This window comes from Chitinophaga sp. S165 (assembly GCF_003182155.1).
In the GTDB taxonomy this organism is placed as follows: Bacteria; Bacteroidota; Bacteroidia; order Chitinophagales; family Chitinophagaceae; genus Chitinophaga.
This window is the reverse complement of record NZ_QGTG01000008.1, coordinates 288,357-403,699: the sequence shown is the minus strand read 5'-3', so window position 1 is coordinate 403,699 and position 115,343 is coordinate 288,357. Positions and strand designations below refer to the sequence as shown.

79 protein-coding genes and 3 tRNA genes (2 of these 82 cut by a window edge) are annotated in these 115,343 nt (G+C 44.2%); 29 read left to right on the top strand and 53 right to left on the bottom strand.

The annotated features are described in order from the left end of the window. The 3 genes from C7475_RS26535 to C7475_RS26525 all read right to left on the bottom strand — a co-directional run. On the bottom strand, window positions 1-1,476 hold the 5' portion of the coding sequence (locus C7475_RS26535) for a DUF4157 domain-containing protein (RefSeq protein WP_233259972.1). 1,008 nt of this gene lie to the left of the window's left edge; the window shows 1,476 of its 2,484 coding nt (coding positions 1-1,476); the start codon lies at window positions 1,474-1,476; its stop codon lies off the left edge, out of view. 173 nt (window positions 1,477-1,649) lie between these two features. Continuing rightward, window positions 1,650-2,225: a DUF4256 domain-containing protein gene (locus C7475_RS26530; protein WP_110056430.1), complete on the bottom strand. Its 576-nt coding sequence runs from the start codon at window positions 2,223-2,225 to the stop codon at window positions 1,650-1,652. 70 nt (window positions 2,226-2,295) lie between these two features. Then, window positions 2,296-3,165 (bottom strand): hypothetical protein, encoded by an 870-nt coding sequence (locus C7475_RS26525; protein WP_146217655.1) that lies wholly within the window; start codon window positions 3,163-3,165, stop codon window positions 2,296-2,298. Window positions 3,166-3,277: 112 nt separating this feature from the next. Here C7475_RS26525 and C7475_RS26520 point away from each other — a divergent pair, with 112 nt between their 5' ends. Next, entirely contained in the window at window positions 3,278-4,330 is a 1,053-nt protein-coding gene (locus C7475_RS26520; protein WP_110056428.1) for a hypothetical protein, read from the top strand. 114 nt (window positions 4,331-4,444) lie between these two features. Further along, window positions 4,445-5,203 carry a hypothetical protein gene (locus tag C7475_RS26515; protein WP_110056427.1) on the top strand — a complete coding sequence of 253 codons (759 nt, stop codon included), beginning with the start codon at window positions 4,445-4,447 and terminating at the stop codon, window positions 5,201-5,203. A gap of 28 nt (window positions 5,204-5,231) precedes the next feature. Here the strand turns inward: C7475_RS26515 and C7475_RS26510 are convergent, their stop codons facing one another. From C7475_RS26510 to C7475_RS26485, 6 genes are all read right to left on the bottom strand, one after another. After that, window positions 5,232-5,801, bottom strand: a complete 570-nt coding sequence (locus tag C7475_RS26510) for a TIGR00730 family Rossman fold protein (protein ID WP_110056426.1) — start codon at window positions 5,799-5,801, stop codon at window positions 5,232-5,234. Between the two features lie 51 nt (window positions 5,802-5,852). Then, window positions 5,853-7,703, bottom strand: coding sequence for a PQQ-binding-like beta-propeller repeat protein (locus tag C7475_RS26505; RefSeq protein ID WP_110056425.1), 1,851 nt, complete (start codon window positions 7,701-7,703; stop codon window positions 5,853-5,855). 11 nt (window positions 7,704-7,714) lie between these two features. Further along, the gene (locus tag C7475_RS26500; protein ID WP_110056462.1) at window positions 7,715-9,451 is read right to left on the bottom strand and encodes a RagB/SusD family nutrient uptake outer membrane protein; all 1,737 of its coding nucleotides are present in this window, start codon (window positions 9,449-9,451) and stop codon (window positions 7,715-7,717) included. Between the two features lie 32 nt (window positions 9,452-9,483). Further along, window positions 9,484-12,711: a TonB-dependent receptor gene (locus tag C7475_RS26495; protein ID WP_110056424.1), complete on the bottom strand. Its 3,228-nt coding sequence runs from the start codon at window positions 12,709-12,711 to the stop codon at window positions 9,484-9,486. A 74-nt stretch (window positions 12,712-12,785) separates the two neighbouring features. Beyond that, window positions 12,786-13,835 carry a FecR family protein gene (locus tag C7475_RS26490; RefSeq protein ID WP_110056423.1) on the bottom strand — a complete coding sequence of 350 codons (1,050 nt, stop codon included), beginning with the start codon at window positions 13,833-13,835 and terminating at the stop codon, window positions 12,786-12,788. A gap of 63 nt (window positions 13,836-13,898) precedes the next feature. Further along, a complete protein-coding gene (locus tag C7475_RS26485) occupies window positions 13,899-14,426 on the bottom strand; it encodes an RNA polymerase sigma factor (protein WP_158286625.1) in 528 nt (175 codons plus the stop codon). Between the two features lie 173 nt (window positions 14,427-14,599). On the opposite strand from C7475_RS26485, the gene C7475_RS26480 reads away from it, so the two are divergent. Then, a tRNA-Asp gene (locus tag C7475_RS26480) sits at window positions 14,600-14,673 on the top strand. Between the two features lie 138 nt (window positions 14,674-14,811). Further along, window positions 14,812-14,896 (top strand) — tRNA-Ser (locus C7475_RS26475). A gap of 657 nt (window positions 14,897-15,553) precedes the next feature. Here the strand turns inward: C7475_RS26475 and C7475_RS26470 are convergent. The 3 genes from C7475_RS26470 to C7475_RS26460 all read right to left on the bottom strand — a co-directional run bounded on the left by C7475_RS26470 (window position 15,554) and on the right by C7475_RS26460 (window position 18,905). Further along, window positions 15,554-15,862: an RNA-binding protein gene (locus tag C7475_RS26470; protein WP_110056421.1), complete on the bottom strand. Its 309-nt coding sequence runs from the start codon at window positions 15,860-15,862 to the stop codon at window positions 15,554-15,556. 235 nt (window positions 15,863-16,097) lie between these two features. Continuing rightward, window positions 16,098-16,682 carry a hypothetical protein gene (locus C7475_RS26465; protein WP_110056420.1) on the bottom strand — a complete coding sequence of 195 codons (585 nt, stop codon included), beginning with the start codon at window positions 16,680-16,682 and terminating at the stop codon, window positions 16,098-16,100. A 243-nt stretch (window positions 16,683-16,925) separates the two neighbouring features. Continuing rightward, window positions 16,926-18,905 carry a beta-N-acetylglucosaminidase domain-containing protein gene (locus tag C7475_RS26460; protein ID WP_110056419.1) on the bottom strand — a complete coding sequence of 660 codons (1,980 nt, stop codon included), beginning with the start codon at window positions 18,903-18,905 and terminating at the stop codon, window positions 16,926-16,928. Window positions 18,906-19,157: 252 nt separating this feature from the next. Here C7475_RS26460 and C7475_RS26455 point away from each other — a divergent pair, with 252 nt between their 5' ends. Continuing rightward, window positions 19,158-20,447 (top strand): epoxide hydrolase family protein, encoded by a 1,290-nt coding sequence (locus C7475_RS26455; protein WP_110056418.1) that lies wholly within the window; start codon window positions 19,158-19,160, stop codon window positions 20,445-20,447. Between the two features lie 97 nt (window positions 20,448-20,544). Here C7475_RS26455 and C7475_RS26450 read toward each other — a convergent pair whose 3' ends face one another. Together C7475_RS26450 and C7475_RS26445 are read right to left on the bottom strand one after the other, a co-directional pair. Continuing rightward, window positions 20,545-21,657, bottom strand: coding sequence for an acyltransferase (locus tag C7475_RS26450; RefSeq protein WP_110056417.1), 1,113 nt, complete (start codon window positions 21,655-21,657; stop codon window positions 20,545-20,547). Between the two features lie 81 nt (window positions 21,658-21,738). Beyond that, on the bottom strand, window positions 21,739-24,204 hold the full coding sequence (locus tag C7475_RS26445) for a glutaminase domain-containing protein (RefSeq protein WP_110056416.1): 2,466 nt from the start codon (window positions 24,202-24,204) through the stop codon (window positions 21,739-21,741). 390 nt (window positions 24,205-24,594) lie between these two features. On the opposite strand from C7475_RS26445, the gene C7475_RS26440 reads away from it, so the two are divergent. Both C7475_RS26440 and C7475_RS26435 read left to right on the top strand, forming a co-directional pair. Then, on the top strand, window positions 24,595-25,740 hold the full coding sequence (locus tag C7475_RS26440) for a hypothetical protein (RefSeq protein WP_110056415.1): 1,146 nt from the start codon (window positions 24,595-24,597) through the stop codon (window positions 25,738-25,740). A gap of 492 nt (window positions 25,741-26,232) precedes the next feature. Then, complete coding sequence (locus C7475_RS26435) at window positions 26,233-29,145, top strand: DNA/RNA non-specific endonuclease (protein WP_158286624.1); 2,913 nt, start codon at window positions 26,233-26,235, stop codon at window positions 29,143-29,145. Window positions 29,146-29,161: 16 nt separating this feature from the next. On the opposite strand, the gene C7475_RS26430 is transcribed toward C7475_RS26435, so the two are convergent. The 5 genes from C7475_RS26430 to C7475_RS26410 form a co-directional block, all read right to left on the bottom strand. After that, window positions 29,162-29,917: a PoNe immunity protein domain-containing protein gene (locus tag C7475_RS26430; protein WP_110056413.1), complete on the bottom strand. Its 756-nt coding sequence runs from the start codon at window positions 29,915-29,917 to the stop codon at window positions 29,162-29,164. A gap of 25 nt (window positions 29,918-29,942) precedes the next feature. Beyond that, entirely contained in the window at window positions 29,943-31,322 is a 1,380-nt protein-coding gene (locus C7475_RS26425; RefSeq protein ID WP_110056412.1) for a PAAR-like protein, read from the bottom strand. A 26-nt stretch (window positions 31,323-31,348) separates the two neighbouring features. Beyond that, on the bottom strand, window positions 31,349-32,242 hold the full coding sequence (locus tag C7475_RS26420; RefSeq protein ID WP_110056411.1) for a hypothetical protein: 894 nt from the start codon (window positions 32,240-32,242) through the stop codon (window positions 31,349-31,351). After that, on the bottom strand, window positions 32,242-34,125 hold the full coding sequence (locus tag C7475_RS26415) for a type VI secretion system Vgr family protein (RefSeq protein WP_110056410.1): 1,884 nt from the start codon (window positions 34,123-34,125) through the stop codon (window positions 32,242-32,244). Before C7475_RS26415 ends, C7475_RS26420 begins: the two co-directional genes overlap by 1 nt. Window positions 34,126-34,252: 127 nt before the next feature. Further along, the gene (locus C7475_RS26410; protein WP_110056409.1) at window positions 34,253-35,260 is read right to left on the bottom strand and encodes an alpha/beta fold hydrolase; all 1,008 of its coding nucleotides are present in this window, start codon (window positions 35,258-35,260) and stop codon (window positions 34,253-34,255) included. A gap of 568 nt (window positions 35,261-35,828) precedes the next feature. Between C7475_RS26410 and C7475_RS26405 the strand changes: the two genes are divergently transcribed. The 3 genes from C7475_RS26405 to C7475_RS26395 all read left to right on the top strand — a co-directional run bounded on the left by C7475_RS26405 (window position 35,829) and on the right by C7475_RS26395 (window position 37,897). After that, entirely contained in the window at window positions 35,829-36,500 is a 672-nt protein-coding gene (locus C7475_RS26405) for a LytTR family DNA-binding domain-containing protein (RefSeq protein WP_158286622.1), read from the top strand. Between the two features lie 90 nt (window positions 36,501-36,590). Next, window positions 36,591-37,073, top strand: a complete 483-nt coding sequence (locus C7475_RS26400; RefSeq protein ID WP_146217654.1) for a hypothetical protein — start codon at window positions 36,591-36,593, stop codon at window positions 37,071-37,073. A gap of 317 nt (window positions 37,074-37,390) precedes the next feature. Then, the gene (locus C7475_RS26395; RefSeq protein WP_110056406.1) at window positions 37,391-37,897 is read left to right on the top strand and encodes a GNAT family N-acetyltransferase; all 507 of its coding nucleotides are present in this window, start codon (window positions 37,391-37,393) and stop codon (window positions 37,895-37,897) included. A gap of 71 nt (window positions 37,898-37,968) precedes the next feature. Here the strand turns inward: C7475_RS26395 and C7475_RS26390 are convergent, their stop codons facing one another. Both C7475_RS26390 and C7475_RS26385 read right to left on the bottom strand, forming a co-directional pair. Continuing rightward, window positions 37,969-38,964 (bottom strand): AraC family transcriptional regulator, encoded by a 996-nt coding sequence (locus tag C7475_RS26390; protein ID WP_233259971.1) that lies wholly within the window; start codon window positions 38,962-38,964, stop codon window positions 37,969-37,971. Beyond that, entirely contained in the window at window positions 38,948-39,712 is a 765-nt protein-coding gene (locus C7475_RS26385; RefSeq protein ID WP_110056405.1) for an SDR family NAD(P)-dependent oxidoreductase, read from the bottom strand. The genes C7475_RS26390 and C7475_RS26385 overlap by 17 nt, the downstream gene beginning before the upstream one ends. Window positions 39,713-39,982: 270 nt before the next feature. Here C7475_RS26385 and C7475_RS26380 point away from each other — a divergent pair, with 270 nt between their 5' ends. The 5 genes from C7475_RS26380 to C7475_RS26360 all read left to right on the top strand — a co-directional run bounded on the left by C7475_RS26380 (window position 39,983) and on the right by C7475_RS26360 (window position 49,078). After that, complete coding sequence (locus C7475_RS26380) at window positions 39,983-42,409, top strand: TonB-dependent receptor (RefSeq protein WP_110056404.1); 2,427 nt, start codon at window positions 39,983-39,985, stop codon at window positions 42,407-42,409. Window positions 42,410-42,688: 279 nt separating this feature from the next. Continuing rightward, window positions 42,689-45,694, top strand: coding sequence for a TonB-dependent receptor (locus tag C7475_RS26375; RefSeq protein WP_110056403.1), 3,006 nt, complete (start codon window positions 42,689-42,691; stop codon window positions 45,692-45,694). Window positions 45,695-45,742: 48 nt separating this feature from the next. After that, window positions 45,743-47,341, top strand: coding sequence for a RagB/SusD family nutrient uptake outer membrane protein (locus C7475_RS26370; protein ID WP_110056402.1), 1,599 nt, complete (start codon window positions 45,743-45,745; stop codon window positions 47,339-47,341). Window positions 47,342-47,457: 116 nt separating this feature from the next. Next, window positions 47,458-48,540, top strand: a complete 1,083-nt coding sequence (locus tag C7475_RS26365; protein ID WP_110056401.1) for a phosphatidylinositol-specific phospholipase C1-like protein — start codon at window positions 47,458-47,460, stop codon at window positions 48,538-48,540. Between the two features lie 115 nt (window positions 48,541-48,655). Continuing rightward, window positions 48,656-49,078, top strand: coding sequence for an SRPBCC family protein (locus tag C7475_RS26360; protein WP_110056400.1), 423 nt, complete (start codon window positions 48,656-48,658; stop codon window positions 49,076-49,078). 104 nt (window positions 49,079-49,182) lie between these two features. On the opposite strand, the gene C7475_RS26355 is transcribed toward C7475_RS26360, so the two are convergent. From C7475_RS26355 to C7475_RS26315, 9 genes are all read right to left on the bottom strand, one after another. Then, window positions 49,183-49,959 (bottom strand): hypothetical protein, encoded by a 777-nt coding sequence (locus C7475_RS26355; protein WP_110056399.1) that lies wholly within the window; start codon window positions 49,957-49,959, stop codon window positions 49,183-49,185. 162 nt (window positions 49,960-50,121) lie between these two features. Further along, window positions 50,122-50,703, bottom strand: a complete 582-nt coding sequence (locus C7475_RS26350) for an HPP family protein (RefSeq protein ID WP_233259970.1) — start codon at window positions 50,701-50,703, stop codon at window positions 50,122-50,124. A gap of 505 nt (window positions 50,704-51,208) precedes the next feature. Then, window positions 51,209-51,766: a nuclear transport factor 2 family protein gene (locus tag C7475_RS26345; protein WP_146217653.1), complete on the bottom strand. Its 558-nt coding sequence runs from the start codon at window positions 51,764-51,766 to the stop codon at window positions 51,209-51,211. A gap of 267 nt (window positions 51,767-52,033) precedes the next feature. Further along, a complete protein-coding gene (nudK, locus tag C7475_RS26340) occupies window positions 52,034-52,612 on the bottom strand; it encodes a GDP-mannose pyrophosphatase NudK (protein ID WP_110056397.1) in 579 nt (192 codons plus the stop codon). 46 nt (window positions 52,613-52,658) lie between these two features. Next, complete coding sequence (locus C7475_RS26335; RefSeq protein ID WP_110056396.1) at window positions 52,659-53,990, bottom strand: vanadium-dependent haloperoxidase; 1,332 nt, start codon at window positions 53,988-53,990, stop codon at window positions 52,659-52,661. Window positions 53,991-53,993: 3 nt separating this feature from the next. After that, the gene (locus C7475_RS26330) at window positions 53,994-57,281 is read right to left on the bottom strand and encodes a VCBS repeat-containing protein (protein WP_233259969.1); all 3,288 of its coding nucleotides are present in this window, start codon (window positions 57,279-57,281) and stop codon (window positions 53,994-53,996) included. Window positions 57,282-57,366: 85 nt separating this feature from the next. Further along, window positions 57,367-58,956: a SusD/RagB family nutrient-binding outer membrane lipoprotein gene (locus tag C7475_RS26325; protein ID WP_199236292.1), complete on the bottom strand. Its 1,590-nt coding sequence runs from the start codon at window positions 58,954-58,956 to the stop codon at window positions 57,367-57,369. 5 nt (window positions 58,957-58,961) lie between these two features. Further along, window positions 58,962-62,081 (bottom strand): SusC/RagA family TonB-linked outer membrane protein, encoded by a 3,120-nt coding sequence (locus tag C7475_RS26320; protein ID WP_110056393.1) that lies wholly within the window; start codon window positions 62,079-62,081, stop codon window positions 58,962-58,964. Between the two features lie 907 nt (window positions 62,082-62,988). After that, window positions 62,989-63,960, bottom strand: a complete 972-nt coding sequence (locus tag C7475_RS26315) for a glycoside hydrolase family 43 protein (RefSeq protein ID WP_110056392.1) — start codon at window positions 63,958-63,960, stop codon at window positions 62,989-62,991. Between the two features lie 116 nt (window positions 63,961-64,076). Here C7475_RS26315 and C7475_RS26310 point away from each other — a divergent pair, with 116 nt between their 5' ends. The 4 genes from C7475_RS26310 to C7475_RS26295 all read left to right on the top strand — a co-directional run bounded on the left by C7475_RS26310 (window position 64,077) and on the right by C7475_RS26295 (window position 71,138). Beyond that, window positions 64,077-64,634 carry an RNA polymerase sigma factor gene (locus tag C7475_RS26310; protein ID WP_158286621.1) on the top strand — a complete coding sequence of 186 codons (558 nt, stop codon included), beginning with the start codon at window positions 64,077-64,079 and terminating at the stop codon, window positions 64,632-64,634. Between the two features lie 114 nt (window positions 64,635-64,748). Further along, a complete protein-coding gene (locus C7475_RS26305) occupies window positions 64,749-65,930 on the top strand; it encodes a FecR family protein (protein WP_110056390.1) in 1,182 nt (393 codons plus the stop codon). Between the two features lie 257 nt (window positions 65,931-66,187). Beyond that, entirely contained in the window at window positions 66,188-69,478 is a 3,291-nt protein-coding gene (locus C7475_RS26300; protein WP_110056389.1) for a SusC/RagA family TonB-linked outer membrane protein, read from the top strand. A 28-nt stretch (window positions 69,479-69,506) separates the two neighbouring features. Next, window positions 69,507-71,138, top strand: a complete 1,632-nt coding sequence (locus tag C7475_RS26295) for a RagB/SusD family nutrient uptake outer membrane protein (protein WP_110056388.1) — start codon at window positions 69,507-69,509, stop codon at window positions 71,136-71,138. 178 nt (window positions 71,139-71,316) lie between these two features. Here the strand turns inward: C7475_RS26295 and C7475_RS26290 are convergent, their stop codons facing one another. The 8 genes from C7475_RS26290 to C7475_RS26255 all read right to left on the bottom strand — a co-directional run bounded on the left by C7475_RS26290 (window position 71,317) and on the right by C7475_RS26255 (window position 83,192). Then, window positions 71,317-72,774, bottom strand: coding sequence for a glycoside hydrolase family 30 beta sandwich domain-containing protein (locus C7475_RS26290; protein WP_110056387.1), 1,458 nt, complete (start codon window positions 72,772-72,774; stop codon window positions 71,317-71,319). Between the two features lie 21 nt (window positions 72,775-72,795). Then, window positions 72,796-74,253, bottom strand: a complete 1,458-nt coding sequence (locus C7475_RS26285) for a glycoside hydrolase family 30 beta sandwich domain-containing protein (RefSeq protein WP_199236291.1) — start codon at window positions 74,251-74,253, stop codon at window positions 72,796-72,798. Then, window positions 74,250-75,107 carry a family 16 glycosylhydrolase gene (locus C7475_RS26280; RefSeq protein ID WP_110056385.1) on the bottom strand — a complete coding sequence of 286 codons (858 nt, stop codon included), beginning with the start codon at window positions 75,105-75,107 and terminating at the stop codon, window positions 74,250-74,252. Before C7475_RS26280 ends, C7475_RS26285 begins: the two co-directional genes overlap by 4 nt. A 100-nt stretch (window positions 75,108-75,207) precedes the next feature. After that, window positions 75,208-76,071, bottom strand: coding sequence for a hypothetical protein (locus C7475_RS26275; protein ID WP_110056384.1), 864 nt, complete (start codon window positions 76,069-76,071; stop codon window positions 75,208-75,210). Between the two features lie 38 nt (window positions 76,072-76,109). Beyond that, window positions 76,110-77,648, bottom strand: coding sequence for a RagB/SusD family nutrient uptake outer membrane protein (locus C7475_RS26270; RefSeq protein WP_110056383.1), 1,539 nt, complete (start codon window positions 77,646-77,648; stop codon window positions 76,110-76,112). Between the two features lie 21 nt (window positions 77,649-77,669). Further along, entirely contained in the window at window positions 77,670-81,041 is a 3,372-nt protein-coding gene (locus C7475_RS26265) for a TonB-dependent receptor (RefSeq protein WP_110056382.1), read from the bottom strand. Between the two features lie 296 nt (window positions 81,042-81,337). Continuing rightward, window positions 81,338-82,522 carry a FecR domain-containing protein gene (locus C7475_RS26260; protein ID WP_110056381.1) on the bottom strand — a complete coding sequence of 395 codons (1,185 nt, stop codon included), beginning with the start codon at window positions 82,520-82,522 and terminating at the stop codon, window positions 81,338-81,340. 79 nt (window positions 82,523-82,601) lie between these two features. Beyond that, the gene (locus C7475_RS26255; RefSeq protein ID WP_110056380.1) at window positions 82,602-83,192 is read right to left on the bottom strand and encodes an RNA polymerase sigma factor; all 591 of its coding nucleotides are present in this window, start codon (window positions 83,190-83,192) and stop codon (window positions 82,602-82,604) included. A gap of 203 nt (window positions 83,193-83,395) precedes the next feature. Here C7475_RS26255 and C7475_RS26250 point away from each other — a divergent pair. Beyond that, window positions 83,396-83,469, top strand: a tRNA-Asp gene (locus C7475_RS26250). Between the two features lie 138 nt (window positions 83,470-83,607). On the opposite strand, the gene C7475_RS26245 is transcribed toward C7475_RS26250, so the two are convergent. Then, window positions 83,608-85,041, bottom strand: a complete 1,434-nt coding sequence (locus C7475_RS26245; protein WP_110056379.1) for an ATP-binding protein — start codon at window positions 85,039-85,041, stop codon at window positions 83,608-83,610. Between the two features lie 836 nt (window positions 85,042-85,877). Here C7475_RS26245 and C7475_RS26235 point away from each other — a divergent pair. Further along, window positions 85,878-86,531, top strand: a complete 654-nt coding sequence (locus C7475_RS26235; RefSeq protein WP_110056377.1) for a zeta toxin family protein — start codon at window positions 85,878-85,880, stop codon at window positions 86,529-86,531. Between the two features lie 17 nt (window positions 86,532-86,548). Here the strand turns inward: C7475_RS26235 and C7475_RS26230 are convergent, their stop codons facing one another. Next, on the bottom strand, window positions 86,549-86,839 hold the full coding sequence (locus tag C7475_RS26230; protein WP_110056376.1) for a Fic/DOC family N-terminal domain-containing protein: 291 nt from the start codon (window positions 86,837-86,839) through the stop codon (window positions 86,549-86,551). A gap of 555 nt (window positions 86,840-87,394) precedes the next feature. Between C7475_RS26230 and C7475_RS26225 the strand changes: the two genes are divergently transcribed. From C7475_RS26225 to C7475_RS26200, 6 genes are all read left to right on the top strand, one after another. Continuing rightward, on the top strand, window positions 87,395-87,934 hold the full coding sequence (locus tag C7475_RS26225) for a hypothetical protein (RefSeq protein ID WP_110056375.1): 540 nt from the start codon (window positions 87,395-87,397) through the stop codon (window positions 87,932-87,934). Window positions 87,935-88,327: 393 nt separating this feature from the next. Next, window positions 88,328-89,239: an archaemetzincin gene (locus tag C7475_RS26220; RefSeq protein WP_110056374.1), complete on the top strand. Its 912-nt coding sequence runs from the start codon at window positions 88,328-88,330 to the stop codon at window positions 89,237-89,239. A 111-nt stretch (window positions 89,240-89,350) separates the two neighbouring features. After that, window positions 89,351-89,869, top strand: coding sequence for a peptide-methionine (R)-S-oxide reductase MsrB (gene msrB, locus C7475_RS26215; protein ID WP_110056373.1), 519 nt, complete (start codon window positions 89,351-89,353; stop codon window positions 89,867-89,869). Between the two features lie 104 nt (window positions 89,870-89,973). Further along, window positions 89,974-90,570: a DUF308 domain-containing protein gene (locus C7475_RS26210; RefSeq protein WP_110056372.1), complete on the top strand. Its 597-nt coding sequence runs from the start codon at window positions 89,974-89,976 to the stop codon at window positions 90,568-90,570. 43 nt (window positions 90,571-90,613) lie between these two features. Then, window positions 90,614-91,612 (top strand): hypothetical protein, encoded by a 999-nt coding sequence (locus C7475_RS26205; protein ID WP_110056371.1) that lies wholly within the window; start codon window positions 90,614-90,616, stop codon window positions 91,610-91,612. A 195-nt stretch (window positions 91,613-91,807) separates the two neighbouring features. Continuing rightward, on the top strand, window positions 91,808-92,407 hold the full coding sequence (locus C7475_RS26200; protein WP_110056459.1) for a Crp/Fnr family transcriptional regulator: 600 nt from the start codon (window positions 91,808-91,810) through the stop codon (window positions 92,405-92,407). A gap of 115 nt (window positions 92,408-92,522) precedes the next feature. Here the strand turns inward: C7475_RS26200 and C7475_RS26195 are convergent, their stop codons facing one another. The 10 genes from C7475_RS26195 to C7475_RS26150 form a co-directional block, all read right to left on the bottom strand. Next, window positions 92,523-93,809, bottom strand: coding sequence for a DUF5018 domain-containing protein (locus tag C7475_RS26195; protein ID WP_110056370.1), 1,287 nt, complete (start codon window positions 93,807-93,809; stop codon window positions 92,523-92,525). Window positions 93,810-93,974: 165 nt separating this feature from the next. Further along, window positions 93,975-96,245 carry a glycoside hydrolase family 3 N-terminal domain-containing protein gene (locus C7475_RS26190; protein ID WP_110056369.1) on the bottom strand — a complete coding sequence of 757 codons (2,271 nt, stop codon included), beginning with the start codon at window positions 96,243-96,245 and terminating at the stop codon, window positions 93,975-93,977. Next, entirely contained in the window at window positions 96,245-99,190 is a 2,946-nt protein-coding gene (locus C7475_RS26185) for a discoidin domain-containing protein (RefSeq protein WP_233259968.1), read from the bottom strand. The genes C7475_RS26190 and C7475_RS26185 overlap by 1 nt, the downstream gene beginning before the upstream one ends. 115 nt (window positions 99,191-99,305) lie before the next feature. Then, entirely contained in the window at window positions 99,306-100,532 is a 1,227-nt protein-coding gene (locus C7475_RS26180; protein ID WP_110056367.1) for a DUF4998 domain-containing protein, read from the bottom strand. 20 nt (window positions 100,533-100,552) lie between these two features. Continuing rightward, on the bottom strand, window positions 100,553-101,788 hold the full coding sequence (locus C7475_RS26175; protein ID WP_110056366.1) for a DUF4959 domain-containing protein: 1,236 nt from the start codon (window positions 101,786-101,788) through the stop codon (window positions 100,553-100,555). Between the two features lie 33 nt (window positions 101,789-101,821). Beyond that, on the bottom strand, window positions 101,822-103,732 hold the full coding sequence (locus tag C7475_RS26170) for a RagB/SusD family nutrient uptake outer membrane protein (protein ID WP_233259967.1): 1,911 nt from the start codon (window positions 103,730-103,732) through the stop codon (window positions 101,822-101,824). A gap of 16 nt (window positions 103,733-103,748) precedes the next feature. Further along, the gene (locus C7475_RS26165) at window positions 103,749-107,195 is read right to left on the bottom strand and encodes a TonB-dependent receptor (protein ID WP_110056364.1); all 3,447 of its coding nucleotides are present in this window, start codon (window positions 107,193-107,195) and stop codon (window positions 103,749-103,751) included. A gap of 197 nt (window positions 107,196-107,392) precedes the next feature. Beyond that, complete coding sequence (locus C7475_RS26160) at window positions 107,393-108,526, bottom strand: FecR family protein (protein ID WP_110056363.1); 1,134 nt, start codon at window positions 108,524-108,526, stop codon at window positions 107,393-107,395. A gap of 152 nt (window positions 108,527-108,678) precedes the next feature. Beyond that, window positions 108,679-109,263, bottom strand: coding sequence for an RNA polymerase sigma factor (locus C7475_RS26155; RefSeq protein ID WP_110056362.1), 585 nt, complete (start codon window positions 109,261-109,263; stop codon window positions 108,679-108,681). A 251-nt stretch (window positions 109,264-109,514) separates the two neighbouring features. Beyond that, window positions 109,515-111,845, bottom strand: coding sequence for an FdhF/YdeP family oxidoreductase (locus C7475_RS26150; RefSeq protein WP_110056361.1), 2,331 nt, complete (start codon window positions 111,843-111,845; stop codon window positions 109,515-109,517). Window positions 111,846-111,998: 153 nt separating this feature from the next. On the opposite strand from C7475_RS26150, the gene C7475_RS26145 reads away from it, so the two are divergent. Then, entirely contained in the window at window positions 111,999-112,376 is a 378-nt protein-coding gene (locus C7475_RS26145) for a hypothetical protein (protein WP_110056360.1), read from the top strand. A 31-nt stretch (window positions 112,377-112,407) separates the two neighbouring features. Next, on the top strand, window positions 112,408-113,412 hold the full coding sequence (locus tag C7475_RS26140) for a choline kinase family protein (protein WP_110056359.1): 1,005 nt from the start codon (window positions 112,408-112,410) through the stop codon (window positions 113,410-113,412). A 57-nt stretch (window positions 113,413-113,469) separates the two neighbouring features. On the opposite strand, the gene C7475_RS26135 is transcribed toward C7475_RS26140, so the two are convergent. The 3 genes from C7475_RS26135 to C7475_RS26125 form a co-directional block, all read right to left on the bottom strand. Next, window positions 113,470-114,177: a hypothetical protein gene (locus tag C7475_RS26135; RefSeq protein WP_110056358.1), complete on the bottom strand. Its 708-nt coding sequence runs from the start codon at window positions 114,175-114,177 to the stop codon at window positions 113,470-113,472. A 12-nt stretch (window positions 114,178-114,189) separates the two neighbouring features. Further along, on the bottom strand, window positions 114,190-114,972 hold the full coding sequence (locus C7475_RS26130; RefSeq protein WP_110056357.1) for a hypothetical protein: 783 nt from the start codon (window positions 114,970-114,972) through the stop codon (window positions 114,190-114,192). A gap of 237 nt (window positions 114,973-115,209) precedes the next feature. After that, window positions 115,210-115,343, bottom strand: the end of a protein-coding gene (locus C7475_RS26125; protein WP_110056356.1) for an isocitrate lyase/phosphoenolpyruvate mutase family protein. Its footprint extends 640 nt past the window's final position; the window shows 134 of its 774 coding nt (coding positions 641-774); its start codon lies beyond the right edge, outside the window — the gene reads right to left on this strand; it ends in the stop codon at window positions 115,210-115,212.

The following is a 115,343-nucleotide window of genomic DNA, read 5'->3' as shown; positions in this document are numbered from 1 at the left end:
GGACAAATAAGCATTGAACCTGAACTTTGAGGTTGCACCTTTATTACGGGCCAGATCAGATGTATTGTCGTATATCCTCTCCTGCTCGTTCTTTACATGTTCTATCGCCGGAACGGCAAACTGTCCGCTCAAGGTACGTGCAAGCTGGTTGATGAAGATAGTACGACCTGGTGTTTCTGCAATACCGGTTTGCGCGATAGCCACTTTAATACCCTTCTCAAGCGTGGCAAGTATTGCTTTCGGATTAAATCCGGGCTTTCTGCCTCTGGTAATATCCAGCGCATCTTCTTTATTGATATTCTGCAGATCGTCAAATGTCTGTGCTGTGGTAGCGAAATTCACCTGACTGGTGATGCCTCCACCTTTTTCAGTAGGCTTGATCTTTATCTTTTTTAACTCCTTAAACTCCAGGTCCGGAGCACTCGCATAATCTTTTACACCGCTCTTATGAGATACGTTCTTCTGCTCTATCTTAAGGTTTTCAGCTGCGGAAAAATCAAGCCCTGCTGTCTTGAATCCTTTAAGCATGCCATCAATGGTTCCCTTCGTGGACAATTCCAACAGCTTCACCCGTATCAGGCTGTCCACTTTTTCTATATCCGCAGGATCAGGGATCATTGTATTTGTAAGTGTTTTGATCAGGAAAGGAGGGCTTACCAGTTCCAGCGCATTGGCGGCATCAGTTTCAAGTATGAACGGCAATTTGGTAAAAGCCAGTGGACGTGCTTTGGCAAGCTCCAGATGTGATATACCCGCCAATGAGTTTCCTTCTCCTTCCGTTTGGGTGAACTCATGCTCGAAACCAACTGTGGTAAATGATTCTCTATGCGCTCCTATCTCTTTCTGCTTTGTTTCCTGTTCAGCAATGTAGTCCGTAAAGCTAGCAGCAGCTATGTCGAGGAAAGCACCCTGCAATACGGTATTATTTATATGCTGATGTTTCAAGGGTGCAGGACCTGCTGTGGCGAATTGCAACGCCTTCTCTCCCATGACGTCGGCCTCTTGTTCCAGTGCGGCATCATCATTCACAGGAATATCGCTTTTTAGCTGAAATGTTGGCGATACTCTTCCCTGCTTCTGTTGCACCACATGCCATGCTTCATGCGCCAGGTGCTTTTCCTGTCCCGGAGCTACATGAATATCTGTACCTTGCGCATAAGCATGCGCCTGCAATTGTGCCGGCCTGGCAGAGTTGTAATTTACTCTGACATCATCCATGGAGTACCCGCTCAAATTTTCGATGCCGGATTTCAAATTATCCGGGAGCCCCGTGTTGTTTGCTCTTAATTGAAATGGTTTCCTGTCCACCGTTCCAGCCTGACCATTGTTATCTCCGGCAGGAGCAGTAAATGGCATGTCTGCAACCTTTTGAAGCGGTTGAACAGCAGGTTTTGAGATCCCGGAAGCGAGTTGGTTATCTGCTACAGAACGGGTAGCTGTTTGAATAGCCTGAGTGGTATTATGTTCATGAGACATAGATGCATAGGAATATGCCATTAAATTAGACAATAATTTGAGAATACTTATTGAAATTTAATTTAATAGTATCTATCGGTATAGGGCATCGTCCATAAAAATCCGGCTGACTAGTGCTCAGTAGCAAAAGCTGCATTAAATAGAACCAGAGCGGCATTTGCCCCAAGTTAAGCTTACACCTTTAGCGAACCACGGAATCCCCGGGCTGCATAATATGAAGATGCGCCATTGTGATACGTGAATACATGATCATAGCGACGATCGCAGAAGAGCGCCCCGTCCAGCTTCCTGATAGCAGCTGGTGTCAATATCCAGCTCGAGGTCTTCAGATCAAAATTCCCCAGTTGCTGCAGCTCCCGGTATTGTTCCTCTGTTAACAGTTCAATACCCATGTTTGCTGCCATTTCTATGGCACTATCTTCCGGTTTATGCTCTTTCCTTGACTCGAGTGCTTCATGGTCATAACAAACGCTTCTACGGCCTTTGGGACTTTCTGCTGAACAATCATAAAAAATGTATTCGTCCGTCTTCTTATCATAACCAACTACATCAGGTTCTCCTCCGGTTTCCTCCATCTTATCAAGCGACCACAGTTTCCCGGGATCAGCTTCCAGCTTCGCCTGTACATTAGCCCATTCAAGGCCTTTATGGCGATTCTTGTTCTTCTCAAAGCGGTTTTTTAATATACTGAGAAGTTCCTGCTGCGCCTCTGGCGATAACTTCTTTTTAGTATCGTTAGTCTTTTTCATACGTGGTTAGGTTTAAAACGCAATTAAAGCGTTTAGAATGACTTATGCTATCAAAAGTGTAGAAAAAAAACTATCTGGAAAATTGTTTTTTTAAAGCCTCTACCATCCGCCTGATATATACTTTATCTGAACCGCTCGTAAATTTATTGCTGTCTTTATCATACTCGTCTGCAATTTTGAGAAACTCTTCTCCCCCAAGACCAGCGGCTGACAATACATATACACCACAATATTCACAAGTTGAATGCATTGAACCATCATTATATTCAAAATCCTCCGCTTCTTCACTTAACGTCCATTCCAGGAACTGACATACATATTTTACTACCCTGTCATTATAACTGCTGTCCAGCAACCATACGACATCCCATGTGTAAAAATTGGGCCAGCGATAGGTTAAAAATGCCTTATAAAGCCTTTCACTTTCCTGCGGGGTCAGGATATTAAAAGATGAGGACTTCCTTCTTTTTTTTAAAGCTTTATAGTCACCGATGATTTGATTGTCCTCCCATTCATAAAATCCATACCAACGAAGAAATGGAACGTCCATTAAGGAAAAGATCCACTCTTTACAAGCATTGATTTTTTTTTTAGAATTGCGCATCTTATCTATATCTCTGATACGTGACGAAAGCCGCGCTACTATCTCATCGTTTTCCTTGCTGTAAGGATAGCTTCTGACTACATATGTGTTCGCTTCATTTTCTGCCACCAGGTAACTGTCTCCAGCAGGATCATCGTGACCCTTTCTGCTAACAATAAACTCTTTGCCTGAGTGCCTGTCGGCAAGCACCAGACTGTCTCTTTCTGTTCGCAGATAACGGCAGATATAATAAGCTTTGCACTCAGTCAGCATTTTACTAAAGGGGAAATACGAGATGCTTGTCGCAGATACGCTGTTAGCTAAGAATAGCAGCAATAGAAGAAGATAACGTTTCATAGGATCGGTTTATTCATGCAAGATACGAAACATCGATCACTACTGGTGACATAATCAATTCTGTTTCTTTCGTAATTTTGCATGGTTTAGCCGTCAATATAAAGTACAAATCATGGAGCAGGAGCCGCATAAACGATCAAAAGAACTGATCATTGGTAAGTCTGACAAAGCTGGTCTTAGCAAAGAGCAGCAAACATTCAATAAACTGACGCAGCAGATAGCTCAACTGCGGGAAGAGCTCAAAGAAACAACCGTGCTGCTCGACAAGCAAGTACAGTATTACATAAAACACATGTACCCGCTTATGCAGCAGGTTACCGGTTTGAGAGCAAAAGTGGCGGTGCTTATGAACGGATTCATGACTATCTCAAAAGGGCTTTCTGATCATGAAAAAGAGGCGTTAAGGTTGCTGATTATCCATCAGTTACATGATATATTCCGGTATCAGCAGGAAGATCCTGAAGGAGAACTATTGGAGATATTCAACGCATTATCAGAGATCACCTACCAGGAGCTGACGGAACAATATCTTTCCAAACTAAGAAAGGCAGCCGCCGTGCACAATGAAGAAGATGATCCGGAATCGTCACTTCCGATGAAAAGAACAGAACTCGAAAGTACGGCTACCAATCAACGAAAGACGAAAAAACAATTGCAGAAAGAAGAAAGGGAACGTTTGCTGGAAGAGGTTCGTAAAAAGAATGTGCATCACCTTTACAGACAGCTGGCAAAGGTCTTCCATCCCGATCTTGAACAAGATCCGGAACGTATCCGGCAGAAAGAAGAACTGATGAAACAACTGACCATTGCAAGGGAACAAGGCGACCTGCTGACCATGCTCCAACTGGAAATAACCTGGATACAGGAGGAAGACCGGCATCCCGATCAGCTTACCAATGCGAAACTTGATCTATATAATATTACATTGAAAGAACAGGTAAAAGATCTTAAGGAGCAGATCAAGGCACTGTACCATCACCCACGCTATGAGTTCCTGCTGGGATTCGCCAAAAGTGCGCAAGGCGTGCGGTTTATTGACTGGAAGAGTGAAAAGAATAACCTGGAGAATCTGCAACACGGATTGCAGGAGATCATTGCCGGACTATCTCAGGATACTAAAAAGGCATTGAAGGTGCTGAAGAATGTGTTGAAATGGAATACTTGATGTAAGCAGTTAATAAAATAATCTTAAAAAAGCTTTCTCCAATCTGAAGGCGTCAGCGTTTTGTATATTTGCCGGCGAACGGTTACATGTTTAATTAGAACCAATGTAAGATTTATGAAGAAACCATTCATTGCCATACTGCTGTTAATACTACCTTTCCTTTCTGCTTTCAGCCAGGTACAAAACCCGGAGTATCAGAAAGTCATTGCTGATTTTATTACCATTATCAGGCAGCAAAATAAAGCTGAACTATCCGGCAAGATCACTTATCCTTTCAAAAGGGCTTATCCCATTCCTCCAATAAGAAACAAGCAGGAGTTTATAAACAGGTACGATGAAATATTCGACGACTCGCTGGTCAATATTATCGTAACATCCAAACCTGACAAAGACTGGACAAAAATGGGATGGCGTGGGCTGATGCTACGCAATGGCGTACTCTGGCTGGATGAGAATGGTAAGTTAATAGCGGTTAACTACCAGTCAGCCGCCGAAAGCAAAAAGAGAGTAGCACGGATAGATAAACAAAAGAACTACATTCATCCATCTCTTCAGGGATTTGAGCGGCCAGTCTGTTTCATGAAAACGAAAAAGTTCAAGATCAGAATAGACGATATGGGTAATGGCAATTATCGTTATGCTTCCTGGCCTCTACAAAGTAAACAGAGCGACAAACCTGACCTCGTCATAGAAAATGGAACATTCATACATGAAGGCACAGGAGGTAACCACAGGTATGAATTTAAAAATGATGGTTATGTTTATAGTTGTGATGTCAATATGCTCAGACAAAAGAATCATCCACCGGCAACACTAACAATTTATAAGGGTGAGAAAACTGTCTTATCTCAACCCGCTACAATAGCAGAGTAAAAAGAAGGAGGCTGAACGCCTCCTTCTTTTATTTCACCCATTTAGGCTGATAAACGATCTTTTGTTCCATTAAGGTATTCAGCAACCGCTCCGGATCATTATCGAAAATAAGGGACTTCATATGGTATTCTGATAAAAATCCAGCCTGGCACATCGTCATCAGGAGTTCCTGTAACTTATCATAATAGCCATTTACATTGAGGATGCCGCAGGGCTTACTATGGAATCCCAGTTGGGCCCATGTGAACACTTCAATAATCTCTTCTAAAGTACCTATACCGCCGGGTATTGCTATGAAACAATCCGCAAGATTGGCCATCATTGCTTTCCGCTCATGCATGGTGGATACCACATGCAGTTCAGTCAGACCTTTGTGTGCAATTTCAGTCCCGGAGATCTTTTCCGGCAATACTCCGATCACCTCGCCTCCCTGCGCCAGTACCTGATCGGCCACCACGCCCATCAGTCCAACGGCAGCACCGCCATAGATCAATCTCAACCTGTTCTTCGCGATAGCATTGGCCAATTCTTTGGTCAGGCTGGTATAAATGGGATCATTCCCAAAATTAGATCCGCAAAAAATAGCTATACTTTTCATAGACGTGAAGATCGTCAAAAATAACGGAGCAGGCGGGACAAATGTCCCATCTTAATAACCAAGACAAGCCAGTTTACCGTCAGCGGAGCATGTAAGCACCGTATGGTTATCTACCGGCTTTATATTGACCAGCAAACAATTGGATATCTTATGCCTCCACAAAATAGCGCCGTCTTTGGCTGCCAGGGCAGATATTACGCCAGATTGCGAAGGAATGAATACGATATTGTTATATTCATTGATCGCTACAGGACAGATCTCATAACCCATTTCCAGCGGCGATCTCCAGATCACTTCCTGATCGGAAGCATGGGTATTCAACCCCAGAATATGCCCCTGCATTGTTTTTACGTAAACAAGGTTACTATCTGCTGAAAGTCCCATTGATTCACGCACCCATTCCTGTTTATCATGTTTGCGCCATAACTGTTTCCCGGTATTTGCATCCAGTGCGGTGAGGTACTGGTCAGGAGCGGCGATGTATATGCGGTCGGCAGTAGCCACAGGCCAGCAGGCAGCTGCAGAGAACATCCTGTTGGTAGCACCGCTGTTCCATGTCCATACGCGTTTGCCGGTAGCTGCGTCCAGTGCATAAAAATCATTCCCCCATGAACCGAAGTATACTTTGTCCTTGTAGATCAGCGGGCGTGTCTGTACAAAGTTGCGTACACTATCAAAGTCCCATTGCAGTTTTCCATCTGCAATATTGTAGGCCCTGCAATGACCGTCAGACGCTGCTACAATGGCCATGTCTTTGTATAAAGCCGCCGAAGCTACACTGGCTTTATTAAGCGGCTGCTGCCACTGTAATTTACCGGTATTAAGATCCAGACAATATACCTGTGCGTCTGTGCATGGAACGATCACTTTATTACCATGTACCAGTGGCGTAGAATAGATCTTTCCCTTTGCACTGAAATGCCAGAGTGCTTTACCGTTACTAAGGTTCACAGCCTTGATCTCTCCCATTGTGTTTGTATACACTACTTTGCCTGCAGCAACGGCTACACCCCCACCTATATCACCTGGCTCCTGTATGCTCCACTTCTCTTTTACCTGTGTATACTGGCGGTTCACATCGTACGATGGTCTGTGTGGATTAGCATCCCATTGCGGAACACCCTTTACGGGAATCGCTACGGCATGCCAGGAAGGTAATGTCTCAACACCTGGTCTGCGTTCGTTGAAGACAAGGGAATCATTTACCAGGGAGACAATGTTATAGCCTCCTATCTGCTCTTTTGCACGCAGGTTAGAACGGCACATAATACCGGGAATTCCTTCGAAATTGAGCTTTCTGTTAGAATGACCATGACCTACAATGATCGCTTTCAGGTTCCGGCCTTTCAGTAATCCCAGTTGCTCATACCAGTTGTTCTGGGCAGAATCCTGCGGGTAGTGGTTTACAAAGATAACGGGGACGTTTTTGTCCTTCTCCTTATCCAGTTGTTGTTTCAGCCAGGTAAGGTCTTCGCGGGGAACCTGTCCTGGCCCCATACGCATGTTAGGTCCACAGCTGGTTCCCATAAACCAGTATCCTTTATGCCGGAAACTGAACGTTTCTCCGCCAAATACATTCAGGAATGTATTGCAGCCACTCTCAGACCAGTTGGAGTCGTGATTGCCGGGTACGATATACCAGGGCTTGTTCAGTTTACTGATAATCTTTTTAGCCAGCCGGATCTCTTCATCAGAACCAAATTCAGTGATATCTCCGGAGAACATCACAAAGGCGATATCCGGATTACTGTTGATATCGTTTACTGTACGCTCCAGGTCTTCTTCCCCACTCTTGTTACCAATATGTGTATCAGACACCATCGCGAAGCGGAATAAAGTATCCTGCGCTGCCACATGTAGTGTGAACAGTAAACCTGTAAGTACATAGATCAATCTTCTCATGTCAGTTTATTTTATTGTTCCCAGCCTGGATTCTGCGCCAGGTTAGTATTCAGTAAAAGTTCAGTCAGCGGTAACGGGAACAGGTAATGTTTCGGATCAATGAAAGTTTTAGGCGTTTTGGCTAAAGGATGAATGATCAGGTTACCCTTATCACCCTCACTCAAAGCTCTGTCAGGATTTAGTACAAAGTACTGCAAGGTCTTATCCGGTGTAGCTGGCTTGGTATCCACAATAGCCAGATCATTCTTGCCATCACCATTCAGGTCGTATGTACCGATCCCCGGGAAATAAGCCCCTTTAAATTCCGCTGCCAGCAATGGCCCTCTCTTCCAACGCATCAGGTCCTGGTAACGGAAACCTTCTATCGCCAGCTCTACCCTTCTCTCTCTGCGCACTTCCAGGATAATGGGATCTGTAATATTATACTCAGCCTGCAACAGCGGATCAACGGTCAGGGTCGCCACCTGCATATCCGGCATACCTGCACGTCGGCGGATCAGGTTAACAGATGCATCAGCATCCGCCTGGGAGAACTGATGTAATTCCGCTTTTGCTTCAGCATAATTTAGTAATACTTCTGCAAATCTGAAAATAGGCAGGTCGTTCGTGTTAGTGTTATTACCATCCTGATCAGTGCCTGTTACAAACTTGATGCACTGGTACCCGGTCATCGCATTGGCATAATCAGGCACTAAAGATGCAGTGGTGCCAATACGTTTATAACCAGGAGTACGGATGGTCTGTGATAAACGGGGATCACGGTTCTTCACTTCTTCCCAATATGGCATAGTGGCATAATTGGTTTGTGAGGAGAATGGCGTACCATCGATCATCAGATAACTATTGATCAACGTTTTGGTAAGTCCCGGAGCCGACAAGGTAGAAGTGAGGAACTGTCCGTTAGCCTGATGTGTTTTAGATAATGTACGATCAAATATCCTGGCAAGGATATATTCGTCTGCATTAGCAACATCGGCTGAGAACAGATTGACATAGTCTACCGTAGGATTATTCGTAGAGTATAATTTATACAGACCGCTTTCCATTACCTGTTTTGCAGCATCTATACTCTTTTGTAATAACTGTTCGCCACCGCCTGCATTTATTTCGGGATGATAGATGCGGTAAGTGCCTTCGAACAAACATACTCTCGCTTTCATTGCCAACGCTGCCCATTTCGTTATACGGGATGTGTTCTTTGCCGTTTTTATATTCGCTGCAGCATAGTCAAGATCGGCTATGATGCTATCTACTACAAGTGTACGGGGATCACGTCCGTCAAACAGTTCAGGGCTGTTTGCTTCCAGGGGCTGACTGTACCAGGGCACATCACCGAAGCGCTGTACTTTTGTAAAATAAAAGAACGCTCTGAAAAAACGGGCGATACCAGCATAGTGTGCCTTGATAGAATCACTTACTGCCGCCCTGCCATAGTTTGCGAGGAAGTAGTTTATATTACGCAGATCAGACCACGTCCATTGGGCAGATGCTGCATCTGTCTGTACAACGGTACGACCGGCAACAACATCGCCAATTACAGCAGGTTCCACATTGTCACTGCTGAGATCATTGGAATAAATTTCATTCGCCGGTAACATGGCGTAGAAACTGGTAGTGTAAAGCGTAAGGTCTTTTTCATTGTTGAAAAAAGAACCGGGATCGATATCACTGAGCGGCTGCCTGTCGAGGAAGTCCTTCTTACATGCGGCCAGCGCGAGTACTGATAAAACAATTAATATCCTTTTCATGTAAATGTTTTTAAACGATTCGTTAGCTGTCATTAAAAATTCACTTCCAGTCCAAATGTATAAGTACGCTGTACAGGATACAGAAATCCATTACCGTTACTTGTGTTAGTGTCCACTTTATCACCGATCGCTTCAGGATCAAAAGCTTTGGAAAGGTGTGTAAACTCAAACAGGTTCTGTCCGGAGAAGAAGATCTTTGAACTGCTGATACCTGCTTTTCTCATCCAGCGTGCGGGCAGCATATAACCCAGTGTTACATTCTTCAATCTTAAATAAGCTGCATTCTGCAGATAACGGGTTTGTGCCACACCCAGCTGTCTTGTGTTGTTTAATGCATCATAAGCCCTCAGGCGAGGGAAGTAAGCATCTCTGTTCTCCGGCGTCCAATAGTCGTTCACGATGTGATCGTATACAGGCTGGTTCCAGCGGTTATAGAAACCCCAGAAGTTACCTGATTCAACACCCGGCCAGAAATCCATTTTACCAATACCCTGCACGAATACATCCAACGAAATACCATTCCAGCTTGCACCTGCACCAAATCCATAAGCAAAGCGCGGCTGGCTGTTACCGATCTTAGACATATCTCCCGGATTATCCGCAGTATTCTGACCATTACTGATGATCGTATCGTTATTCAGATTAGCAAACCTCAGATCACCAGCCATCGGGTGACCGTTCAGGCTGTAGGAAGTACTCTGTACACGCTGTTGGTTCACACCATAATTCTTGTACTCATCATCCGTCTGGAAGAAGCCGAGGGTCTGATATCCCCAGATCTCTCCTATTTCCTGTCCTACATAGTAATCAGTCAGTGATTTATTGGGGTTGTCAAATTTGGTAATGAAAGACCGGCTATCTGACAATACAAAAGAGAAATTATAAGAGAATGGTTTGTTGCCTAATTTAAAGTCGTCATGCCATTTTAAGGATAACTCCCAACCTTTGGTAGACAGGTCTGCAGCATTTTGTTTCGGAGCGGAAGCGCCTAGTACAGCCGGCAATGTTTTTCCCTTCGTCAACATCTTTGTCGTCTTACGGTTATACCAATCGAACCCTACATCCATCCGGTTATTCAGTGTTGTGAAGTCAATACCAAAGTCCAGTGTTGTAGCAGTTTCCCAGGTAAAATTCAGCGGCAGCAATCCGGGAGCATTGATCGCCAGTGGTTGTGCACCATCCAGGATATCAGATACTTTATATACGCCCATCGGGTTAGTAAAAGCATAAGCGCCTACCTGCTGGTTACCCAAAGAACCGTAAGAAGCACGCAGTTTCAGGTTGTTGATCGCTTTCTGTGCTGATTGGAAGAAAGGCTCGCGGGATACTAACCAACCAGCAGATACTGAAGGAAAGAATCCGTAACGGCTGCTGTCAGGAAAACGGGAAGATCCGTCGTAACGTCCGTTAAACTCCAGCAGGTAACGATCTTTAAAGTCATAGTTCAAACGATAGAACACACCACGGATAGCCCATTCCTCTTTGGAATCACCTACAGATGCTACACCACTGGTAAGGTTCAGCGCACCTTTGTCGGGTGTGATGTTGGCATCACGTCTTGCGTTGAAATAATCATAGGTATTCATCTCCTGGTTAAAACCCACCAATCCCCTCAGATGATGTTGTCCCAGGTTCCGCTCATATTCCGCATACAGGTTCACTACCTGATCAAAATTCTCACTATAAGAAGACGAGTAATAGTCTGTAGCTACAAACGGAGCCAGGTTACCGGGCTTAGTTTCATAATACACGCTATTGGTCTGTATGTTACCACGCGACTGTGTAGCCAGCACTGTATAATCACCATTGATACGGAGTGTACTGTCGAGGAAATTCGTACCGAAACCAATTGTATTCTTTAACTGCCGGTCTTTCGCTAAAGTACGTCCACCTTTTTCCAGCTGACCGAAAGTCACTGCACCCGCCTGAGTATAATTACCATTGGGTGTTTTAATTGCTTCATAAGGATTAGCGAAGAGAGAGAGGTAACGGTAAATATTATAACCGCCTGATACGAATTTGTTAGGCGCATCATATGTACCCTGGGCCATTTCTACGTTATCGTAGATCTTCAGCCATTTTGCCACCTGGTTATCCACTTTCAGTCGCAGGTTATAACGTTTATAATCATCTGTCGCTACCTTGAAAGCACCTGTCTGTTTCAGATAACCTGCGGAGAGGTAATAGTTGGTATTACCCTTACCACCGGCGAGGCTCAGAAAGTGTTTCGAAAAAGCCTGTTGCTTGTTATAGAATAAACCATACCAGTCTGTGTTAGCACCGCGGATCCAGTTACCGGTAGCATCCACACCTAATTCAGGCAGAGAAGGATCTGCCTTTCTTTTTTGCAGATACTCGATCACTGCCAGCATGCCGGGAGCATCAGATCCTGCATAACCTCTATAGGCATCGTTCTGGATAGTAGCAGCTTCAAGCGGGTCTTTGATCACCTGTGGCAAACGGGTAGGTTGTCCCCAACCGAAGTTACCGGAATAACGCACCTGCAGTTGACCGCTTTTTGCTTTGCGGGTAGTAACGAGTATCACACCATATGCAGCCCTTGCACCATAGATGGCTGCAGAAGCAGCGTCTTTCAGTACAGTTACACTGGCTACATCTTCAGGGTTCACCAGGTTGATATCGCCGGGTGTACCATCAATGAGGATCAGCGGGCTACCGGTATTAATTGATGTGAAACCACGTACGTTAAAGGTGGCGCTTCTACCTGGCTGACCATCACCGAAAGTGATATTCAGGTTAGGGATAGCACCCTGCAATGCCTGTCCGATACTGGTAACAGGTCTGTTCTCAAACACTTCAGGTCCAACCTGTGCGATAGCGCCAGTTACCTGCGATTTCTTCTGTGTACCATATCCAACTACCACTACCTGTGCAAGCGAATCGTCTTTCATTCTCATACGAACGATCAGGTTGATGGTTTCACCTTTTTTGATGGTATATCCATCCAGTTGCTGGGGTTTATAACCAATGGATGTAAATGTGAAATTATATCGCTCACCGGCTCCAAGATTATCAAAATGGAACCAGCCCTTTTCATCAGTCATCTGGAATACCGGCTTTCCACCGCTGGCCTGCATGGCCTTAACGGTTACACCGGGAATCTTCTCTCCCTGCGGATCAAGCACAATACCTGTCACATCCGGCTTGACCTGCGCGTACAATACCGCAGGCGCCAGGAATGGCAACAGCCATACCAGCAGGCGTAAAAATGAAACACGTTGGTAAAAACTTCTTATCATAAAGGTCAGTTTTAAGACAAAGTAATCCCTGGCCGCTAACGCAGCCCTTTTTGAGTGGTGTTAAAAAATGATTTTTATTTCTTCAAGAGGAATCCTCCTTCAGTCGTACGTTCCAAAGTCAGACCATTCAGTAATGCTATATTTTCCAGGATATCTGCCGGCGTATCCGATGTTGTAAATTCTGCTGTGACCTTTATGTTGCGCAGGCTATGCGCGTCATAAGCGATCATAATATTAAAATGCTTTTCCAGTTGCTGCAGTACCTGTGGCAATGGTTGCTGGTGATATACCAGGCTATTGGATGCGACTTCCTGTCCGGAAGGCAACTGCCTGTTAGTTTCAGCGGGCTTGTTCACTAATGGCTGTCCTTTTGTTTTACTATCATATACCAGCGACTCTCCCGGATACAGGTATATTTCTTTAAACGTTACTTTTCCCTTCTGCGGATGCACTACTACTTTACCACTGTACAAACGCACCGTTACCTTGTTGTTATGTGCATTGACGCCGAACACCGTTCCTAATGCCGTTACAGCAGTATTACCTGCATATACAGTGAACGGGCGTTTACCATCTTTCGCTACATCAAATCTTGCCTTCCCTTTCAGCCATAACTCACGTCTGTTATTTTCGAATCCTGTTATATGCCGTAAAGAACTTCCCGCCCCTAGCTGCACATGGGAACTATCTTCCAATACTAACTGTATAATGTCCTTTCCATCGTTATTATATTCCTTCCACGCGCCTGCCTCATTCGATGTATTTGTGGCTACCTGTGCGGGAGCCTTCGTGATATCCTTTCTTATCAACAATACTCCGCTTAATACGATCACACCCGTTACGATCGCTGCTACTGCTACACGTTTCCATATGGATATGCGATGCTGACGTTTTTCAATATCACCCTGGATATTTGTAAATACCTTCTGTAGTACAGCGGGATGCAATTTTCCTTCGGGACGGAAAGTTTCCCAATCGCCTTCTTCAAGATATGTCGCCATCTCATCCGGGTGCTCATGGAAATATTGTAAGACGATCAATTCCTCTTCTTCCGTACATTCTCCCTTAATAAATCTTGCATATAATTCCCGTGGTAGCGCCATAGCAGCCGTATATTTATACATACTACGTTTGAAAGGAAAACATCCCTTACTGGTAACAATTTGTTCACATTGACCCGGTAAGGGCTACATAAGTGTAAAGAGAAATAGAGCTCTGCGCAGTTGTTTGAGCGCCTTTGAGATGTGGACTTCTACTGTCTTAGGAGAAATAGAGAGCATGCTGGAGATCTCTTTATGTGAGAGTCCATCTATCCTGCTTAACATGAATACCTTCTTCCTTACGGGTGGTAACTTGTCCATTTCCTGGTGCAGATGATAGACCGCATCTTTATTAGCAGGGGCTGTATGCTGGTCGTGGTTTAACAGATCTGAAGTATAAGACTGGAGAAATTCGCGGTGTTGCCTTTGCTGCCTCATAAGATCAATGAGGGCTGTTTTAGCGATACGGAAGATCTGTGCGGAAAGAGGATGTTCAGCAGATAGCCCTCCCCTGTAACGCCAAAGCTTTACAAAGGTGGTCTGCAGTAACTCTTCGGACCACAGTTGAGACCTGGTATGTTTCAGGAAGTAGAAGTACAATTTTTCATTGTAGGCATTATATACCTGTTCAAAAATTAGTGTATCCCCTTCCTTTAATGCACGTATATCTTCCACGAACTGGCATTTTCGGCAAGTGCAAAGTTTGCAAATTCCTTCAAAAGTGCTTATTAATAAATGATTAAGGATTGGTGAGGGCTAATTTTTTATCATACAAAGGAGTGGTTGTAAACAATTTATTTGTCGGTTTCGAATATTTATCCAATATTTGCACCCCGGCGAACAAAAAAGGATCAGTAGTTCAGTTGGTTAGAATGCCGCCCTGTCACGGCGGAGGTCGCGGGTTCGAGTCCCGTCTGGTCCGCAAGCTTTAAGCCTTCAAGTCGAAAGATTTGGAGGCTTTTTTGTTGTTGTTTATACCTGGGAAAGCAGACAATAAAAAGATTTACACATTTAGAAAAAATATTTGACGATTCGGGTTCACTTCTATTATTTTGCACCCGGAGAAATGGCAGAGCGGTCGATTGCGGCAGTCTTGAAAACTGTTGACTGTAACAGGTCCGGGGGTTCGAATCCCTCTTTCTCCGCACCAAAATTACCTTTATGGAGATAAAAATTTTGAAGCCTTCAGAACATATCTGGAGGTTTTTTGCTTTGTGCGGCAGTCTCTGATTAAATGATTTTGACTGTAACAGGTCCGGGGGGGCGAATCCCTCTTTCTCCGCACCAAAATTACCTTTACGGAGATAAAAATTTTGAAGCCTTCAGAACATATCTGGAGGTTTTTTGCTTTGTGCGGCAGTCTCTGATTAAATGATTTTGACTGTAAAAGGTCCGGGGGTTCGAATCCCTCTTTCTCCGCACCAAAATTACCTTTACGGGAGACAAAAAAAATGAAGCCTTCAGAACATATCTGGAGGTTTTTTGCTTTGTGCGGCAGTCTCTGATTAAATGATTTCGACTGTAAAAGGTCCGGGGGTTCGAATCCCTCTTTCTCCGCACCAAAATTACCTTTACGGAGATAAAGCCGAACGTAGTCGCTGACAGTTTTTGTTACTATATCCCATCCTGGATGTTTATTGAGGGTATAATTAGAAAATTAAGTGAGAAGTTCAGCTTGGGGTGCTACTATTTGGTACATAGAAAAGTAAAAGCAAAGCCCAAACTACTTAACGTATTCTGCGGCTTTGCTCTTCTGCTCTCTTAACAGATAAAAGTAATCGACGTTTTAAAACATCCAACTATTAGTATCTGGGTCTAAATCCAGGTCTTGGGCCGGATCTGGAGAAACGATTATTTTCTGGTCTTTCAGGTTTTGGACGAGCCTCATACACTACTATTGTCTGGCCAGCAACTACTGAATTATTCAATTCCTTAATTGCCTGTACTGCATTGGAATCGTCTGGCATTTCAACGAATGCAAAGCCTTTAGAACGGCCACTGTACTTATCATAAGCCACATTAATACTATATACAACTCCATATGGGTCAAATAAAGACCATATTTCATCTTCAGTTGTTCTGTCACTTATATTACCTACAAAAATATTCACAATTATAATTTTAATTAAATACAGATACTGCTAAAAAACAGCAACTTAGGAAGAAAAAGAAACCCAAAATAAATCAGAAGGGGCCTAATGCAACCTTGCTAAAGTTAGAGCAATAAATTGGGTAATATAGAACTAATTTATAGGGATATTATATTATTATTTAAATTCTCTAATAAGGATTGCTGCATTAGTACTAACAGATCAGATCTACTGAATGCACTGTGACATAGATAGACTAGATAATATCCGGCTGATTGATTGATTGTTTTGCTGCATAAAGCCGATTCAATACCCAAACGGCCCAGCCCATATAGAGCAACAGTATTGCCAGCTCTGCGATCAATAATGGTAGCGAAGGTTTGGATGGCTGTGCAAAATCATCCATTAAAGCCAATATACCTCCTTCCTTGTTTACTGGACGTATATAATTCTTATATTCTTTCACAGCCTGCTGATAATGAGTTATTCTTGAGGGGATTGAGACGATGATGGATACCAACAGGATACAACAGGCGACCTGAAGCGGCAATCTTTTTTGCTTATCGCGGTATTGTACAAAAGCAATAAATAGAAAAACTGCAAACAAAATTGAAAAAAGCGGTATCGCGGAAAGACGATAACTCCCTGTCCAACTGGCCAGCGGGTATTTTATTGTGTCAAAAACTTCATGTGGAAAACACAGGAACAATGTTATACGTGCTGCGTAGGGTAGATGAATAGACAATAGATCTAACCCCATGGATAAGAACCATCTTACAAGGATGATCAATGCTATTACTATGGCGGATATTACAACCTGTTTTCGCTGGTTGGTCTTCATAGGTACATTTTAAGACGAAAATAAAAAATAGCCTCGTAGGAAGCAATACGCCGGAATTACCTGCTTGATAAACTATTCTATGACGTCTTTTGAATACGGCCTTATGTCTACTATTAAATCTCAATATTATTAATGTCCGACATAACCGGTTCGAAAGTTGTAACCTACAGCTCGCAAAAAAAATGGTATAACTGATTAAAAAACAACCAGTCATACCACTCCATCTTTTTTAAAAAAATAAGCCTACTTCTCTGAAGTAATAGTGACACTTTCTATCAAGTCAACCGCGATCAGCTTCGGTGCGTCGGCCACAAATACATCCAGCACACCGTCAGCCATCTTGATAGGCCCTCCAATACGTGTAGCGCCGGGAATAGTCTTCATAGCCGTCGCTTCAGCAGCGAGCCGTTTAGCCCTCGCAAAATATCGGCCAGCGGCAGCATTTCCATTATCAGCCGCGTTAAGGCCCGCGGCCGTTAACTGTAGCGCTCTTCCCCATAACTGCATAGCATCAAGCCACGGACGTGCATCCAGTGCAAAAGAAGTATCAACGATCCCTGCCCGGATAATATCAGGTGCATTTGTAAACGCAGACGCATATTGACTCAGGCCTGCAATCGCCTCATGACGGATAGTAGCGTCGCCATTTGCAATCGCATCTCGCACGCCATCCAACATTGCTTTCATTTTGGGCGCCTGTACCTGCCATGGCTGGCTACCAAAAGTCGGAGCCATATGCTGTGTGTCGAAGAAAGTCAATAAAGCAGCAGTAGCCTGCTCATCACCACCCGCCAGCTCACGCGCGGCAGCCAACCAGGTACGCTCAGCATCATACCCCTTGTCGTTCCACGCAAAGGCAACTACCCCTGTTACCGCAACACGGCTTGGTACCTCCTGATTCATTGGATTAGACAGAATACCCGCCAGCTCACCCGATAAACCAGCTTCACGCTTCATATAAGGAGCAAGCAATAACCGCCCGGCAGATTGCCCATAATCGTTAACAGGATAGTTATCCCACAATAATGTCTTACGTCCGAAAGCCTTTGTTGCTGCGCGTGCATCCGGAACAGAAATTGCAGGAGGCACAACATCTGTACCCGTCCACTGTACCACAATTTGCGAATCCAGATTTTTCCTTAACGCCGCTTTGTAAGGTGTTTCTTTTGCATCATAATACTCGGTCGGCACAATAATAAGCGGCGGGGCGGTAGGATCATTTTTCTTAAGATTTGCCTGCAGAGCATTTAGCAGCCTTGCCTGTGCAATGCCTGCGGCCTCGGCACCAGAGGGACCAAAGGTTGTCTTATCAAGATCACAATTCCATTTTGTATATTCAATATCATCAAGTGCTACATAAAAGCTGTGGACGCCGATGGAACGAAGAGCAGCGAACTTGCGCTCCAGATGATGAAGATCGCTCGAATCAGAGAAACAAACTGTTGGTCCGGGAGAAATGGCATACACAAAATTCACATGGTTTCTCTTTGCCACTGCCACTAATTTACCCAGCTCTGCTAAAGTCGTAGCAGGATAAGCCTCACGCCAGCGGTCACGGGCATAAGGATCATCTTTAGGGCTATAGATATAAGTATTCGCCTTGACAGTAGCGAGAAAGCCCAAATGCTTCTCCCGATCTGTCATTGACCATGGCTTACCATAAAACCCTTCAATAGTACCACGGATCGGCATAAGAGGATGGTCTTTGATTAAAAGCGCCGGAATAACCTTCCGTTGTGCCAGCTGTCTGAATGTCTGTGCCGCGTGAAATAAACCGTCTGCATCGTGACCCGCCAATGTAATAAGAGCACCATTACCCGTTACAATACCAGCAATCGTGTAGCCCTCAGTACTGCTGTCCAGTGCAGCGCCACTCTTTGTCAGTGCAGTGCGGACGATCGCCGCTTCTCCGGTTCCCATAATAATATGAGGTACATCCGGATGCTGTGGCAACTGTTTCGCTACCGTTATACTTTCAACTCCTGCTAATGTTAGTGCGTTACGGACAAGTTCTACAGTCTCCGTCCCCGTTTCCGGGGACGCAATTAAAACAACCGACCTTCCCAATACTATCGAACCCTTTCCCAGCTCTATAGATACGGGTGCAGGGAAAATTGCAGGCAGTGTAGCGGGGCGGTTCTGCGTTAAGTGCTGGATTGTTTGAGCACTGGTGCTGCTATAACCTAACATGACTACGGCTAAGCAAGTAAATAACATTCTCATTCCTCTTTCAAATTTATAAACCTGTAATAATGGCAAGGTAGTAACTATAGCACAGAGAATATATAAAAACACGATGTTATTTTTTGCAGGGGATAATAACCCAATTGGGGTTTCTTGTTCACGACCTGTATTATCCGCCTCGAGAATAAATATGTCCACTTGGACAGATTACTTATTTACCCGGCGCTTCCCTACGTATAATTTTGCTGCAACATCAGATACCAAATCTTAAAATCTAAATTAAAAAAAGCAATGAGAACAAAAATCTCCACCATACTGCTAGCAGCAACCTTCTCATTAAGTATTCCTGCAATTACTAATGCACAGACGACCGGAACAAAAACGGTAATATCGGAATCCGATATAAGTATCAGGCCTTTCAAGATCAACATTCCCCAGGCAAAACTTGATGAACTTAAAAGACGCATCGCTGAAACCCGTTTTCCGGATAAGGAAACTGTAAAAGATGAATCTCAGGGTATCCAACTGGCGCAATTAAAAGAACTAATAAACTATTGGGGAAATGATTATGACTGGAGAAAACTGGAAAACAAGTTAAATGCCCTTCCTCAGTTTGTGACAAAAATTGATGGTTTAAATATCCAGTTCATCCATGTACGTTCAAAAGAACCCAATGCACTGCCTGTAGTCCTCACCCACGGCTGGCCAGGTTCTCCCCTGGAGTTCATTGATGCTATAGGGCCGTTAACCGATCCGGTTAAATATGGCGGTAAAGCAGAAGATGCTTTTGATGTAATAATACCTGCTATCCCGGGATATGGTTTTTCAGAAATACCAAAAGAAGTGGGCTGGAATCCTGACCGCGTTGCTAAAGCATGGGACGTTCTGGTGAAACGTCTTGGTTATAAAAAATATGTCTCCGAAGGTGGCGACCATGGTTCAGTGATCTCCGACGCTTTAGCAAGACAAGCACCATCAGGTCTTTTAGGTATACACCTTACTATGCCTGCAACAATTCCTGCTGAACTTGTAAAACCAATTAATGCAGGAGATCCTGCACCATCAGGACTTTCTGCATCCGAAACTAAGGCATATAATTCTTTAAGTACCTTCTTTGGAAGAAATGCGGCTTACGGAGGAATGATGGTGACCCGTCCACAGACTACCGGCTATTTACTTTCTGATTCTCCAAGTGCATTAGCAGCATTCTTGTATGAAAAAATTGCAGAATGGACGGATAGTGACTTAAAACCCGAAAAAGTAATCAGCAGGGACGCTATCCTTGATGATATTACGCTCTATTGGTTGACCAATACAGGAGCATCCTCTTCCCGGTTCTATTGGGAAAACAATAACAATAATTTCAGCTCCGAACATCAGAAAACAAAGGATATAAAAGTTCCTGTAGCCATTTCTGTTTTTCCACATGAAATTTACGAGGCTCCTGAAAGCTGGTCAAAAAAAGCATACCCTTCATTGTATTACTATCATAAAGCACCTAAAGGCGGGCACTTTGCGGCGTGGGAGCAGCCACAGATCTTTACTGAAGAACTCAGGGCGGCCTTCAGATCTCTACGATAAGAGACTGAGCTTCATCTCCTACAGCCCAATAAAAAGGGACTGATCATCTTTTCGATAATCAGTCCCTTTTTATGGATACCAGCATTAACCCTTCTACTTATTTTAACGTCTTACGAAGCCAGGCTCGTACCGGTTCATCAAATAGTTTTAAGCTTGCATATGCCACTACAATAGCACCTAAAAAGGTACTTAATGCATATGGCCAGGATTGCGAAAGAGTTATTCCCTTGTGATCGCTAACCCACCCCACATAGAAATAAACAAGCGTATAATGGGTGATGTATAGCGGATACGATATGTCACCAAGTAATTTACAAATCTTAAACCCGCTGTTACTGTTCATTGTTGCACCAGCTCCAATCAGCACTATCAGCGGGAATACAAGAATGATACATATCGCCTCATACAGACCATTCATCCACAGATGATCAGCTCCGCCAATACGTGGCATAAACAATACTGCAGCCAGCAATAATGAACTCCACAGAAAAGCGTTTTTTATATGTATCTTTTTCCCAAGTCTCGATAATAATAGTCCGGCAAAAAACGGATACATCATTCGCGTCATCCCGACCTGAACCTGTTCCACTGTTAATGTCCAGCCACCGGTTACATCGCCATTTGAATTAGTTGCAGCGAAATATACCAGTGCAGCCGCCGCTAAACCGACCAAAACAGCCAGCGCCTTATTTGATAATCTTCTGATACCTATTGCGTATAATATATTGGCTATGTATTCAAAAAATAAAGACCAGGCCACGCTATTTAGTGGATGCATCTCCTGCCAGCCACGTATATCCATAGACAATGGAACAGGCAATATTGTATAACCAATAAGCATAACGAGCAACATTTTCCATACAGGTACTGTATGAATAAGCGGCCATATTGCAGATTCAGTATAATAGAAACCCAGAGCACCCAATGTCATACCCAGAATAACAAGTGGCTGCAGCCGTTCAAAACGACGTCTTAAAAAGGAACCGACTGTAAGTTTATTCCATCTGTCATCGTATGCGTAACCTATTACAAAGCCAGAGAGAAGAAAGAAAAAATCTACCGCAAGATAGCCGTGATTGATCAGTTGATCAAGGTGACTGGTGGCATGTGGTTCACAGAGATGGAACCATACTACTATTATCGCAGCCACACCACGTAACCCATCTAATATCTGATAGTGAGTTTTTGTAGGAAGAGCGTTATTATTCATCAAATTCGCGTGTGGAATGAAATACAGCAACTATCTATTTTGTAATTGATAGTTGCTGTATAGGCTTAAAATTTTATATCATTAGTTAGTATGCAATTTGTCAGCTAAGACTTTCATATAAAAACCGCCAACAACACTTCTTGCTTTAAAGTTTTCACGGATACCGGTTTTTGAATCGTAAAAATCGTTGAGCGGAACACGGGATGGTGTCTCTAATGCATGTATGTAAAGAGGTCTGATCAATGCATCAAACTGCTCCTTTTCCGGAGCGAAGCTTGCCGTCCACACGATCCAGTCATTTTTAGTATAGGATTTACGACTGTCCAGTGGTATACCAAATTTATTTCCTCTAGTGAGGTAATATTTTGTCTCAGTGTCATAAACCTTTTGTGGGAATAGATTCAGGTCTAATACCTTGTCCCATATCAAATTATATTTCTGGCTCCAGGTGTTTTTATTATCAAATGTAAGCGCATAGTGATCCCCTGCGTCTGCCATTTCAATCCATTTTGGAACCATGTTTTCAGCAATGGCGCGATATTTTTTGGCTGTTTCATGTTCACCTAACTGTTCTGCCATTTGCGCATAACATCCAATTGCAACAATTGCTTTAACAGATAAATTGGCGTTACGCGCCAGGTGGCCGGCAAAATCATCAGTACACAACTGTGTCTTAGGATCAAGTCCTTCTTGGGTAAGATAGTCCACCCAGGTCGTCAGCGTTTGCCAGTGCTTTTTAGCATAGTCAGTATTCCCCTGCACTTTGGTAATAGCAGCACATAAAATGATCATATTACCAGACTCCTCTACAGGCATAGGTTCTCCGTAGGTTTGACCATTTGCTTTCGGATACGTTCCCAGGTCATGTGCAGCCCAGGGATGAGGATATTTCCCGGTCTCACTGAAAGTAAATATACCAGTTAACATTCCCTGCATCAACTCCGGATTATAAATAAGATATAGCGGTGCAGAAGGATATGTTACATCAACCGTGTTAATAAAACCGCCGCTATTATTTTCCTTTGACAGCCACAATGTCTCGCCCTCCGGGCTTTTAACCAACGTATGTGCGGCAATGCTCTGCCGGTAAGCTAATACACAAATATGTGCATACTCTGCACCACCTGATTTCAATGCTGTAGCATATACTTCTTTATCAAATTCACTACACCTTTGCATGATACTGTTATATTCATTGTCTGCACTGATCAGCTGCCCTTCTATTGTCTCATTACCGGTAGCATTCCACCAGGGCCTTAAATTATTGTTGAAATACTGAACAGCATAAATTTCATCATACGCCAGCTCAACAAAGCGTTCTACCTTGTTACTGCCAACGGAACCGAAAGGAATTACCGTATTCAGAGATAATGATCTTCCTTCTGAAGCAGATGATTTAGTTACTCCTTTTTTAAATGCTTCCACGGCATCAGCTCCTTTTGTAATGTATTGGATAGCGCCGGCATTCTTTTCTGCAGCTACGTAAAAATAGCCCCAGTCTATACGCATATCATCAGCACCTTTTTGCAGCACAGGTTGATCTACGGTACCCACCTTTAAAACGGACAAGTTACCCGTATCATAACGTTTAGCAGCAACAAGCTGAGATGGTTGGTAAACCGCAATGTCAGATGATGCACCTAAAAAGACTTTAACAGCATGTTTCTTCCCATCGTTTGCTTTTACAGCATACGTAATATAAGATACTGGCCGGGCAACTAATTTAAGATCATTTAGCAAAAGCGGTGAGGTGAATTTAAGTTGCAGATCAATATTGCCAGCAGTAAACTCATAGGTCGTCTGCGTTGCGGTAATGTCTACTTTTGTTTGTTTCGCAACCAGGTTTTCACCGGTAGCATCCTTTTGTTTATCTACTAAACCAAAGTCCAGATACCTGCCTCCGGCAGTATTAGCAAGATGAATGGCAATTGTATTTTCACCAGTTTTCAGCAGGCTTTTATTAACCGGCAGGTATTTGAAACTGCCCGTCCATCCGGTTGTCTCATAGATCTTATTACCATTTAGATATACCTCAACATTGTCATCATGATTAAGCTTTAGTAACAGCTCATTGATGCTGGCGGTGTTCTTAACTGTAAAATTTCTCCTGATCCATATATTGTCGGACTTCCATAAGGTTTTTACATTTTTATCATCATCACCAAATGGTGCCTGGCCAGATTTCCAGTTAGTTGTTTTGTAATCTTTCGAAGTCCAGCTAGCATCGGGCTGGGTTTCTGTATAACTTACATCATAAGGTATCTCATCAGCCGCAGCCAATATCGTTTTATAATTCGTTTGCTCTTTGCCTAAAAAACGATACACCTTTCCATCTACGTTAATCATTCCCAAAAGTGAATGATCAGCTCCTGTCCAATGTGTCGTTGTTGAATTGTTCAACTCATCAGTATTAGACCAAATGCTAAAGTTGGTATTATGAGTAATGAGCGGATATGCAGGCGCTATTCTATTCTGCGCCTGAATTTGGCAAGTGCAAAAAAAACATGCTAGTACGCTGAGACCTTTTAATCTGTTGAACTTAATCATCTTAGATTTTATAAATTTTCGTTTGGAATTTTAGCGGGTTAAATTAGATAACCGGAATTTACGTTTATGATTTCCGTCCCAAGATTAAAATAATTCAGGGCAATTTTGAATGTTTTTGGAATTTTTACAATGATGAGCTTCTTAATGATTTTATTTTAGTGCTGTTAAGGCAGCATGAGTATCAATTTGTTTTGATAGTATCATTTCGAGAGAACTTATATGTGGCAATGGGAAGCAGCCATTTGTCTTGATCGATGTGAGCATAACCTTGTTCAAGATAAAGATCGGTTGTGTAAGGCTTTTTATATTTGATTTATAACTATACATTTGTATTATCATTTGTTATTAGCAATCTGAAATAATTCAGCATTTTCTAAGCCCCTTTTAACCATGGAACAGGAATTCCCTATTGCCACCTATATTGCCTTACAGCAAGAGCTTAATACAGAACGAGCGCAGCTTGAAAAGGAAAAAGCAACCTGGAAAGCTATCAGGGCAACTGCTAGTGAAACTGACATTAACCAGCTGGACGAACAGTTCAGCACACACTTTGAATATCTGTTTGACGTTGTACATAATTCATCCGGTACATCCCTGCGGGAATACCGGGACTTACTCAATGCACTTCTGCAAAAAGGAGCTTCTGCCAGCTTATTGAGCAATTATGAACTGGAAGGCTATAATCTGGCGATGTTCATCAAGGACATATACCTGATCAACGGTAGTGATAACCTGGACCTAGCGGCAGATATCGTCAGAACAACCATTATTGCCGGCGCAGATCTCAATCGTCAAAAAGCATATGTAGGTAACGGTGGGATCAACTCACTTGAACAGGTATGCGCATATCTCGCCCTGGGTATCAAATATGGCTATTCCAAGCTCACTGTTGAACAATACTCCTTCTGCTACCGGATCTTTCCGTGGATAGCCCACAAACAGCTACCAGGAGATGTTGCAAATGGGCACTTCGAAGAGCCATATCATCTGTTCAGGCGTATGCTCTATGCTTCTCCCGATGTGGAAGATATGCAGGAGAAAACATTACTACGAATAATGACTCTTGGATGGAGCCCATTTTCCATTGCTGATGAATTGCTAAGTCCCCGCGCCTTTGCAAGAATAGCCGTCATTAACCCGCGATGGCTGACCATGCTGATACCTCACGAGCAGCAAGAACTAAAGCCATATCTGGACATTGTTCGCGAAAGAATAAATCCTGCCATTATCAAATACCTGCTGAATGCTTTCACCAGTGATAAGAAAATCAGAAAACATCTGAGAACATTCTTCTCCCGCCGGCCTCACTGGCTATTGAAAAAGATAATCACAGAGACACCGGAAACAATATTTGACCTGGTTAGAAGAAATGAGCAGGATCTGCTAATACCTTTTCTGAAACATTATAAGCGAGGCCTTATGGCATTGCGGAGTAAAGACAATCAAACCTTGTTGCAATTTGCCATGAAGTGCAGGAGTACAGTAGAAAATACGATAGAGTTGTTGCGTCAGGCAGGGGTTTCCACCGCGTCATAAATAAAAGTGCTTCCTGGGAAGCCTACTGAATTGAGGCTTGAGCGATTGTATGCAAAAGGGTCCCTTTTGTTTTTTGAGTATTGCGGATTTTACGCCATACTAACTTTCTGATTTACTGTACTGCCCCTATCAGCAGAATAACCGATCCATTTTGTAAATACGACAAATCCTTCTGAAGCAGAAAAGAATGATGACCTTAACACATGATTGTCTTCATCTGTGTCGAGATACATTTGCCGCATTTGCTCATTTGACGAAAGGGTTAAGCAGGTAAGGGAAACAAATAGCATGGCCATAAGCCATTTTGAAAATGACAGCATAGATATAGGGAATTTACTGCAGCAAAGATATATTAAAAGAATATAGATATCATGTACCGGATTGGCTGTTTGACACGTTGGCTGGTCCCATCGAACCCATATTATCAGAAGTCGGCCCGGCCACTTTTTATTATCTGCTTAAATGAATTATCTTGGCCCAAACCTCCGTGCTATGAATCCCTCATTTGAAAGAACAACTGCCAGCTCTTTACATCGTTCAGCGGCAGATAATTCATCGCAAGACGGCATTGCAGTACCGGCAGTGCTCTCCCGGCAGGTTATTCCGGAAAACGCAAATGCAGACATAGAAGAACCTCTCCCAACGGTTACGGATAGAGGAATAACAGCGGACATAAAGGAACCGCTCTCAACGGATCAGGAGAACCAAACAACTGCGGACATAGAGGAACCGCTCTTGCTGGATATGGATGAGGATGGGGTAGATGAACAACATACTTTATTGCTGGAAGGCGACATACTATATCTTCATTCAGATAAGCAGACGTTGAGCGATTTTATTGCCCGCAAGAGGGGTAGGACCGGAAAAAAGATGTTAACGAAGCAGGAATTGCTACTGCTTGTTGAGATTGAAAAGCTTTCAATAACTGTGCATACCGGCAGGTATGGAACCAAAGCTCAAAGCGGCAAAAAGCGTAAAGCACCACTCCAACAAGAGAGGTTAGACGGGATAAAAGCACTTAAAAAGATTGCGCTGTTATTGGCACAGTTCAATCAGATCAGCAAGGGGCCAAACATGGCGATGAAAAAGATGCGGCCTCCCTCCCATCAGAGCCTGTTAGTGACTAAAACAATCCAGGGAGATACCTTTTGTAGTAAGGTGGTGATGGAACCGTTGAGCATTGTACCCAGAGATGATGGTCTACACGGTTCTATCCCTGAAGAAGAGACTAAGTTATGGAGAAGGCTGAGAAATCTGGCCGACTATAAACGCGGCCATATGTTAAATGAACAGGTACACGGTCCCGGTATCAATACTAACCTGGTGCCAGTATCCACTAAGCTTAACAATAAAATGAGAGAATCAGTGGAAAAAGTGACTAAGGAAGCCGTAAACGCCAACAACAAAGTAGTACGTTTTGAAGCAGAGTCTCTTAACTGGGGGAACTTTAAGGGCGCCTTCGGCGCGCCGGATGAACGATTATTACCATCACATTTTCGTTTCAGGGTGACCCAAATGACTTTGATACCCAACCAGGGATATGACGGTAGTGATATCAGTCATTGGGAGGAAAATACATCTAAAAAGGTAATCTTTGAGGACACCCTGAAGCATGATATTCCGACCGATGTGGTACCAGGCAACATAGCATTTACCACAAAGACTTTTGCGCCAGGATTTTACTTTCATCCCGGAGGAAAGATAGAACCAACGTCGTCTCCTAATGAATATCTCCTGAGAGGATACTTTAGCATAAATAACAAGTCAGCACTGTTCCCTGCATTGGCAATGGATGACAGAAATAACTTGTCCTACGATATTATCAACGAAAAGGTAACAACAAAATATAAAGTGCCACCAGGCTATCATATTGTATTGCCTTTTGGGCCTGAAGAACTGGAATACATTTTATATACCGATGAGATAAAAAAAACATCATCAGACACCCCTGCCTTTCTTATTGTAAATAGTAACCGGCATGTCAATCTGAAAAAAGATTTTGATGAAGAAAAAAGGCTCGCAAGAGAACGGGTGAAAGCAAGAAATCAAGTTGTTCTGGACCAGCAAGCTATGGAAGAGCAGAAAAGAAAACAACTTGAAGCACAACGCAAGTTGGAAAAGGAAGAAACCGAACATAGACTAAAGGAACAAAAGAAGAGCGATGGCTTCCGACGTCTACTGTATAGCGCTTTCCGCGAGGAATCCTACAAATACGAAGCGGAATTCAATGATGTATATCTGGAAAAATTTGAATCCAATCGCGAGAAGATACTGTACTGGGCAGGCGAAGAATGGAAAAAGGATAACCAGCTTTACACAAAGGATAAGGATGGCCTTCTTGTTCCGTTGGTGCAAGAGTTGATAAAAATTAAAGACAGACTACTGGAAAAACAGATCGTCTATGAAGAAAAGGAAGAACTAAAAAGAAAAGAGGAGGAAAAATTGAGATTGGAGGAGGAAAAAATACTATTTGAGGAAGAAAAAGAAAGAGCTGCCGTTATTGAATACTTTGTGCAGCAAATAGATGAAAAAGCAACAAATGACCACCTTCCTAAATTAAGATCCGAAGCCGGACAGTCATATTATATCCGTAAGAAAAAAGAACTTCTGACTACCTACACCAATTTCTGGAGAAATGACATCGATGTACTGAAGAAAGACACTGACAAATTGCTATCCTCCGCCCTGAATAAATTAGAGCAGATTTATGAACAGGCATTAAAGGTCCCGGATGCGCCTGTGAAGAAACCATCTGTCCCACTTAAACGCAAGCTGGAAATCAGTAAGGAAGATAAGAAAAAGGAGGATGAAGATAGATCAAAGAAGCGGATACCTCAAGATCGTTTCCAATCTCCAATACCACAATCTAATACAACAACATTCCATAATCCAACACCATTTGATCCCTTTAAATACAACCTCGGGTTCAGTAATAACAACCAAGATAGAATGGAAGAGGAGGAAAAAGAACCGCGGGATCGTTTTACACTTCCACCAACGCAGTCTAATACGACATTCCATATCCCCACACCTCCTACACCTTTTAAATACAATCAGGAGTTCAGGAATGACCGAAACCGGATAGAGGAAGACAGACCATTCAATTTCAATCCCAGGACGCAGCAGCAACATCACCATCAACCTCCTCAGAGAGGCGATTTATATAGAGACACGGCACGACAAATAGACGGGGCTGCATTAACAGCGTATAACTACTATCGGAATAATTATCTGAAGGAGCAGCTTTACAGACTGAAGCAGCCATTGGAATTATTTATACAGCAACCTACTATTGATGGCTGGATCCAGATCAACAAGATACTTTGGGAAATGCTTGATATAAATGCACTAAAATGGTTTGCCGATAAGTGGCTACCAATGTGGGATAATATAAAGCCGTCATAGCGTGTATAGAGCGCTGTTAATCTCTCCAATGCACTATATCATACGGATAGTATGGATTGTCTTTGAAGCTGCTGTCATCCAGTCCCATGACTTTTACTACAGCGGCAACATCCCATGCCCAGTAACCGCTATATCCCTTATCGCGGGCGTGTGTATTGAACCAGGGAGAGCCTTTCCGTAACTCATACCATTTCCCTAGATATTCTCTCACAGCATTTTCAGCATCGGCTTTTGGTAGCTGTGTAATGTCAAAAAGCGGCTGGTATATTGCGGGAAACAGCGTCGCACCAATATCTGAAGGGGCATTATTCAATCTGCGTCTTACCAGGTACCAGAGCAATGCATCCGGCTTCCAATTCTCAGGACCTTCACTATCTGCCCGTTCTATATATTGTTCCAGTCTACGGAAATCAGACGCAGGAATATCCAGTAAGATGCCCCATGAAACCATATTAAGCAGGTCTTCATAAGTAGGATCGTTTTTATCCCAGCCTTTCACGTAATTATCCAGGGACCTTTTATAGATATCTACCAGGCCATCCACCTGCTTGCCCGCAGAATATTCGAGTTCCAGTATTTTATTCAACTTACCAGCGAAAGACCAGTAATAAAACGGGTCGGGCTGTTGCGGAGGTTTCTTCTCCATCTCTTCCGCTATCTGCTCAAAGCGCGTTACTTCCTTCTGGAAATAAGCCCCATCCTTAAACTGAGCCCTTACCTTTGTAGTTTGCTGTCCTCCACCGCTTCCAAAAATTTTGCTGAATATTCCCATAACTTATTGATTGAAGCTAAAATAACTAAAATAACCAATCCACCAACTTAGCACCTGCACCACTGCCGACTATTCCGCCGATAACACCACCGACGATACCTCCTACCACCGTACCTACTCCCGGACATATAGCAGTACCTATAACCGCGCCAATTTCTGCGCCTGCCCAGGCTCCGGCTGCCCCTCCGATAGCAGATCCCGTAGCCTGTTGGGTCTTATCTCCAAACTCGCCCTCCTCATTGTAAGCAGAAGCGATACTGAAGGCATCAATGGCAATCCCGACAACAATAAATCCCCTGCCTACCACCTTTCCGGTTGTTTTAAGTGCAGGCGTGGATTCCATAAACTGGGCGCCCTTCCACAAGGCATTATTTGCTTTGGTAGCGGCCGCACTTTCCCGTATACCTTTTGACATATTAGAATTAGCCAAAGCCTGTACAGGCGACGAATTCCGCAAAGATGAACGGGCGGCGTCTATCATCTGCCCGGCACGGGTACGTGGTTTTATTTCCAGCTCCTCAAACTGGCCTCTCGTCGTCTTCTTTCCATCAGTGTTATGGGTTTCAGAAGATAACCCTTCTCTGATATTTCCCTTTTCATTTTTATCCGTGTATATCACTTCCCTTTCCAGGGTACCGTTCTGATTTGCGGCGCGCATCGCAGCTTCATCGCTGCTGCTGGCTATCGCTCCGTTATCCAGATGATTTTCTACCCACCTCCGGCTAAGTTCACGTCCGTTCTGCGTATCAGCGATCCTGGCCGTTCCATACTTTCCATCTGTCACCCGTGTAGTTCCATTCTTCTCGTAGGCGCCATCAATGCCACTGGCCGTTGGTTTATCGATGTTTACAACAGGATGTTCTGATCTTACATCTCTCCAGTTCTGTTCCCTATGATAAACATTATCGTTCATCTCACCGTAATTCCCCTTTCTAGCCTGGTTACCGGTCGGTGTTGTCAACTCTACTTTGCCATTTTCCACATCATAAATAACACCTCTTTGAACATAATCAATAGCACCTTTATAATTTAGCCATTGTGCAGCTATACCAAAGCCTGTAAATCCAAAATCAAAAAAGCTGCCGTTGGGTATTGAGAAATCGACTTTGACCTTTCCCCCCTGTTTGCAAAGTAAGTTTGCATCTTCGAATACCAGTTTGTAACCGTTTACCTTGACGCCCTGATTACACTTATCCCAGTATACGGGATCTAATTTGCAAGGGCCGCCGGTAACAGAACATCTTCCAAAGGGCTTTACATTTTCTCCGGGGATCATATCCGCCTCACTTACCATTTTCTCACCGTATATCTTCGAATTATTATCGTGGGTAACAGCTATCTGTGTGGGCGATTGTCCTTTATCGCACGTGAGCCAGGACTTGTCCGGGATGTATTTCTTACTCATATTATCCGGTTTATAAAGAATGGTTTTTAAAAAGGTACTGCCGATTCCCTTTTAAGGTTTTCAAATATGGAGCGCTGTTCATGGAATGACTGCTCTGAAAGCTTTTTGATCTGATGAGCGGAGGTTACACTATACCAGTCGGCTACTGCTGTTTCCAGGAACAGTTCTGCATTTGTCAGACTTCCTTCTTCCGAAAAATCATATTGCTCTTCCAGTGTTACATTCAGCGTTGCATCGATGTTATATATGTGGGTGAGGTCTTTCAACATCCTGGAAAATGCATTACGGTCAAACAACGTTTTGTTCAGAGACGCCGTCACTGTCATCTCAGACAATCTGCTTTTATCCCGTACAGAAGGAGTAACGGTACGTTGCAGGTCCAGCGGGAGATCTATATTGCCGAAATATTTCTTCAGGGTAAGCAGCTCTTCTTCTTTTTTTTCAAAGGAACGGAACCATTGCTGAAAAAAGAAACGCCAGCTACTGTAGCCATCAAAAGAAGCGAGCAAACGCGGCTTGTCAGTGAGCAGCTTAGATGTTTCTTCCAGTAAAGGAATAACAAACTCTTTAGGGTACTTTTTTTTGATGTTACGCTCAAACCCTGTCTCCAGCTTCAGCTTTAACGTGTTAAACCGGAGGAGGTCTTTTAACCGGCCTGCTGCATCTGTTTTGAATAACAGGTCCGACTGCAGTTCATCCATGTCGCCGCTATAATAGTGGATCAGAGAACTGCCCTTCATCACCTGGTCATAGAGCTTGTATTCGAAAACAAGGTGGTCAGGCTGCTGGTCCACTACTGTGAAACTGATCAGCTTATCCTGCACGAATTCGAGTTTTTTGTTTCCTATGGTGGTTTTATTGGCGCTGGTTACCAGGAAATATTCTTTTACCCGGTTTGCCGGTATTATTCTTTTCATCATCAAGCCTGATTGATTTCCACAGAATCGGACCCATACACAAAAGTGGATGTACCTCCACCTAAATTGGTTTTGATACTACCTTTAAATTTAGCTTCGCCGGTTTCACTCTCAACACTTACATCACCTGTTTTAGCAATCGTGTGTATCTTACCGTCGTTCGCAGTTGTAAAGATCCCTTCCTTTGTGATTTCGATACTATTACCGCCAACCTGGATGATGATCTTTGTCTTACCATCCAGCACAATGTTACCGCCTGCATCCATGGATAGGATGCTTTGCGGTGGTGCATCTTTGGTACCACCTACATTGATGACGTTCGTGCTGCCTGCGTTAATGAGGTTACTGGCGCCTGCATTCAGGGTATTATTATTGTTGGTATTTGTTACTGCATTACCGGCTCCATCAAACTTCATATCTGCCCCACCTTTATCGGTCAGATGAACACTTCCCTCCTTGTCGTTCAGTATGAGTTTATTGCCACTACGGCTTTGCAGGGCTTTAACATCATTGCCGGCGTTACTGAAGGTATTACCAGCTGCTCTGTGATAAACGGAGCCGATCACAAAGGGCTTCGTGGCTACATCTCCTTCAAAGCCGATAATAACCTCCTCCCCTGTTTCAGGAATAAAGAACTGTCCTTTTCCGCCACCGGCGTGTGGTGTGGTTACCCGTATCCACGGGCTCTTCTCCGTGTCGTTCATCCAATGGAACTTCACACGGATGCGGCCCAGTCCGAGCGGATCATGATTATCCTTCACGATGGCGCTTTGCGTTTCGCAAAGTGGCTCTGCCGGTATTGCTACCGGAGGTAACTTGACCGTTGCCGGTATTGCCGTAAAGTCGTTTTCGTAATTGCCTTTTGCGTTCACCCGATGGTTGATACTGGTTACACGATATTGCCCGTATCCTTCAGTCTCACCACCCCCAAAGAGGTTGCTGCCGCTGATATCTATCGTGTCTCCCAACGTTAACTGTGGCGTACCGCAATGACCGGTAGCGTGCACTGTCCGGCTGCTTTCTACGGCGCTTCTCAATGTGGCCAGTTCATCCTGCTGTTTCTTGTTATTGGCGTAGCGATAGTTCCACTGTTTAGGCTGTGTATCATACAGCTTGCGGCTTGACTCATAAACAGTCTTACCTAAACCGTTCAGGCCGGCCCGCTGTTCAACACCTTCCGGCGAGCTGACGTATACCTGGCTGCTCTGATAGTCCCAAGTCACATATCTCTGCTGGGCAGGTATCGCCTTTAGCCCAACGGCAAAGCGGCTAAGATTACTGCCATATACAAGTGATGTTTTTCTTTTGTCTTTCGGAGGACCAAATACCAGGTTGCTGCCGTTCCAGAACAACCATTCCCCGTAATTAGCGGCCATACGTTGCAGGAATTCCCATGCTGTTTCTCTATACTGTACCGTATAACCTAACATCTCAGTATATACGGGAGATACATCCGGCGACAAAAGATCTGCCGGGAAAACGGCCAGAACATCGCTAATAATATTCTTAAGGGCTTGTTTCTTCCAGCTTTTACAATGTGGCCCGCTGTCAAGTATGATAGTAGGACTGTAACCGGTAAGTATCACTTCTTCACGCTTTCCGGTGTGACGAATACTTTCCACATCTGTTATTACGCCACGGAACAGCAAAGGGACAACCGCACTTCCTCCAATGCTTAAATTGATAGCGCTGATATGGGCGTCAAAGGTAGCGCCGATCAGATCTTTTGATCTCGTCAGCAATCCCGCATGGCCGTCAATCGCTTCAGCCGGGCATGCCAGTGTAAAACGGTGATGTGAAAAAAGGTCCTGATTTAATGTAAAAGAATTAAAAATTGTAAGCGGTTGTTCATCAATATGGAATATGGTTTCGGTTAACTGCGACATATAACAATTTTTGGGTTTGGGTTATTCTAATATAGGCAAATTTCAGAAATCGGGAATACTAAATTGCGTACAATTCAATTAATTATCTTTTATATAACGCTTAGAAGGGGTTACAAATTATTATTAACTATTTTCCATTACCAGTTATCCGTTTCAGAAAATTCTGCATTAAACCCAGGATGACAGGTTCCGCTTCATCCAGGGCAAAATGGCCGCCTTCAACAATATGCACTTCTGCATCCGGCACATCATCTTTATACTTCCAGGCCCCCGCTACAGTAAAAGACGGATCAAATTTTCCCCATATGACCTGCATTTTCGGCTGATGTTTTTTCAGCCATTCCTGCCATTTAGGATATGATTTGACGTTATTCTGATAATCGTAGAACAGGTCAAGCTGAATGTCTGCCATTCCTGGCTTATTCAGGAAAAGATATTCATCGGTATAGCTGTCGGGATCAATCTTTTCAGGTGTAGGCGTTGTTCCGATGTGTCTTTGTTTTGTGGCTTCGAAGCTGATGAAGTTCTTTTTTACAGCCTCATTATATTTCTCCCTGTCAGCCCAGAAAGCCTTTCTGGCGTCCCATAAAGGTGAAAGTCCTTCATTATGGCTAACCGCATTCTGAACAATGATGGCCTGTATCTTTTCAGGATTTCTTTCCGCTATCCGCATACCAATTGGCCCGCCATAATCCTGTTGTACAAGTATAAACTTCGTCAGTTTCAACTCAGCAATAAATTTTTCTACGTAATCTGTCAGATTATCGAAGGTATACTTAAAACTATCAGCCGAAGGCTGACTGCTGTGTCCAAACCCTATATAGTCAGGAGCGATCACGTGATAGTTCGCCGACAGTTCTTCCAACAGTGGCTGCCACATACGGGACGAAGAAGGAAAGCCATGCAGGAAAAGAATAACCGGCCTATTACTACTGCCTCCCTCTCTGTAAAAGATATCGTACTTGCCGATAGTAACAGTTTTGTATAAGATCGTGTTGGTTATATTGCCGGAAGACTTACTGCGTGTTGGCTTTTGCTGCTCCATTGTATGACTTTTATCCTGGGAAAAAAGAAAGGCGTTTGCTGACAGCAGGAACAATAACGTGATGAAGATATTCTTCAGTGACAATCTCATATAATTTAGTCTTTTTTAAGATTAATAGTTGAGCCGGGTAGTAATCGGCCCAAAGAACCATCACCCTGAACCAACACGCCACCTGGCAAAGCTACCAATACATTTTCAATAGCTGAACAGTTGAACAAACCGGAAGTTATCTAGTCCCTCCATCTACAGGTTTTTTTTACGGTTAACATTGTCTTCTTTATAGCTGTCAATTGGATTATTATTTTTTCAGAATAAATTTATGCTGTGCTTACAGAAAAACCATCCGGATGATGGTTATATTGAATAAACCTAATAGTAAAGTAAATTGAACCTAATAGCAAAAGAGGACATATACCATGCTTCTACAGCAATAACAATGAAACGCATAATTCGTATTCGAAACGCCAACCTCTGTCAGTCAAAATAAAACCAGGAGCATAATTATGGCTGTTCATTCTGATTGAATACCGGTTCTATAAACCGTAAAACAGCGCTATGCCAATAGGTTCAGGATGTACATTGACAATCACCATCTTTGGATACATCATCGTTTAGGACGAATCGCAATTAGTTAAATCACCAGAAAAATGTAATGTTCATGAAGCTCAAGCCAAATGTAATCGACCAGTACCCCAATATGGAAAATTTAAAAGTATTCGCAGATGACCTTTCAGGACTCGCTATTATGAACAATCAGCTTACTGATGTTCGTATTATGGAAAGCCTGAAAATTGCTGGTGTGACCTCTCTCTTAACTGGTACTTCATATACTGACTACCCGTTTGAAGAATACCGTCGTAAAAGATCAAACAGTATGCTGCATTTCTATGATCATATAAGAGAAGCCATAAAAAAGATCGAGGCCTTAGAAGCGCTTATTCAGGAAAAAGTGTCGCCCGATGCCTACGGACAATGCCCCAGGCAAGGCCCCAAGACAAGTTATATGGTTTTCAGGAATCAGAAATATACTACGATCAAAACTGAAAATATCGCGTTCTTCTATATTAAAAACAATTATACCTTCCTCACATGTTTTGATAAGCAGGAATATATGTTAAATCAATCTCTTGATCAGATAGCATGCACCGCCTCTCCCAGTGACTTCTTCCGCATTAACCGGCAATACCTGGTCAATTTCAGTGCTATTAAAGAAGTAGAACATTACATGGCAAGGAAGTTACATGTTAAGTTGGTGGTTGATGCTCCTGACAAGTTGCTTATCAACAAGGAAAAAACACACAGCTTCCTCGAGTGGATGGACGCCCGTTAAGGCATGTTCCGTTTTGTACAATTTTGAAGTTTGAGCGCATGTTACTTTTACAACATGAAAAACAAAATTATCCACATCAAACTACAAACTATGAAACGGAACCTGTTCAGTTATTTAGCTGCCATTCCTACCATCTTCAATATGAAAAGGACTGTTCTGGCAGTTGCAACAGTCTTATACTCTCTATCTGCCATTGCTACGCCCGGCGATGCATTACTCCGGCAATTCAATCTTGCATTTCCTGATGCACAGTATATCAGATGGACAGCATCTGAAGCTTATCATATTGTATCTTTTATCCGGAACAATACACAGTGCAGGATATGGTATGACCAGAAAGGCACGCTTGTTTATTCATTAAGATACTGCCAGGAAGATGAATTACCCCTGCCTGTGTTAGCGGCGGTGAAGAAAAGGTATCATGATAAGCATATTGAGGGAGTTACGGAAGTTACTAACCAGCAAGGCACAACTTATGAGCTTGCGCTGAGTGATGCAAAGAAGTGGTATGTGATCAGCGTTACTGACCGAGGAAATATATCGCCTAAAAATGCTTTCCGGAAACAGGAATAACCAGTAGTACCAACTGGTTTTCCCTATTCCTGTTGTAGTGAAATGCAATTTCTGCTGTCTGTAAGAAAATTTATAGCTATCTTCGCGCTTTATGCAACAAATATCTCTTACTTCTTCTTCATCTGTCACCACAATGATTGTGGCGTAATGCAGCATGTATAGCCTTCCTGGCTAATGGTGACTGCATCACTTTCCCGATTTTATTATTCATCTTAACCCTGGCAGTTTGCGCGGAATAAAAGTTCTGTGATCAGACCATTACATCACTTTATTATAGTCGATGGCATTGGCCTATTGCCAGATCTATACACAATCATATGTTACAGACAGCAAGACTCATTATACAACCACTTACTTACGATCAACTGGTAAAATACATTCGTGCGGACCATTCTCTTGAAGCGGAACTCCAGCTGAAGCCGGTATCTATGACCATTTCAGAGGACCTTAAAGATGCTTTGGAACAGGCAATTCTGCCCAATGTAGCCGACAGCCAGCGGAATTATCTTTATTATACACTCTGGACTATCATTTCCAGGGATGAAAACAACATGGTCGGCGACATCTGCTTTGTCGGTGAGCCAAATGAAGCCGGAGAAGTGGAGATCGGTTACGGGACTTATGAACATCAACGTGGGAAAGGCTACATGACGGAAGCCGTAAAAGCGATGATAGAATGGACGGCACAACAGCCTGGCATTAAGGGCATCATAGCTTCTACCCTGAAAGACAATACCCCCTCCTATGCTGTGTTGCAGAAGAACGGGTTTATGAAAACAGGTGAATCGGCCGATTTGTTTCATTGGAGGCATAATATCCGTTAGATTATCATACAACCAAAAAGCCCTTTTAAGATTGTCTTAAAAGGGCTTTTGTTATGATGTTATATCCTTGTTCAGGACCTGAATGCTACCGGCGAAAAAGAAGCCTGTTTCTTGAAGAAGTTCGAAAAGTGAGCCGGATCGTCAAAACCCAACGTGTAAGCAATCTCCGACACACTCCAATCCGTTTGTTTCAACAGGATCTTTGCTTCCTGTACGATCCGTTTACTGATAATATCGGTAGTTGTTTGCCCTGTCACTTCTTTCAGCACCTTATTCAGATGATTGACATGCACCGCCAGCCTGTCTGCATAATCCTTAGCCGCACGAAGCATCAGGCGCTGCTGTGAAGACTCTATTGGGAACTGGCGCTCCAGCAATTCCGCAAATAAAGAAGATATCCGCTCAGAGGCACTATGGACAGGGTCCAGCACGGACATAGGCTGCAACTTCTGTCCGAAGTGAATCACCTCCAGGATGAGGTTACGCAACAGGTCGAATTTGTAGATATAATCAGAAGCCAGCTCTTTTTGCATTTTCCTGAATATATACTCCAGTTCCGTCCGTTCCTCCTGTGATAATTCGAATATGGGAAGCGCTCCCGGTTTGAATATCGGCAGATCATCCAGTACAACCCCTACTTTATTCCTCGATAAAAACTCTTCTGTGAAAATGAAGAACATCCCTGTCTGGTTATCATCCTCCGGGACCCAGTGATAAGGGATCTTAGGTGTGGCGAAGATCAAACCTCCTTCCTGAATATCAACCACCTTATCTGCGTATTCCGCCCTGCTCTTTCCCTTGAGCAGACTAACCTTGTAGTAAGATCTTCTGCTGTAAGGCATGATGCGGGAACCTGTTTTCTTATCGAACAGCGTCTCTATTTCGAATATATTGAAATGTCCCACTTCCTTCTCGATACCGGCCGGATATTCGGCCTGTGATTTCTGATAAAAGTCCTCTATAGATGATTTAGAGATCATATCCAGTGCCACATTTACCTTAAAGTTAGCACTTTTATCAGATCTCTGGTCGACTCCTGCCAGCAGCAGGTCAGAGGCGCATTCCACCGGATACTTCTATGCGTTGAGCAGTCATCCACCTGGCGTCATCCGTACATAAGAAAGCTACAACACCGCCAATGTCTTCAGGCAATCCGGCGCGACCAAGTGCCGTCATATCCTTTACCATTTTGTTCACTTCCGGGTTATCCCTTACAACACCTCCTGAGAAGTCGGTCGCTATGGCCCCTGGTGCTATCACATTTGATCTGATGCCCCGGGGGCCCAGCTCTACCGCCAGATAGCGGGTAAATGCCTCTATTGCTGCCTTCATTGATCCATATGCTGAATACCGGGCTAATGTCATGCGGGTATGGCCTGAGGAGATGTTAATGATACCGCCGCCGTCATTTATTAAATTTAAAGCCCCTTGTGTCAGGAAATACACGCCCTTAAAGTGGACATTCAACAGTTCATCGAACATCTGCTCAGACACCTCGCCAAGCGGTGCGTTACGGCCGATCCCTGCATTGTTGACCAGAAAGTCAAACCTGTCGGTGTTGAAAGTATCCTTTAATACGGCCTTCAACTGCGTGAAAAAAACATCAAAGCTATTTACGTCACCTGCATTCAGTTGCAGTGCTGCGGCCTTGCGACCTTTCTCCTGCACCAGTTTTACCACGTTACGGGCGTCTTCCTCCCGGCTAATGTAGGTGATGATCACATCAATACCCTTTTCCGCGATCCTGATCGCCATGTCTCTTCCCAAACCACGGCTACCGCCGGTTATCAAAGCTATTTTGCTCTTGTTTTCCATCTTTATATTTTTTTTATCTTGATGGAACAAAGTTCGGACAGGATGCAGGATCCATCCTTGAGGATATCAATCCATTACTTGCAAATTTCAAATAACCCTTATCAGTGGCTGATCCTACAGCGTCAAAGCCACATTAAAAACTTTAACATATCATTTCATTTTTTCCGCATTGCGCAAACCATTTTCCCAATTTGATAAACCATCTCCTGTGCCGCCCCTTAATTTTGCGGCGCGTTTACAATATTTCTATTCATCGCCTAATCAGCTCATATGCGTACTAAATTTAACCAACTGACAGGATTGTTGTGTCTATTATGTTTTATGTTCATCGCCAAACCGGCTTTCTCTATCGATGATCCTCTTTCTGCTATTAAAGGAACTGTTGTAACCGGAGATGGCACCCCTGCCGCCTACGTAGCAGTACAGATCAAAGAAAAGAACAGAGGTACTGTGACCAATGAAAAAGGAGAATTTTTATTTAAGAGAATGCATCCCGGTCATTACACGCTGCAGGTAATGCTGATCGGTTATAAAGTTGTTACAAAAGAAGTAGACGTTGTGCAGGATGAGATCGTAAATGTTACTGTACAGCTGGAAGCTACCAACCAGCAGCTACAGGAAGTGATCATCAACAGCGCCAGAAATAAATATAAAACGGAAGCTGTATCAGGATCTCTTCGTCTGAAAACACCCATACTGGAAATACCACAGAATATCCAGGTGATCTCCGCCAGCCTGTTGGCCGATCAGCAGACATTCGACATCGTGGATGGTATTACCCGTAACGTAAGTGGCGCCACCCGTGTCGGTCACTGGGATAACCAATACGCACAGATCCGCATGAGAGGTTCCAAGATCCCTGCTTTCCGTAACGGGATGAATATTGAAGCAAGCTGGGGCCCTACAGCTGAAGATGCAGCAATGATCGAGCGTATTGAGTTCGTGAAAGGCCCTGCAGGTTTTATGCTGGCTGCAGGCGAACCTGGTGGCTTCTATAATGTGGTTACCAAAAAACCTACCGGCGCCACTAAAGGCTCTGCCAACATCAGCATGGGTAGCTTCAGCACTTATCGTGCAGCTCTCGACTTTGACGGTAAACTGAGCAAAGATGGTAAACTGTTGTACAGACTGAACGTTGCCGGCCAGCAGAAAGATTTCTATACCAAATACAATTATAGCAACCGTTACCTGTTTGCTCCGGTATTAAAATACCTGGTAGATGATAAAACTTCCATCACCGTAGAATATACCTTCCAGGGTTCTAAATATCTCGGCAATGGTAACTACCAGTTCTCCAAGAATAAATTACTTGATGAAGGTATCAGCAATGACTTCTTCTATGGCGATCCATCACTGGAGCCAGGAAAACTCAGAGACCATAGCGCCTATGTTTATTTAGACCATCAACTGAGTGAAAATTGGCAGGCGCATGCCCAGGTCGCCTATTTCAACTTTAGCATGGTTGCCAACAGCGTGTGGGCAAACAGCGTGAAAGAGAACGGCGACATGGACCGTTATTTCAGCATCGGTGATGAAGCAGGTGAAAACAGGTTCGCACAGATGTCTCTTTCGGGAGAAGAATATACCGGCGGTGTTCGTCACAGAATTCTGGCAGGTATTGATATGGGTAACAAAAAGTTCTGGGGCGACTTCCGTACACTGGAACCTAACCTGAGACTGAAAGATTCTATCTTCAATGTGTACCACCCTGTTTATGGTATTCCATTCGATTCTATTCCTGTAATAGACCGTTCACAAAGTGTAAGAACAAGAGCGGGGGCCAGCAACTACATTTCATCTGTGAACTATACATCTGTATATGCACAGGATGAACTTGGGTTCTTCGATAACAAACTGCGCTTATCACTAGGACTGCGTTTCACTTATGCTGAAACAGTTGGTAAATTCAAAGCTGCAGAAATACAAGACAAGGTATTCTCTCCACGTGTAGGTCTTAGCTACTCTATTGATAAAACAACTTCTGTATACGCCTTGTATGATCAGTCATTCGTACCACAGTCAGGTCTGGATTCTAACCTGCAGGCATTCCAGGCTATCAGAGGTAATGATATAGAAGCTGGTATTAAGAAAGAATTCTTCAATGGCCGTTGGGTAGCATCATTGACCGGTTACCGCATCGCGCGTCAGAATGCTAAAGTGGGTCTTGGTATCAATGATAGCCGCGGCGCTCCGGTATCTGTTGCACTGGGTGAAACAGTAACGAAGGGTATTGAAGCCGATATCAACGGTGAAATTGTACCAGGTTTGAATGTTAATATTAATTACGCATATACTGATTCTAAAATAACAAAAGATGCTCCTGGTAAACCGGAAGCAACAACAACAGTAGGTAATATTACACCGAATACTGCTGCACATGTTACCAACGGTTGGTTGTCTTACCGTATCGGTCATGGCGCACTGACAGGTTTCGGAGCTTCTGCAGGTATCCAATGGCAGGCAGAACGTGCTGTAGGAACAAACACAAAGGAATCTAACATTCCTAACTACTTCCGTACAGATGCTGGTCTGAACTACGCCAGAGGAAAATATACCATCGGTGTGCTCGTGAACAATGTACTGGATGACCGTAAACTGCTGACTGCAGCATCTCTGCCAGCAAATGCATCCGGCTACTATTCCTACATTGTGGAGCCTCGCCGTAACTTCCGTATGACGATCGGTTACAGATTCTAAAACCTACATCTCCCTTATACAAAACGCGATTGTTGCACATGCAACAATCGCGTTTTACTTTATACACATACTAGTTTCAGTAACCCACCCGTCTATTCCATATAACATATAGACCACTCATCCCAGCTTTTCATGTCTCATTTAAAGGAATTGTTATGCTATTGTAAAGTGCTTTGATCCATGCATTGCTTGTAGATACTTTTGCATCTCAGATCATAGCTATGGTTCTTTGAAAACATCACAATCTCTCCCTCCAGCAATCCTTAACAATTAAATTACATGAAGAGAATGTATTTTTTAAAATTAAGGTCATTCTGCAACATGGCGGGTAAGGCGCTCCCTGCTTTACTTTTCGCAATGTTCCTGAGTTTTACAACTTTCGCTCAGACGAATGGCACTATTAAAGGTATAGTAACAGACGAGAACAATGCACCTCTTCCCGGGGTGACCGTTTCCATCAAAGGAACAAGTAACGGGACAATTACAAATGCAAACGGAGCCTACACAATTGTCGCTAAAGGACAGGAAGATGTGATCCTCTTTACTTTAATGGGATCGCTTCCAAAAGAAATTATTGTCGGAGACAAAAAAGTGATCAATGTAACACTCGTTACTGATACAAAACAATTGAAAGATGTAGTGGTGATCGGTTATGGCACCGCCAGTAAAAAAGATGTCACAGGTTCAATCACTACTATCAAATCAGAAGAATTTAATCAGGGCGTACTCACTACTCCAGCCGAATTATTACAAGGTAAAGTAGCTGGTCTGAACGTGACCAAGAGCGGCGACCCTAACGCGGCTCCTTCTGTGGTACTCAGAGGACCTTCCACTATCCGTACTACCGGTGGTGCAATGGAACCCTTCTATGTAATAGACGGCGTACCTGGCGCCTCCATCGATCTGCTGGCCCCTGCCGATATTGAAAGCATCGATGTATTAAAAGATGCTGCCGCTACCGCTATCTATGGTGCGCGTGCTGCTAATGGCGTGATCATCGTTACGACCAAGAAAGCAAAAACAGGCCAGACAAGACTTTCCTACAATGCTTATGTAGCTATGGAAGAAGTATCTAAACAACTGGACATGCTGACTGGTGATGAACTGCGTGACTATCTTAAAAAGAACGGCCAGACCTTAATTCCTGTATTGAATGATGACGGTTCCAACACGAACTGGCAGAAACTCGTGGAAAGAAAAGGCTATTCTACCAATCATAACGTTTCTTTCGGTGGTTCCAATGCCAACACTGAATATGGCGGTAGTTTCAACTATCTGAAAAACGACGGCATCCTTAAGAACACATCCCTGGAACGTACTACTGTAAGGGGTTACGTTAACCAGCGTTTCTTTGATAACCGTTTCCGTTTAGGATTGACGGTTACCAACAGCCACACTAAAAGTAATGACATTGTACAATCACAGGTATTGTCTAACATGTTATTCTACCTACCAACTGTAAGCCCTTTCAATCCGGATGGCACTTACAAAGAATACTATGCAAGGACCGGTAGCGGTACGCTGAATCCATTATCACTGATCGATAACAACTTCATCAAAACTGATGATAACAAAACATTGATCACTGGTCTGGCACAGGTTGATATCATCAAAGGTCTGAAATATACTTTATCTCTCTCCAGCCAGAGGAACCAGAACAACTACAACAGTTATTTCAACCATGCTTCAGGCCTGGCTGTTAACCTGAATGGTCTGGCAACAAGGAAATCTTACCTGAATACGAGCACAGTAGTGGAATCTTATTTCAACTACGACAAGACCTTCGGCGCAAACAGCCTGAAATTGCTGGCTGGTTATACTTATCAGCAGGACCGTACCAATGACGGTTTCGGTATCAGCACGCAGAATTTCTCCAATGACAATCTGACTTATAACAACTTATTCCTCTCCAATCCGGCAAATACATCACAAATAGCGTTCGATAATAATCCGATCTCTACACTCAGGCTGATCTCTTATTATGGTCGCGTACAATATTCATATGCTGACAAATATCTCTTCATGGCCTCATTGAGGAATGACGGATCATCTGCATTTGGTATCAATAACCGTTGGGGATACTTTCCTGCAGTATCTGCAGGATGGAACATCAGCAGTGAGAATTTCATGAAGAACATTCCGGCAATCACGGTACTGAAGCTGAGAGCAGGTTATGGTGTATCCGGTAACAGCGCCGGTTTCAACGCATTTTCCTCCTTGCTGATATATGGTACGCCTGCAGGTAACTCCAAGTTCCTGTACAATGGCAACGTCACAAACGCTATCGGTCCTGTACGTAACGATAACCCTGACCTGAAATGGGAAGCTACTGCTACTACCAATATCGGTCTGGACTTCGGTATCCTGAAAGACAGGATCAGCGGTTCGGTTGATTATTATATCAAGAAGACTTCCGACCTGATCTATGATCAGTATCCTGTATCTACTACACAGTATTTCGTGCCTACCTATACTGCTAACGTAGGTAGTATCAAGAACAGTGGTATTGAGCTCGCATTGAGCGCTACAGTGGTGAAATCACACGGGTTTACATGGAGAACGAACATCAACCTGGCACACAACAAGAACGAGATCACTAACCTGTCTAACGAGAAGTTTGCTATTAACTACATTCAAACTGCGCAGCTGGGAGGTAAAGGACAATCGGGTAACTACAGTCAGATCATCCAGCCTGGTTATGCATTGGGTACGTTCAACCTGTGGCATTACCTGGGTAAAAACAGTGATGGCGTAAGTACTTATCAGAAAGCTGATGGTTCTGTTACTGCTACGCAGCCGCTGACCACAGATGCAAGGTTTGCAGGTAATGCACAGCCTAAACTGATGTATGGATGGAGCAACAATTTCTACTATAAGAGCTTCGATCTGAATTTTCTGGTGCGTGGTGTAACAGGCAACAAGATCCTGAATGCAACCCTGGCAGGACTGAACAACCCTGTTGATTCCAAGCTGCAGAACATTCCCCGCTTTACTACAAATGAATCATACAAAGATATCAACGCATACCTGATCTCTGACCGTTTCTTAGAAAGCGGCTCCTATCTGCGTATGGATAACCTGACACTGGGTTATACTTTCAAACCGCACACACAGGCAGTAAAGAGCATCCGTTTCTATGCCAGCGGCAATAACCTTTTTGTGATCACAAAGTATCGTGGTATAGATCCTGAGATCAACATCGGTGGTGTTACACCTGGTATTGACAACAATAACTTCTATCCTAAAACACGTACTTATATCCTGGGCCTGAGTGCTTCATTTTAATTAAGGAAATGTATGTTCCGAAAGGAGCAACAACTAAAATATTAACAGATGAAAAAGAGAAATATATTCATCGCAGCGCTTGCAGCACTGGTTACGGTTAGTGCCTGCAGAGATTTAGATGTGCCTGTTGAGTCACAATATGTAAACGGTAACTTCCCTGCTACCTCTCAGGACTATGCTGCCTTGCTCGGTACCATGTATACAAACCTGGCTTCCAACTATGCCATTGCCTACTGGCGTATGCAGGAGCTGTCGACAGATGAAGCTATCATTCCTGCAAGGGATGGTAACTTCGATGACGGTGGTCAGTACAGACAGTTGCACTATCATACCTGGACATTCGATCATCCCAATGTAACCGGTATCTGGCAGTGGGGTTTCGGTGGTATTAACAACTGTAACCGTCTGATCAATCTAACTGTAGCTTCCAACGTCGATACTACCACTAAAGCAGCTAACATTGCAGAGGTAAGAGCAGTACGTGCGTTGTACTATTTCTTCATGATGGACACTTATGGTAACGTGCCACTGATCACTGACTTCCCGGTAGCTACGTTACCGGCTACACAGCCAAGAGCAAAGATCTTCGAATTCATCGAGTCTGAGTTGAAAGCTATTGCACAACAGTTGCCGTCTAAATCAGGCAATGCCGCTACCAATGTATTGCAGTATGGCCGTCCTACAAAAGCAATGGCTTTTGCATTGCTGGCGAAGATGTACCTGAACTCAACTGTTTATACCGGTATTGAACGTAACCAGGATGTTGTTGCAATGTGCGACAGCGTTCAGACCAACACTAACTACTTCCTGGATGCCAGGTTCCGTGACATCTTCTTACCGAATAACGGTCCGCAGATCAACGAGACTATCTTCGCTATTCCTTACGACCAACAGATACCCGGTAACCAGTTCACCCGTTTCGGTTTCTATTATTACCTGGCACAGGCTTATGGCTTTAACGTAGGTCTGAGTATTGCGATGAGCACTACTCCTGAATTCTACGATCGTTTTAACCTTACTAACGATGCAAGGAACAGGACCTGGCTGCTGGGCCCTCAGTTCTATCCTGATGGCAATGGCGGTTTCACCAATCAGCCGGTATATTATCCAAACAGTACTGACCAGGTAGTGATCACGAAAGACCTGGTACTGGTACCACCAAAACCAATGGACGTTGGTAATACCATTGCCAGCCAGGCTTCAGGTGTACGTTCTATCAAGTACTACCCTGACCCTACCATTATCCAGGCCAGCCGTCTGAATGGAAATGACGTGCCGGTGTTCCGTCTGGCAGACATTTACCTGATGAAGGCAGAAGCTATCCTTCGCGGCGCAACACCAACTACCGCTAACGGCGCCTTGCAAACTCCTGACTATTTAGTTAACTTGCTGCGTACCAGGGCCGGTGCTCCGACAGCGGCAGGTATCACATTACCTCAACTGCTGGACGAACGTGCACGCGAACTGTCATGGGAAGGATGGCGCCGTAATGACCTGATCCGCTTTGGCCTGTTTGAAAAAGAATACGTTCTGCCAAATGATAACCTGAGCATGAATAAGGATGAGAGAAGAAGACTTTATCCTATCCCTATTACGGAGATCAGGCTGAATGGTAACCTGAGACAGAACCCAGGCTACGAGCAATAAACGAAATAACAGACAGTTACCTGGAACATTGCAGGTGCTGGATAATAAACGATAGATCATCAGAAACCCACAGCCGGCACTTTAAAAGGCCGGCTGTTTTAAAAAAACATATTATCATGAAGGCACTTTCAGGATTGGCATTGGTAGCAGTAATGAGCCTGCTACACAACGATGTACCGGACAGCATGAAGATGAACAGGATCCAGGTCATTGGTTCACACAATAGTTATAAGAAAGCCATTGATCCGGCATTGTTCAAAATGTTCCAACACAAGGATTCTGTATCTGCCAGCAAGATTGATTATGAACATATTCCCCTGGCTGAACAACTTGACATGGGTTTACGTAACCTGGAGATCGATGTTTATGGAGATGAGAAGGGGGGCAAATATGCACATCCTAAGGGCCTGGAATGGGCAAAAGGACAGGCGCCTTATGATGAGAAGGGTGTTATGCTCCAACCTGGATTTAAAGTATTACACGTTCAGGACCTGGACTTCCGCAATGATTATCTGACGCTGAAAGCTTGCCTCGCTGAATTGAAGGCATGGTCTGAAAAACATCCGGACCACTATCCTGTCTTCATTACGCTGGAACCAAAAGACGGAGCAGGCAAAAGCACAGAACTTACTGTACCTGAACCTTTCACCAGCGAGCTTTATGATAAACTGGACAAAGCATTGGTAGAAGGACTGGGCAAAGAACATATCATCACTCCCGATATGATCAGGGGGCAATATAATACGCTGGAAGAAGCAGTACTGCATGACAACTGGCCTGCTTTAAAAGCAGTGGAAGGCAAGTTCGCTTTCATTCTTGATGCTAAAGAGGCGAAAAGGGACCAGTATATTGCCGGTCATCCTTCTCTGAAAGGACGCATTATGTTCTCCAATTCAGAACCAGGCAATCCGGAGGCGGCTATGATGATCATCAACAACTCCAGAGATCCGAGGATCAAGGATCTGGTAACGAAAGGATACATCATCCGTACCAGGGCAGATTCGGATACTAAAGAGGCACGTGAGAATGATAAATCAAGCTTTATTGCGGCTTGTAATTCCGGTGCGCAGATCATTACTACTGATTATTATAAGAAGAGCACACATTTCAAGTCTGATTATGAGATCAGTTTTGATGGCAAGAAATATTGCAGGGTAAATCCTGTGTTTAATAATGCAGTATCAGTGAACAACAAATAGTTGGTCGTAAAACGCCTCCTCTTTGTCTTTTTCACCCCTCCTGTCTGTTGGTTTACCGCCGTAAGTTTGTATCGTTAACAACAACGACAACTAATCAAACTAAAAACTCTCTGATATGACAACGACAAAAACTGCAATTACCGTAGAAAGTACAATTGAGGCGCCAGTAGCAAAAGTATGGGAATACTGGAATGAGCCGGAGCATATTAAGAAATGGGCATTTGCTTCAGAAGACTGGCATGCACCTAAGGCAGAAAACGATCTGCGTACAGGCGGAACATTTAGCACAACGATGGCGGCAAAGGATGGCAGTTTCAGCTTTGATTTTGGTGGCGTGTATACACAGGTGAAAGAGCATAAGCTGATAGAATACACCCTGGGCGATGAGAGAAAGGTGAGCATCCTTTTCAGTAGCATCGGGGATGCTACTAAGGTGGTGGAGACATTTGAAGCGGAGGACACACACCCTGTTGAAATGCAACAGAGTGGCTGGCAGGCGATACTGGATAACTTTAAAAAGTATACAGAAGCTAACTAATTGCCGGTTGAAGTAATACAGATATTGTATTTCTTATAAATGGGGAGTTGTCTCAAAATTAATTGAGACAACTCCTTTTCTTTACTATTCGAATTGACTGACCACTAATTCTGGAAAAAGCCTGCTGCTGTGGTTGTACTTTCTACCCAGCATCCTGAACTTGCTTTCAGCACGTATTCACTCAGACCTACCCTGTTTGCTCCCGGCGCCCAATCGTAGGTGTAGCCGAGCCTTGTCCACGGGTAGTAATAATCTGTAGGGGAATTCAGGGGGCGATAGTAGGAATAAATAATATTATTGTTGAACCATGCCCTGTACTCCGGAGGGACGGTATTCACCAGTGTAGCCCCGGTGGTTGTAGTTGTGATGGCAGTATCGCCTGCAGGACGGAAGAGGCGCTCTGCATGGACCCATACCTGGGCGATGTGTGTATTACTCTGACTGTTTTTAGGCGGAAGTCCCAGCAACTGACTGATACGCTGAATGGTATCGGAGGTAGCAGTAAAAACCGGGCCTAGTTTGCGTTGCATCTGTGAAGGGATGAAGAACCAGGAGTCCCCCCAGGTAGTGGTAATGGAATCTCCGGCGGGAAAGCTTCCCGGGTACTTCATAAAGGTAGCCATCAGCACATAAGTTTGTCCGTTGATGGTTTTCCATTGCACATTGGGATTGCTGGGAGCAACAGGCCAGAGCGTGTCTATCGATTCTGAGCTGTTATCTACCATGGCATCCCTTATAGAGAGTTCATACAGTTCATTCAGATCAGGGTCGGGAGTCGGGGTATCATCGTCGTCCTTTGAGCAACTGGTGATGCCCAGGGCAAACAGAACAATAACACATGCGAATAAATAGTTGTGGAAATGAGGGTAGATGTTTTTCATTGGTTTTCTGGAATGGTCGTTGAGTAATGGTGCTAAAATTAGTATTATTTCCATTCAATCATTGGTCATTCCCAGGCCATTATTACAGGCCTTGTTCATTTTGTTCATTTTCTAATTCATATGAATTACGTAGTCTCAATGGACTGATCCTTAAAAAAATGCCTAATGGGCACGCCTTCTCCGGGTAGTATGCCAGATGCGGTGATGAGGATATTTTCTGTGGGAAGTGACGTTGTTGAAGATAAGGGCCACCAATAACAGGATCAATACGCCCGACAGGACAGGGCTCAACACATAGAGATATCCCATTGCCTTGATCTTCTCCGACCCTATATTGGCTATGAGTGCTGTCGCACCGCCCGGAGGGTGAAGTGTTTTGGTGATCTGCATCATTACAATGCACAGGGCTACGGAAAGTGCTGCGGACAGCCATAATTCGCCCGGGATCAGTTTATGCACAGTAACCCCTACCAGGGCACAGATCACATGTCCGCCCACCAGGTTCCGTGGCTGGGCCAGCGGACTGTTTATAATACCATAAATGAGTACGGAAGACGCCCCGAAGGAGCCAATGAGAAAGAGGTTATCTGAAGGGGACAAAAACTTACTTTGCAGGAAGCCGATCAATCCAATTCCGGTAAATGCGCCAAGAAAAGTCCAGATATGTTCTCTGAAGTCAAGCAATGTCTCTTTATACAGCACATACCTTACCCTGCGCATGTGCCGCTTCACTTTTTTTCTCATTATTTCCCTGTATTCCCGTTAAGGGCGCAAAATTAAGACAAAATCATCCTTTACCAATAGAAATCTCTGTTTAAACCCAAAGTTGATATGATGTTATTTTAACATTGAGATGTAAACAAGGGTCTCATTAGGCAAAAACCAATGATAAACAAGAAGTAAGCATGCTGCATACATGGAGTTAAGGTGGACATGAGCTGGACTTGATGCCAACATTATAAGGATAAGATAGTATAAGAAACGGGGAGATCAGTTAACAGATACCTGGCATCGTCGCAGTTTACTGTTTCTATGATCTCAGTCTTCGAAAAGCCTCTGGATTAGATGCGATCAGGATTAAACCATAGAAATGGAACCGGGATCAACCGGAATCAAAGGCCGGCCACGGCCAGGCCAAAAAAACAGGAAACCTGCAAATAATTCCATTGAAAAGGTCCTGGCCCATGCATCAACATGGGCCAGGACTTTAAAATCAAGAGAAATGCAGCTTTTACAAATACAACGGGTTTCAGATCATGCCATTGCCGTGAGGCAGCACCTTCGGGATGACCTGTATGATCCTGATCTGCTCTTGTACCACACTCCCATCCGATCTGAAAATGTCGTAACAGACATGAGGGCTATTGTGTGCAGTACCCTCTGATTGCAATAGGGTCCAGCTATCTTCCTTCAGTATCCGGCGCACTTTCAGACCGGAGACGTCTGTTGAGGCGGTTACAAGGTCTTTCTCCCGCATCGCATCCCAATGCTCAACGATCAGCCCCTGTTCCAGGCGGAAAAGATCAATAACCAGTATTGCCTTTTCCATCAACGTTATGTTCAGTAGCAGGGCCACAAAATCGCCTTCAGCGATGGCACAAACCACAGGAGCAACCTGTCCTTCGGAAGGTGGCAACTGCTTTAACTGTTCCAGCGCTTCCTGTAATCCCGCCTTACCATCCCGTAGCATGGCACTATGCTGGATATACCGGTCGCTGATATAAGTATCGATCAGAGACAGGTCCCGGCCACCGATCATACGGCGGTATATTTCGAGTACAATCTCCTTGTTGGATCGTATTGACATAACTTTTGATTTTTTGATAGAAATACATGCTGCCAAGCGTAAAGGGTTGTCAGACATTGGTTAGCAACTGTAATAAAATAAAGAATCAGGGACATGACATTCCCCAGCCAGTAATGGCTAATGTATAGTAACACTCCTGCAAACAAAAGGCAGGCTGAATAGCTGTGTTACTATCCGGCAACAGGGATTTTGGCAATCCCATTCAGATATGTGAAAGTAATTACGATGCTGTAAATATAATGATTTACGCTAAAGGGTAGGACTACCTCAAAGTATCCCTTTCAGCCGGAGGTGCTGCAATAGCATGATTGTCTTGGCATCCCTGATCCCGCCGTCATCTATCAAAGACAAGGCCTTTTCAAAGGGAAGTTCGAGTACTTCTATCTCCTCCTGTTCATGTTCGACACCTCCACCTTCATGCACTTTCATGCTGGGTGCATACTCCGCGATGAAAAAATAGAGGATCTCAGTAACTGAACCGGGCGACATATAAGCCTCGAAGATCTTGCGGACATGAGATACCTTATAACCTGTTTCTTCTTCCACTTCCCGGCGGATGCAGTCCTCGGGACTATCCTTATCCAGCAGTCCGGCGCAGGCCTCGATCAGCATGCCGGTGGGATTACCATTGACAAAGGAAGGCAGACGGAACTGACGTGTGAGAATAACAGATCTCTGTTCCGCATTGTACAGCAGGACCACAGCGCCGTTCCCACGGTCATAGGCTTCGCGGGACTGGGTTTGCCAGTTGCCGTTCTTTAGTTTGAAATCGTAGGTAAACTTGCGAAGTATATACCAGTTATCTGACAGGATCTCTTCCTTCTGAATTTTTATTTCGGGTAACATAAATGTGCTTTAATAAAGGTAAGTCCCAAATATACCTCAAAAGACCTTACATGCCGTTGCCATATACCGGTTTAATACCAGCAGTTTTAATCTTTTCAAGCACCTTCTCTCCTACTGCACGCCCTTGCGCTACACCGTTATCGATCGCATCCCGGTAATGGATACCGCCGTATAAACGGGAAATGGCCGCTTCCTGTGACGCTGCCAGGAAAGAAGTGAATTTACGGGTAGGGATCTCAAACATTTCTTCTGAATTATCATCATAAGAAAAATTATCACCCAGCATATAAGTCAATACAACAGCTGCTGCTGTAGATACCACACTATGCCCGCTTGTATATTCAGGGAACGGAGGCGTTTGTAACAATGGCTTCCACTTCACATCCATATAACGATTGATATACGTTTCAGGGCGAATACGGTTGCTAAGATACTTTGCATCCCAGCAACTGATAAATGCATCCATCATGACAACTGCTGTCACTGAGTGCAGCATAACAGTCTTATCGAAATCCAGCTGTGCTTTGCGGGCGGCAATGCCGGCAATATTCATCCAGTGGCCACCTGGAGTGATCTTCTTAAAACCAATGGCCATATGCCCGTAAGTGCTCACCGCAAAAGGATTACAGTCCCAGAAAGATGCGATGACACGTTGTTCCATATCAAGATTTACACCGGCATCGTACACTTCTTTGTTCAGTGTATAAAAGGCACTGGTTGAATCTTTGCTAAATGGTACAGGCGGCAATGGTACAAACTGGTTACAGGAATCGATCACCATCGGCCGGATCGTTTTCCAATGTGGTTCTACTGCTTCAATGTAAGCAGGCGGCGTAGGATACCAGTAACTTTCTCCTTTTACCGGTGTATAACGCACCAGCGTACTGAGTTTCCCGTAGCCGTCCGGACGTGACCATTGCACTATCTGTTTGGCGACATCTACCGCAACAGCAACTGAATTGCGGATAATACTATCCGGCACTTTATCTTTTTTAAATAACAACAATAACTTCTCTTCGTCCTTCTCCAGCATAAACCCTGACGGTAACATCTGTTTACCTGTTTCGAGGATGCTATATGCAGCGGCTACACGATAGTCATACATGTGACCATTATCGTGTACAGTAATCTCCGGAAATGACTTAATAAATGTTGCAGCGGCGGGAATATTTTTGTTATGCGCAGCTACAATACTATAAGCCGACATTGTTGCATAGCTGTAAAATCTACAGGCGGCAGGCGGGTTCACCACATCATGCATCATGACCATAGAAAGTGAAAACACCGCGGGTTGTATATAATCTGTAAAATTTGTTTTATGTTGTTGTGTATATCCAAGCTGACATACAAAAAGCAAGATGATCGTCATTCGTTTCATAAGTTAGTTTACTTTAAACAGGGTGATCCCTTTGTTATTTACACCTATCATTACATAAGGCTTCTCACCGATATTCATGATCGCTGCCGATTTCACATCTCCTTTTACACAAATGCCCGATGCGGGTTGAGACACATAGGTGAAGTTCCCTTTGCCGTCCCCTTTTAGCAGAATGCCATACCCGGCGTCAAAACTGCCCAGCTTAAGACGGTTATCGCACTGATTGCCTAATAGCAGGAGGTCCATCTTTCCATCCTTATCATAATCTGCCGGAAGGATCTTTGATACTACCGAGAACTGCGCCTCTATGGGTAATTCTGCCGGCACGAACTTTCCATTGCGGTATAACAGGCAACGCGTTCTTGTTTCTGTTGCTGTTAATTTTCCCGCACGGCTCAATTCCTCGGGAGAAAAAATGTCCTTCATCGTTGCATTGGAATAATTACGGTAGGAAGAGAATTTGCGGCGCATCGGATAGATCTGCTCATTCAGTTCATCGCGGCTTACGAAGGGATAACTTACGCCTTCGATATAAAAGTTCAGAAACGGGTCTATGGAACCATTTTTATCAAAATCCGAGAAGTATAGCTCCGCGGGTTGTTTTACAGAAGTATGTATCTGGGTATTCTGTCCGAGGTTTCCTGCGATAATATCTTCATGACCGTCACCATCTACATCTGCCATGGCCATTCCGAACCAAAATCCTGTTTCCGGCTGATCAAAATATTTCTCAGTTACCTCTTCAAACTTTTGCTGCTTATTGGCGAAGATCATGATAGGCATAAACTCACCACAAAGCACCAGGTCTTTCCTGCCATCTTTGTCGATGTCTGTCCACCGGGCATCCGTTATCATGCCTGCTTCAGTAAAGGGAGCGTCTGCCATTTTAAACTGACCTTTGCCATCGTTCACCAACAAATAGGAAGTTGGAGGCATAGGATATTTACCGGGTATGACACGGCCTCCTACAAACAGATCAATATCTCCATCGTTATCAAAATCGCATGGCCGTACGCAGGATTTACTACTGGCACTTACATCGGGCAAAGCACCCTTTAAAAGCGTGAAACGCCCCTTTCCGTCATTCAGGTACAGTTCATCCTGTAAAGCGGCTGTATTGGGCTCAAAAAGGCCATATCCGCCCTTCGCGACGTAGAGGTCAGGATCACCATCGCCATCAGCGTCAAAAAAGGCGGCAGCGGCAACCTGTGAAGGCATGTCACTACCCGGGACCACTTTTGTACCCATTTCAAAGCCACCACCTCGTTTCTGAAAGTAGATCCTTCCCGGTTGTTCATTATCACCGCCCATATAGAGGTCGTCCAGGCCGTCCTTATTCACATCAGCTTTTTCAAACACAGGACCAGTCCTGGAATACATGAACATCATCAGTAACTGCCGTTTAAAATCATTGCCTGAGGCATCGGTGTGCTTATAGGCAAAGAGGCTATCCACATTAGTGAAATATTTCGCTGTGGATGGCATTGTGGCGGCTACAGGAGTTTCATCGGGAGCATAAGAGATTGTCAGTAATTGATTGGCAGCAACGTCCCTGAGATGTTGTGCTTTATTGTCAGGCCAGATGATACAAACGGAGTCTGCCCGCGTATCATCACCCAGGCCGAATAACAACTGGGTGGATACGGCGGACAGATATCCCCTGTTTGGATTGACCTCCTGATATTGTTGCATGCCTTTGCTGTAGACATATACTTTCGCACCTACAGCGGCCGTATTTTTATCCTTTCCTTTTAATTTAACAGCCAGGTATGGTTTCTTGTTGTATTCACGGCTCATATTCTGGTACACAGCTGCTGCGTCATTGATCTTACTTATTACCAGATCGAGGTCGCCGTCATTATCGAGGTCAGCGTAGACTGCACCACTTGAAATGCCGCCGGCGTCCAGTCCCCATTCGCTCCGCATATTGGAGAATGTAAGGTCTTTATTATTTCTGAAGATGTAATTCTGTAATGATGTAGAAGGCATAGCAGAAACCAGGTCCATCAGCAGAACAGGTTCCCTGTCAATTGCTTTTTTTACTTTATAGTCGCCCCAATAACGGAGGAAGTCTTTATTAGTGTAATCACGCAGGTAACCATTGGTAACAAAAATATCTTTATAACCGTCGTTATCCAGATCGGCGATGAGCGGGCACCAGCTCCAGTCTGTATTGGAAACACCGGCCAGTTGTCCGATCTCACTGAAGGTACCATCGCCATTATTCAGCTGCAGCATGTTACGCATGTATTGCTTATAGAGGTCTTGTGAGATGATCAGTTCAAAGTTCTCATAGTTCTCCTGCAGCTGTAACAGCTTCTGTCGCTGATTATCTTCCGGCAGCATATCGAGGGTCATTACATCGGGCAGGGCGTCGTTATTAAAGTCGGCGATATCAACTCCCATAGAGAACTGGGACAGATGTCCGAAGCAATTGGTAGCGTCTTCTGCGAAAGTGCCGTCATGTTTGTTGATGTATAGATAATCGCGTTCGTTGTAATCGTTGGTAACATACAGGTCCTGCCAGCCATCTTTGTTGATATCGGCTACTGCCACACCCAATCCGAAGGTGAGCGGGCTATGGAAAATTCCCGCCTGTTTTGTTATTTCCGTGAAATGATTTCCGTCGTTCCTGAACAACTTATTGCCGGCATAGGGATCTGTTTCATTGCGGAAGCGCATAAACTCCATGTTATCGATCTTAATAACATTGTGATTCAGGAGGAACATATCAAGGTCTCCATCATTATCAAAATCAAAGAAAACGGCTGCTGTGCTGTATCCGGGATCATCAAGTCCGTACTCTTTTGCTTTCTCTTCAAACTTCAAATTACCCTGATTGATGAATAACTGGTTGCGGCGGAGATCTTCAGCTTTTTTACCAGAGTAGCAAACATAGATATCAAGCAGGCCGTCACCATTCACGTCTGCCATTGTCACGCCTGTTTTCCAGCCGTCCTTCTTTCCTTCCAGTACAATGCCGGCATCTCTTGTAATATCGGCAAACCGCATATTGCCTTTGTTGAGATAGAGTTTATTAGGAGTCATGTTTGCGGTAAAGAACAGATCCTGCAGGCCGTCGTTGTCAATATCGCCCACGGCTACACCGCCACCATTGTAAAAATATTCATAGGCAAGTACGTTCAGTTTTTCAGTTTCATTCAATGAATTAATGAACTTAATGCCGGTCGCTTTAGGCGCTAACAGTTGAAATAAGGTCTGCTGGGCAACTACATGTGAAGTTGCAAAAGTTAACAACAGAAAAAAAGCAGGGATACTAAATCTTTTCATAAGGCAATAATTCATTGGAGCCCCTCTTAGAATAAAAGCTAATGCGACCACTGAGGGCCGCATTAGCATGACTTAAACAACTATGTTATTGTGCGTCCCACCATACCCTTCCGGTATAGTTATCATTTCCTCCCAGGCGGCCGACCGCATCCTGATAGTTAACAGGATTGGTAGATCCTTCTGTTGAGTGGTAGGCAATTCTCCGTGGTATTGTACCTCCGGTGAAATTACCCTGATAAACAACCGGTGTCAGCACAGGATAACCTGATCTTCTCCAGTTCACCCAGGCTTCAATGAAGTTGAACTGTAAGCCATTGGTAGCCCAGTACTGTTCATTGATCTGCTTCAGGGAAGCAGCCTGAGAACTTTCATTGAGCGGGTGTGAGGCAGCATATGCATCCGCAACACCTGCACTGATGGCAGCGGAAGCGCTGAAAGCAGACAGTGCCTGCAATGCTCCGGAAACTGCGTTTCTATAGTGAGCCGCAGCAGTACCTGGTATAGTCCAGCCACGTGCTGATGCTTCTGCAAGCAACAGTTCTGTTTCACCGTAGGTCAATACGAAATGTGGCGCACTACGGCCGAGGTAAACGGCGGTAGTAGGACGGGAATATCTTCCTAAAAGATAGACGTCGCCAGCTGCACCTGTACTACCGGGGTAGTCCGGTCTTTTGGTTATATCAGTAGCACCACCTGCCAGATCGTAACCATTAGGCATACCGACCTGCACGTTAGGGTCCCTGTTTCCAGCCAGCGAGCTATTGGTACCTGCTGTAAGACCGGCAGGAGGTACTTCGGCAGCAACACCGAGACGGGGGTCATTATTAGCTTTCAGATAATCTATCAGTGGTTTTGACCATTTTACTTCCCTGTAGTCTTCTGTCACCAACAATGCACCGCTGGTACCGTTACCATTACCTGTGGAGTTGTCGGTAATACAGATCGCATTATCTGCATTCCCCTGGAAGGTACCACCGGCTGCTGCCTTTTCAGCATATTCACGCGCCATAGTTGGATTAGCTTTTACGATGCGCATGGCAGAGCGCAGCATAAGTGAGTTGCCGAACCTCTTCCATTTATCGATATTCCCACCGTAGAAAAGATCTGCAGTAGGCTTATCTCCAGCAGCATCCAAAGCATTGACGGCCGCTTCCAGTTCCTGCAGCATGGAAGTATAAATTTCCTCCTGTGTGTCATACTTCGGTGTGAAATTGCCCTGTTTACCTGACAATGCTTCTGAATATGGCACATCGCCGTAAGCATCTGTTACGTGCTGCATGGCCAGTATTTTCATTATCACGCCGATATTGGCCAGATTAGTCAACTGTTTCTCATTAGCCAGGGTTGTCATTTCTGCTGCAAGGCTGGCTGCCCTGTAGTCATCAATCCATAGCTGGTTCTGATAACCGATGATACCGGAAGATGCGACATACTTGTCACCATTACTGTAGTAGTTGTACGTGGAGGCCAGCAGCTGTGACCACATACTTTCGAACAACAATTGTGCATAACCGGTATTAGCGTATTGGAACTGCGATTTAGAAAGCAGCAGATTAGCATTGTATCTCGCAGCATCCACGGAAATAGGGTCAGTATCAACTGCATCAAAATCATGCGTACAACTTGATGAGAACAGTGTAAGCCCCAGCGTTATATATAGCAAACCTTTTTTCATGTTCATTATTTTTTAAATTTGACATTCACGTTAACGCCGTAGGTACGGGCACTTGGTAAGCTTGTACCTTCAATACCTGCATAGTTAATGAGCGAAGAAAATCCGGCTTCAGGATCTACGTTATCAGAATTCCGCATGAGGGTAAGCAGGTTACGAGCTACGAGGGAAATACCGATAGACTCGAAAGGAAGTCTGCTGCCGAGTATCCTGCTGGTCAGCGTATAACCGAATGTCACCTGGCGCAGTTTAATAAAATCAGCATCCAGAATACTATTCTTTGAGATCTTATTCGCGTATGCCTGATAATAGGACTGTGCGTCTACATTGATGGTATTTTTCAATCCAGTGCTTTCAATAATACCATCTACAACTATACCGCCTTCCCTGCCTTCCAGCGTTGATTTATCAAGGCCGCGGAATACTGCATAGTCTTTCGTTGCAGACAGGAGTTTGGCGCCGAACTTACCGTCAATCAGGAAGGACAGGTTGAAGCCTGCGAAAGAGAAGTCGTTGTTAAGACCGCCGAAGAACTTAGGCAATACCTGACCCATTGGCCTGAGCACGCCATCATTAATTGGCAGGCCGGAGTTGTCCAGCAGGACCTCACCTTTATCATTACGTTTGAAGTCGTACGCCAGAATCTGCGGACCAGCCATTCCTTTCACCAGGGCGGTGTTTGCATTCAATGGACGGTAGGTACCCAGGGTCAGCACGGTGCTGGAACTTTTATCTCCATAAATATCGAGGATCTTATTCTTGATCCAGGTACCGTTCACTGAGGCGTTCCAGGTAAATTTGGAACTGGAAACGATCGTACCGTTTATCTGAGCTTCAACGCCTGTATTCTGAGTGGAACCGGTTCCGAAATAGGCCCTTTCATAACCGGTGGCCGGAGAGATGGTACCCTGAATGATCTCATTCTTTGTTTTACGGTGGAAATAAGCCAGGTCAACACCTAACCTGTTATTGAAGAATTTCAGTTCCAGGCCGGCTTCCACTTCTTTCAGTGTGAATGGTTTCAGGAACAGATTAGGCAATAAGGTTGGAAATTCTCCCGTGCTGATACCGCCAATTGTACTACCTACACTATAGTACTGTCTGGTAGCATATGCTTCAGTAGGCTCACCGCTCGCCTTTGCAAAGGATGCGCGTACCTTACCATAGTTCATTTTATTGATGTGCACCAGATCAGTGAATATAAAGCTACCGGATACTGATGGTACGAAGATACCCCTGTTGCCATCAGGCAGTGTGGAGTAAACGTCATAACGGCCGGTGGTTGACAAGTTCAGGTAGCCTTTGTAAGATAAGTCCACGTTGTAGTAGGCAGACTGTGATTCTCTCATTTCGTAGTCATAGTTCCTGCTAAAGTTGGTTACGTTGTTGAAGGCATATACGTAAGGCAACACAAACTGGTTACCGGCTACGCCTACCATTTCCCAGCTCCTTTTACGCAGGTTACCACCAACAGCCATATCCAGGGAGAGGTCCTGCACTATGTTCTTTTTGAAGCCGATCAAACCATCCACGTTCAGTTCAGAGGTCTGTTCGTTACGCAGATCGATATCACCACTCACTAAAGTACCATTAGGCAAGGTACTGGTGGAATAAGAAGTACCCCATGGGGTTACTTTGAATTTCCGGTCATTGATGTTATCGTAACCGAGACGTACCTGTCCGTATAAGAAGTCAAACAGATCATAACGTGCGGTCAGTGCAGATATCCAGCGTCTCCTGTCGATATTATTGACGAACTGGTTTACAGCAAACCAGGGGTTGGTTACGAAGTTATCGTCTGTCCAAACTATTTCACGGCCGTTGTTGTCAGGGTTGTAACCTGGTTTCAGGATATCTTCATCGATATTTGTAGCCAGGAAGATACCGTTGTTCGCATTCAGCGGACCATCACTCAGGAAAGGGCGGTTTTTAGACTTGTCATCAATATAGTTTACGACTGCGCTTACTTTCAGCTTGCTGGTTATATTCTGGTCAACATTCACGTTGAAAGTCTTACGGTTCAAACCACTGTTCCTTAAAATGGACTTGTTATCCAAAGTGGAGGCGGATACACGGAAAGACCCTTTTTCACCACCGCTGGATATAGCCACTGTATTAGTAAAGCTTGGTCCGGTCCTGTAGAAACGGCTAAGATTATCTTCTACCGGAGAATATGCATATGAGTTACCATCAAACTGAGGGGTCATTGAACCATCCAGTCTGGCGCCCCAGCTCAAACGGGTGCTGGCTAATGCATCGGTAGCATTGACAGGTTTTGCACCATGTTGTCCCTGACCATATTCGTACTGGAATTCTGTAAAGTCAATTGCTTTATCCAGTGAGTAGTTCATGTTATATTCCACCTGCATGGTCCCTTTCTTACCACTTTTGGTAGTAATGAGGATCACACCATTGGTGGCACGGGTACCGTACAACGCAGAAGCAGAAGCCCCTTTCAGTACTGTCATGCTTTCAATATCGTCGGGGTTGATATTGGCGATACCATCACCATTATCGGCACCGCCCCATTCATTGGCAGCACCTCTTTGTGAGTTATCCATCGGCACACCGTTGATCACATACAGCGGGCTGCTGGCGCCAAAGCTGGCCATACCTCTTAAGAGTACACGTGCAGAAGAACCAGGGCCACCGTTAGTACCACTTACGCTCAAACCAGCCACACGGCCGCCTAGAGAATATGCTACGTTGGTTTCACGCGCCTGTGTCAATGCACCTCCGTCAACTTTAGTAACTGAATACCCCAGCTTTTTGGATTCTTTTGATATACCCAATGCTGTTACCGTTACCTCACCTAACTGGGAAGAAGATTCTTCCATGATGATATCAACGGATGACTGACCAGCTGCGACTTTCACGCCTTGTGATGTATAGCCTATCAGTGAAGTTTCCAGTGTAATTTCTCCCTGTGGTGCATTTTTCAGGGTAAACGCACCATCAGCACCAGTAATTGCAAAGATGTTCTTCCCCTGCACTTTGATGCTTACGGAACCCAGAGGGCCTCCGCTTTTTGAATCTTTGACAGTTCCCTGTACCTGCCTTGTTTGAGCAAATGCCACTGTTGGGAGTAGCATCGCAACAACCAGCAAACGTAGTAGATGATGTCTCATTATCGATTTAGTTTTTGGTTAGAGAATAGACAAGTGCCTGACACTTGTGGACATAGTGGGTCTGGTCGCCATGCGACAGTGTTTCCTTTCATTGTTCGTTCCTGTTATATTTGGTTGTTGTTAGAAAATACTTTCCCCTTTATGCTATGTTCATAGCATTGTTAAGCTTCTAGCAATTAGCGATTTGATTACAGTTGATGTTTTCCCCCTTTAAGCTATTCACCGTGCAGTAACAGGAACTTGCTTCCCGTTACATGCACGCATACGAATTACGATCAGTAAATAGCTGATTGAGATTCAAAGTGATTTGAGGTGAATAATAATTGTTCATTGTTCTACTTTCCACTTTAGCAATCTTGATTGACTCTAGTAGTAGTTATATAAATTCTGGCTTGAAAGAAAATTTGATCAATAGCAGCTGTTCAATAGTCTATCTCCCAAAAGTTGTCTTCCTCATACGAGTAATACAATTCACTGTTACTGTTTGTTCCGAAATTTCTACAAATGACAAGTTTCTCTACATGGATGGCGGCATTTCCGCCAGCTTTTTCATAACTGTTGTTGGCTGACTCTCTCGTTAGTCCTCGCTCTCTTGTTTATTCTTTCTTGACTCTTTTTCTTGTTTATTCTTTCTTCGTTACACTGAATGTACTCAATTTTAACATTTTGTACAATAGTAATTACGTTGTACATAATTATGACCAAATACCGGCTAAAACAAATACTATTTTAGCAACTACTGATCGTTTGTAAACCGTTTTAGCATAATTATAACACTGTATTTCGCCAATATGTTCACCTGATAGTATTTTATCTTTCCCCATAATGTGATTTTGCCTGTGACTAACTACCAATAAAAAAGTGACTGCCATATGGCAGTCACTTTCAATATACGTTTACGTATAATCTACTTCAGCTTATCTTTTTTCACTCCTTCTTTGGTGATCTTCACAGGAACGATCAAGCCATTTTCGTCGAAGTGCATTTCATCAATACATACGACCCTGTTATTGGCTGCTTTTTCAGTAAGCGGGCGTCTGTGATAAACAATATACCACCGGTCAGTACCTGGTACATTGATCACGGAGTGGTGCCCTGCGCTGGTGGCTACGGCAGTATCCTGCTGCAGGATCTTGCCTATACGCTTGAAGGGGCCTACCGGGGAGTCGGCAATGGCATAGGCTACGGAATATTCCGGACCGCCCCATCCTCCTTCTGACCACATAAAGTAATATTTACCATTATGGATGAACATAAATGGTCCTTCTACATAACCGGCTGGCGTAATTTCCTTGAATGTATTGCCGTCCTCAAATGGGGTAAACCCTTTGAAATCGGCGGTCAGCTTTGCGATATTACAATGGCGCCATCCACCATATATTATATAGTACTGCCCATCTTTGTCATGAAAAACGAACTGGTCTATAGGCTGTGCTTTATTATGGAATTTATCGATCAGTGGTTTTCCCAGATAATCTTTATAGGGGCCTCCCGGTTTGTCAGCCACGGCAACACCTATACCTCCCTCTTCCTTATCACTCTGAATATCATTAGCTGCGAAGAAAAAGTAATATTTGCCATCTTTCTGAACGACAGCGGGCGCCCACATTGCCTTTTTGGCCCATTTTACTGCGGCCGTATCTAAGATATGGGGATGTTTGGACCATTTTACCAGGTCGCGTGAGGAGATGGCATCAAAAAATACCTGTTTCTCATATTTATCAGAATAAGTAGGGTACACCCAATATTCTTTTCCCCAAATAACAGCTTCAGGATCGGCATACCACCCCTGCATAATAGGATTACCAGATCTTTTCTGCGCCATTGCGGGCAGGGTCAGCGCTGTTCCCAGTAGTAAAAATGTCAAGACCTTTCTCATAATTGAATTTCCAGTTTAGGGCACAATATAATAATTGAGTAGTAGAGATCTATGAGGAGCTGGCCCGATTTCATTTTTTGTTCCTACTTTTACGGCAGCATTCAAACGATAGGAAATTGTCAAATTCATCCTTACCAGAGGAGCGGGAATTATTACGGCAGATAGCCAGGGGTGACGAGTCTGCATACACACTTGTATTTAACCATTACAGCAAACAGGTGTTCAATGTGGCCATGCTTTATCTGAAAGACACAATACCAGCACGGGAAGTCGTGCAGGAAGTCTTTCTGAAAATCTGGCTAAAGAGGGAAGTTATGCCCGGAGTGGAAGATCTGAGGGGCTATCTTTTCATCCTGACCCGTAATCATATATATGACAGCTTTAAAAAACAGGCAAACCAGGTAAAGGCCCTGGATCATTTCTTCCTCCAGCAGCCAGACGCCGTTAACGACACCGACCACCGTCTCCAGAACCACCAATATGACCACCTGCTGGATAAAGTGGTATCCAGCCTTCCCCCAGAACGTAAAAAGGTCTATATAGCCCGGAAAGAGGGCATGAGCAATGAAGAGATCTCCGTTCGCATGAACATCTCCATTCATACTGTCAAGAAACAAATGCAACTGGCCATGCAAACGGTCAGAAGTTTTGTGAAACAGCAACTGCATATCTAAAATACTCCCCTAACTCACTGATTACCACCTCGAAAAAAAATTTCATTCCCCATTACTCCTTTCCTTTTCCCCGGTCGTCTTTATATCTATCAACCAGTGCCAAACTATTCGTCTATGACAATACCTGAAATTAAGCGATTACTTGATAAGTATAAGCGGAACGAGATCAGTGATGAGGAATATCTCCAACTGATGCAGGAAGTCGCCGACGACGCCCATACATCTGCTATCAAAGCCCATATAATGGAAACATTATATGGCAAAGTACCTGATATGGGACTTTCAACCGATGAAGCAGCTGCTATGCTGTCCGGTATTTTTCAGGCAGGTACTGCAGACGCCCGTCGTTTAAGGGTAGCAAGACGCAGAAGGTTGGTATATAGTTCTTTGGCAGCTGCGGTAATCGGAGGAATGATCGTTACCGGCGTGTATGTATCTCAACCAGGCAAAAAAGCAGCCCCGGTAGCGGCAATACACGCAAAAGCGTTGTTGCCCGGGTCCGACAAGGCGATGCTTACCCTGGCGGATGGAACGGTCATACCACTGGACAGCGCCAATAACGGGGCGCTGGCAAAGCAGGGCAATACGCAGATCACGAACAGGAATGGGGCGCTTAGCTATAATTCAGGAGGGCAGAGCAGTGAGGTAATGTATAATACGGTAGCTACACCTCATGGTGGTCAATATCAACTGACCCTGGCAGATGGCAGCCGCGTATGGCTGAATGCCGCCAGCAGTATCCGGTTTCCCACAGCCTTTACCGGCAGGGGGCGGGAAGTAGAGATCACCGGGGAGGCCTACTTCGAGGTTGCGCAGCAGGCTGATATGCCTTTCCGGGTGAAAGTGCATAACGTAGAGGTGAATGTTCTGGGAACCAGTTTTAATATCATGGCCTACCAGGACGAACAGTTCATCAAGACCACCCTGGTGGATGGCGCAGTGCAGTTGAAACATGGCAACAATGCCAGTGTATTAAAACCAGGGCTACAGGCCAGCCTTTCTGCCAAAGACAATCACTTTGAGATCGGCCAGGCAGACATGGAACAGACACTGGCCTGGAAAGAAGGCAAGTTTAGATTCAGGAATACGAATATCCGGACCATTATGCGACAGCTGTCGCGCTGGTATGACATCGAAGTGAGCTACCAGGGAGATATGTCCGATATAGACCTGACGGGTGTAATATCCCGGAGAGAAGAAGCCGGTAAATTATTAAAAGCACTGGAAGCTACTCAAAGGGTACAATTTGCGGTGAACGGGAACAATGTGACCGTAAAGCCCTGGGAACAACAGTAAGGCCCAATCAACAGCGGGGACTACATTATGTAAAAACTAAATTTTTTCCAGTTATGACCACGTAGAAAATAACGTATCGTCAACTTTAGGTAGAAAACCGGATTCCGACTGCCATCGGAACCCGGCATAGATGGCTACCAATTTCCTTAACGTTTGAAAATCGATTATTAAGCCAAGAACACAAAAGTATGGAACTACGCGAGACATGCAAGGCCTATCCGAGGGATGGCTTCTTGCACAGTAAATTATTGTTAGTTATGAAATTAACTGCCATTTTAACACTGGTGTTCTCTCTGAATCTGAGCGCCAGGTCTTATTCCCAAACAGTCACGATCACAGGTAAGCACCTGGCCCTTTATGACATCTTCAACAGCATCAGCAAGCAAACCGGTTATGAGTTTGTATACGATGAGAAGCTGCTTCAGGGTACAGGCGCCATAGATATCAATCTGAAATCAGCCAGTTTGTCTGATGTACTGGACAAATGCCTCAAAGACAAACCACTCTCCTACTCTATCATGGACAAAATCATCGTGATCCGTCCCAGGGCAGTGAAAAAAGAGACCGCCGCCGCAATACAACCTGCGGCTGCCGTTGAAGGTACTGTGGTTGATGGTACGGGCCAGCCCCTGGCTAACGTGGCCGTTCAGGTAAAAGGTACCACCCGTGGGGCTTTGACCGATGACAAGGGACACTTCTCCCTTCAGGCTGAAAGCACCGATGTACTGGTATTCAACTACGTTGGTTTCGAGAAAAAAGAAATCCCCGTAGGCAGCCAGACCAACATCCAGGTTGTACTCGTAGAATCTAACAAACAACTGAACACCGTTGTTGTAACGGCCCTGGGTATTAAGAGATCCGAAAAATCCATCACCTATGCTACCCAGCAGGTGAGTGGCGTGGAGCTCACCAAAGCTAAAGATCCGAACCTGATCAATACCCTGAACGGTAAAGTGGCCGGTCTGAACATCTCTCCCAGTTCTTCCGGTGTGGGTGGATCTGCGAAAGTAGTACTGCGTGGTAACAAATCCGGTCTGGGAAGCAACCAGGCGCTGTATGTAATAGATGGTGTGCCCATGAACAACTCACTGACCAATCAGCCGAACAGCTCATTTGGCGGTAGTGCAGCTTACGACGGTGGCGACCCTATTTCTAACCTGAACCCGGACGATATTGAAAGCATTTCCGTATTGAAAGGTGCTTCTGCTGCTGCCCTTTATGGTAGCCAGGGTGCTAACGGTGTGATCCTGATCACCACCAAGAGTGGTAAAGCGGGCCGCACAGTGATCAACTTCTCCTCTGGTCTGACCCTCAGTAACGTGGCTTACAAACCAGAGTTCCAGAATAATTACGGCCAGACAAATGCTACCAATACACAAAGCTGGGGTAGCAAGATATCCGGTGCGCAGGACAACCTGTCCTCTTTCTTCCAGACAGGTCAGAACCTGACCAACTCTATCAGCCTGGCAGGTGGGTCTGATAAGATGCAGACATATTTCTCTTATGCCAATACTGCTGCAAAAGGTATCGAGCCTAAGAACAAACTGTCACGTAATAACATCACCTTTAAGGAAACCGGACATTTCCTGAACGATAAACTGACTGCTGAAGCTGATGTTAACTACATCAATCAGACTATCGACAATACACCTTTAAGCGGTTTCTATTTCAATCCACTGACAGGTCTGTACCTTTTCCCACGCGGAAAAGATCTGCAACAGTATAAGAACAACTTTGAAGTATTTGACCCTACCAGGCGCCTGATGACACAGAACTGGCCTTTCAATGAGGACGTACAGCAGAATCCATGGTGGATCATCAACCGTGATCAGAACTCCCTGGAGCGTAACCGTTTACTGATGAACGCCAGTCTGAAATACGAAGTGAACAAATGGCTGAACATCACTGCACGCGGAAGCATGGACAGGATCAATGATGTGTATGAGCAGAAAATACATGCAGGTACCGTATCTGTTCTCTCTCCTGCCAACGGTGTGTACGTTTATAGCAATACCACTACCAATCAACAATATGGCGACCTGTTAGCCAACTTCAATATACCTGTAAGCGATAAGATCCGCATCACCGGTGTATTGGGTGGAAGTATCAGGGATGTTGTGACCAAAGGTGAGAAATTCAATTCCGGACAGGACGGTCTGAACATTCCGAACGTATTCGTGATCCAGAACTTCAAGACCCTTAATCCTATCAACAGTGGTACCCTGCAGGAAAACCACAGCCAGGTACAATCTGTTTTCGGTAGCGCCAACATCTCCTACAAGGACTGGGCATTCCTGGACCTGACCGCACGTAACGACTGGGCATCTAATCTTGCGTTTACGCCATCCGGTTCTTATTTCTATCCTTCCGTAGGTTTGAACGTGATACTGAGCCAGGTAGCGAAACTGCCTGATTTCATCAGCTTCGCTAAAGTACGCGGGTCCTTTGCACAGGTGGGTAATTCTCCGCTGGCTTACCAGTCAAATCCGGCTGTATATACTTTCAGTGCAGGCGGTGGCTTTAGCCCGAATACGACTGCTCCTTTCACTGATCTGAAACCGGAAAAGACCAACTCAATTGAGTTTGGTACAGAGTGGCATTTCTTTGACAACAGGCTGAGTGCAGATATCACTTATTACAAGACGAACACAAAGAATCAGACTTTACAGATCAGGGCTCCGCAGGGATCTTTCTATGACAACTTCTTCATCAATGCAGGTAACATACAGAACCAGGGTGTTGAAGCAGTTGTACGCTATGATGTGCTGCGCGATGAAAGCAAACTGAAATGGAACACAGGTCTGAACTTCTCTACCAACAAGAATAAGATCATCGAATTATCTCCAAATGCTCCCGAGTTCACACTGAGCGGTGCTTCCGGCTCCAACTACGTGTCTAAGTTCCAGGTAGGCGGTTCCTTCGGAGACATTTATGGTATTGAGCTGAAACGCGATGCACAGGGCCGTATCATGATCGATGATAACGGTAATCCTATCAAGAGCTCTGACTTCACCTTCTTAGGCAATTCCAATACAAGATGGCAGTTAGGCTGGAACAACAATCTGCAGTACAAAGATTTCAACCTGTCTTTCCTGATCGATGGCAAATTTGGTGGTAAAGTAATGTCTGTTACACAGGCGATGCTGGACCAATATGGCGTATCGAAAGTAAGCGGCGATGCACGTGATGCAGGTGGAGTACAGGTAAACGGTGTTAACCCTGAGGGTAATGCTGTTTCCACTGTAGATGCACAGAAATGGTATTCTTCCATCGGCGGTCGTGAAGCAGCTTCCGGAGAATACATGTACAGCGCAACTACTGTACGTTTACGTGAGGTGGCACTGGGATATACCATTCCTGTAAAAGGAACCAGCTTTTTCAGAGCGCTGAAATTATCGCTGACAGGACGTAACCTGGTGTATTTCTCCAAGAAAGCGCCATTCGATCCTGAGTTGACCTTGTCGACCGCTAACGGCCTGTCAGGTGTGGATATTTTCATGCCACCTGCTACCCGTAGCTATGGTTTATCATTAAATGCTACTTTCTAATCATTGTTGCCATTAAACTGAAGAAAAAATGAAACGATACAATATAAAAGGCATGTTGGCGATTGCGGCAGCAATGTTGCTGGGAGCTAGTGCCTGTACAAAGAATTTTGACGCGTATAACGACGATAATACTGGTATCAAACCAGGTGAACTACAGGGAGATTTTAACGACATCGGTGCTTTCCTTACAAGAGCACAACGTTCTATTATCAACTTCGCGGATGGTGGAGATCCAAACTCTTACCAGTTACAACAAAATCTGAATGCTGATTGCTACTCAGGTTATTTTATGTCTCCGAATCCATTCAATGGCGGACAGAATAACCTTTCCTACTCGCTGGTAACCGGCTGGAATGGCGAGCCTTTCAAAGTTGGATATCTGAATATCATGGCTTCAATAAACAGGCTGCGTGCAAGCGGTGTGGATACAGCTTACCCTTCAGTATGGGCAGTAGCCCAGGTGCTGCAGGTAGCAGGCATGAGCCGTGTTACAGATATCTATGGACCTATTCCTTACAGCAAGGTAGGTACAAGTAAAAGTGCTATTCCGTACGATAGCCAGGAAGATGTTTACAAACGTTTCTTCCTTGAACTGGACAGTGCTTCTACTAATCTGCGTGCATGGGTTGGCGGTACTGCCAAAAAACTGCCTTTCGCCTTTAACAGGTTTGACCTGGTATATGACGGAGACTCCTCTAAATGGCTCCAATTTGCTAATAGCCTCCGCTTACGCCTGGCTATGCATATTGTGAAGGTAGCACCGGAACTGGCGCAGCAACAGGCTGAAAAAGCCCTTGCTCCTGCAAATGGCGGTGTGATCACCAACAATGCGGGTAACATGAACGTAAAGATCCTGGGTGCAGGTTTCAGCAACCCACTGGTATTTATCGCACAGAACTGGGGAGATATCCGTATTGGCGCATCTATCCAGTCTTATATGAGCGGTTATAACGATCCGCGCATTAGTAAGTATTTCGACAAATCATCCGACACTACATTCCCTTCCCAATACAAAGGGATCCGTATCGGCTCTGTTGGTGGTAATGTTTCAAAGGGAGATTATATCGGATATTCTAATCTGAATTTAAGCGGCCCTTCACCATCTTTCTCTGTTACTACTCCGGTACAGGTAATGACTGCTGCGGAGGTATACTTCCTGAGAGCAGAAGCAGCACTACGTAACTGGGCAAATGCAGGTGGCGATGCACACACGTTATATGAACAGGGTATCACTACATCTATGGCGCAATGGGGTGTAGCTCCAGGCGCTTATGTTACTGATAACACCCTTACACCTGCTGGCTATACAGATCCAAAGAACAGTGCAAATAATGCAGCTGCTCCATCTGGCATCACCATCAAATGGGATGATGCGGCAACTACCGACGTAAAAATGGAACGTCTCATTACGCAGAAATGGATCGCTATGTTCCCTGAAGGACAGGAAGCATGGACAGAGTTCCGTCGTACCGGTTATCCTAAACTGTTCCCTGTAGTGAACAATTTCAGCGGTGGTATCATCAACACAGCTACACAGATCCGTCGTTTACCGTTCCCGATAAACGAGTATAACACCAACAGCGGAGAAGTGGCGAAGGCTATCACCTTACTGAACGGTCCCGATAATGGTGCTACGAGATTATGGTGGGATGTGCAATAGTAATTTGTGAATGTTGAATTATATAAACGGGAACCAACAGTTGTGGATTAAGAATAACTGAATGGACTAAAGAGTGAAGAATAGAAGCCGTCTTGATTAATTTCAAGGCGGTTTCTTTTTTAGGGATATATGAAAAATGCCTCCCGGGGGAGGCATTTCCATTTCTAAAACCTAGTTCTTATTCTACGATTAATGTAGCAATAGAGTGCGGCAAACTAACTGCGGGAGCAGCTTCACCTTTGATCCACAATTTGTAAGGGATCTCTTTTGACGACATATTCAGTACCACAACTGCCAGCTTACCATCTTTGTTGACGAAAGCTGTAGTTTGCAGATCTGTTCTGTTAGAAGATGCGATCACACGTTTTGCTCCCGGACGGATGAATTTAGAAAAATGTCCGAGATAATAATAAGCATTCGTGTAGATCAATTCGCCTGTCTTTGTATCTGCATGAACAGGTGCAAAGCAGAAGTTGCCTACGTGATTGGGACCGCCATTTTCATCCAACAGGATGTTCCAGTCCGTCCAGGCTACGGTACCGCTATTGAAATCGTTCACCATAGAGTGACCATAACGTTCGCCGAGGAACCATTCATCGATACGTTCACGTTTGAAAGACTCAACACATCCTTCAGTAAAGATCAGGTTCTTATCAGGGAAAGTCTCTGCAACACGGCGTACGTTATCAAACATCATTGTGCTGCCTGTCCAGGTTTCATACCAGTGAAAACCGATACCCCATACATATTTTGCAGCGGCAGGATCTTCCAGGATGGTACTTGCGCGCTGATATACCTGGTCACGATTGTGATCCCATGCGATCAGCTTTTTAGACGCCATCCCCTGTTTCTGTAAGGTTGGTCCCAGGTAACGTTTGATGAAATCCCTCTCTTCTTCAGCTGTATAGTTGCAGGATTCCCATCTCTGTTTCGCCATAGGCTCATTCTGTACGGAAAGCCCCCATACAGGGATACCCAATGACTCATACGTTTTAATGAACTTCACATAGAAGTTAGCCCATGACTGGTAATACTTTGGTAACAGTTTACCGCCATGTAGCACGTCGTTGTTGTCCTTCATCCAGGCCGGAGGGCTCCAGGGGCTTACATACAGTGGTAATTTACCGCCTGCAGCCGTGATAGCTGCTTTAATAAACGGAATGCGGTATTGCTGGTCATGCTCTACACTGAATGTTCTCAGCAGGCTGTCATTATCCTTCACATAACTGTAAGTATCACTGGAGAAATCACAACTCTGTATATTAGTTCTGGCAAGTGTATATCCGATACCATCCACCGGATCATAATAGGCTTTCATTAATTCTGCTTTTTTCTGATTAGGCAGTTTAGCCCATGTTTCAGCAGAAGCATCTGTCAATGCACCCCCGATCCCCAAAAGCGTCTGAAAACGCCTGGTTGGATCTACGAAGATGCATACCTCTGTTTCGAACGGTTGCTTCATCGGGGCAAAAGACAAGGTGCCTGTTTCAGAAATGCGCAGCTTAGTATTTTCTGCAGTAGTATAAACAGTTACGCCTTTACGTGTTGTGGAATCTTTTCGGTTATTAAGGGCTTCGCTCTTCGCGTAACCGGTGTAAGTCACCAGTAACAGCCCGATCAATGCGAACTTTTTCATTTATAATTATGATGTTAGAATTTACCAGATATATGTAGCTACTGCACCACTGTTCAGGGTACTGGTCACTACCTTTCCTTTGTATTGGATATCGAATGTCTGTGTTGTTGCACCATTGTTCACTACGATCAACACTTTCTTGCCATCAGGGGTTTTGAAAGCTACATTGTCCAACTGACTTGTAATATTAGAAGAGATCCTTACTGCACCGGGACGTACAAATTTAGATGCGTGACCGATGATGTAATATGCAACGTTACGAATAACTCCGGAACCAATTGTTAATGCACCCAGGCAGGTGGTACAACCGCCTTCAGTGTGCGGACCGTAATTAGGATCGGAAGCCAGGTTCCATTCCAGTACGTTGCGGCTCCAGTTACGCGTAGCACCGATAATGAGCGTGCCGACATGCCATTTCAGGTCATTTCCGAAGTTACCAGGACCGCCCACCCATTGCTCGGTAAAGTAGATGTTCTTTTCAGGAAACGCATCATGCAATTCTGTCAATGCAGTGATGTTACCACCATACAAATGGAAAGCAGAACCATCCACATAAGGATAAGCATCTTTATCTTTCAGGATAGCCGCAGGGTATTCCGGTTTGTCCGCATTGTGATCGTATACAATGATTTTCGTTGTAAGTCCGGCAGCCTTGAAAGCAGGCCCCAGGTGGTTCTTTACGAAATCGGCCTGTTCATTGGCCTGCATCACCATACTGGGATTGTTACCGCCGTGCAATGGCTCATTCTGAGGTGTAATAGCATCGATGGTAATACCTTCGGCTTTCATTGCCTGGATATATTTCACAAAGTATTTAGCATAAGCTGCATAGTATTCAGGCTTCAGACTACCGCCTTTAGAGGCATTGTTTGTCTTCATCCAGGAAGGTGCTGACCACGGAGAACCAAGTATCTTGATATTGGGCGCCAGCGCCACTACTTTCTTCAGAATAGGTAACAGATCCTTCTTTTCCATTGCGATGCTGAACTTCGCCATATCGACATCTGTTTCACCTGCGGGCAGATCATTGTATGTAAAAGGAGCTACACTCAGGTCAGAAGCGCCGATACTTACACGCAGATAGCTAACACCGATATGTGTGCTGTCTGTCAGAAAAAGCTCTTTTAATAATGCGTCCTGCACATCGGCTGAGAGTGAGTTGATCAGCATCGCACTACCGTCTGTGAGGCAATAACCGAAACCATCTATGGACTGATAAGTCTGTGCATCATCCACCTTAATAGTAGGATTTGCATTGACGGCATCTTTAAAGAGCAGGCTAACCTTTTGTTTTTGCAAGAGTACGGTCTTATCTCCCTTAGTCAGCCACATATTTACATCGGTCGTATCGACCATAGGCGGGTCAACCGGAGGATCGGGTAGTTCTCCTCCCTTATTATCCTTACAACCGGCAAAAGCGATCATACCTGTCATTAACAAAGTCGTCAGGCTGATCCATGTTTTATTGCAGCATCTCATTTGTCAATCATTTTATAAACTCTTACGTAATCCACATCCATTGCAACCGGATAGATGGACTCATCCATTCCCTGTGCGCCACCCCAATCGCCACCAACGGCGATATTCAACAGCAGATGAAACTTTTTATCGAAGGGCCACACAGTATATCCCTTACCTTCATTTTTGAACTCAAAAACAAACTGATCGTCGATATATCCACGCAGTGCATAGGGAGTCCAGTCCATTCTATACACATGATATTCTGTGCTGGCATTCTGTATTTTCCTCTTACTTGTTTTCTGTGTATTTATTTTGAAGTAATAGGCCTCGGTGTGTGCGCTGATGTGTACGACATCCTGATCGTATCCTACATGTTCCATAATATCGATCTCTCCTGATTTAGGCCAGTCTCCATACGCCCAGTCAGTAGGCAACATCCAAATTGCGGGCCAGGTACCCTTACCTGCAGGCAGTTTAGCTTTGATCTCAAAGCGGCCGTACAGGAAGTCGCCTTTACCTCTTGTTACAAGTCGTGCAGAAGTATAGTTACGATTTTCCTTCACTTCTTTTTTTGCAGTGATGGTCAGCTTGCCGTTGGCTACTGAGGCGTTGTCGATACTGTTAGTATAATATTGCAGCTCGTTATTTCCCCATCCGCCACCGCCGATGTCGTATCCCCACTTCGTATTATCGGGCAGGCCGTTATAGTCAAACTCATCTGCCCATACAGGGGTTGCTTCGAAAGCCCATTGCTTATCTACCGGCCCCTGAGGAGGTACCGGACCAGGACCACTTGCACTATCACCTTTTCCTGAACAGGAAACAATATGGATACCCAACAGAATAAAAGGGAGGTATTTTAATGTTTTCATACGTGGTATTTTGTAAATACAAAATTAGGAACTGAAGATCGGGAATTAAGCGCATATACACCTTACTTCCGATCCTCAGTTCCTAATTCACAATTGATTTTTATATTTCTTCCTGGAACTTCACATCGTCAATACTGATACCTCCTGCACCCAGTGTTCCCGTGTCGGCGCTACCTGCTTTGATCATCAGGTATACTTTGCCGGAAGTATTGAACTTCATGATCCCTTTTTTACCAACACCGGTACCATCGCAACCGAAGAAAGCAATATCCTGGTCCTTGAAAGGGACCTTACCACAACCGGTCCATGTATTCAGCGAATTGAATTTGGTGCCGGTATAATCACTGCCCTGTACGGGAGCGGTAGTACCGAAGACCACTTCAAACCAGGAATCAGTAGCACCGTCGCCACTTACCAGGCCGCTAAGTACATAAAATTTTCCTGCTGTAACGTTTACTTCCTGATAGATGGCGCCATTAGAAGCACCGGTATTGCTGAAGTTCAGCTTGCCATTCTCAAATTTGATATCTGTCTGTGTGCCTCCTGTGTTCAACACTGTCCAAAACTGCTCGCTACCGGCCTCCATATTACCTCCTTTGAGGATGTCCTGTGTCCGGGCATTCTGAGCAATAGAGATCTTTTTAACGGCAGTGTCGTACCCACCACTGGTAAATACGGTAAACTTAAGCAGATATTCACCTGCTGCGAAATAGGCCAATGTATCCTTTTCACGTTTTGACAGGTTCCCGTTGTCGTCTTTCCATTCGAATAGGAAACCTCCCGGAGTGGTGTTCGCAACAACAATCTTATTAGGATTACCTGCCAGCGGTTCAGCGGTGAAACTGGCTGTCGGCAAAGGTCCCAACTCTTTATCAGACGATTCCGGCGTACAGGCGGAAACAGCTCCGGCCAGCAAAGCAGCCATTGCTATAGTACGTGTATGTTTTATATATTGAAAGCTCATGTGTACTGTTTGTTAGATCTTAATTTTTGTGAACCTGCTTATTTCCACTCAGGATTCTGCTCAAGCTTTGTGTTTTCCAGTTCCAGTAATGGGATAGGCAGTACTTCATGTTTACCTGCTTTGAAGCCTTTAGGGCCAAGCACAGTTGCTGCCCTGCCGGTACGTACGAGGTCGAACCAACGGTGACCTTCACCAGCCAGTTCAAGACGTCTTTCATTGAAGATATTGTCGTCGGTTGCTATTACAGGACTAAGACCTACACGTGCACGTACAGCATTCAACAACTGGTATGCACGGGTGCCGGCGCCACCACCCTGACTTGATTTGATTAATGCTTCAGCTTCCATCAGGTATGTATCTGCCAGACGGATCTCGTACATATTCTGCGGATAGTTCAATTCCGGTGCACCTGGTCCCTGGGTCCTGTCAGTTGTTCTTGCAGCGAATTTGTTCAGAAACCAACCGGTGTCGTCGTGCCCTTTGCTGTAATTAGCGATGTTATTTGTCTTCAGGCTATCCATGTTTAATACTGTCGCCTTATAACGCGGATCGAAATGAATAGCGTCAAACAGACTCTTTGTAATTACAAGAAAGCTCCAGCCGGATGTCAGTTGGGGAGCATCTGGCTTTAAGGAAGTATATCCTCTTGGGCCAACCATAATGTTCAATACATTACCCTCTGTACAACCAACGCAATTCCAGCCACCACCGGACAATGAGCTAAATGCCACTTCAAATACAGATTCGCTGTTAAATTTATTGCTGTTACGAGTCCACAGATCATCATAATTAGCTAACAGATTATAACCATATTTGGCATTTGTCTGACCAGGTGTTGCACCGTTTACTTCTGCAAATTCAGCAGCTGCTTCCGCCCATCGTTCCTGGTACAGATATACTTTGCCCAGTAATGCATGCGCAGCCCCTCTTGTTACGCGGCCACCTTCGGTTGTTATATTTACCTGATCAGGTAGGTTCGTTTCAGCTATTGCGTCTTTTATGTCCTGGATGATCAGGTTGTACACATCAGCTGGTGGAGACTGTACTACATTGTACATATCAGAAGTAGCCACCGGTGTGGTCAGCAGTGGAATATTCCTGAATAAACGCACCAGGTCAAAGTAGTAGAATGCACGCAGAAATTTAGTTTCTGCGACAAAACGTTTCTTCAGGTTTTCATCCATGGGAACTCCTGGCAACTTGGCCAGCATTGTATTTGCACGGAAGATACCGGAATATCCTTTTCTCCATAACTGTTCCTGTGGTCCCTGGTCAGGCGCGAGTGAATATTTCGAAAACACCTGGAACTCGGATACGTCACCTGGTCCGCCACCACCGGCCAGGTGGTCGTCAGAACCAGCATCCATTGCTCCTACCTTGGTTACATAGTTAGTCTGGTAACCTAATACATCATATACAGCTATCAGTCCGTTGAAGGCTTCTGTTGCATCACGATAATAATTGGCTTCCAGGTTTGTACCTATTGGTTTTACTTCAAGGAATTTGTCGCTACAACCGGCAGCCAGGTTTATTCCCATGGCCATGGCTACTATATATGGAATTTGTCTTGTTTTCATCTTGTTATCAGCTTTAGTAAATTAGAAAGTAGCATTTACACCTACCATGAAGGAACGTGCCTGAGGATAGATACCTCTGTCAATGCTGAATACACCGCCACCAATTTCCGGATCATAACCGCTGTATTTGGTCAGTGTCAGCAGGTTTTCGCTCATGAGATACAGGCGGAACTTCTCTACATGTGCTTTCTTCAAAATAGAAGAAGGTAGATTATATCCTATCTGCAGAGACTTGATCCTTGCGTAGCTGCCATCTTCCAGATAGAAGTCTGAAGGGTTAGTGAAGTTATTGTTGTTGTAACCGTTCAGATCAGGTTTTGTGGTAAGACGCGGATAATCATTGCTGGTACCCGGGCCAGTCCAGCGGCCCAGCGCACTGGTCTGCCAGTTAGCGGTCGGAATGTCCAGACGGCGCAGACCCTGGAAGATCTTGTTACCGGCGGCGCCTTGTACGAACAATACCAGATCAAAGCCTTTATAATTGGAATTCAGGGTGAAACCATATGTCCAGCTTGGAGTTGGATTACCCAGGAAGGTACCATCGCCTTCATAATCGATCTTGCCATCACCATTACGGTCTACCCAACGGAAGTCTCCGGCTACGGCGCCTGGCTGTATTTTCTGACCGCCTTTACCTACATAAGCATCCACTTCCTGCTGCGTCTGGAAAATACCATCGGTCTGGAATCCGAAGAACGCGTTAAACGGCTGTCCGAGAGCTGTACGGGTAAGAGGATTGCTGGTGGATTGTATACGTTGTCCGCCGGAAAGATATTCAATACCGTTACCCAGGTTCGTTACTTTGTTTTTGAGATAAGAAACGTTACCGTTTACGGAGAAATTGAAATCGCCCAGTTTCTTACGATAGCCTAATTCCAGCTCAACACCCTGGTTTTGCATATCTGCAACGTTTGCAGCAGGATTGGAAATAGCACCTACGTAGAACGGGATACGCGGATTCTGGAGGATGTCTTTTGTAGCCTTTCTGAACCAGTCAAATGACACAGTAACATCTCTCAGCACTGTGGCTTCGAAACCAATGTTTGTCTGGCTGGTAGATTCCCATTTCAGATCGGGGTTTGAAGGAGCGTTGGGGCTGTAGCCGACAAGGTAACTATCGCCTGTACCGAAGCTATAGTTCCTGCCGCCACCGATAGTAGACAAGTACTGGAAGTCGCCGATATTGTCATTACCCACAACGCCATAACCACCACGGAACTTCAGGAAGTTCACGATATTATTCTGTGCCAGGAAACCTTCCTGGGAAGCTACCCATCCTAATGAGAAAGATGGGAATACACCGTATCTGTTATTCGAACCGAAACGGGAGGAACCATCACGACGAACAATAGCTTCTGCAAGATATTTTTCTTCATAGTTATAGTTTATACGCGCAAACAATGAAGAAAGCTTATGTTCAGGATTCTCGTCGCCCGTTGAATTTCTCTGGGCTGGCGTTGAACTATATTTCATTGAAGCATCTTCGAAGGTAGTTACCGGCAGGTCAAAAAGTGTGATACCGGATGACTTCGAGCGGCTGTCACTATATGCACCTTGTCCTACCAGCAAGGTTACGCTGTGCTTACTGAATTGTTTGGTATAGGATGCTGTATTTTCCACGTTCCAGTTAAAGCCGTTGTTGTAGTTACGGGAGTAGCTGGTACGGGAAGAAACGGTAGAAGCATTCAGATAAGATATAGGGGTAAAGGACTCACTTCCCCAGAAAGCGATCTTCGAACCTAAAGTAGAACGTAATTTCAGTCCCTTGATAGGTGAGATCTCCAGGTAAGCGTTACCTACGATATTATGCGACCAGTTATAGTTGCCCAGGCGGGTGCTGATATAAGCCAGCGGGTTGGTAATTTCCTGTGCAACCGGGATGGAGATACCATATGGATTACCGTTTTTATCGCGGCGTACAGGTTTAGTGCTATAGGGCTCTCCTGCTGCAACTGTAGGATCAGTCACTACAGCAGGTGTAATAGGGTCCAGGTTAATGGCAGAAGCCAGCGGACCACCAAACTCGCTGTTAGTATTACCGAGACCGATAGCTTTATCATAAGCATAGCCTACATTCTGGCCAAAGGTCACCCACTGGGACAGTTTATGTGTAGAGTTCAAACGGAAGTTTATACGCTGATATTTGGAGATGTCTGATGCAACGATACCTTCCTGATTCAGATAACCAAAGGAAGAGTAGAAGGTTGACTTTTCATTACCTCCGCTTACGCTTATTTCATGATTCTGGCGAACAGCGCTATTGTTGAAGATCTGTGCCTGCCAATCGGTACCTTCGCCAAGCGCTTTAGGGTTTTCGTATAAAATACCAGCACCACCGGCCATAGATGCCTCATTCATCAATGTAGCATACTGGGTGGCGTTCAACAGTTTCAGTTTGCGTGCAGGAGCGGAAGTACCCCAGTAACCATTATAGTTCACGCTTAGCTTACCGGCTTTACCCTTTTTCGTGGTGATCAGGATAACACCTGCCGCAGCACGTGCACCATAGATAGCCTGGGAAGCCGCATCTTTCAATACTTCGATAGATTCTATATCAAACTGGTTCAGGTAACCGATACCGCCGTTATCTACTACAACTCCGTCTACTACCCAAAGCGGATCGTTATTATTGAAGGTAGTCAGACCCCTGATCCTGACAGAAGAGCCGGAGCCTGGCTGACCAGAGCTGGCAGCGATGGTAACACCGGAAGTTCTACCCTGCAGTGCGCTTTCAACACGGGTAATAGGCTGACTTTCAAGATCGGCAGCTTTTACACTGGAGATAGCGCCGGTTACAACACTTTTCTTCTGAACGCCGTAACCTACCACAACGGTTTCGGTCAGGGCAGTTTCAGAACCTTTCAATCTTACAGACAGATTTCCGCTGCCTACGGCTTGTGTATAGGGAGCAAAACCCAGGGCACTGAAGACGAGGGAGCCATTGGCAGGTGCTTTTAATTTGAACCTGCCATCTACATCGGTAGCTGTACCTGTGGAACCGTCCTTCACACGAACGCTTACGCCAGGCACGGGCTCTCCTTTTTCGTCCACTACCCTACCGGTTACGTTGATGGTGCTATCTGCAGCAGCCTTTGCTGCAGGCAGGCTTTTCACGATAATACGTGATCCATCTACGGTATAAGCGAATGGTTGGTTGTTGAGACAGATCTCAAGCACCTCTTTAATGGTAGCATTTTTTACATCAATAGTTACAGGATTGGCTGTAGCGAGCAATGTTTCATCATATACTATGGAAATTCCAGCCTGACGTGCTACCTGACGAAGTACTTTTTTGAGGGGGGCTTTTTTCTCAGATATAGAGATCTGTTGCGATACCCCTTTTGCGCTGATCTGCAAACAAACCACTAGCAACAAAAAGGTGGTCAGTTTCATAACGGTGACAATTTTGGCCGGTAGATACTTCCGCGCACGGAAAGTCCTACCACTAAAGTTTAAATACATACTTTTGTAGTGTTTGGGAATTTAGAAGATCGTAGTTATTAACGTGACGTGGTTTTCAGGTGTCCCGGACAAATCTGCCGGAAGTGTTGCAAGCGCTTCCGGTTCCTGTTTTATGGGACATGCTGTTCTTCCTTAATTTGTTTCAGTTACTAATTCCATAACGTAAGTCATTTTAGCTTGAATAATCCCCCTGTCTGCCTTAACGTGGATTCAGTGCAGCACAGGCTTTATTTCCCCGATGTAACAGTTAGTTTTCTCCCCGACAGTAAGAATGTAGGTCCATTTGCTTCCAGCATATGCAGAATATCGGATAAAGGTAAGCCCCGGCTAATACGCCCCCCAAAGAGCCGTTCATTTCCCGTCTGGTTGTAACTAACGTCAATATCATACCACCTGGCCAGTTGACGCAGAATGTCTCCCAGGCTGGCGTTATCAAATTCGAAAAATCCTGTTTTCCAGGCAATTACCTGGTCAACATCGGCTGCCCCTACCACCATTATACCGCTGGCAGGGTCCACAATGGCCTGTTGGCCTGGCTTCAGCTTTTGCTGCGTTGTCCCGTTCTTTACGTTTACGAGTCCTTCGAGTAAGGTTGTATTGATACTTTTTTCATCGGCATAGGCCATAACATCGAAGCGGGTACCCAGTACCTGGACTTCAACGTTGTTCGCTTTCACATAAAACGGCTGACGCGCGTTAGGGGCCACTTCAAAGTAGCCTTGTCCCTGCAATTCGACCTCTCGCCGGTCGCCGTTAAAAGCGGTAGGATATCTCAGACTGGAGGCCGCATTCAGCCATACATGGCTGCCATCGGGCAGTACAATATTAAATTGCCCTCCCCTGGGAACGGTCAATGTATTATATACTACTGCATCACTATTCCCTTGTACGGCATATTCCAGTTGTCCGTTCTTTTGACGGACCTGGGTCTGACCCTGATTAATCACCTGATTGCCAGCACTATCCAGCGTTACCACATCGCCGTTGGCCAGGATCAGTATAGCTTTATTAGTACCTGGTGCAATATCTCCGGTATCAGCCACCGTACTGTTACTCGTGGTAAATGTCTTGCGGGACGAGACGGTCGTCATATAATAAAGTCCGCTACCCAGCAACAGCAATGCTGCTGCGGCCACTGCCCAGCGGATACGTGTACGGGAATGGATCTTTACTACTTTATCGCGGGAAATGTCTTGTAATAGCCTGGTTTCTATTCTGTCACTTACTTCTGAAGGGATCTCATGGTGCTCTCCCAACGTCTTTTCGAACTCACGCTGCATAGCGGCCAACAGGGAACGGTTGGCCCCTGACGACTGCAGCCAGGCATACAACTCCTCCGTTTCAGCCACAGTACATTGGCCGTCAAGGTATTTCTGTAAAAGTTTTTCGTTGTGGTCCGTGGATGATGACATAAATTATGAGCACCTTTTGCGGGTACTGTATATAATATCCGCAAATGAGGAAGTAGGGTACCCCTGTCTTAAAAAAAAGTTAAAAAAGTTTTCCGGCGAGGTAAACGGCGAGCAGAATATCGCCATGCCGGTGCACATAATCGTAAATGAAACGCATGCCCAGCACCATATGTTTTTTGACGGCATTCCGGGAAATACCCAGCAGAAAAGCCACTTCATCATAACTTTTCCCCTCCTGCCGGCATAATTTGAACACATTCAGCCGCTGTGCAGGCATTCTTACCAGCGCTTCCTGGAACAAACGCTCATATTCTTTAGCCCTGATCTGGTGCTCCGGCTGAGTACCGGAAATGTCATTTAATTGAGCATAAAACTGATCTCTGAGTACTTTATCGGTGGCAAGTTTGCCTATGGTCTTTATTACGTGGTTCCTGGCAATCCTGTACAGATATCCTGTAAAGGACATTTCGGGGTTAATACGGTCCCTGATCTCCCATACCTTCAGGAATACATCATGCACGAGATCTTCCGCAAGTGAAGGAACTTTGCAAAACCGCAATACATAGATGTAAAGTGAGGCGTGATAGTGCCGGTAGATTTTGGTGAACGCAGACTCATCTCCCTGCATCATCCGTAACAACACCTCGTCCTCGGATGGCATACGATCCATATCAAATTGAACATTAGTAGAAAGCCCCTAAAAGCTGTAAATCTAAAGAAAAGTGGGAAATGTACAAATTGAGGGTCTGTTTGACGCTAAAGGTGCTTTTTACCCGTGTTTTTTAAAGTTGTAAATATTTGTACATAATTTATTTGCGCAATTGAAATAAATGTTCATATATTTGCACCCCCGACGAACGGGAAACAAGTGTTGGATCAGTAGTTCAGTTGGTTAGAATGCCGCCCTGTCACGGCGGAGGTCGCGGGTTCGAGTCCCGTCTGGTCCGCAGAAAAGCAAAACCCGCTCTACGAGCGGGTTTTGCTTTTCTTATTGTATATTATGAGTTCATAAGCTATTTGTTGTCAACTTCATAAGCGTTCGAAATCAAATGTGTGATATAATTCTGCGCTTAGCTTCCAGGTAACTAATTTTTGAATAAGGCCTCCATCGTTATTTCTTTTTGTATAAGATTAATATAATTATCATTTTTTTGGGCTCCATGAGTCGTTATAAGGGTAAGAAAAAGTGTCTTACGAGTTTTTGTTTTCTGCCTGAAAACCCTTTCTTTTTGCGCTAATGCAGCAGCATATTTCTTGTCTATAACAAATTCGGAAAGAGAAAATTTCATTTCACACAGATTGACACAATTATCTCTTCTATCAAATAGAAGGTCTATTTGTGCTCCCTCTTCTTTCTCTTTAGCAACATAACGCCATGGGGATACTTCTGAATATACATCAGCTATTCCTATGGCTTTTTTAATCTGCTGATCATGTTTAAGGCATATGCTTTCGAATGCAAGTCCACTCCAGCTTTTCCATGACGCGCTTTCTGATAGCCGTAACCAGTTGCTCGCTCCATGAGATTTACTGTTCTCTATGAATTTTATATAAAAAAGCGAGTACTCATCTGTTAGTTTATATATGCTATCCCGGTAGTTTTTTTCAAATGGCACATAAGGTGTGATAAATCCCGATTCTGACAGTTCTTCCAATAATTGTGTTGCACCTCCACCGGATGTCAGAGAGCAAACTTCAATTATTTCATTTCTTGTCAGGCCGCCTGGTTTAGCTGCTAAGGCCCTAATTACATCCATATGATGTACGGCTTCTTCAAATAATGATTGAAATAGTATTTTGAATTCATTGTGCAACAACCCACTCTTTGTAAAACAGGTTCTATTTAATGCCTGCGCTGTACTTTCTCCTATATTTACTTCTTTAAGATATAAAGGCACGCCCCCCATTGCCATGTAAAGTTGCAATAGCTGATATTGATCCAGTTTGATCTTTCTACTTTTCAAATATGCTTCCGTTTCGCTAAGGTTAAAAGGCAACAGGCGAATTCTTTTTGTAACCCTGTTATGAAGCCCTCCTGGGTTATTAATTACTTTTTGTATCATCCATGAAGCGGCAGAACCACAGATTACCACAACAAGGTTTTCCTGCCGGGAAGCCCACATGTTCCAGAAATGCTCAAATGCCTGCATAAACCCTGATCTTGGCGTTTGTATCCATGGGAATTCATCAAAGAAAAGTACTCGCTTTTGCTTTTTTATAAGAGGGGCTACGTAACTTTCTAACAGACTAAAAGCACTTCTCCAATCAACAGGGGGCTCAATATGTAAACTTTTTATTGAACGAGTAAGCGCCTGAGCGAAATTAGCCAGTTGGTCATTCAATGTAGCATTGTGAACTCCTGAAAATTCAAAAATCAGTTGCTTCTGGTAAAAGTTCCGGATCAGAAAAGTTTTCCCAATCCTACGTCTACCATATATAGCCACTAATTCAGCCTCTTCAGATAATAAAGCCCTTTGTGAAATAGCTTTTTCTTCTTCTCTTCCTATAAGATATTCCATTGTCTACTGGATTTATACTTCGCCATAACTATGTATATATATATATAGTTGTGGCGAGATATAAAAATCAAAAATTCAAATTATCAATTGTAAATCAATAGATTGAAAAAGAAATCGAGAATGTTTCATTTTAAATATAATAGTCTCAATTTGGAATTGGGCGACCAACATAAAGGAGAAATGAAGAATGGATAGTTATATCGACACACTTTCAGTTACTATACCCCATTTGTCAGCAAAATATATTAATACAGCAAAGCCCTAAATATGATAGATAAAAATTCGACTACCTTTCTATTTTGAAGAGATTTAATGGCTTCATTTCACTAATAAACATCAGAATGTTAGATAAATCATCTTGAAACTGGTTCGAACGTTGTTCCCCGATAGGAGGGCTGTGATGTGATCAAGCATAAATTTTAGATAGCCTAAAACAGGAAGAATTCTACATCTCTTCCCCTCGTGCAAGCATTAAATAGCATATTAAACGCAATATTATTAGATTGAAAACCAACAACTTGAATTATAAGATTTTGCCAAATGATATCTTTTTTGATACAAAAAAGCGTATATTTACACTATGGCTAAGGATATCAAAAACATAATAGTAAAGGATAACAATTATTTACTTACTATTAGGAAACTTAGGTTACGAAACTTCAGTAACAATATTCCATTTTTAATACTTTCTGACAAATTACCTGAAGGGCAGGTCTATAGAGAATATCCGGACGGTCGTATTGAGCTTCAGCAGGTAGTTACAGCGGGAAAGAAATTTCAATCCAGGTTAATTCAAAAGCTTGAATCTAACGACGCCGACCGCATAAGAAAAGAGTATGGATTACTCTAAGCCGACCTTGCTTGTTATTTCCGGGCCTAATGGAGCAGGAAAATCCACTCATATACAGACCATGTTACCAAAGGAATTTGACGGTATATGGTCATTTGACAGGGATCTAACCCGTACACAGTTTGAGGATGAATTAAGAAATGCAGGCACTGATCCTAATGATGTAACAAGGCTTGCGACGATCAGGATGGAGGAAAAGCTTGTTAAAGAAATGCAACTTGCCATCCAAAATAAACACCATTTCGTTCTGGAAACTCCACTTTCTCACCCTGACTATTGGAGATATCTGGATCTATTTGAGAAAAATGGGTATCAGATTCAATTGAATTATCTCTGTCTTGACAAAATAAGCGACCGCACGGCAAGAGTTGGCCAGCGAGTGCTTGAGGGTGGTCATTATGTTGATCCAGATACCATTAGAGGCGTATATGAAAAGAATCTTGAGCATATCAATAATTTTAACACCACCTTTCATGTAATCGAACTTTATGATGGGATGAAGGTGCCGATATTGTTAGCAAAAATAGAAAATGGAGAAGTGTTGTGGGCGGACAAGATAGCATTAAAGAAAAACTGGCTAAAAAAAGGAATGCCAGAAATAGCGGAGAAAATTCAAAATTTGAAAGCTTCTCAAAAGTAGATATTGAGCAGATGTTTTTATCGAAGAATCTGCCATCTTTCCCAACTGATGATGCAATAATTAAATATTTTAATTAAAAGTTTATCCTGTGTCGTAATAACATTCTCGATTTCTGAGCTGGCACTTGCGTCTCTTAATATTACTGCATTAAGCAGAATATTCGGATCAGGTAAAACATTAGCTAGTCCTTTCAACTCAGCTAATGCCACAGAAGAAATAACTAATTGCCGTAATATAGGTAAGGTTTCTACTTTTTCTCTCTGTGGAGGTAGTACAATAAAATCATTATATGGCTTATCAGTTTTCATACATAGAAATTATACATGAACAGTCACTCATGTATAGATAAGTTGTTTTTTTTTACATGACAAGTATCATATAGAATTAAAACGTTAATCATATTATTATCAATTCAATATCTGGAGCTACCAGATCACATGTCGGTGCTTATATAGCCAGTTTCCTGTTCAGATGTTGAGCCTTAAACTGCTTTTCAATTTATTTTGATAATGAAGTCCAGAATTGCAGAGAAATTATCTGCGAACTGGTTAGAATCCTCTCCCCCGTAGCCAGCTAAAAAGGGACAAATCATCACAAGTATGATTTGTCCCTTTTCATTTTTGGGGGATTCATAATAGACTTCTCACTATAGTTAGCCTTCTAAAGTGTTCGAATAGGCTATCTATCGGCTTAATATAAGCTTACTAAAATATCACTAAAAGGATATTTAAAGGTCATCTATATATCAAATCGATATTGAAGTGACCTTTAGGTGATCTTTTAGTGATATTTTAATGAGCTTATACGTACCTTAGAGAAACGATACAGAAAACTTGTATTTATAACCTCAAAACGACCTTTTTATGGCCATTGTTAAAGACAATATCCTCATGCAACTGGTGCGGGGCACCCTCGGCAAACAAATCACGATCTACGAAAGAAACGGGCAGATCATTATGGCGAAGAAACGCGGCCCTTCAAAGAAAAAGCCTACGCAAAAGCAGCTGGAGGCAAGGCATAAGATGACCATTGCTTCGATGCGTGCGCAGATAATGCTGGAAGATCCTCAGATAAAGGCTTATTATCAGTCGCTGGCAGGGCCGGGACAAAATGCTTATAATATAGCAGTGAAGGATGCTTACCGCAGCCCTGAAGTCCAAAATATCAGATTGGAAGGCGATGAAGTTGTAGTGACTACCCAAAATGAGTTTAGGGTAGCAGAAGTGGAGGTAAGGGTAATAGACGCTGACGGTGTTATTACCGAGAGTGGGCGTGCATCTTCAGGCTGGAATGGGATTGATTGGCATTATAAGATCACCGTGCGACCTGCAGGCGGTAAAGTCATTGTGATAGTAAAAAGTTTGCCGGGGAATCGAACTGTAAAGGAATTGCTGCTTACATAAAAAACGGCTTCACGGTTTATGAATGGCTTCTTTCTGGTTAAGGAACATTCTCAAATATGCTTTAATTTACCAGCCTGCATGGATTATTTTGATATGTGTTGTTCCGCGTTAAAAGTGGATAGGCGTAGCCGTGACCTGATCTCACGAATGCCTCCAGGTTTTCAACTTGATCCTATTTTGATACCCTATTAACTTATTCTTAAAACAATAGCGTTTCCGTTCAAACTTCTATAGCTTGACAAACTTCGTTTTGAGATAAATCGTGATAAGCTATTCCCGGATTATGGAAAAGTGGAAATTTTGCATCTTATACTTCAACGGCCGCTATCCACCTGTACATAAACTGCTGATAGTCCTGTGCTGTTATAATTTGACTTTCTTATTCTCTATACTATGACAATACCATATAGATCTTTCGCCTTAACAGTAGCTGTATTATCTCTTATTCTCACTGCTTCCTGTGCCAACGAAGATCCGGAAATTGCTCACGACTCTTCCTACTTCAATGCTATCGAAGACAATGATATTGCGCTAACGGCTCCAGAAGCAGGCGATTGGCGCTATTCACACAACGAGAAAAGACAAGACCTGAAAGCTTATATAAAGGCCAGGCCTGTAAGACCAGGAGCCGACCATTCCACTATTTACCTCATGCCTGTAGGTGATTTTACCTCGCTTCAGCAAACTGCATTGAAACAGGTAAGGGAATACGTGGAAATCTTCTTTCAGATGAAAACTGTGTTACTACCTGCTATTAGTGATAGTGTTGTCACAGCGGTTGCATCAAGAGAGCATGATGGACATACGCAACTACGAGCTCCTTACCTGCTGGATAGCCTGCTAAAAGATAAATGTCCTCAGGGAGGTATTGCATTCATGGCTATCAGTGCAAAAGATCTTTATCCAAAAGATAGCTGGAACTATGTATTCGGATTAGCATCATATACAAAGCGGGTAGGTGTTTCCTCTATTTACCGTTTACAGGACGGCTACCTGGATACCGCCAATTACAAAACCTGCCTCACGAGACTGGCTAACATTTCCTCGCATGAGATAGGGCATATGTTTTCCTTACATCACTGCGTATATGCCAGCTGTGTAATGAACGGTTCCAATGGTCTGAGTGAAACTGACCGAAGTCCCCTCCGCCTCTGTTCCGAATGCCAGAAAAAACTCTTCTGGAATATCGCATATAACAATAAACGAAGGCTGAAACAACTAAGTGATTTCTGCAAAAGTAATTCCCTGCAACATGACTGGCTAACATTCAAAGCTGACCTGGATGCAGTAAACCAGTCCAATTAGTAAACAGGCCCCCTTACAACAAATACCACTGACTTTAACTTAAGTTAAAATCCAGGTCGACGATTCTACAGACCTTTGAGCAATAGATCAAAACGTCAATTTAAAATCGTCATGAAAAAGATCCTGGTTTATTGCAGTCTGCTCATGTTGACTACCATCGGCTGCTTCGCGCAGCATGAAAAATCTGCCCGTGGTCACGAGCGTAATCCATGGTATTCAAACACGGATACGGTTAAATTAAACGTGAGCAATGCAAAATGGAAGGAGGTACTATCTCCTGACCTGTATGCGGTGGCACGTGAAAAAGATACAGAGCGGCCATTCACAGGTAAATATTGGAAAAGTACGACCAGGGGCACTTACTATTGCGCTGTTTGCGGCAATCAGTTATTCCGATCGGATGCCAAGTTTGCAAGCAGTTGCGGTTGGCCCAGCTTCTACCAGCCAAGCCGGGCAACTGCTGTCCGTTATCAAACCGATGATTCTTACGATATGCACAGGACCGAAGTATTATGCGGCCGCTGTGATTCTCATTTGGGCCATATTTTTGACGACGGCCCTCCTCCTACTTATCAACGTTTTTGCATGAACTCCATATCTCTTGACTTCGAGCCAGATACAAAAAAATAACTGGCTCAATCCTTCACCTTTTCTACTGGTTTTTAACTTAAGTGAAAAACCGGTAGTAGAATAAGAGGGAATTTTGATACAGCAATTAATAAAAACATTATACAATGACATCAGCAACTCAATCCAATTTAAACGTTTCCAGCCAGGCTGTTGAAACTGCCAGTGCATTACGGAGACTATATTTTTTCCGCGCGGGTTTTTCCATCGTTTGGATCATACTGGTATTAGCATTGGCTAAAACCAATATCACAATAGCTACAGTTTTATTTATTATCTATCCGGCGTGGGATGCAATTGCCACATACTTTGATATCCAGGCGAACGCATCCTCTGCTAATAAGACACCACAGTATGTCAATGCAGTGATCAGCATTGCCACTACGATCGGTGTGATACTGGCCTTGCAAAAAGGTATTCCGCAAGCGCTGATCGTATTTGGTGCCTGGGCTATATTAACCGGCCTTATTCAACTGCTTTTAGGTTTGCGCAGACGTAAACAATTAGGTGGTCAGTGGCCGATGATCATTAGTGGCGGCCAGTCAATGCTGGCAGGAGTATCCTTTATAGCAATGGCACACGCGCCGAATCAAGGTATCACAACATTGGCAGGTTATGCAGCCTTCGGTGCATTTTATTTCCTGCTAACCGCCTTCGCATTGTCTAAAACCATCAAAGCCGGTCAGGCTACCTCCGCAAGCTGACACCAGCCGGAAATGGTCTATTGCTCAACATTTCAAAAAACTTATGAAGATCAACCTCCTGGTGACCGGCATGCTCTTTTGCAGTGCCGGCACCTATGCTCAAAACATGTTCAGTATGTCCAGCCAGCACCCGGCGGACACTCTCAGGAGCGAGAAGCATGAACAGGCGCTCCGTTATCCCTCACTTCGTCAGGCTTCGGTTACGGTAAACTTGTTCGGTTCCGGCAATTTTGATGCGAAGGTGAACGCTAAAGACTTCTCCAGCGGAAAAAGCCGCAATGCCCGGATCAGTTCCTTTTTTAACATACCGGTCGGCAGTTGGAGCGGCAACGTGATCAGCGCGACCATCTATCATAACGAACAGTTCTTTAATGTCAGGGAAGTGAAGAACCAGCTGGAACATCCACAGGTAAGCGAAGGAGACATCTCCAAAAGCACGCTCGGCCTGTCCCTGAACTTTTCAAGAACAGATGCCCTTTTCCACATCCCGGTGATATATGCGGTGGTGTTGACCGCTATGTCTGATAATCTGGAAACAGTAAACAGGTTCAATTTTAACGGCAGCATCGCCTTTCCTTTGAAGCGCACGCCTGACGTTTATTTCTCGCTTGGGGCGCTGGTACAAATAGATCCGTCCGTACCTTTTCCGGTATTGCCAGTCGTCAATTATTTCCGCAAATTGAATAACAGCGGACTACAGCTGATACTGGACCTTCCACAGGGCGCTTCGTTGAAACAATCGCTTTCCCGTAAAGCATGGATCAACCTGGGCACAACCTTTAATACTTATGCATCATTTTATAAATCCAGCGATCCCGCATTGCCCCGGCACTTCAGTTATAACACCATCGAGTTTAAAAGCGGGCCGGGCTTTGAATACCTCCTGGGCAAGTATATTATCATGGGAGTCAGTGGTGGTGTTAATAAGATCGCCTCTGCCAGAACTATAGCGAAAGGCAGCAATTACAATGATGCATTTATCAGGACAACAGGTAAATCTACTCCATATGGCGAATTCCGCATTTCGCTTTTACCATTTTAATAACCGGACAGTGAACAGATAACCGGGGCTTTATTTCGTTGCCGGCTATACTTGCCTGCTTGATCATACGGAGATCTTCTTTAAATTTATTTCAGATTTTAACTTAAGTTAAAATGCTGCCGGTTGACAATGCCGAACTTTGATAGGTTTGGCTGTGGTAACGGCATGCATTATAGACCCGTAAAATATTCGGTCATGAGTGAAAAAGATGAAATATTATCCCAGTATTTGCGAAACTTTGCGGCATTAACAGATCAGGATATTGCCGAAAGTCAAGCTTTCTGGAGGCCGCGTAAGATAGCCAAAGGAGATTTCTTCAATATGCAAAGTATGGTCTGCAACGACCTCGGCCTGGTCGTTAAAGGGATATTCCGTATTTATTACTCCGATCCTAAAACCGAAGAGGAAAAAAATCTTTTCTTTTTTTCAGAGAACCAGTTCGTCGTTTCCTTCAGAAGCTTCATCTCACGAAATCCCTGCTGGTATTTTATTGAAGCAATGGAAGATTCAGAGATCATTTTCATTTCCTACAAAGACCTCAACAGCTTGTATGAAAAGAATCTGAACTGGGGAAGGTTCGGCAGGCTGCTGGCAGAAACATTTTTCTCTTATGCACAATCGCGAACAGAAGAGTTCCTGTTCCTGTCTCACGAGAAACGGTTCCTCAGGTTAATGGAAGAACATCCTAATATCGTTGAGCGAATTCCGGCTTATCATATCTCTTCTTTCCTGGGTATTACCAATCCATCGCTCAGCAGGATCAGAAAAAGATTAAAGGATAATCAATCTAAATGAACCGGAGGATAGTCAGTAGTTATTATCAATCCGAACGTAATTCAAAAATGCAAAATGGGAAGCCCTTACAGAGAGCCTCCCATTTTAAAAAATTAATTAAAGGGACGGGGTAAATTTACTCTATTGGTGGCTCTCCTTTAAAAATCATCCTCGTCACATCTTCTTCCCCATTTTCCAATTTTACCTTCAGGCGGTAAGTTCCTTTAGCTAAAGGAGTACCATCAATTAAGCCGAAGTAATCGTGATAGATACCCCAGTCATCCCTGTCGCGACCCTTTTCTATTTTCATTGGGGTAATTGCCGATGTCAGGGTATCCACGGCCCATATCTGGGTTATCCTCGCATCGCTTCTGTAATCCAGTCCGAACATCGAATTAAAGCTTGAAAAAGTATAATACCCTTGATAAAACGCCATGTTTTTGAAGATGACCTTATTCTTGATCACCCGAACAGTATAATTCCTATCTGCTCCACTTTGAGAAGTGATTTTATACACTACATCTTTGCCATAGTCCGCCAGCATATCAAAAGACGGAGTAGCAGTAGCATTTGTCGATATTACAGCTTTATAGGGTTTCTGTAAAAAGAGATCATCCGATTCAAGTGCATAGAATAAAGCATATGCACCACCCGCGAGATTTCCGTAAAAATCCTGTGGGATAAACCGTTGTAACATTCCACTTTGATACAGTGCATATGGCTCCAGATATTTACCGTACTCCAGTCCGTGAACCGGCAGGAACAGGCTATCCAGGTTATTCCTTGTATTCCGCACTATAACATCATACTCACGGATACTTCCGTTCTCTGCTTTTACTATATAATGCACCGGGTTGGTAAAGTCAACTGTATCCTTTGGACCAGGTACTGAAGTTGCGCCATAAGGCAGTTCAATATCTGTCTTCATTGTAGTAATAAAGCTGGCATCCACGAACATATCCAGAAAGATCCGGTTGTTAGCTGAATCAATAGTCATTTCCGCAAGAGGATTTTTATCGTCTATTGTCATGAGCTTAAAAGAAGTAATGCTGTTCTGATCATTCAACCCAATTTTACCGGTAACGGTATAAGTTACAGTAGACTTATCTTCCGCTGTTATCGTACAAGTCACTGCTTTTGTAAGGTCAAGTGTCATATTTAACCCCAAAGAAGCTGTAGCCTTAGGGGAAATCGTAATGCTTACAGGAACAGCCGAAAGAGAGTAAGACGTTGGTACGTTAATATTAATGGTATGGGTGGCCTCATCTATTATACCATTCACGTCACCAACTTTAAACGTTAATATTTTCTTTTCACTGCTACCCCCAGTATTAACACCATCATTATCTTTTTTACAGGCAACAACGGACATTACTAACAATAAGGGAACAATGCATTGTTTTAGAAATGCTGATAATTTCATAGGGATGTTGATTATAGATTCATCTGAATTGCAATACGCCTGCAAATATATCAATTATTGTAATATAACTAAAGTGATAGCCCCACCAAGAAGCAAAACGGCCGGGTAGATACCTGGCCGTTTTAAATACAATCAACAAAACTAGTAACTAATAATTTCCGGTAATTACTTCACCTGGATCTTTTTGGTAAAATGAATGTTATCAGCTGCTGAACCGATCTGCAATTCAAACTCTCCCGACTCTACGATGTACTTCATCCTTTCATTGTATAGGCCAAGTTCCGATACCGGTATTTCAAGGTGTACCTTTAAGGTCTGTCCTTTTTTGATCAGTTCCTTCTTGAATGCTTTTAACTGCTGCACGGGTGTCGCTACCGAACTAACCATATCATGCACATATACCTGAATAACTTCCTTTCCATCCCTGTCTCCTGTATTTTTTACATCGACATCAATTTTGATGATATCTTTTCCTGTCAGCACAGAATCAGCCACCTTGCAATCCAGGTATTTAAAGGTCGTAAAACTCATTCCTGTACCAAAAGCCCAGAGTGGATCAGGACGATCAAAAATGTAGTGTCCTTTAGGATCTTCAGGACTGCCAGGCCTGTCAAATGGCTCATTACGGTCTGTTACAAAGTGGTTGTAATAGATAGGCGTATTTCCGGTACTTCTCGGAAAGGATACGTTAAGCCTTCCTGAAGGGTTTACCACACCAGTAAGTATATCCGCTAATGTGCTGCCTTGTTTTTCTCCTCCATACCATTGTACCAGTACTGCGTTTGCATTTTCTTTCACCCAGGGCATAGCCAGCGGCTTACCAGCAATAAACACAACAATAAACGGCTTACCGGTTGCTTTAACGGCTTCCAGCAATTCCTGCTGTGAACCAGGTAATTCCAGCGAACTAAGATCGAAGCCTTCCCCTGCTGTAGAATACTTCGGACTGCGGCCAAGAAAAGTGCTGCGTGTTCCTATTGCCACAATAGCGAGATCACTTGACGTCACATTTTTTACCGCATCAGCTATACCCGACTTGTCTTTGCTCCACCAGTCGCATCCCTGTGTATAATTCAACGTTACTTTATTGCCTATTGCTTCTTTGAGGCCTTGTAACAAAGTGGTGCCTTCTTTGGTATCTCCGCCAGTCCAGGAATAGTCTCCAAAAACGGTTTGATCGGCATTAGGACCTACTACAGCTATCGACTTATATTTTGAAATATCCAGCGGGAGGATGTTGCTGTCATTTTTAAGCAAGATAGCACTTTCATCCGCCACCATCTTGGCAATAGCAACATGTTCCGCATTGCGTACAACTTTACTTACTCTTGCCGGATCACCAAATGGATTATCAAACAAGCCCAGTTTGAATTTAACGGTAAGTACCCGGCGCACGGCATTGTCAATATATTTTATATCAAGCAGGCCTGTTTCTACTGATCTCTGGAGTGTTGCTTCATAAGCGCCATCCACATCCAGATCAACGCCTGCGATCAACGACTTGATGGCTGCCTGCTCCCTTGAATCAACTGCATGATGAAACGACTGTAACCGTTCTACAGAACCCCAGTCAGAATAAACATAGCCTTTAAAGCCCAGTTCTCCACGCAATACATCAGTCATATAATAACGGGACCCGCTCACTGCAACGCCGTCATAAGAGCTATAACAGGACATAACAGACAGCGGATCAGTATTGGCTATCACCTTCGCAAAAGGATACAGATACAGGCTCCGCATATCCCGTTCTCCTCCACTGACGTTTGCACAGTTAAGCCCTCCTGCCGGCGAACCATGTGCCACAAAGTGTTTGGGAGTGCAGGTAATATTAAACGATTGATAACCTTTTATAAAAGCTGTTCCCATCTCCGAAATAAGATATGGATCTTCACCAAACGTTTCCTCAACACGTCCCCAGCGAAGTTCACGGGCAATATCTAACACGGGTGAGAGTATCTGATGAATGCCGATAACCTGCGCCTCTTCTCCGGCAGCCGTGGTCATCTTCCTGATCAGTGTCGGATTGAAGGTACTACCCTGCGCCAGTTCATGCGGGAAGATGGTACAGTTGTTCTGCAGAATGCCCTCTATGCCTTCTACTGCCGTAAGCACCGGAATACCCAGGCGTGTTTTTTTCAGCATATAGGTCTGTAGTTGCTGATACATATCTGCACAGTCCTGGGCATTCATACCCATTTCATGTGTACAACCAAAACTTTCTCCATTAAAAATACGTTCTATTTCTTCAGTCTTACCTGCGCCACGGTTTTGTAGCTGCAGCACCTTTTCCTTTAGCGTCATACGTTTCAGCAGATCTTCCACACGCGCAGGTATTGGCACCTTTTTGTTTTTATATAACGTATCCTGATCTGTGATCCCTCTGGCATATCCGCTGCTAACAGTCAAAGCCAAAGCGATAATCATTATTTGCTTCATTATTTACGCACTATATGGTTATTAAAAGGTTCTGCAGCGAGTTTGAATCCGTCCTTATCAACTGCACTATTGTCAAACTCGATCTCTACTGTTTTTGTCTCACCGTTCATCAGAGAGAAGTAATTATCACTGAAAATGGCAGGTAGTATCTGCTTGCCGTCTACGGCATTTGTGAGCATCAGCCTGATACCAAAAGCAGCAGTTGCCGATGATACCGGATTACTGATCGTAGCGGTAACATAGGTTTTACCATTTGCTTTGGTAGTCTTGTACTGTAGTTTCAGGTCGGATTTTCCGAGTGTGTTCAAGGCTGTATAATCTTTACGTTTATTGCCACGCCAGTAGAAGTTCTCAGATATAGGCTGACCATTTTTGCCGGTTAGTTTCAGTTTGATGAAATGTACATCACTCAGACCTGGGCTTGCCACATCGCCCTGGTATACTTCAAAATCGAACAGCGAGTATCCCCACCAGCTGCCACGCTCAATTCCATGCATTCTTACGTAACGGGCAGTCACTTCGGGGAATCCGATCTTCTGCACACCAACACGTCCTTCATCGGTGCGGTAAACCTGGCGCCACCTTTCATTATCGTCGGACACTTCTATTTTGAATGATTTACCATAAGCATCTTCCCAGTTAAGTCCTACTCCGTTCACTATTTCTGTTTTACCCAGGTCCACGCAGATCCATTCGTCATCACCATATCTGCTGGCCCAGCGTGTTTGTGGGTTGCCGTCGTTAGTGGCTGCCGGATCGCCATCCTGCGTAGAAGATGCAAATATCCTTTTACCTTTTGCCAGGTCTGTGTGGTCCGGGCTTAAATCCAGTTTGAATGCTTCAGCAGCGCTATTGGCTGGTGATGAGAGGTTAGCAGACATGCTATATTGTTTTACAATACGTCCATCCAGGTTATAAATGTCTGCAGTAGCGGTAAGGTCTGTAGCCTCGCTGCGGGTGGTATTTACGACCTTAATAGCATTGGTAACAGGGTTCCACTGAATGTGTAATGGCTCACATGCTTTTTTAGCGCCAAAATAAGCCCCTGTGAGGTCGTAGTAATAATCATAGGTTTGCCATACCATAGAAGGGTATGCAGATTGGCTCATCCAGGTCATTACACCGGAAGCGTCTTCACCAATATGATCAAGCCATCCTTCATACATGGCTTTATTGCTTTCCATGTTTACAAACTGCGCCTTACGGCAATAATCTTCGATGCCTTCAGGTTTGCCATATCCCTGGGAGATCATTTGATCATATTCGTCAGGGCCGGCATTAAATGCGTTCGGACCAAAAAAGTGCTGGTTCCACATCTCGTTACGTGGCCACCATTTATCCTGCGGCATAAACTTTTTAAAGCTCTCCATGTTCACAAAAACAGCGGTACCGATCTCACTACGCATACCCCAGCCTTTGTTCCCGCCAAGCCCTGTTGGATAAGCAGTGAAGTAATACCGGGGATCTTTAGCCATCCACGGGCCACTACCCGTCAGGCTTTCTGCATGGGAGTTCGGTTGATAATAGCGGTCTCCTCCATCGAAAACGCGCACATCTTCTCTGAGCCAGTTATTCAGCGGAGGCTCCGGCCAGCCTTCGTTATCGGGACACCAGATAGCTATGGCCGGATGATTCCTGACACGTTTAATTTTTTCTATTGCATTGGAATTAAAAACATGGAGATCGGCCGGCAGATTTGGATTTGAATTCAACCAGAATTCATCCCAGATCATGATACCGTATTTATCGCAGGCCTCATAAAATTCATCATCAGTAGTATGACCTATCCAGTTACGGACCATATTAAAGTTCATTTCCTTGTGCAGGCGGATCTTCGTATCGTATTCAGCACCACGGCAACGTAACATGTACTCTGACATTCCCCAGCTGCCGCCTTTGATAAACACAGGTGTACCATTGATCGCGATATGCAGCACGTCACCGGTAGTATCATAGCTATAGCGTTTAACACCAAAACGAAGATGTTTCTCATCAGAAATATTATCACCTACTGTCAGCTTCAGGTCCAGATCATAGAGATTAGGATCGCCATAACCGTTGGGCCACCATAGGCGGGGATTGTTTAACACAAGCTGTTCAAAATCACGTTTTGTTAACTTGAGGTCGCGGGTGCTGCCATGATTGACACGCACCTTCTGTGAGAACTGGATATTACCCGGCATGATAGTGCCTTGCAGCATACCATCCACATCACTTGCTGAATTATTTTTCACCTCCATTGACAAAGTCACATAGGCCTTTGCGTTCGTAGGCAGATCAGTGCGTACCCAGGGGTCCTGTATGGTAAGAGCGCCACTGCAACTAAGGAAAACCTTATCAGTAATACCGGAATTTAATCCCGGTACATAAGGGATCCAATCCCATCCGGCACTTGCCACATAGTTAGGGCTGCCCACGTTTGCAAGCGGCTGTATGGGTACACTTACGAGCACTGCCAGCACATTATCTCCATTAGCGTTAGCATCATTAGTAATGTCGAAACGGCCGTGGTCCATAAACCCATTCAGATTGCCGATCAATTTTCCATTCAGATAAACGCTTGCCTTTCTGTTAACGCCGTTGAAATTTAGCCAGACTTTTTTGCCGGCGTAGGTTGCAGGGACTTTAAATGTAGTCCTGTACCAGAAATCCCTGTCATATTTACTGCGATCTACTTTATAGATATTATCGCCGAAATTCGGGTCCTGTTCTTTACCTGCTGCTACAAAGGAAGAAAAGGTAGTACCGGGTACGATGGCTTTGGTCCAGTCAGATGTTTGCGTTTGAAGTTCTCTTCCTTTTATACCTGTTTCTGCATCTGCTTTTACATACCACGTCTGTTGATCTGAGCTACCCAGGTTGACAATATTCACCTGCGCAGCTGCAACTGTTGAGAATCCGAGGGCGGCCATTACAACCAGCGTCCTGCTTAATAGTTGGTTCATTCCAGTCATTAGAAAATTGAGCTTTTAAATATTCCTGTAACAAAATGCCGGCATTATAAGCACCGGCATGCAAAGCAGCCATACACCTATAGGCACATGGCTGCATTATTAATTTTTATCTTATTCTGAGTGCCACTTTTTTGAACTGCAGGTAAGTATAGACTGATCCGCTTACTACCCAACCGAGGGATACAGTGGTTTGCTGTGTAAGTGTAAACGTAAGTGTATGTGTTCCACCAATGCTACCGCCATCGCCATGAAATAATGCCAGCACGGCGCTATTGCCATTCAGATTATCAATATCAGGAAGTGTTGTGCCAGTAGCTACCACTTCATTGGCATCGATAGTTCCTCCGTAGCCCGCAGTCACCACATCCAGGTCGTAAGTACCGGCCGGCAGGGTAATGGTTTGAAATACTTTACCGTTCACCAGTGGTGCATCGCCCCAATTTTTTGACTCGAAATGAATGCAGCCACCATTGTCGGTAGACCATCCGCCACCCTGATTATTATCCTGGTTCATAGCATTTGCGTTCACCTGCCAGTCGCGAGGCAAGCCCCACTTTCCATTTCCGTTATCACTCCTGTAAAAAGGATCGCCCGGGTTCTTTATAAACACCGCTGTTACATCGCCCGCACGCGTGATCTCAGCAAAATTGCTGACATCTGCCACCTTAAATGTATCCAGGGCATTCCGTTGAGGAATATAACTGGATTGATAGGTTACCGTGGTCCCGAATTTGAAATCTGACAAGGTCACACCACTGCTGTCGGGCGATAACTCAACTGTGTTCAGTACGTCACTATTATTAGTGTATTGAATCTGCGTAGTTGTATTGATGGAATCGGGTGTATTGAATTGTACCCTTACACTGCCATTTATCAGGTCCAGCAGATACGGCGTACCCGCGTTGTAGGGACGGTTAAAGAGACCACTTTGATATTTTGTACCATACACCCTGACACCGTTTAAATCCACGGCTATTGATCTTCTTCCCTGCGCATCTATGGAATAAACATTGAAATTATATGTACCCTCACTCAAGCCCGGAACGATCACAGTCGCCGTATCGGCCGGGTCATGACTGTCGGCCGTAAGCGTCAGCGAATCCTGTTTATTATTCCAGTAGATCTTGTAACTCGTGATCTTTGGGTCCGGGCTGGGATTCCAGTAAAGCATCGTACGCAGGTTACCTGCCCTGTAACCCGCATTCTGGATAATACCAGGATAATAGATCTCTCCGTCTTCCAGCAGATCTTTATAGGCTTCGTTCTTTTTTGAACAGGCCATCATGGTAACTGCAAATAACAGCCAGCTTATATTTTTTATATTCAGTTTCATTGCTTTGCTCGTTGTTGTGGTTATTGCGGAACACCGGAGAATGTTACTTCCCGGATAATTGTGTAATCAAGTCCGAACCAGGTATCTTTTACCACTATCCGGATATACTTTACAGGAGGGATGCCTGCTGGCATGCTAAAGTCAATACCATTATTCACATATGCCCTGTCAGCCGCATTAGTTTGTCCCTGTGGCAGCCCGGATGGAGGATCCGGCACACGGAAATTCCCGAGGCATACCCAGTCCCCTGTCTGCGTACCCTGTGGCACTCCTCCCGGAGTAGTAGCATCGGCAGGGTTTTCAACGTTTGAACCATAGACGGTAAAGTTCTTCGGATTATTAGCGCCATAGTCCCTGAAGTACATCATAAAGTGAGTTAACGTGTAGCTTTTCCCAATACCGAAGGAGCATTGCATTAGTCGCTGGCTGGTACCGATGGTCGTCTGCCAGGCGTTAGCACTGTTGTCTTCCGTGATATTGCCATCAAACATGTTTTGTACTACACCACCATAACCAATTACGGCATCGCTAGGCATGAGGTAAGGAAAGAAGTCCTTTTTATTGAGCGCCTCTTCATAACCCGGTGTGACCGTTACCACCATGGTATCTGAAATATTGCCATACCTGTCAGAAACATAAACACCGAATTTCGTTGCCTCCGGTTTATAGCCCCTTAAAGAATAATTAATGGCTGCCAGGCTGGTATAATTCTCATTCGCTATTGCAAAGTTGCCTGTTACAGGGTCTACTGTAAGCGTATTGATCGCAACAGCATTTTTACCTATGTTAGATGCCTGGATATTGATACCTCCATAGTCTGCTCCTATTTTAAGCGATTTTCTTATTAGTGCATAATAAGGCGTATCAGGATGCACCGTAACCGTTACGGGATCTGAAGCAATATTAGAACGGGTAACTGCCTTTAACGTCACAGTATAATCCCTGGCATCATGAAATCCTTCCAGGCGAAGCGTATCAAAGAAATAACTCGATTTGATCTGGCGGGAAACGCCTTCACGGATATCATAATTAGCCACTACGTACAGCAGGTCCTGATCGTTCGGCAGATCATATTTCACAACTGCTGCCCCGTTATAGTTAGTCACCTTTACATTGGTAACAGGTCCGGGTTTATCTTTACCGGAAGCGTTTGGCTGCCGGTAAACATCATCTTTATTGCAGGCGCTTATAGTAACTGTTGTCAGGGCAATTACCAGTAAGGCTGTTATATTATATTTTGCTTTATTCCAGATCATAAATTAATGTGTAAATGGTTTATCAAAATCATACTACCAGGCTGGATTCTGAACAAGGTTGCTGTTTACAACAAGACTGTTTGTTGATATTGGCCACAGGTAATCGCGGGTACCAAACACTGGTATCGCCACATTCTTTGCCCGGTAGTAGTTGATCGCCTGATCTTCATAAACACTCCATCCTTTCAGCGGAGCACTTAACACTATCTGTAATTCTTTCCATCTTCTTAAGTCCCATCCGCTCTGACCTTCAAAACATAATTCTATACGGCGTTCCTGATGAATGATATCCCTTAGACCATCCTTACTATTCGGTTTATCGGGGTTCCTTGCATATGTTGCCCAGGATGTTATTACGCCCTGCAATCCTGCGCGGTCCCTTACTTTGTCGATATATGATAAAGTTTCTGCTGTTGGCCCGTTCACTTCATTTAGCGCCTCTGCGTACAATAGATAAAGTCCCGCCATACGCATTACCGGCATGGAAAAGTCTGTCCAGTTAAATCCGTTATCATACACGGTGAGATAGTTGGCCAGTTTCTTAGGCCAATAGCCGGTAATATTTGTTTTCTGCAATGTTTTGGGACCTGCCAGTGAAGACTGTCCGCGTGCTTCCACATAATGCGGGTTTGAACCATCCAGTATCCCGTTTCCAAACCAGATGCCGCCATCGAACCCGATACTGGCATAGAACCTTGTTTCGCGGTTAAAATGGGCTTTAATAGTTGTATACCCTTGCTTGATATAAGCAGCGTTATCGGCATCTCCCATCTGCAGCTGGTTACGACCACCATAGTCCCAGTTCTTATCCTCTTCTATCGGTACGCCATTGCTGGTATAAAACAGATCGGTAGTAGAAATAGGCACTGCAAAGTAGGCAGGGTTATCATTATCATTCTGGTTAGCCCGTTGTGTCATACGTGGTATGCAATACTCCTGTCCATGCCATATCGCATTTAAAGACCAGATCAGTTCCGTATTGATATCCCAGCGTTGCGTAAGTGCGGTTTGGAAAACCAGTTCCTGTCTGATCTTGTCAGGTACATTGGTAACGCCCGGTGCAGGAATAAACGCAGTATTCAGGTGCAGCCCCACGCCTTCACTTATATCAATCGCTTCTTTACATGCCGTAGCTGCTTTTTGCCATTTGGCTGCGTCGTAAGCAGGAAAAAGCAAAGTGCCTTCGTTGTCTTTGAAACTAGCATAATCCGGATTCCCATTGAATAACGGACTTGCAGCTGTCATAAGCACTTCTGCTTTAATAGCCATAGCAGCTGGTCTGGTCACTCTTCCCAATTCTTTGGCCGGGTTGTCGATGCTGGCAGGCAAATCCGGTATTGCTTCATCCAGCAGGCTGGTAATGTAATTTACCACAGCATCTACCGGCTGACGTTTTACCCTGACTTCTTCCGGACTTGCTTCAACCGGAAGATTCTTGTCCACTATTGGAATGGGACCGTAAAGGCGGAAAAGGTAATAGTGATAATATGCTTTCAGGAACTTGGTTTCTGCTATCCACCTTGTCTTCTCCTCTGCCGACAGATCTGCCGGTTTGTCGATATTTTCCAGCATCGTATTACACTTCCTTATAGCCTTATACATGGCCACACCGTTACCGGAACCATCCCAGTAATTCAAACCCGGGTTACCTGCATTCTGCGTACCGGTAATTAATGCAAAACCGGTTATATCGATCGGGTTGCCCGGTAGGTTCATTGGGAATATTATCTCTGACGACATCGTAAAGCCCGGGCTCCTGTTAAGATCATTGAGGTTCTGTATGGCATTATAACATGCAAACAGATAGTTTTCCGCCTCATTTCTGCTTCTGAAAGCATAATCCAACGTACCTACATCGGGAGGCACCACATCCAGGTATTTTTTACAGGAGCTGCCGGAAAGCAGCAGACCGATAAGGCATAAATATTTATATAATGATTTCATATTTCTCGCGCTTGTTTTAGAGATTGACATTGAGACCGGCATTGAATACTTTCTGTATAGGATATGCGAAGCCACTACCACCCAGTTCAGGGTCCCAGAGCTTAAATGAGCTCCAGGTTAGCAGGTTCAACCCATTAATGTAAAACCTGCACTTCTGGATGCCCAGTCGTTTGATGACTGGAGCAGGAAGTGAATAACCTATTTCTGCGGATTTAAGACGCAAATAGGAACCATCACGCAACCACCATGTGCTGGCTTGCAGGTTATTTTCTATATCATTCTTGTTGACGCCTAAACGAGGATACAGTGCGTAGATATCCTGATTATCTTCAGACCAGTGACTGTCAGCAAACTGTTTTAGCAGCTGCGTATTGCCATAAACATACTGATCCGGGCTTTGTACAAAAGGGCTTACCCTGTTAGGATCGATAAAGAAAGATACCCTTGCCTGTCCCTGGAAAAATGCCGACATATCGAAACTCTTATACTGTATTGAGAAGCCGCCGCCATATATGATTTCAGGCACCTGCGGATAACCGACAAAGGTTTGGTCGCGCTGATTGATCACGCCATCACCATTGAGATCACGATACTTGATATCGCCACCTCTTGGTGCTTTTCCTGTAGATGAAAAAATCTGTGACGGTGAACTTTGTGCTTCTGCATCATCTACAAAAAGGCGTTCGGCAACATAACCATAGCCTGAACGGATGGGATGACCGACTGTATGACGCCATGGTTCCGGATAATCCGGCTCTTCGTAATATGTGTACTTACTGGCTGCAAGTGTAAAGTTACCACGGCCGGATACCAACAGGTTTTTCCCCAGCTGGCTTCTGTAATCCGCAGAAAGATCAATTCCTTTTGAACGGGCTTTACCCAGGTTAGCATAGATATCAGCTTCCAGCCCGTTGGTAGTGGGGATATAAGAGCGTTTCTGCAAAATGTTATAACGATTGTAGTTATAATATTCTGCCGTGATGTTCAGGTTTCTGAGTGTTGTAAGCTCCAGCGCGAGATTGAGTTGTTTGGAAGTCTCCCAGGTTACTTCAGGGTCCGGATAGTTATCAATAGCCACACCTGGTCTGTTATAACCACGGTTGATCCCGAATTCAGCGCCTCCGCCACCGGCCAGGTTCACGTTAGAACTATAGAAGAACCTTCTGTCGCTAATGGCATCGTTACCTACCAGGCCATAACTTCCTCTCACCTTCAACCTGTCCAAAATGTTATGCAATGGTTGAAAGAACTTTTCTTCGGACACCAGCCAGCCACCACCAATAGTGGGGAAGAACCCGAAACGGTGCTCTTCTGAAAATCTTTCTGATCCATTGTAACCGAAGTTAAACTCAGCGAAGTATTTGCCTTTATAATTATAGGCGGCGCGACCTGCAAGGCCCATGTTCCTGTGTGGCAATGCGTCCACCAGTTTAGCGGCGTTTGAATAAACGATCTGCTGCCTTGTCAGTACCAATGTACCTGAAACATTGTGATCTTTTATCTGCCTGCTATAATCGAGGTTACCCTGTACATACACATTGGTATTTATAATTGAGCCACCGGGAAAATATTCCAGGTATTCTATGGCATCTCCCGGCTTCTGATTAAGCCAGTTAAGGGTGTAACTGTTCTTTGCCCTATCGTAGGAAGCCACGTTATAATAAAAGGGTTTGTAGCCCAGGTTAGCATCAAAATAAGCATACCTGTTCGTCTCGAACAGACCATGAAAATGAAGTCCTTTCGTCAGGAAATCCAGTTTCTGATTTAATTCCAGCTGTGCCAGTACGCGGGACTCAGAAGAGGTTTTATGCCCTCTCAGCAACAATGCGTAAGGATTGTTAAACGGGATGCTGTTAAAAGTACCCTGCGGCGCGCCAAAAAGAATATGTTGTGTAGCCAGGTTGGCAGAATCTGCCGGGAAATAAGCAGGAAATAAAACAGGACTGGTATGTAACGCCAGGTTATAGATATCTGAATTAAAGGTACCATCGGTCGTTAGCGGCCCCTGATAAGAACTAAAAGTACCGCTGAACCTTAAGATGACCTCCGTGGTTTTGGTAAGGTTCAGGTTAACGTTGGAACGTAACTGATAGTTCTGAAATTTAATATTGTTGTCATTATTGTTGTTCCTGTCTTCGGCAAGGTTGCCGTGATCCAGGTTATAGGAACCCGCTACATAATATCTTGCCAACGGACTCCCCCCACTGATGCTCATATTACCACGCTGGGTGCTTGTACGCTTTTTCAGCAGTACGCTTAACCAATCAACAGCGGGATACACATACGGATTATAACCGGGGGCTTTGTTAATCGTATTGATCGTGTTATTGATCTTATCCTGGTTAAAAGGCAATGGTTGTGTCGGGTCACGGGTAAGCGTTCCTTCATTAAACAACTTCATATAAGTGACAGGATCAGCTATCTGCAGCGACTGTGTATTCTGCGAAATAGCATTTTCCAGCCTTACGTTGATGGCCAATTTACCCATCTTACCTTCCTTTGTATTTACCAGGATAACGCCATTAGCACCACGTGCGCCGTACAATGCCGTTGCGCTGGCGTCTTTCAGGATAGAAAAACTGGCAATATCGTCCACATTCAAACGGGCCAGGTCATTTGTGCTGAGCTCAATATTGTCAATGAGGATCAGTGGATCTACCTTATAGCCAAATGTGGTAACACCACGGATAAAGAACTGTGCATTATCCTGACCGGGTTGTCCGGTGGGCTGATAAGCAATGATACCAGCCGCTTGCCCGCCCAGTGCCATCGTCAGGTTACTTGCAGGAATTTTAAGATCAGCCGGCCTTACCGATGTTACAGACCCTACAACAGCTTCTTTACGTTCTTTCTTACCGAAGGCCGTGATCACCACTTCTTCTGCGCGCCTGATATCATCCTGCAACACCACCTTCAGCGTTTTATTAGTGCTGGTTACTGTAAAATTCTGGCTTACAAATCCAACATACGAAACCCTCAACACAGCACCTTCTTTTACGGTCAGGACGAAGTTCCCATTTCCGTCTGTCACAGTACCCAACTTAGGGTTATCCACAACAGTAATAGTAACACCGGGCATGTTTTGTCCTTTGGAATCGGTGATATTACCCGTTACAGTAATGTCGGCTGTAGGTGCCTCACTGATGTTTTTTTTAACGGCTCCGCTTTCATGGACCACCCCTATACTAATATTTTTATCGAGGATGGAATAATTCAGCGAGGTGTTCTTCAAGGCTTCTTTCAACGCGGTTTCAAGTGGCGTGTTATCAAAGTCTGCATTGAACTTTGGCAGATCTTTGATCATCTTTGCCGACCATACAACATTGTATCCGGTCTGTTTATTTACTTCGACAAAAAACTGCTTCAGGGAAATATCCTTTTCATGCAGCGTTAATCGTTGAGCATACACGGATGCATTCGCGTGTAACAGGGAAAAGAAGAGCAATACGGCGGTGATCTTCATAAATCGCAGAATTTTTCCTGCCAGGCCCGGAGGCCTGCAAGTGTTGACGGTAAAAAATTGTGGCATCTGTCTAAAGACGGTTTAAATAAATAACGTGTTCAATTGTGGTAAGATGGACCCTGACTGTACCTTTAGGTACGTTGCCCCTGGCATAATTAGTATTAATGATTGTGTTTTGTTTTTGGTTGTTTGTCAGCCTATTTCCTGCTAATAATCACGGTAGTTCCTTCCTGGCGGAAATGAACGGTACCGGTATTTTCCAGGAGATCAAGCAGTACAGAGATATTACTCTGACGGGTTGCCACCACGCCAAAAGTTTCATTACGCAGACTTTGATCTTCGAAAACATAACTGACGTTATACCAGCGCGCCATTGCTTTCATGATGGTTTCCAATGATTGATCATCAAAGCGGAAATAACCATCCTTCCAGGCAATCACGTCATCAGTATTAACTTTCGAAACTTTCATCGCCCCCTGGTAATGTGCCTGTTCACCCGGTTTGAGTGAAGCCTGCTGAGTACCGGCAGTTATGCGCACTGCACCACTAACCAGCGTGGTACTAACATCCGGCTCGTCTGCATAAGCTTTAATGTTAAACTCTGTTCCCAGATCTTCTGTCATCACCGAGCCGGTGTACACTCTAAAAGGCATGCGCTCATTATGGGTTACCTCAAAATAGGCTTCACCCGTTAATTCTACACGCCGCTCGCTGGCATTTAAGAATGTGACAGGAAATTTGACGCTGGACATTGCATTGAGCCAGACGGTCGTCTTATCTGGCAATACTACCTTGAACTGGCTGCCTGCCGGCGTACTGATAACATTATAAGCAACCGCGCCATTTGCAGCGGACTGCCCTTCTCCTTCTTTAATGTTATATACTAACTGCCCGTTGGCCGCCTTCGTAACCGTGACATTGCCCTGCGTAGCGATATCACCGTTTTCAGCATCGGAAAGGAGTACCTGGCTTCCGTTAGAAAGGGTCAGGATAGCGCCCCCCGCCTGTTTAGCAGGTGCAATCACCGCATGCTGTGTTATCTGCTGTTTGGATCTGTATTTCAAAAGGTATAGACTGGCGGCTGTAACTGAAAGTAGTGCAACAGAAGCAGCGACCGCCCATTTTTTCCAGCTGCGTTCCGGTGTATTCAAACCGGTAGCTTCATTAATACGGTCCAGTAATTCATGATAAACTTCGTCCTCATCTTCATAGGATACAGCATCGCGGTATGACTTTTCCCTATACCATAAGGTCAGTTCCTCCTTTTCGGCTTCGGTAGCTGTGCCATCGGTGTACTTCTTTATTAACTCGTTAATTCTCTGTAAATCCATGTTTTAGTTTGCCAGTGGAATTATATAATCAGTCTACAGTTCTAACAGTTATTCAGCCTGATCGTATTTACAACGACGGCCGCGTTCATAACGTACGCATATATATAGTGTACATGAAAAAGGTGTTGCACCCTATGGGAAGGAAAAAAAATTTATTTGCGCAGCAATAAGACCTGGACAATGGTCAATAGTGGGATACCATGATTTTTCAGTTTACCACGGATAATACGCAGCGCCCTGTTCAGGGTGTTTTCGACTGTTTTCTTTGTAATACCCGCCTGTTCGGCAATTTCTTCATTTTTGAGGCCCAGGTTACGGCTGTAATGGAAGACCAGGCGGCATTTCTCCGGCATTTCCTCTACAATGCCGTCGATCATATCTTTCAGGAACCGGGCATGGAGCTTTTCCTCTTCTTCATAAAGATCATCGAAAACATAGTTTTCCTTTGCGAGCAGGGCACGACGCTGCTCTTTCCGGTAATATTTAAATACCTGGAACTTAACGGCAGTGGCCAGAAAAGCCGGCAAACTCTGGATCTCGTAGCTATGACGTTTCTCCCAGAGGTCAATGAAAACCTCCTGAACAATGTCTTTGGCAATATGACCGTCTTCATTGTGGTTTAATGCGACAGTAAGCATCTTCTTCCAATACCTGCTGTAAATTTCGTTATAGGCGCCTTTTTTACTTTGTTTAAGGCCTTGCAACAGTTCTTCATCTGTGTATTGTCCGTATCCCATAATCAACCATCTAAGAAGAAATAACGTGTGATTTTCCCCCGCTTACATGACATCGGCGACCTTTTTACAGGTATAAAAAGACCATTACCTGAGTGGTTCTCTAATTCAGCTATCGGACAAAGGTAATAAATAGTTATTGGCACATGGCAGGCTCCACATGAATTTCATATAAAGTAGCCAGCGGGCGGGACAAAATTAACGGAGAGAGGTCAACACATTGGCTATCATATGTATAATTAGTTATGCTTATATCATGCGCCGTTCAATCCCTGCGGCACGTGCTTTCTGATTTTGATCACCACTCTCTTTGCAGCCGGCATATTACTCCCCTCTACCACGTTATTAATAGAGATCAGCACATTGGTTTCGGGGAAATACGTAACCGTGTCTTTTTCAGGGATACTATAAGATACTACTACAAACAAACGCGCCACCCGTTCTATACCGTCATCGTAATTAAACAGGTCAACTTTATCTCCCTCCGCAAAACCGGCTTTCTTCATGTCAGCAGGATTCATAAATACGACACGCCGCTCATTTTTGATGCCCCGGTAACGATCTTCCAGGCCATAGATAGTCGTATTGAATTGATCATGCGTACGGGTGGTAGCCATCGCGTATTCATCATCTGCCAGTTGATTTAGCGGTACAGCAGTTAGTGAGAATGCCGCATGGTTGCCGGAGGATGTGCTTTTAAACTTCCCCTCCCTCGGACCGTTTGGAAGGTAAAAGCCACCGGGCTGGCGTACTTTTTCATTATAATCTTCAAAACCAGGTATACACGCAGCTATCGCATCGCGAACAGCGTCATAATCATTTTCAAACAGTTCCCAGTCCACTACAGAGCGCTGACCGAGGGTAGCCTTTGCCATCCCGCAAACGATATGTGTTTCGTTCAACAATTTATCAGATACCGGCTTCAATATTCCTTTGGACGACTGGACCACGCCCATAGAATTCTCCGTACTAACAAACTGCGCTTCGCCATTCACCATATCTATATCGCTGCGGGAGAGCGTTGGAAGTATCAACGCTTCTTTTCCATGCACCAGATGTCCGCGATTCAATTTGGTAGAAACATACACACTCAGCTTCAGCTTTCGCATGGCTGCTGCTGTAAATGTAGTATCAGGCGTGGCGGAGAGGAAATTCCCTCCCATTCCGAAGAATACTTTTACTTTTTCTTCATGCATCGCCCTGATAGCATTGACCACGTCATAACCATGTTCTCTTGGTGGCGCAAATCCAAATACGGACTGCAGGCGGTCTAACTGATCATCCGTAGGTTTTTCAACGATCAGCATTGTCCGGTTCCCCTGTACATTGCTGTGGCCACGGACAGGGCACACGCCACCGCCAGGAATACCAATGCTGCCCTTCAACAACAAAAGGTTGACAATTTCTTTTAGCATCTCTACTCCGTTCTTCTGTTGCGTAAGTCCCATACCCCAGCATACGATAATACGTTTCTTATCCACCAGCATATCCGCCGCCTCACGTATTTCATTTACATGAACACCGGATGCCGCGACCAGGTCTTCCAGGCGGTATGTTTTCAATTGCCGGATAAATTCATCATATCCAACGGTATTTTTAGCAATAAACGATTGGTCGAACACCCAGCCGGAAGCCTTTTGTTCCGCTTCGTATAACAACAACTCGATCGCCTTCAGCAGTGCCATGTCACCATTGATCCTTACCTGGAGAAACAGGTCAGCCAGCCTGACGCCATGCCCTATTACCCCATTCATGTGTTGAGGATTCCGGAAGCCCATTAAGCCCGCTTCAGGCAGTGGATTGATAGCGATGATCTGAGCACCGTTCCGCTTTCCTTTTTCGAGAGCGCTCATCATACGCGGAGCATTGGTGCCCGGATTATGACCTATAATGATAATGACATCTGTATCATAAAAGTCTTCCAGTTTCACTGAGCCTTTACCCAAACCGATGGATTCACCGAGGGCCAACCCGGAGGTCTCATGGCACATATTGGAACAATCAGGCATGTTGTTGGTACCAAACTCTCTTACAAACAGCTGGTAAACAAAAGAAGCTTCATTACTGGTGCGGCCGGAAGTATAAAAGGCCGCTTCATTAGGGGATTGTAAAGCATTCAGGTGGGTGGCGATCTTTTTGAAAGCATCATTCCAACTGATAGGTTGATAGTGAGTACCGCCTTCCGGCATATACATAGGCTCCGTCAGACGGCCCTTTTTTCCGATTTCATAGTCGGTAAGCTCTGAGAGGTCAGCCACTGCATTTTCGGCGAAAAAAGCGGCCGTAAGTCTCTTTTGGGTGGCTTCTTCAGCAAGGGCTTTGACACCATTCTCACAATACTCAGCTATGGGCGAACGCTCGTCATCCGGGTCCGGCCAGGCGCAGCTGGGACAATCGAAACCTCCTTTCTGGTTCATTTTCAGTAAGGCCATCATGCCTCTGATGGCAATATGTTCTTCCCTGAAATCGCTGAGTGCCGCCAATACGGCAGGAATACCTGCAGCCCATTGTTTAGCTGGCCTTACTTCCAGCTTTAACAACTTTATGGGGTTCTCCGCAGATGGCAGTTGGTGTTCATTTCCCATGGCATATTGTAGTGTTTAATAAAAACACCCCGGCAAATGAGATTGTTTAATGCCCTTTCCTGTTAATTATTTCCCCGGCTATCACATAAATTCCCATCGCTGTTGTATAGAAGATGATAATAACTTATACTTGACAAAAAAACGCCTAAACCCATGACCATTGAACGCATTAACCACCTATACCAGGAAGGGGCCATTACCTCTGAAGAACATAATGAACTAATAAACAGGACTATAACTGCCGGCGCAATAAATTCTCCATATAGTTATCTGACACTATTCTTTGCTTTAGCCGGATATTTTTCAATGTTAACTTTTACGAAGAATGGCAACACAATTTTTTCAATATTTTCTAATGGTAATCAAAGACTCTGGGCCGGAATGATATGTTCTGCACTTGGCCTTGCCGTTTTCGCATTTGGCAAATTCGGGGGCCAGACATACTATTATAAAGAGCATTACGCGTATATTGGAATAGGCATCATTGCAGCCCTGCTAATGATCAATATTCCTGTGTTGCTGTTCTCCTAGAATAATCTCTGATTTTTCAAATATTCATTACATGTCTAAAACACTTTTCGGTCACATACCGGCCGATCTTACCGCTGCAGTTGAAACGGCTTTGCAGCGGACATTTGACACTGATGCCGTAGATATTGCACCACTTGCGGGAGGACTCTCCGCCTCACCCGTATTTAAAGTTACAGCGGATGGGAAAACTTATGTATTAAAGCTGGACAGATCTGCCAACAAAGGAGCCAGCCTGGCGGCCAACCTGAAATTGGCTGCAGATGCAGGTATTGCACCACCATTATATTACCAGGATACCGAAAATGGCGTTTCTATCAGTGGCTTCATAGATAACAAACCTGTACGTGGAGTATTCGGACCAGAGAAATTGACCAGTGAACTGGCAGCTACGATCCGGGCCATTCATGCGATACCTCACACAGATGCAGGCAATGATCTGCTGACGACCATTGATGCTTTGATTGCCGGTTTTAGACAAAGCAATATGCTTTCAGGACCGGTGTTCGATGAATGTTTCGGCAATTTTGAAGCAGTAAAAGATAAATATCCATGGAATGATGCGGAAAAGGTGTTCAGTCATAACGATCTTAATCCAAGCAACGTTCTGTCTGACGGAGAAAAGATCTGGATCATCGACTGGGATGTTTCTTATGTAAACGACCGGTATATTGATCTGGCAAATGCAGCCAATTTTTTCTTACATACTGAGGCGCAGGAAAAACTGTTTCTGGACACATATTTCGGACGTCCGGCAAACGACTATCAGACGGCCCGTTTTCACGTTATGCGTCAGGTAGGCAGGATCATTTATTCTATGCTGATGCTGCAGCTTGCCGCACAGTCAAAACCCAAAGACTATGTGCACGATCAGGAGATGGAAGGAATAACACTAAGAGACTTTGGTGCAATGATGGGTACCGGCCAGATCTCCCTCGCTACATATGAAGGTCAGCTGATGTATGGAAAAGCATTACTGAACGAAGCAGTGCATCAGATGCGCTCACCACGTTTTACTGCATCACTGGCGCTTATATAATCATCTTTTATCCCCTGTTATCATGTCGTCAGACATTTATAACAGGGGATAATTAGCTTACTTTATACTGTCTTTCGGTAATTTCATTTCAAGCAATTTCTTATAGTCCGGCTCCTTGAAATCGTATTCAAGTTCCTTTTGCGCCAGGGAATAATTTACGATGACAGGTATCTTTCTTACCTTATCTGCAACGATCATCAGAAAGTATCTTTTTCCCCATCCGGTTACATCCTCCTCAAAAACCGCTATTCCCTTTTGAGGGTCAATGATATGGACGGTAAGTTTACGATCTTTAGCCAAACCACCTACCAGTCTGAAACGATAGGTACTGCTATCCACAATACTGAAGGACTTTATTTTGTTTGCCACAGGCCCTTCACCGCCAATATAATCTATGTAGGTAGAATCTGTTACCCGGACCTGGTAGTGACTCATAAAATCAGAAGGATAGTAAGCATAAAATTTCTTTTTATACTGGTAGATGACGATCCACTTTCTAGGGAATGTTCTGTCAGTAAATCTCGGTAATCTTTGTCCCTTCAGGTAATCCAGATAGCCCGCATATATTCTCGATTCATCATCACTGAAACGGAAATCGGATATTTTTTTATAAAACTCCGATCTGGGGTTCTTATCTATAAAAATAGCATGATATCCCGTTTCCCTCTTTTCCTTTAACAGGAACACCGTATCTTTTTTTCCTGATTGAGCATATGTTGTATATGATAATGCCAGTAATACAACCAATATGTTTAGTATTTTCATAGAACATTAATTTTACCTTATCCATACGCTTCGAACCTCTATCACTTCCCAGGCGCCATTCACTTTTTTGAGATAGCCATATCCGCCTTCATAATCCATCCTGTAATCAACAACGGCATGCTCGAAGTTTTCGTCGAATGTTATTCTATCTACATGAGGCAAAGAGGCAAATTGCCAGTAAAAATCCCATTGCCCACTCCAGATCTTAATATCATTCTCCAGGAATGCCTTTCGGCGCCGGCTCTCCCTTTCTGATTCTGCTGGCAACATTATACTCCCTGTTCCCGGTTTGTATCTTTTACTCCCTAAAAAGGCGTTTAGTAAATGCTCATAGTCAGCCGTCAGTACAACAGCTATTGGTTTATCAATTTCAAGTTGCGGCCGGAAGCCTGTTAGTTGAGTATAATGATTCGCACCTGGCCAATGGAGGAAATCCATTTCAAGCCTTCTCTTCTTTCCTTTGTATTGGTCTAATAAAGTACGCAACCTTGCGGTATCCCCTTTTGCAAATTGCTTAAGCCGGTTTTGAAGGACGGTTTCTTTATCAAGCGTTTTTACAAAGCCATAGCTGATCTCATCCTGCAACAACAGGTACTTCACCTTTGAATAGGCAGCTGTTACCCATTTGGCGCCACCTGTCTTATTAGTATCAGTAGGATTATAAAAGCTTCTGTAAACGAGGTGTACATTCTGAATAGTATCATTCAGGCACCCGAGGGCAGAATCTGAAACAAGAGGCGTTTCTGCCGACCAGTTATCAAAAAATTGTTCAAGTTGGGCCGGTGAATTCTCCATATAAGCACAATACAATAAAGAATCACGTTTCTGCCCTATTGAGGAAAGTGAAAAGCATAGGAAGAATGGGAGAAGTAAAAAATACCTCATAACGTTTATTTAATGATGCAGCTGCTGGCAGGTTTCCATAAACCATATCTGACATATGAGATCCCGGCGCAAAAAAAGGACTGATCATCCGAAAGATAATCAGTCCCTTTATTATCCTAAATATTTGATTTATAAAATCAAATCGTATCAAAACAGGCTGGCGAAACTATTTTCTGTATTGATCCTGGACATAACATCTCCAAGTTCCCTATAAAGATACGCGTTCACAAAATTTCCGTCACTTACTCTTTTTACACCAGCTTTCTGTAATTCATCAAATG

What these genes read in the sequence shown, in the direction of transcription:
- C7475_RS26430 (WP_110056413.1), bottom strand. Translation starts at nt 29,917, where the DNA reads ATGGGAATATTCAGCAAAATTTTTGGAAGCGGTGGAGGACAGCAAACT.
- C7475_RS26280 (WP_110056385.1), bottom strand. Translation starts at nt 75,107, where the DNA reads ATGAAAACATTAAAATACCTCCCTTTTATTCTGTTGGGTATCCATATT.
- C7475_RS26440 (WP_110056415.1), top strand. Translation starts at nt 24,595, where the DNA reads ATGGAACAGGAATTCCCTATTGCCACCTATATTGCCTTACAGCAAGAG.
- C7475_RS26435 (WP_158286624.1), top strand. Translation starts at nt 26,233, where the DNA reads ATGAATCCCTCATTTGAAAGAACAACTGCCAGCTCTTTACATCGTTCA.
- C7475_RS26370 (WP_110056402.1), top strand. Translation starts at nt 45,743, where the DNA reads ATGAAAAAGAGAAATATATTCATCGCAGCGCTTGCAGCACTGGTTACG.
- C7475_RS26180 (WP_110056367.1), bottom strand. Translation starts at nt 100,532, where the DNA reads ATGAAACTGAATATAAAAAATATAAGCTGGCTGTTATTTGCAGTTACC.
- C7475_RS26510 (WP_110056426.1), bottom strand. Translation starts at nt 5,801, where the DNA reads ATGAAAAGTATAGCTATTTTTTGCGGATCTAATTTTGGGAATGATCCC.
- C7475_RS26175 (WP_110056366.1), bottom strand. Translation starts at nt 101,788, where the DNA reads ATGATCTGGAATAAAGCAAAATATAATATAACAGCCTTACTGGTAATT.
- C7475_RS26365 (WP_110056401.1), top strand. Translation starts at nt 47,458, where the DNA reads ATGAAGGCACTTTCAGGATTGGCATTGGTAGCAGTAATGAGCCTGCTA.
- C7475_RS26160 (WP_110056363.1), bottom strand. Translation starts at nt 108,526, where the DNA reads ATGGATTTACAGAGAATTAACGAGTTAATAAAGAAGTACACCGATGGC.
- C7475_RS26355 (WP_110056399.1), bottom strand. Translation starts at nt 49,959, where the DNA reads ATGAAAAACATCTACCCTCATTTCCACAACTATTTATTCGCATGTGTT.
- C7475_RS26135 (WP_110056358.1), bottom strand. Translation starts at nt 114,177, where the DNA reads ATGAAAATACTAAACATATTGGTTGTATTACTGGCATTATCATATACA.
- C7475_RS26275 (WP_110056384.1), bottom strand. Translation starts at nt 76,071, where the DNA reads ATGAGCTTTCAATATATAAAACATACACGTACTATAGCAATGGCTGCT.
- C7475_RS26170 (WP_233259967.1), bottom strand. Translation starts at nt 103,732, where the DNA reads ATGAAATCATTATATAAATATTTATGCCTTATCGGTCTGCTGCTTTCC.
- C7475_RS26260 (WP_110056381.1), bottom strand. Translation starts at nt 82,522, where the DNA reads ATGTCATCATCCACGGACCACAACGAAAAACTTTTACAGAAATACCTT.
- C7475_RS26185 (WP_233259968.1), bottom strand. Translation starts at nt 99,190, where the DNA reads ATGAACCAACTATTAAGCAGGACGCTGGTTGTAATGGCCGCCCTCGGA.
- C7475_RS26335 (WP_110056396.1), bottom strand. Translation starts at nt 53,990, where the DNA reads ATGAAACGAATGACGATCATCTTGCTTTTTGTATGTCAGCTTGGATAT.
- C7475_RS26285 (WP_199236291.1), bottom strand. Translation starts at nt 74,253, where the DNA reads ATGAGATGCTGCAATAAAACATGGATCAGCCTGACGACTTTGTTAATG.
- C7475_RS26255 (WP_110056380.1), bottom strand. Translation starts at nt 83,192, where the DNA reads ATGGATCGTATGCCATCCGAGGACGAGGTGTTGTTACGGATGATGCAG.
- C7475_RS26530 (WP_110056430.1), bottom strand. Translation starts at nt 2,225, where the DNA reads ATGAAAAAGACTAACGATACTAAAAAGAAGTTATCGCCAGAGGCGCAG.
- nudK (WP_110056397.1), bottom strand. Translation starts at nt 52,612, where the DNA reads ATGTTACCCGAAATAAAAATTCAGAAGGAAGAGATCCTGTCAGATAAC.
- C7475_RS26405 (WP_158286622.1), top strand. Translation starts at nt 35,829, where the DNA reads ATGAAGCTCAAGCCAAATGTAATCGACCAGTACCCCAATATGGAAAAT.
- C7475_RS26195 (WP_110056370.1), bottom strand. Translation starts at nt 93,809, where the DNA reads ATGAAATTATCAGCATTTCTAAAACAATGCATTGTTCCCTTATTGTTA.
- C7475_RS26330 (WP_233259969.1), bottom strand. Translation starts at nt 57,281, where the DNA reads ATGAAAAGATTTAGTATCCCTGCTTTTTTTCTGTTGTTAACTTTTGCA.
- C7475_RS26300 (WP_110056389.1), top strand. Translation starts at nt 66,188, where the DNA reads ATGAAATTAACTGCCATTTTAACACTGGTGTTCTCTCTGAATCTGAGC.
- C7475_RS26350 (WP_233259970.1), bottom strand. Translation starts at nt 50,703, where the DNA reads ATGAGAAAAAAAGTGAAGCGGCACATGCGCAGGGTAAGGTATGTGCTG.
- C7475_RS26315 (WP_110056392.1), bottom strand. Translation starts at nt 63,960, where the DNA reads ATGAGAAAGGTCTTGACATTTTTACTACTGGGAACAGCGCTGACCCTG.
- msrB (WP_110056373.1), top strand. Translation starts at nt 89,351, where the DNA reads ATGAAAAAGATCCTGGTTTATTGCAGTCTGCTCATGTTGACTACCATC.
- C7475_RS26465 (WP_110056420.1), bottom strand. Translation starts at nt 16,682, where the DNA reads ATGAAGACCAACCAGCGAAAACAGGTTGTAATATCCGCCATAGTAATA.
- C7475_RS26155 (WP_110056362.1), bottom strand. Translation starts at nt 109,263, where the DNA reads ATGGGATACGGACAATACACAGATGAAGAACTGTTGCAAGGCCTTAAA.
- C7475_RS26515 (WP_110056427.1), top strand. Translation starts at nt 4,445, where the DNA reads ATGAAGAAACCATTCATTGCCATACTGCTGTTAATACTACCTTTCCTT.
- C7475_RS26460 (WP_110056419.1), bottom strand. Translation starts at nt 18,905, where the DNA reads ATGAGAATGTTATTTACTTGCTTAGCCGTAGTCATGTTAGGTTATAGC.
- C7475_RS26525 (WP_146217655.1), bottom strand. Translation starts at nt 3,165, where the DNA reads ATGAAACGTTATCTTCTTCTATTGCTGCTATTCTTAGCTAACAGCGTA.
- C7475_RS26235 (WP_110056377.1), top strand. Translation starts at nt 85,878, where the DNA reads ATGGATTACTCTAAGCCGACCTTGCTTGTTATTTCCGGGCCTAATGGA.
- C7475_RS26450 (WP_110056417.1), bottom strand. Translation starts at nt 21,657, where the DNA reads ATGAATAATAACGCTCTTCCTACAAAAACTCACTATCAGATATTAGAT.
- C7475_RS26380 (WP_110056404.1), top strand. Translation starts at nt 39,983, where the DNA reads ATGCGTACTAAATTTAACCAACTGACAGGATTGTTGTGTCTATTATGT.
- C7475_RS26505 (WP_110056425.1), bottom strand. Translation starts at nt 7,703, where the DNA reads ATGAGAAGATTGATCTATGTACTTACAGGTTTACTGTTCACACTACAT.
- C7475_RS26200 (WP_110056459.1), top strand. Translation starts at nt 91,808, where the DNA reads ATGAGTGAAAAAGATGAAATATTATCCCAGTATTTGCGAAACTTTGCG.
- C7475_RS26500 (WP_110056462.1), bottom strand. Translation starts at nt 9,451, where the DNA reads ATGAAAAGGATATTAATTGTTTTATCAGTACTCGCGCTGGCCGCATGT.
- C7475_RS26245 (WP_110056379.1), bottom strand. Translation starts at nt 85,041, where the DNA reads ATGGAATATCTTATAGGAAGAGAAGAAGAAAAAGCTATTTCACAAAGG.
- C7475_RS26495 (WP_110056424.1), bottom strand. Translation starts at nt 12,711, where the DNA reads ATGATAAGAAGTTTTTACCAACGTGTTTCATTTTTACGCCTGCTGGTA.
- C7475_RS26345 (WP_146217653.1), bottom strand. Translation starts at nt 51,766, where the DNA reads ATGTCAATACGATCCAACAAGGAGATTGTACTCGAAATATACCGCCGT.
- C7475_RS26455 (WP_110056418.1), top strand. Translation starts at nt 19,158, where the DNA reads ATGAGAACAAAAATCTCCACCATACTGCTAGCAGCAACCTTCTCATTA.
- C7475_RS26290 (WP_110056387.1), bottom strand. Translation starts at nt 72,774, where the DNA reads ATGAAAAAGTTCGCATTGATCGGGCTGTTACTGGTGACTTACACCGGT.
- C7475_RS26385 (WP_110056405.1), bottom strand. Translation starts at nt 39,712, where the DNA reads ATGGAAAACAAGAGCAAAATAGCTTTGATAACCGGCGGTAGCCGTGGT.
- C7475_RS26490 (WP_110056423.1), bottom strand. Translation starts at nt 13,835, where the DNA reads ATGTATAAATATACGGCTGCTATGGCGCTACCACGGGAATTATATGCA.
- C7475_RS26305 (WP_110056390.1), top strand. Translation starts at nt 64,749, where the DNA reads ATGACAATACCTGAAATTAAGCGATTACTTGATAAGTATAAGCGGAAC.
- C7475_RS26395 (WP_110056406.1), top strand. Translation starts at nt 37,391, where the DNA reads ATGTTACAGACAGCAAGACTCATTATACAACCACTTACTTACGATCAA.
- C7475_RS26165 (WP_110056364.1), bottom strand. Translation starts at nt 107,195, where the DNA reads ATGAAGATCACCGCCGTATTGCTCTTCTTTTCCCTGTTACACGCGAAT.
- C7475_RS26415 (WP_110056410.1), bottom strand. Translation starts at nt 34,125, where the DNA reads ATGTCGCAGTTAACCGAAACCATATTCCATATTGATGAACAACCGCTT.
- C7475_RS26295 (WP_110056388.1), top strand. Translation starts at nt 69,507, where the DNA reads ATGAAACGATACAATATAAAAGGCATGTTGGCGATTGCGGCAGCAATG.
- C7475_RS26220 (WP_110056374.1), top strand. Translation starts at nt 88,328, where the DNA reads ATGACAATACCATATAGATCTTTCGCCTTAACAGTAGCTGTATTATCT.
- C7475_RS26190 (WP_110056369.1), bottom strand. Translation starts at nt 96,245, where the DNA reads ATGAAGCAAATAATGATTATCGCTTTGGCTTTGACTGTTAGCAGCGGA.
- C7475_RS26140 (WP_110056359.1), top strand. Translation starts at nt 112,408, where the DNA reads ATGTCTAAAACACTTTTCGGTCACATACCGGCCGATCTTACCGCTGCA.
- C7475_RS26265 (WP_110056382.1), bottom strand. Translation starts at nt 81,041, where the DNA reads ATGAAACTGACCACCTTTTTGTTGCTAGTGGTTTGTTTGCAGATCAGC.
- C7475_RS26445 (WP_110056416.1), bottom strand. Translation starts at nt 24,204, where the DNA reads ATGATTAAGTTCAACAGATTAAAAGGTCTCAGCGTACTAGCATGTTTT.
- C7475_RS26205 (WP_110056371.1), top strand. Translation starts at nt 90,614, where the DNA reads ATGAAGATCAACCTCCTGGTGACCGGCATGCTCTTTTGCAGTGCCGGC.
- C7475_RS26410 (WP_110056409.1), bottom strand. Translation starts at nt 35,260, where the DNA reads ATGAGATTGTCACTGAAGAATATCTTCATCACGTTATTGTTCCTGCTG.
- C7475_RS26145 (WP_110056360.1), top strand. Translation starts at nt 111,999, where the DNA reads ATGACCATTGAACGCATTAACCACCTATACCAGGAAGGGGCCATTACC.
- C7475_RS26210 (WP_110056372.1), top strand. Translation starts at nt 89,974, where the DNA reads ATGACATCAGCAACTCAATCCAATTTAAACGTTTCCAGCCAGGCTGTT.
- C7475_RS26400 (WP_146217654.1), top strand. Translation starts at nt 36,591, where the DNA reads ATGAAACGGAACCTGTTCAGTTATTTAGCTGCCATTCCTACCATCTTC.
- C7475_RS26375 (WP_110056403.1), top strand. Translation starts at nt 42,689, where the DNA reads ATGAAGAGAATGTATTTTTTAAAATTAAGGTCATTCTGCAACATGGCG.
- C7475_RS26360 (WP_110056400.1), top strand. Translation starts at nt 48,656, where the DNA reads ATGACAACGACAAAAACTGCAATTACCGTAGAAAGTACAATTGAGGCG.
- C7475_RS26225 (WP_110056375.1), top strand. Translation starts at nt 87,395, where the DNA reads ATGGCCATTGTTAAAGACAATATCCTCATGCAACTGGTGCGGGGCACC.
- C7475_RS26520 (WP_110056428.1), top strand. Translation starts at nt 3,278, where the DNA reads ATGGAGCAGGAGCCGCATAAACGATCAAAAGAACTGATCATTGGTAAG.
- C7475_RS26230 (WP_110056376.1), bottom strand. Translation starts at nt 86,839, where the DNA reads ATGAAAACTGATAAGCCATATAATGATTTTATTGTACTACCTCCACAG.
- C7475_RS26420 (WP_110056411.1), bottom strand. Translation starts at nt 32,242, where the DNA reads ATGATGAAAAGAATAATACCGGCAAACCGGGTAAAAGAATATTTCCTG.
- C7475_RS26320 (WP_110056393.1), bottom strand. Translation starts at nt 62,081, where the DNA reads ATGAGACATCATCTACTACGTTTGCTGGTTGTTGCGATGCTACTCCCA.
- C7475_RS26270 (WP_110056383.1), bottom strand. Translation starts at nt 77,648, where the DNA reads ATGAAAACAAGACAAATTCCATATATAGTAGCCATGGCCATGGGAATA.
- C7475_RS26150 (WP_110056361.1), bottom strand. Translation starts at nt 111,845, where the DNA reads ATGGGAAATGAACACCAACTGCCATCTGCGGAGAACCCCATAAAGTTG.
- C7475_RS26130 (WP_110056357.1), bottom strand. Translation starts at nt 114,972, where the DNA reads ATGGAGAATTCACCGGCCCAACTTGAACAATTTTTTGATAACTGGTCG.
- C7475_RS26325 (WP_199236292.1), bottom strand. Translation starts at nt 58,956, where the DNA reads ATGAAAAAAGGTTTGCTATATATAACGCTGGGGCTTACACTGTTCTCA.
- C7475_RS26425 (WP_110056412.1), bottom strand. Translation starts at nt 31,322, where the DNA reads ATGAGTAAGAAATACATCCCGGACAAGTCCTGGCTCACGTGCGATAAA.